Source organism: Acinetobacter sp. V91_7, assembly GCF_031799075.1.
GTDB lineage: Bacteria > Pseudomonadota > Gammaproteobacteria > Pseudomonadales > Moraxellaceae > Acinetobacter > Acinetobacter calcoaceticus.
This window is the reverse complement of the sequence record NZ_JAVQNT010000043.1, coordinates 230,685-346,027: the sequence shown is the minus strand read 5'-3', so window position 1 is coordinate 346,027 and position 115,343 is coordinate 230,685. Positions and strand designations below refer to the sequence as shown.

Genomic DNA, 115,343 nt, shown 5'->3' with positions numbered 1-115,343 from the left:
AATGTACCAACACCATCAGTTTTTAAACCGATAAAACGGTTACGAGCGCTAAGATCAGTATCTGAACCTGAACCATCAGTAGAAATTGCCCATTCAGCTAAATAAACAGCAGATAGCTTGTCAGTTAATTTCTCTTCGCCTTTTACCCCAATGCGAGAAGAGTTTGAGTTAACTTCAGTAACGTCACTTTTTCCATCGAAATTTTTATTGTCAACTTGGTTAATAGAAACATTCAGTTTGCCATACAAAGTTGGCGCTGCTTGCACCGCGTTTATGCTCAAAGTTGCAACTGCGGCAGCGAGTAGCAATTTCTTCATTGAGATTTCTCCAAAAAGTATTTAAAAATGGCGTATGCCTAGTTAACTATTTATTTTGTAGTTGACTTATGTACAAAAAGTTACAAAAGCTCACCAACTTGCTAAGCAGTATCGGCAAACTTTGTGACAGGGGCGTGAAAAATAAATGACAGTTTTATGACGGTTAAAATTTAGAAATAAATTAATTATTTTAATTTTTTATAGTTTTTAGACGAAAAAAAGCGGAGTCAAAACTCCGCTTTAATGAATTAAAAATCAAAGAGCTGCTTTAATTTTCTCAGCTAATCCTTTAATTTTTTCTTGGTCACCTAACTCTATAGCATGGCGTCCAAGTTGATGCACATTTGTAGGAATAAGGTGAAAATGAACATGCGGAACCGTTTGTCCTGCCGCTGCTCCAGAAAGTTGCATCAAGACAATACCTTCTAAATTGAGGGCTTTTTCCATTGCTTTCGCAATTTTTTGAACAATTTGTATGGTATATGCGGCTGCTTCTGGAGGTAAATCAAGGAGCGTTACAGCAGGTGTTTTTGGAATAACTAATGTATGACCATCGGCTTGAGGCATAATATCCATAAAAGCTAGAACTTGATCATCTTCATAGATTTTTATCGCTGGAAGTTCATCACGTAAAATTTTTGCGAAGATATTTTGATCATCGTATGCCATGTATTATTCCTTTAAAAATTATTTACATTTCAGTTCTTTCTGACGCTCTTTAATAGCATCAAGACGTTGTTGCTCTTTGTCAGAAAACTTTGGTTTTGTCGTGTGACAGTTTTCATTACCATATTTTTCTTTTGCATCAGGATCTTTAAAACAAAAGCCTTTTGATGCATAAATCAAATTATAATCGTCTTGCAATTTCTGACATTCTTGCTCAGGCGTTGCAGCTTGAACGTTTAAACCAGCAATGCTCACCATGCCAGTAAAGACTGCAACCATAAATTTATTCATGAGCGTTTCCTCAGTTAAAGGTATGAACCTGTACTCAATATAAGGTTTATTACCAATATTTCAATGACTATTAATTACTCAAGTGTCATTTTGGTTGATAATTTGTTCACAATATAAATAAAAACTTTATATATCAACTGTTTGTAAAAATCAAATAAAAACATAAACTTAAGAAAAATTATATATATTTTTTAGAATTTGATTCTCGCTTTAATCTACTTTAACTGTTATTAAAGAGAGAAAAATATACTTCTGGTTCGGTTGATAATATATAAAAAATTGTAGGAAAAGATGAGATTTTATAGCTTTTTCATTTGCTAAATAGACGGCTTAAGTTTGAAATTGGGTCAATGAAAAACAAATATATCAATGACATTATAAAAATACAAAGCGTGATAATTATCACATTTTTGTATTTTAGGATTAAGTGGAATTCACAGGGCCCATTTTAATTTAGACGGAAATGGGCTTTTTCTTTTGATATCTAAAATATAAATGAGCCAAAATTGATCTTAGTTTACAATTCAACTGAAAGATGTATTGATTTTACATGTTTTAGCTTCTATTATGTGATCCTTAATTGCTGCGTTTGATAGTTTTTTGTTTTGTAACCCATTTCTAAAATTGAAATGGGTTTTTTTTAAGTCTTTTTAATATTCATTATGCAGCTTATTAAAATTAAGCATCTTTAATAAGCTGCCATCTAAAAGATTAAATTTATTCCAATGTAATCTTGGTCCATGCTTCATACATTTTAACTGCCGCAGAGAAGTCACTATTGTCTTCAGCAGTTAAATTCGCAGCCTGAATTAAACTTTGTGTTAATGACAAAAGTGGAGCAGGAAGCTTGGCTTGATGGACTAAATCTAAAGCAATTCCTGTATCTTTGGCCAGAAGAGGTAAGCCAAAGGTCACTGGAAATTCACGACTCAATACACGCTGCGGGAATATAGTTTCTGTTACCAAACTTTTACCACTTGAGGCATTAATGCACTCTAATGCTTCGTTCAAGCTTACACCATGTGCTTTGAGCGCACTGAAACCTTCTGCAACAGACCAAAGGTTGACTGCGAGTAACATATTATTAACGGCTTTTACAGCAAAACCAGCACCCGATTCACCAACATGTTTAATTAATTTACCTACTACTTGCAGTGCCGGTAATGCGCGTTCGAAAGCCGCTGCATCACCGCCCACCATTACAGTCAAAGTTGCATTTTCAGCACCTACTGTTTGACCGCTTACTGGAGCATCCAGAAAATCAACATTCAATTGTTTTAATGAGCTTGCTAATGCGCGGGCAGAGTCAGGGACTCCACTTGTACAGTCTATCCAGATTGCCCCAGATTTAATTTGTACATCATTAATAAGTGCTTCTACGTCACTGCTTGTCGGTAAACATGAAAAGATAATATCTGCTTGTACCGCTTGCTCTAGTGGGGCAGCCTTTGTGCCATATTCTGCTGCATGTTGTTTGGCCTTTTCGAAATTTCGATTCCATACATAGACAGTATCAAAGTGTTTCGGTAAATGTGCTGCCATACGGTAGCCCATTGCACCCAAACCAATAAATGCAACAGATTGACTCATGACCTTGTCCTTAAATTTGTGTTGAACGTTCGGTCAGCCATTTTGCCAGTTGTGGCCAAAACTCCAGAGCACTGGCCTGACTCGACATTAGGCCTAAATGACCGCCGGGGATGAGAGTAAACGTGACATCTTGGCTGCTTGTCAATTGACTTAATGGAGAAGCAGCATCGGCAGTCACCAACTGATCACTACGACCCGCGCCAACTAAGAGAGAGCAATCTATATTTTTTAATTCGATTTTCTTATCTTTTAATTGAATAAAGCCACGTTTTAGTGGATTTTGCAGCCAGACATTAAACAACATGTCCTGATTAATCCCACCTGGGTAATCAATCATATTATTTAAAAAGCTACTTAAGGTTGCATGCTCTTGTACAAATTGCAGGTCATCAAGATTTTTTAGCAATTGAACATGCCCATCAAACCAGCCTTTAGGATCAAGAATTTTAAAGCCTAATGAATTTAAAATTCCGGGACTATGAATCAGACGTTTTGGTAATCCAGAATAAATACGGTCCTGAATTTTTTTGTTACGACCAATAAGATGATTCATGTTTCGGTAGAGTTTGCCAATATAGCCAGATGCATAACTATCTATTGGACTACCAAGAACAATAAGGTTTTTAATATAGTTAGGTTGGTTAAGCGCAGTATATAAAGTGACGAATATGCCAGCCATACTCCATCCATGAAGTGAGATTTGTTCACTTCCTGAATGTGTGCGGACAATTTCTATCGCTTTAGGAATGAAATCTTCAATAAATGATAAAAAGTTAAGATGTCTATCTTTAAACTTTAAACTTCCCCAATCGACCAAATAGACATCGAAACCAGCATTTTGGAAATATTTAATAAGAGAGCGATAAGGATATAAATCATATATCGCCATATTAATCGCGAGTGGGGCAACAAATACTAAAGGCTCTTTAAATCTTTTTTGTGTTGCTGCGTAATAGCGAATACGGGTTTGATTGAACTCGCCAATGACTTCATAGGGAGTGCTTTGTGACAGAACCAATGTTTTTGGGTGAAATAGTCGGGCAGAAAGATGCTTCATTTGACTTTGTTCAGAGACAAGGGACTTTAAGCGTTTCATCTTGCTTTACCAACTATTTACTAAAGATTGAATAAAGTCTAAGCGATAATTTTAAGGTTTACCTTGACCTTAAATACATTAGACACTCAAAATGATGATAGTTTTTAGTACATGACCAGTAAAGGCGAACATTTAATGAACCAGTCTGATGATTTAGAATACCAACTTGATACCTTAGCCATTCGTACCGGACATACTCGTAGTTTTGAAGGTGAACATGGCGAACCGATTTTTTTGACATCATCTTTTGTATATGAAAATGCAGCTGAAGCTGCAGCAAAATTTTCTGGTCAAGTTCAAGGAAATATCTATTCTCGTTTTACTAATCCGACTGTATCGATGTTCGAAAAACGTTTAGCAGCTTTAGATGGTGCTGAACGTGCTGTTGCGACAAGCTCTGGAATGGGCGCGATTTTGTCAGTTACTATGGCATATCTCAAAGCGGGTGATCATGTTATTTGCTCAAGAGCAGTTTTTGGTTCGGTTGTTGCCTTATTTGAAAAATATATTGCCAAGTTTGGTGTAGATATTACATTTGTCGATTTATGTGATTTAGACGATTGGAAAAAGGCAGTACGTCCAGAAACTAAACTCTTATTTGTTGAGTCACCGTCTAATCCTCTAGCTGAGATCGCAGATATTCAAGCGCTTGCAGATATTGCCCATGCTAATGGTGCATTACTTGCGGTTGATAACAGTTTCTGTACGCCTGTTTTACAGCAACCATTAAAGTTTGGGGCAGACCTTGTAATTTACTCGGCGACTAAATATTTAGATGGGCAAGGGCGCGCATTAGGTGGTGCTGTTGTCGGTAATCATCAGTTATTAGAAGAAGTTTTTGGTGTTGTCCGTACGCTTGGACCATCAATGAGTCCATTTAATGCATGGGTTTTCTTAAAAGGCTTAGAGACTTTACGTTTGCGTATGAAAGCACACTGTGAAAGTGCTCAAATTCTTGCAGAATGGTTATCTACTCATGAAAAAGTAGAAAAAGTTTACTACGCTGGTTTACCAGCTCAAGAAGGTCATGAACTTGCTGCCAAACAGCAAAATGGTTTTGGTGGGATTGTTTCTTTCGTAGTCAAAGGCGAACGTGAAGGTGCTTGGAAGGTTATTGATAATACTAAGTTTATTTCAATTACTGGTAACTTGGGCGATGTGAAGTCAACAATTACACATCCTGCAACGACTACACATGGCAAACTTTCTGCTGAAGCAAAAGCTGCTGCTGGTATCCAAGAGGGGCTAATACGCGTATCGGTAGGCTTAGAAGATATTAATGATATTATCCGTGATATCTCACGTGGTCTGGATCTGATCTAATTAATTCTATCGAAATAACACTCTTTTGTTGTTTTGTTTATCAAACCATCTCTTTAATCGAGATGGTTTTTTATATTTAAATGTTACTCAAATTTCAGAATCGCAATAAAAAACCTACATTTTTGTTTAAATGAGGGCTAAGAGTACAAGGTATAAAGACTTTAAATTTAATTAAAAGAAATGCGAGTTTTAAAATGCTTAAGCCTATTGCTATTGTTGTTGTGGTAGGGGTAATTGGGGTGGTGGGATATAAATTATTGACCAAACCTCATCAACACCCAGTAAATGAAACAACCTTATTGATTAACAATGCAGAGAAGTCGGTGCAAGAAGCAGATAAATCTATTCAAGAAGCAAATACTTCCTTTAAGAAAGTCCCTTTAAGTGAATATAAAACAATTGATAAAGGGTTACAGGCATCTCAATAGTGAAATTTTTATAAAACTTTAATGTATAACTTTTAGGCGTTTATGAAGTGGATCTAAGTTTAATCATGCCACTCATGTAGCTACGTGGAATAGAGCTAGAGATACTGATAGAAAACATTAGTCTATTGTGTCAGAATTACGGATTAATTTGAGTTCAATGCGCTAATCTGTATGGATTTTAATCACATGGGTTGGTTCAATGAGATTAAGTTTTTATAAAGTATTAACAGATAACCAATAATACTTTAAAGATTTGATAGAGATACGGAGTAAAGTTATGAATATCAATATGCTCATGCAGCAAGCGCAGCGCATGCAAAAAGATATGGAAACAAATATAAAAAAGGCGAAAGAAGAGCTTGCCCAAACTGAAGTCCAAGCAGAAGCTGGTGGTGGTTTGGTTAAAGTAACCATGAATGGTCGCTATCTTGTAAAACGTATCGAAATTAACCCTGAATTACTTCAAGATGAACCTGATATGATTGAAGACTTGATTGCTGCCGCGGTAAATGATGCTGTGCGTCAAGCAGAAGTTATTTCAGAAGAAAAAATGCAAAAAGCGAATTCTGGTATGGGCTTGCCACCTGGCTTAGCGGGCATGTTCTAAGGAAGTTCTGTGTTTAGTGATAGATTTGAACAACTCGTTCAAGCTTTACGTATATTGCCTAGCGTTGGTCCGAAGTCGGCTCAACGTATGGCATTACATCTTTTGATGAAAAATCGAGAAGGTGCGTTCGCATTAGCTCACGCTTTACATGAAGCTTCAAGTTATATTCATGAGTGCAGCGTTTGCCATTCTCTAACTGAAAATGAAATTTGTGATATTTGTGCCTCAACTGAGCGAGAAGATCAACTATTGTGTGTAGTTGAATCACCAGCAGATGTAATGGCGATTGAGCAAAGTGGTAGTTTTCGAGGTAAATACCATGTTTTAGGGGGACATCTTTCTCCTTTGGATGGTATTGGTCCAGAAGAAATTGGCATTCCTTATCTGATTCAGCGCTTAAGTCAAGGCACTATTGAAGAAGTGATTTTGGCAACTAATGCGACTGTAGAGGGGCAGGCAACCGCTCATTATTTGGTAGAGGCGACTAAGCACTTACCTATACACATGACGCGTATTGCTCAAGGTGTACCGCAAGGTGGTGAACTTGAGTATGTTGATAGCCATACCTTAAGTCAGGCAGTTCATAACCGTATGAGAATGAAATAAGCATTCCGATGCTTATTTCATTGATGCGATATAAAATTGAATTAAATTTATTAATTTAGCTATTAAAGGCAAATATTATTTTGTCTTTAATTACAAAAGATCTTTTAAATAAAATATGAAAGCACATAAGAATGAAAAAGATCTTAGAGATTTTAAAGAATGAATATTTGGAGTTAACTTTAAAAGTATAAATAAAAGATCAAAAAATTATCTATTTTCGAAAAATTGTTCAAAAATAGAGTATTCATAAAGGTTTAAGTGGTAATTTCCTACTTCTATGTTATATATACCAGAGTTCTAAGCACTCTTTGCATTTACTTGAGAAAGCATGTTTCAGTTTATCCAACAGCAAACCGAATTGGTTGATGTTCTTCAAAAAATGGATCAATGTTCGATATATGGACTTGATACAGAATTTATTAAGGTTGACACACTCTGGCCTAAACTTGGGGTATGCCAAGTCAATGTAAATGGTAATGTCTATCTGTTGGATGGTGTTTCATTAGATCTAAGTCAGTTTTGGAAAAAGATATTTCTCGCACAGCAAAATATTTTTCATGCATGTGGGGAAGACATCGATCTAATCTATCATTACGCTGATCAAGAAGATTTGCTTAATGTGTTTGATACTCAAGTAGGTCTTTCTTTCTTAGGTCACGGACTACAAGTGAGTTACCAAGGCGCTTTAAAGCTTTGTCTTGATATTGACATTGAAAAAGATCAAACAAGATCCGATTGGTTGGCAAGGCCTTTATCGCCTCAGCAACTCTGTTATGCAGCCAATGATGTTCTATATATAATGAAGTTAGCTCATCATATTCAAGAACAACTTAAGCAGAAAGGGCTTTATGACTATGTTCTTGAAGATTGTAGTAGTTTAACTAAAGAAATTATTAGTGAAACGCCTACAGAGTTACTCTATACCGATGTTGGTAATTATCGTCATTCGCGCCGTCAATTGATGCAATTGCAAAATTTAAGTGAATGGCGTGATTACATTGTTAAAGCGACGAATCAGCCACGTAGTTTTATTCTTAGAAACTCAACCATGATTGATATGGTTGAAAAGAATCCACGCAATAGTTTTCAACTCTCGCAAGTTAAAGATATTCGCCCAAATGTAGTTCGTGAATATGGAAAAACGATTCTAGAATTACTGAAAGATTTACCTAATGAAAGTGAATGGCCAACAAGAATTGCCAAACCTTTTAAAGTAACATCTAAAGAAACTTTAAATAAAATGGATATGGTACTTGCCCATGCAATAAGTGAAACTTCTATTCCTAAAGAAGTATTACTGAGAAAAAAATGGCTAAACGCAATTCATCAACATGTTCTTTCTCAAGGGGATGAACAAGATTTACCTGATTATCTTTTGGGTTGGCGTTATGAGTTATTAACTCAACCATTAATTCATTTATTTCAAGAAGAAAAAGAAAGTCTATCAATTTAAAATGAGTTGATAGTTAAAATTTAAAAGGCTCATCTTCGTGATGGGCTTTTTTAATTAAGGATAGTGAATGGCTTAAAGTTTAAATTGAGTAGTTTTTATTTAAAATAATAGATATTTTACGGTAATAGTTAATAAAATAAATAATTATATTAGTTATATTATACAATTAACTTATTTTAAAAAGCTAGTAAAGTGATGAATTGGATGGGTTTTAATTTGTAAAAGTGATAATGAATTAAATTAACCGATTCAATGAGAAAAATTCAATTGATTAAACATACAGGTCTGTATATTCTTGGAGACAAGAAAAACAATTTCAATATGAATAATATATAACTATAAGTTTGTTTCAGTGCAGAAATAAGAAAGCCGACCCAATTGGGTCGGCTTTTTATTTTTTAATGATATAGCTCAGTTAAAATGTCAGTAGGTTATTAGATTTTAAAAATTAACTATTAATATTCTACGGATTTTTTGTGAATGAACCAGCAAGTTCAGCTACAAGTTCTTCAGCTTTTTGAAAAGCATTTTCTAATGACTTTATATGTCGTTCATCTCCAAACTCTTGATATTCTGAGGCAATTTCATAAATTTTCTCTACACCTAAATATTTACTGAGTGTATGCAGGTGAGGTGCAAGATGATTCATGTTGTGACGAATTCCATCTTTCTCAAAACCAAACTCTCCACTAGATGTGATAATGATTAAAATTTTTCCAGATAAAAGAGGTTGTAAAGGGAAATCTCCTCGAGCAAGGTCAAAATCAAATGTCTTATTAATTCGAATAATTTGGTCAAACCATGCTTTGAGTTGAGCAGGCATACCGTAATTGTACATAGGAGAAGAAATTAGAATAATATCTGAACTCGAAACCTCCGCTATTAACTGATCTGATATTGATAAGACATCGCATTGAGTTTGTGTTCTTTTATTTTCAGGTGTGAATACAGCATCAATCCAGTCCTGAGTAATAAATGGAGGCGGATTCATTCCTACATCCCGATAAATATACTCATCCATAGGCCTTTTATTTTTCCATAAACTGACCAATCGGCTGGCAATATTTTTTGAAATAGAATTATGATTTGGATTGGGGTTAATTGCAGCTCGTACGCTGGCATCTATATGTAACATTTTGCTCATCATAAATTCCATAAGGGTTAGGAGTTAATTTATTCTGAGTTTTAAATGAGAAGTAGACAAACGAGAAAATTACAGCTATAGATGATTTTAAATCACCTATAACTGTGATTCAGGAGAAAGCATGCAAGTCTCATTGCAAGCACTTAGGGCATTTGAATCAGCTGCTCGACTAGGCAGTTTTAAATTGGCTGCTGAAGAGCTTTCGCTAACACCGACTGCAATTTCACATCATATTGCCAATCTTGAAAGCAGGTTAAATGTTGATTTATTTCATCGACAGGTAAGAAAAATAACGCTTACAACGACAGGTGATAGGCTAGCAGTAGCGATTTCTGAAGGATTTCGTAAAATTGAAGATGCGCTAGATGAAATAACAGTAAATGGAAATACACTCAGAGTAGCTACTACATCCTCATTGGCAGCAATGTTGTTAATTCCCTCAATAAATGAATTTTATCAATTACATCCTGATATCTCAGTTGAATTTTCTACAGGTGAAGCGTTAGAAAGTCACTTATATACATTACCTATTCGATATGGTGATGTATCTTTAATACCTTCTAACGACATTCTTAAATATGAGTCTTTTAATGTATTTGGTGCCTCTAAACTTGATCTACTAGAACATTCTAATGAGCCAATAACGTTATTCACCACAGAATGGAAAAATAAAGCATTACCAAGTCCGCCACTAGAAACTTGGCTTGAGCTGAATGGATGGGACCGAACGCAAATAACAATTAAGAAGTTTGATCAGGAAATTTTTGGAATACATGAGGCATTAGCGGCCAATGGACTCGTGTTTTGTTCTTCTACACTTGCCCAGAGATTTATTAAAGCGAATCTTATACAACCTCTTAAGACTAAATCAGTTCAATCTGAGCTGTGCTATTACATTCCAAATAAAGAAGATTTTAAAAATAGAAATGCCAGAAAATTTATTGAATGGATAGAAAGATTATTTAATCAATAAGCTTATATTTCTGATCGGAATTAACTACACAACACCAAAACTATATAAGCTTTTTATGCTATAAAATTAGATAAATTAATAATTAGAGAGATAAATATGCTTAATAACTTTAGTGCTGAACAAGCGCGTCAAAATGCTAAAAATTTTAAAATCAATCAAGAGGCCATGCTGGAAAAAATTTTAACAGGCACTGAAACTGATTCTAAAGCAGGGAAGCGAAAAGCAACTTTCCTGTTTCCGATTGATGCTGTAAGTCCTGATCACCTCACACAAGTAGAAGAGGAACTTAGGGGTAGAGGCTTCAATGTATCAACCAATATCGAACACTCTGGTACTACCATAACGATAGAAATAAGCTTTTAAATATCGATTTTTTGTTAGACCGCTCTTTTAAAGGCGGTCTTTTATATCGTATTAAAAAGGAAGATAAATTTATTTACATTTAAACGTATGTTAATCATGATTTTATTTGACAGGTTCTACCATCTTCTGTAGCTTTACTTTTTAAGTGGAATATGGATATGAACTTCCAAACAATACTTTTATCTTTCAAAAATCAATCTACTGGTACAGATGCATTTAAAGATTTAAAAAATGCTTGTGAACAGTCTCTTAAAGAATCTCAAAATACAAAAGAAAAGGCAGCAGTCTATTTGATCTATGGTTTTGCACGTAGCTACGTGATTTTATATGAAGATGAAGCAGTCACAACTGAATTTGCTAACGCATCTAAGACTACACTCATAGGTTACATGGAATGCCTCAATGAAGCTCTATTAAGTCAAGATGATAGTGCTATTTTGAATGCCCTAAATCAAGTAACTGATAACTATATAAAGAGTTCTCGAGTCTTTTAAATATCATTAACTTGTTTGGTAAAAATACTTCTTTAGCTTGGGCTAAAGAAGTATTCAAAGTTTGTATTAGTGAGACTTTTTCTTACCGCCGCCATCTTGTTTATTGACGGTAGACCATGCGATTCGTTCAGCTTCTTCTTGAGAATGACCTCTGTCTACTTCACTCTCAACAATATGTTTAGCCTGACGTTTTTGCTTTGCTGTGTAAGCTGTTTTATCGCCACGAGGCATAAGTTCATCCTCCACATCTATTATTAAGATACTTATTATTGAAACATATTGAGAATTTAAACCAGTTAAGTAATGTCTGCTAATGTTTATTAAGTGGTTAGAAGTTTTACTTAAATGTGAATTTAAAAAGGTAATAGCTAATTTTAATATGATAAATTTCATAGTATTAAAGGGTAAAAATATTAAAAACAGATCACAAAAAGTACTTAGTAACGAACGATTTCTTATTTTTTTCTAAAATTGTTTTTATTTTATTAAAATGAATAATTATATTTAATGTTTGAAATCATATATTTACTTATTTTTTATGAAAGCTGGCTTTTGTCTAGAACAAAGTTATTATCGACCTTAATCAACGTTGTGGGTTAATATTTCCCAAGAATTAAAAAAACGACTGATGCGTAAACAAACCTGCGTGGGTGAGTCGTTTTTTTTCATGTATGCTGTCCTTAGTTCAAGAGTTGATTTGAAATGCACTGTGATATTTATAGATCGAGCAAAAAAGATGAAATGTACATTTATATTGCTCGTCCAAACTATCCTGACGATGCGGAACAAGCTGATCCGTTTGAAAATATTCCTGAAGCTGTTTTACAAGCGTTTGGTCGTGCAACGTTTGTCATGCATTTAGAATTAGCTCCAACACGTAAATTGGCGCGTGCTAATGTTTTACATGTTTTAGACTCATTACAAACAAAAGGTTTCTTTATTCAGATGCCACCAGAAGGGTTAATTAACCCGAATGCGGTTGAACCAGAGGGCTTACGTGGTGCGTGAAAATCAAACTGGAATAATGAATCAATTATTCTCTTTTTTGGATTTTATTCCTGAAGATGCTATTGCTTTAACAGCTTATGGAATAGGCGCTATTATTGCTTTGTGGTGTTGGTGGCGATTAATGCGCCGTCTTCCTACAACTTTTGGTGCGATTAGCTGGCTTATTGTATTTGCTATTTTAGTCACACCAACCGTGTCTGAAGGGCCGAATGCATCGGTAGCACCTGCTATTTTTGGACTACTTTTTGGTGTTTTAACCAAAGATAGCCCTCTAATCTGGTCAAATTTATCTTTAATTCTGTTTGTAGTTGGTCTAGGTTTGGTTATTGGCTATTGTTGGTCAAAATATTCAACAAACAAAAGCATGCGTTCCATCTAACCATTGAAATAGAAAAATAAGGTCTTCACATGTCTGCTGATACCCAACATTTTACCGGTACAGATCAATATATCGCGACTGACAGTCTTAAGCTCGCTGTAAAAGCAGCCCGTGCTTTACAAAAGCCTTTACTGGTTAAAGGTGAACCTGGTACGGGTAAAACTTTACTTGCTGAACAAGTAGCAGAAAGTTTGGGCTTAAAACTCATTACTTGGCATATCAAATCGACAACCAAAGCACAGCAAGGGTTGTATGAATATGATGCTGTTTCTCGTTTACGAGACAGCCAGTTAGGTGATGACCGTGTTTACGATATTAAGAACTATATTAAACCCGGCAAATTGTGGGAAGCTTTCACCAGTGAAGAGCGTTGTGTCTTGTTAATTGATGAAATTGACAAAGCCGATATTGAGTTTCCAAATGACTTGTTGCATGAACTCGATAAAATGTCTTTTTATGTTTATGAAACAAGTGAAACCATTACGGCAACACAACGCCCAATTGTAATTATTACATCGAATAATGAAAAAGAGTTACCAGATGCTTTCTTGCGTCGTTGTTTCTTTCATTACATTGAGTTTCCAGATGAAGTGACCATGCGAGAGATTATCGATGTTCATTTCCCGAATATTTCTGCAACACTCGTCAACGAAGCTTTACAGGTTTTCTTTAAATTACGTGAAATTCCTAATTTGAAGAAACCACCATCAACATCTGAGTTAATTGACTGGTTAAGCTTGCTCATGGCAGATGATATGCCTGGAGATGTATTGCGTAATCGAGATACATCTAAAGCTATTCCACCTTTGTATGGTGCTCTCATCAAAAACGAGCAGGATGTGCAACTCCTCGAACGTTTGGCTTTCATGTCTCGACGTTAAAGGAGGGAATAACCCATGTTTGTGAGGTTATTTTACACCCTACGTAAATACGGTGTTCCAGTTACAACTCGTGAGCTTATTGACTTAAACCGGGCTGTAAGTGAAGGTTTAGTTTTTGCCGATCAAGAAGAGTTCTATCAACTTGCTAAAACTATTTTAGTTAAAGATGAACGCTTTTTTGACAAGTTTGATCGTGCCATAAAAGACTACTTTGACGGTATCGAAACCTTTGATCTGGATGAGTTACTCAAGCAAGTTCATAAACTACCAAAAGACTGGTTCGATTTAGAGCTTCTAGAAAAACATTTAACTCCCGAACAACGAGCAAAACTCCAAAAAGCAGGTTCCTTAGAAGAACTGATGAAAATGCTGGAAGAGCGGTTACGCGAACAGCATAAGAAACATCAAGGCGGCAACCGCATGGTGGGTACAGGTGGTACTTCACCTTTTGGGGCTTTTGGTGATCATCCTGAAGGTGTTCGAATTGGTGGGCCGGGTCGTAAACGTTCGGCTGTTAAAGTATGGGAACAGCGTAAATATCAAAATCTAGATGACGACCAAGTTCTTGGTACTCGTCAGATGCAAATTGCTTTGCGCCGTTTGCGTAAATTTGCGCGTCAAGGTGCAGCTGAAGAGTTGGATGTTGACGGTACAATTCGTGAAACAGCCAAGCAAGGTATTCTTGATGTTCAAATGGTACCAGAGCGTCGAAATCGAATAAAAGTGCTTATGTTGTTCGATGTAGGCGGTTCTATGGACGCTCATATTGCCCAATGCGAGAAACTCTTTAGTGCCGCTAAAACTGAGTTTAAGACACTTGAGTACTTTTATTTCCATAATTGTCTCTATGACTATGTTTGGAAAGATAATCATCGCCGCACAGCTACCCGTATGAATACATGGGATCTATTTCACACTTATGGACGTGACTATCGTGTAATTGTAGTGGGTGATGCCAGTATGGCACCGTATGAGCTGAAATCGGTGGGTGGCTCGGTTGAATATATGAATGATGAGACAGGTGAGGTTTGGTTACGCCGCTTACGTCAACATTTTGATAAAACAGCTTGGTTGAATCCTGAAACTGAAGGGTATTGGCATTACACTCAGACCATTGGCTGGATTAAAGAAATTTTTGAAAATCATATGTACCCAATGACGCTAAAGGGCATTGAAGATATGACTCGCTACCTTTCTCGATAAGCTTAATAACTTTAATAATTTAAAAAGAGAGATGATATGCAACATCAAATTAACGGTATTGCTTTGCCGAATGAACAAGGATTTTTTGGTGAATATGGCGGACAGTTCATTCCTCCACATTTAAAAGAGGCAATGGATGAGATTAATGTTGCTTATGAAGAGATTCGCCATACCCCTGAATTTAAAAATGAATTGGCAGATCTCTTTACTAATTATGTAGGCCGTCCAAGTCCTTTATTTCATGCGAAGCGTCTTTCTGAACAGTTAGGCGGTGCACAGATTTATTTAAAGCGCGAAGACTTAAATCATACGGGCGCACATAAAATCAATCACTGTTTAGGTGAAGCTTTACTTGCCAAGTATATGGGCAAAAAGAAAGTTATTGCTGAAACAGGTGCTGGTCAGCATGGGGTTGCTTTGGCAACAGCTTGCGCCTTAGTGGGCATTCCATGTGAAATTCATATGGGGCAAGTAGATATTGAAAAAGAACATCCAAATGTGGTCAAAATGAAAATTTTGGGTGCTCATTTGGTCGCAGTAACACGCGGTACAGCAACATTAAAAGATGCTGTAGATAGTGCATTTGAAGAATATTTAAAAGACCCCAAAAACTTTATATATGCGATTGGTTCCGTCGTGGGTCCACATCCATTCCCTAAAATGGTTCGTGATTTTCAATCGATTATTGGTACAGAAATTAAAGAACAAACACATCATCGTTTTGGAAAAAATCCAGATTATGTTGTGGCATGCGTCGGCGGCGGTTCAAATGCAATAGGCGCATTTACTGCATTCTTAAATGATCCCGATGTAAAGCTGGTAGGCGTTGAACCAGCTGGACATGGTTTAGACACCCATATGCATTCAGCAACACTAACTTTAGGTAAGCCAAGTCAAATTCATGGTATGGCCTGTTATGTCCTTGAAAATGAGGACGGTGAGCCTTTGCCGGTGCATTCTATTGCTTCAGGACTTGACTACCCAGGTGTTGGCCCACAACACAGTTTTTTAAAAGATTTAGGTCGTGTTGAATATAGCACTGCAACTGACCAAGAGTGCTTAGATGCTTTTATGACACTTTCTCGTGTTGAAGGCATTGTTCCTGCGCTTGAAAGCTCACATGCTGTCGCATGGGCAATTCGTGAAGCTCCCCAATTAGCAAAAGAAACCATGATTGTAGTGAATCTATCTGGGCGTGGAGATAAAGATTCTGATTATGTCGCTGAAAAGCTTAAGCTTTAAAACTCATTAAACTTTAGAAGCGGTCCATCATTTAAGGGCCGCTTTTTATTTTGAATATCTAAATTAAAATTTAATTAAAGTTCATCATTTTATAATTAAAACAAAGTATTCTGATTTTAACGTGTGATTGTTCGAGTTAGGCGTGTAAAACTCCGGTTCACAAGGCAAAGCGTTGCTTTGCTGTACCTCACTCAGTAGAATAGTCACTTTGCAAAATTTGCCTTTGGAGACGCCTAAGTGGAGCGACCGACGATTAGCCCTGAAAATTTACAGGAAGCGGCTGAAAATTTATCAACAATTCGAGATTTTATTCGTTTTGGGGTATCAGCATTACGTCAACATGATGCACATTTAGGACAAGGTACTGAAGATTATTTTGCAGAAAGTTCTGCATTAGTTTTACAAACCTTATCTCTTGAATGGTCAGCAGACGCAGAAATTCTAGATGCGAAGTTATTACCAAGCGAGAAAGCAGAATTTTTAAGCTTATTGGAACGCCGTATCAATGATCGTATTCCAACATCTTATTTATTAAACCTTGCTTATTTCTTTAATAAACCATTCTATGTAGATGAGCGTGTACTGATTCCACGTTCACCAATTGCAGAATTAATTGAGCAACGTTTTGCACCATATTGTTTAGATGAAAATGGTCAAATGCGCGAAGCTCTCAATAATTTGCCAGAAAATGCAAAGCCTAAAACTCCGCACCGTATTTTAGATATGTGTACAGGTTCTGGATGTATTGCAGTCGCTTTGGCTTATGCTTATCCAGACGCTGAAATAGATGCAACTGACATCTCTAAAGAAGCTTTAGAAGTTGCTTCAATTAATACTGAGCACCACAATAAGCAATATCAAGTTGCATTGCTTGAGTCGGATCTATTCGCCAAGATTCCAGCTGAAAATCAGTATGATTTGATTGTAAGTAATCCACCGTACGTCGATGCTGAAGATATGGCTGACTTACCAGAAGAATTTTTACATGAACCTGAACTTGCATTGGCAGCGGGCCAAGATGGTTTAGACTTAGTTCGTAAAATGCTTGCACAAGCGGCAGATTACTTAACTGAAGATGGTCTTATTGTCATTGAAGTAGGTAATTCTGAATGGTCTATGCGTCAGAACTTTAATACGATTGATTTCAACTGGCTCACTTTCCAAAAAGGTGGTTCAGGTATTTTTGCTTTGACTGCTGAACAGTGTCGCCGTTATAGAAAACTATTTGAAGAGCAAATATAAGGAGTTGGGCATATGGCAGGGAATAGTATTGGACAACTCTTTCGTGTAACTACTTGTGGTGAGTCTCATGGCGTTGGCTTAATGGCAATTGTTGATGGTGTGCCACCGGGCCTTGCGTTAACCGAAGAAGATCTACAAAAAGATCTAGACCGTCGTAAGCCAGGTACATCAAAATTTGCGACTCAGCGCAAAGAGCCTGACCAAGTTGAAATTATTTCAGGTGTATTTGAGGGTAAAACCACTGGTACACCAATCGGTTTATTGATTCGTAATACTGACCAAAAATCGAAAGATTATGGCAATATTGCCCAAACTTTTAGACCTGGCCATGCCGACTATACATATACGCAAAAATACGGTTTCCGTGACTATCGTGGCGGGGGCCGTTCAAGTGCTCGTGAAACTGCTATGCGTGTTGCAGCAGGTGCAATTGCTAAAAAATATTTAGCAGAAAAATTTGGCGTTTTGATTCGTGGTCATGTGACACAAATTGGTAATGAAGTTGCCGAAAAACTAGATTGGAATGAAGTTCCAAATAATCCATTTTTCTGTGGTGATGTAGACGCTGTTTCGCGTTTTGAAGCCTTAGTGACTTCTTTACGTGAACAAGGAACAAGCTGCGGTGCAAAGCTAGAAATTTTAGCTGAAAAAGTTCCTGTGGGTTGGGGCGAACCTGTTTTTGACCGTTTAGATGCTGACATTGCTCATGCGATGATGAGTATTAATGCTGTTAAAGGTGTTGAAATTGGTGATGGCTTTGCAGTTGCTGGACAGTTTGGTCATGAAACACGTGATGAAATGACCAGTAATGGCTTTTTAGCGAATCATGCAGGCGGTATCTTGGGTGGTATCTCAAGTGGTCAGACCATTCGAATCGCTATTGCACTAAAACCAACAGCAAGCATTACGACACTAGGTAAAACGATTAATTTAAATCGTGAAGATACAGATGTGTTGACTAAAGGTCGTCATGATCCTTGCGTAGGTGTTCGAGCAACTCCAATTGCTGAAGCAATGTTAGCAATTGTTTTGATGGATCACTTCTTACGCCATCGCGCACAAAATGCAGATGTGATTCCACCATTTGCTCCAATCGAACCATAGTCATAATTTTTGACTAAAGTAAATAAAACCCCATATTTAAATTAAATATGGGGTTTTAAATTTTTATTCCATTGAGTTTTATTAAATTTTAAATTATTTTCTTGTCTTATAATATTTATATAAATATAATATTCTGCGAATTATTTTTGAGTATATTCATCTGTAGAACTTGGCAATTAAATCTTGTTAATTTTTACTGCACCCGATATCTATATTTATCACTGAAAGTTAATTTACTTAAATTGCTTTTATATAAGTTTATTACATATTTAATTTTTTATTACTTTAAACAAAGAATTTTCAAAGTCATCATTGAAATTGGGGAAATATCAATGAATCAGTGCACATATAGAATTGGCTGTATGTCAAAGGATAGGCTATTGCCTAAAAATTTAGAGGCAATGATAAAAGTTATTCATGACTTATCTTTGTCATCTCACCTTGTGGGGAATTGGATATATAGTGAAGATAATCCTGATATACATATTATTGATTTAGATAGTGGTTATACCAATATTCTTATTCCAAAAAAAATTAAGATCGTATTAAGTAATAATCCTGAGCTTTTAAAGGGCTATCAGTATGGTTTGAAGAGACCAATAAGATATCAGGAACTTCTCAATATTTTACAAGATATTGAGAAGAATGAATATTTTAAAACAAGTCATCAAGAGCGTATAATAAATAATGAGAATATAGTGTCTAAAGATCATTTAGAGACAAAAATTCTTTACAAGCTTGTCTGTTATCCAAACTTTAAAAACATTCATGCGGAGCAGATTGTTAATGTCACTAGAGTTTGTGCCTTATTATCTATTGAGTCAAAAACAGCCCAAGAAATTAAGAGGTTTTTGAATTTATCTATTGATGAAATACAAAAAATTATAGAAATAATAAAAAAAGAAGCCTATCCAAATTATGAAACAATACATGAGAATATTGTTTCGATTTTACCATTTTCAACTGAAGCTATTTCCACAGTACCGCAAAGAATAGAACAAAATTCACTATTTTATTTTTTAATTAAATTTTGGAAGAGGTTGAAAGGCGAGCTCTAATTAAATGGAATTTTTTCTATATTAGATTATCTGAATCTAGTAATTTTCATTATATAAAAACAGGATGTTGATGTATTGAAAGTTGCTAAATTTATTAAGTTTATATAGGTCATTTTTAACAGATGGTTTAAACTTAAATAAAAGAGGTTTTGGTACGTACTGGTTCTAAATGACATTTTAGCTTTACCACGGATGGAAAAGCTAATTGTTTATTTCTAGTCATTTTAATTTTAAAAGAAGCTATAAAAGAAGTTAAGAGAGATAATAATTAGTCAAAAGTCATTTTGAATAGAAGTCTGACCTTAAGTTAAATCTACAATTTGTTCTTCGTTTACAGCAATCTTATATTGATTACGCCCATTAGTTTTTGCTTTATACAAAGCATGGTCAGCACGAGCCACAAAAGCAGAAATTGAATCGTTTAGACGAGGAATGGTGGTTGCCACTCCAACACTAATGGTGACATGTGGTGAAACATCACTGCATGGGTGCTCAATTGCAATTTTATCAATAGCATTCATTAAACGTTCAACTTGGATCAAGGCTTGCTGATTATTTGTCATTGGGAATAAGAGTAAAAATTCTTCACCGCCATAACGAGCAACTAAATCACCACTGCGTGCAGCAATAGAAGAAATAGCAATTGCGATTTCTTTTAAGCATTCATCTCCCTTTAGATGTCCTAAAGTATCGTTGTATGCTTTAAAATAGTCGATATCGACCATCATGATGGTCAGGGGCATTTCATGTCGTAAAGCACGGCGCCATTCATTATCAAGTGTTTCATCTAGATAGCGTCGATTGGCTAAACCGGTGAGTGCGTCTTGTTGTGAAAGTAAAGATAATTGCTGTGCTTGCTGCATCAGTTCAATACGATTCAGTTCAATCATGCAGTTTTGTAAATAGTTTTCTCTATGTTGACGGTCAGTTGCATAGGCAAGGGTCATTCCTAAAAAACTACTGAAGGTGTAAGTCCGGTTCAAGAAGGTCCAGTCGATCACCCCATTTAAGTAATTACTTGCCAAAATCCCAACAAGTCCACCCATCCATCCAGCAAATATGGCGGTATAAAAGCGCATACCTACCGCACCATAGATAATCACAATCGCATACATCATCGCTGCATGAAAAAGAACATTATCTTGGCCATTCTCAATTACGTTGATTAAAATAAAGGTAATTGCCACAGCTAAAGCTGAACCGACTCCTACATAATAATCAAAATACTGATTTAATTTTTTAATAAATGATAAAATCCAGGCGATAAGAATGATTATACCTACCCAAGAATAATAGCTAAACCAGGGTAAAACTTGCTCAGTTGGTAAAACTTGATATATACCAAAGCTTAAAAAAATATATAATATTAAAATAATAGGCGCTCTATAGCGGAACTCATAGGCAGCACCATTTTGGTATTGAAAACGATAAATCGTTTCAAGCTGCTTTGGAAACCATACGAAATTTAATCCTCGTGTGGTTAATAAATCTATTTGTTCCTGTCCCAATATATTGGAACCCTGCAACTTCATAATTAATGCTCACTATATTGGAAGTTGTCATAAAATGAGACTTATTTTAGTAAAGTTCCATCTAAAAATATTGATTATATAATGTGTGATTTATTCAAAATAATAATACAGTTTTTTTAAAAAAGTAATGATTTTTATCTAAGTTAAATGTGATAAAAATCACGACATTTCAACGATTAGCGTAACAATTATCTAAAGATTCACAATCCATCGAAAAAAGTTACAAATGGTCGATTAACGATTGTATCTTTATCATTTTCGGATAGACTTATACCGTGAAATACAGATGATTGCTGTCATATAAATAGGAAAATTAGCAATGACTGCTCTAAATCAATATGGAATGCATTTAGAAATTACACCGCATAATGGATGGTCACAGCAGTTCTGGGATGGCCTGCTACCAGCGAAAGAACGGGTGAGTAAACATCCGTTTTTTTCGGAAATGGCCAATGGGGGATTGAGCCTAGATAGTTTCCGTTATGCTTTACTTAATTTCTATCCATTAGTCGCGCATTTCCCGTCATATATGGCAGGGGCGTTAGGCAAAGCAACGGGGTTTTCTGAACCTGGCGTTACAGAAGCACGAGATTGGTTAATCCAGAATATTAAGGTGGAAGAGCGACACTTAAAATGGTATCGCGACTGGGCTGGAGGTTTTGGCTTAACTGTTGATGAGCTTGATCATGTACGACCGCCAGCTGCGATGAATGCGGTGAACCATTTCTTATGGAATATGAGTCATCGTGGTAATTTAGCAGAATGCCTTGCTGCAACAAATCTGGCAATTGAATGGGCAACTGGGGATTGGTCGATTCAGGTCTATAAGGGTATTCATACCTATACTGATCATCCTGAAGTAACGATTGATAAACGTTCTTTAGCTTGGTTGCGTGCGCATGCTCACTATGATGATCTTCATCCTTATGAAGCCATGGAGCTGATTAAGCGTTTATGTAATGATCGCCCCGACTGGCAGCAAAAAGCATTTCATGCCGCGGAAGAAGGGCTGCGGTATTATGAATTAGCCTTAGACGATTGTTATAAGGTACAGCTTCAAGCCTCTGCTTGATCTTATCTTGAAAAAGGGAGGATATCGTATGGATATTCTCCCTTTTATTTTATTCGAGTAGTTTTAACAATTTTGTTCGATAAGGCGTTTCTTCAGGTAATAACTCTAGCAAACGTTCTACTGCATCGACACGGTCAGGAACACGGCTTACGACTCGTAATAATTGATCAACATCTTCAATCTGATAAATCACATGACTTAAGCGAGCATCAAAACAGTCTCTCCATGCACATAAAAATGGGCTTTCCGATTTAGCTAAAAAACTCCCTCTGTAGAGTGTTAGTGTTGTCGATGTAAAGCCTAAATTTAATGCTTGCTCCGCCATTAAAAAATCACATTGAATTTCACAGTTAAGTCTGTAAGGGCGAGACTCGATCACATCGGGAATTAAGTTTCTGAGTTGAGATAGTTCTGCTTTTAAAGTGGTGGTACTTACAGGCCGATCACCATATAAAGAATAGTGAAGCTCTTCAAGATTAATACCTTCAGGGCACAGTGTCAGAATGCACAGAATCTCAATTTGACGTTGAGTTAAAGTAAGGCTGCGTTGGTTATATTGAACTTTTGGAGTTCCAAAGGCCTTAATGTATAAAATATTTTTTTGGTGAAGCTGAATTGCTTGTTTAACAATGTCAGCACAACGTTCAACAGCCAAAAGACCTAACGAGTTATGCTTCTGATATTTAGTCGATAAATTCATAATCCCATAAAACTGGCCTGTGTTTGCATCGGTAATCGGCGCTGCATAGCAGACCCAATCTCTTACACTATTCATTTGGTTTTCGTGTGAGTAAACGCAGTTAGCTGAATGAGTATTTAATGCTAAACCAATTGCATTTTGTCCTACTGCCTGAGTAGACCATTGACCGCCTTCAACAAAATGAACTTGCTCTGCCGAAGAGCGCATTGGATGACTGCTCCATGTCCAAAGTAGAGTGCCATGTGGGTCGGTTACACCAATTGCCATATCGGCATCTTCGGCAATATGCATTAAGTTTCGGTGACACTCATGAATAGAACGTCCGAATAATGAATGTTCCCATTCTTCGGTTAGGTCAAATATAGGTGCTGCTTCAAGGTCAACTGATGGCTTTTTTCCTAAATATTGAGAATGAGATGACTTTTCTGGCCGAAATAAAGACGGCTTAGTATCTATAAAAGGCGATGATAATTGTTCTGACATATCCATATCGAAATTCCTTTATCATTGAAATGGCGTATCCGTAGCCGCTCAACCGTTATAACTTTTTTATTGTGACTATTTCCTCGTTATCTCCTTACCTTAAATACTTTTATAAGTCTTGACCATTAGCCTATTGGATAAGTTTTGTTAATTACATGATCCTTAAGATAAGACATCTTTTCGACTAAAAGGCTTTGGTACTGCTTCTCCAAAATATTGTCGATCAGCAAAATAGCTTGAACGGACCATCGGTGCACTCCAGATATTTTTAAAACCTAGCCGTTTGCCATGTCGCGTATATCTTTCAAATTCTTGTAAATTTACAAATCGATGAATCGGTGCATGTGACTTTGAAGGCTGCAAGTACTGTCCAATGGTAATAAGGTCTACCTGATAATCTTTTAAGTCGTTCAGTAGGGCAAGCACTTCTGCTTCAATTTCTCCTAATCCAACCATTAAACCAGATTTGGTTTTGATATCGGGACAATATGCTTTAAAGCGTTTTAGTAGTTCCAATGAGTGTTGATAGTCTGAGCCTGGACGCATTGCTTTATATAAACGAGGAACAGTTTCAATATTGTGATTAAAAACATCGGGAGGAGATAAGCTCAAAGTCGAAAGAGCTGTCTCCAAACGACCGCGAAAATCGGGTACCAAAATTTCAATCAAAGTTTCTGGACAGCGTTTTCTGATCTCTTCAATGCACTTTACAAAATGAGCAGCGCCACCATCATGTAGATCATCACGATCTACAGAGGTAATCACTACATATTTTAAGTTTAAGTTTGCTACTGTTTCGGCCAAATGTTTAGGTTCATCTTCGTCTAGGGGTTTTGGGCGACCATGAGCGACATCACAGAATGGGCAACGTCTGGTGCAGATATCACCCATAATCATAAACGTTGCTGTACCTCCACCAAAGCATTCCGGTAAATTCGGACATGCCGCTTCTTCGCAAACGCTATGTAATTTTTGCTGACGTAAAAGGTTTTTTATACGTTTAATTTCTTCAAAATCTGTAATTTTTGCTCTAATCCACTCAGGTTTAGTTGGCAACTCTTCTGTTGGTAAAACCTTAATTGCAATACGGGCGACTTTATCAGCTCCCCGTAATTTAATACCAGTTCCCACTTGTCTTTTAAAATCCATATTAATAATTCCATTTTAAAACTTACTTAAACTCCTGCCTATTTAATTTAAAGACTAATTTAAATTTCCTTAATAAGTCACAATTAATTATAAACACAGGGTGTGGCGAGTATTATAAAATAACAAAGGTTGGTTAAAGGTTTGTTTTGCAAGCTAATGAAAATTATAAAATTTTTTTAAATTTATTTTGAGTTGTTAAGTTTTTGAATTTAATAATTTAATTGGAAATATTTTAAATAAAAACTTTTTAGTCTAATAGATCAATTATTGAATTTAAGTTTAAGTATTTATAGCGAATTAGTATTTTCGCTTGAAACTTGGTTGATTTTTAAAATCAAGATAATAAAGGAAAAGGATATGCAATTAACGGAAGAGCAATTACTCGCAGCATATAAAAGCATGCGTGATATTCGTGAATTTGAAGATCGACTTCACGAAGAAAATACCAATGGTGATATTCCCGGCTTTATTCACTTATATAGTGGTGAAGAGGCTGTAGCAGTCGGTATTTGTGAGAATTTAACGGATAAAGATTACATCACTTCAACCCATCGTGGCCATGGACACTGTATTGCAAAAGGCTGTGACATTCACGGCATGATGCTGGAAATTTTCGGTAAAGATGATGGGCTGTGCCGAGGAAAAGGCGGCTCTATGCATATTGCCGATTTAGACAAAGGCATGCTTGGCGCCAACGGGATTGTGGGTGGTGGACCTCCTTTGGCAATTGGTGCAGCGCTAACAGCTAAAACCTTAAAGACAGGCGGTGTCGGGCTTTCTTTTACAGGTGATGGCGGTTCAAATCAGGGGCTTACCTTTGAAGCGATGAACATGGCTGTCGTACTTAAACTTCCTGTGATTTTTGTCTTTGAGAACAATGGGTTTGGTGAGGGTACAGGTCATGACTACGCGGTAGGAAGTAAAGACATTGCAGGGCGTGCGGCAGGTTTTGGTTTGCCAGCAGTTAAAGTCGATGGTACTGATTTCTTTGCTGTATATGAAGCGGCTCAAACTGCCATTGAACGTGCACGCCGTGGTGAGGGGCCAAGTGTTATTGAAACCATTACTAACCGTTTTTATGGACATTTTGAAGGTGACCCAGGGCTCATTCGTTCTAAAGAAGAAGTCGACTTTGTTAAAGAAAATAAAGACCCTTTGAAAATTTTCCGAGAAAAAGTTAAAGGCAAAATTGATGAAGCTAAATTAGACGAGATTGATGCAGTGTCTAAGGCAAACGTTGATGATGCAGTTGCTAAAGCTCGTGCTGCGGCATATCCAAAACCAGAACAACTCCTTACCGACGTCTATGTCTCTTACTAAAGGAATAGTAAAGATGCCAAATAAAAGTTTTCGTAATGCGATTAAAGAAGCCATTGAATCAGAAATGCGCCGTGACCCAACTGTTTTTGTTGTTGGGGAAGATGTGCGCGGTGGACATGGCGGTAAAAATACCGAAGATAACCAGCTTGAAGGTTTCGGTGGTGTGCTCGGTGTAACTAAAGGTTTGTGGACAGAGTTTGGTTCGGAACGTGTTATTGATACACCAATTACTGAATCTGCAATTATTGGTATGGCGGCTGGCGCTGCTGCAACTGGTTTACGTCCTGTTGCCGATCTAATGTTTATGGATTTCTATGGTGTGTGTCATGACATGCTCTATAACCAAGCCGCTAAATTCCGTTACATGTTCGGTGGAAAAGCAAAAGCACCAATGGTGGTACGCGGTATGATTGGTGCTGGTTTTTCGGCAGCAGCTCAGCATTCTCAGTCACCATATAACGTATTTGCTGCGGTTCCAGGCTTAAAAGTTGTGGTTCCATCTAGCCCATATGATGTGAAAGGACTTTTAATTCAAGCAATTCGAGATGACGATCCTGTCGTGTTCTGTGAGCACAAAATGCTCTATGACATTAAAGGTGACGTTCCTGATGAAACCTATACCATTCCTTTTGGGGTAGCAAATTACACCCGTGAAGGTACAGACGTGACCATTATTGCTTTAGGTTTGATGGTACACCGCGCTAATGAAGTAGCAGATAAGCTAGCAAAAGATGGTATTTCGGTTGAAGTAGTAGACCCTCGAACAATTTCGCCTCTTGATGAAGAAGGAATTTTAGAGTCCGTAGCATCGACAGGGCGTGTTGTGATTGTGGATGAGTCAGCGGCACGCTGTGGTTTTGGTCATGATGTTGCTGCATTGGTTGCACAGAAAGGTTTCCATTATTTGAAAGCACCTGTTGAACTCGTAACGCCACCACATACGCCTGTTCCATTCTCTCCAGTTTTAGAAAAAGAATGGATTCCAAGTGTAGAGCGTATTGAGCAAGCTGTACGAAAAACATTGGAGGCTTAGGATGAGCGAAATTAAAACGCTGGAGATCCCGAAATGGGGATTATCCATGGAAGAAGGCACGATTGCCCAATGGTTAATTAAAGAGGGTGATAGCTTTAATAAAGGCGATGAAATTTGTGAAATTGAAACCACAAAAATCGTCAATGTATTAGAAGCACCTTTTGCGGGAACACTGCGTAAAATCTTAGCAAAAGACGGTGATACTTTACCTGTAGGCGGTCTTATTGCTGTGTGTGCTGAAAGCCAAGTTTCTGATGCAGAAATTGAGAAGTTTATTGCATCACTAGGTGGTTCAGCAGCTAAAGCACCTGAAACATCTTCAGAACAAAGTAAAGCGGAAACATCTGCACCTGCTGTTGTTGAAAAAAATGCTCAATCTCAGTCTATTGCTGCAAGTACTTCAGCTCCAGTAAAAGCAGCTAAAGGTGATTACGCTGTACCCGAGTCGTTACAAGGCTATCAAGCATCTAATGAGCTTTTTGCAACCCCGCATGCATTAAAGCTTGCAGAAAAGCACAATGTGAACTTAGCAAAAGTCACAGGTTCTGGTCGTGAAGGACGTATTAGTGTTCAAGACATCCAGAAAGCTGTACAAACTGCTGGAGGTCAGTGGTCTGATGTTAAGCAGCAACATCAAGCTAAAGTAGTTAAATCTACGGCTGATGATAGTCGAGTTTCAGCGACACCTGTAGCACGCCGTTTAGCAAAACAATGGGGTATTAATCTCAATGATTGCCGTGTTTCAGGTACCAGAGGCCGCGTTTGCAAAGAAGATGTTGAAGCGGTTTACAACCGTAATAACCCAACGGTGGGAAGTGAACATTCTACTCAGTGTGCTGTTGCTCAACCACAATCGACAATTACGACTGTCGCAATGAATGGTATGCGTAAAGCGATTGCTTCACGCTTGCAAGCGGCAAAACGTAATGCGCCACATTTCCGTCTTGTAGTCGATCTAAACGTGGAAGCACTTCAAAATTTACGTAAGCAGATTAATGAGAGTGTTCCACATGTGAAACTTTCTATTAATGACATGCTCATTAAAGCAGCTGCTGCTGCACTGATTAAAGTACCTGAGGTAAACGTTCAATTTGATGAGGCGACTCAATCAATTTTACAGTTCTCTCAAGCAGATATTTCGGTGGCCGTAGCGATTCCAAACGGTTTAATCACACCAATCGTGAAAGCCGCTAATCAGAAGTCTTTAGCACAGATTTCCGATGACATGCGTGATTTGGCAACGCGTGCCAAGACTGGCAAGTTACAACCTGATGAATTTCAGGGAGGCAGCTTTAGCATTTCAAATTTAGGAATGCTAGGCGTTAAACAGTTCGATGCCATCATTAATCCACCACAAGGCGCAATTATGGCATTGGGTGCTTCAGAACCACGTGCTGTCGTTGAAAGTGGAAATGTTGTGGTTCGTGAGATTGTCACAGCGACATTGTCATGTGATCACCGAGTCATTGACGGTGCTGTAGGTGCAAAGTTCTTGGCCAGCTTTAAGCAGTTTGTTGAAAACCCTGCTTTAATTTTGGTGTAGGAGAACCCGCATGTCAGAAACTCAATTCGATTTGATTGTGATTGGTGCGGGACCGGGTGGATATGTGGCTGCAATTCGTGCAGCCCAGCTCGGGCTAAAAACCGCAATTGTAGAAGAACAACATTTGGGCGGAATATGCCTGAATTGGGGGTGTATTCCAACTAAAGCTTTACTTGCAGGGGCAGAACTTGCAACTCAATTTAAAAATGCTGCGCAGTTTGGCTTTCAGGTATCTCAACTCGATTTTGATATTCAAAAGCTTGTCCAACATAGCCGACAAGTTTCGGCACAGTTAGTACAAGGCATTGATTACTTGCTTAAAAAGAATCTGGTGACTGTTTTTAATGGTCGTGCCGAAGTTACGGCTAAAGAAAAAATTGAAGTGACCGATGCTCAAGGTAAAAGTCAGGCTTTAAGTGCACCATATATTATTTTGGCAACCGGTGCTAAGGCTCGACATATTTCTCAGCTTCCTGTCGATGGAACTTATGTCTGGAGTTATAAAGAAGCGCTTATTCCAGAAGAACTGCCAAAAAGCTTACTCGTCGTTGGTTCGGGTGCAATTGGTAGTGAGTTTGCCAGCCTTTATCAAGACTTGGGATGTCAGGTCACGCTTATTGATTTAGCCAAGCAGATTTTACCAACCGAAGATGCAGAAGTTGCTCAATTTGTCAGAAAACAGTTTGAACAAAAAGGAATGAAAGTCTTAACGGATGCTGTTGTTCAAAGTATTCAAATTGAAAATGGGCAAGTTCACTGTGTAATTGAAACAGCAAATGATGTTCAAACAGTCGTTTTTGACCGTGTGCTTTCGGCAATTGGTGTACAGCCTAATATTGCAGGACTAGGACTGGAACGTTTAGATGTAGAACTGAATCCACAAGGTTTTGTGGCAATTGATGACTATTGTAAAACCAATGTGGCTGGTCTCTACGCCATTGGTGATGTTGCTGGAGCACCGTGTCTTGCCCATAAAGCAAGCCATGAAGCCGTGATATGTGTTGAAAAAATTGCTGGCGTGGCAAACGTGCATTCACTCGACCGTAGCCAAATTCCGGGTTGCATTTTTACTCATCCACAAGTGGCTAGCATTGGTCTGACTGAAAGTGCAGCAAAAGCGCAGAACCTACCTGTCCGAATCGGCAAGTTTTCTTTAACTGCGAATGGCAAAGCTTTAGCAATTGGAGATGCGTCAGGTTTCGTTAAAACTGTCATACATGCAGAAACGGGTGAGCTACTTGGTGCACACATGGTGGGCCATGAAGTGACCGAGCACATTCAAGGTTTCGCAATTGCTAAATATCTAGAAGCAACTGATGAAAGTCTAGCTCAAGTAATTTTCCCACATCCAACATTATCAGAAGCCATGCATGAATCCATTTTGGCTTCAATGCAACGAGCGATTCATATGTAGAAATTCTGCATTTACAGGAGTTGAAAAATGGTTAAGGGATTAAAAGATAAAGTCGCTTTAGTGACGGGAGCAGCTCAAGGCATTGGCCGTGGGATTGCCCTGCGCTTGGCGCAAGAGGGTCTGCACATTGCATTGGTCGATATGAAACAAGATCGACTCAATGCTGTACAGCAAGAGATTCAAGCTTTAGGCGTAAATGCCAGTACGTTTATTGCCGATGTCAGTGACCGCGAACAAGTGTATGCCGCTATAAATCATGCTGAGCAGACACTTGGTGGCTTTGACATCATGATTAATAATGCTGGAATTGCTCAGGTTCAGGCTATTGCAGATACGACACCAGATGAATTTCACAAAATCGTTGATATCAATATTGGCGGTGTACTGTGGGGCATACAGGCTGCTGCTGCAAAATTTAAGCAACGCCAACATAAAGGTAAAATCATTAATGCTTGTTCAATTGCAGGCCATGATGGGTTTGCTTTGCTGGGTGTTTATTCGGCAACCAAGTTTGCAGTGCGTGCGCTTACACAAGCCGCAGCAAAAGAATACGCAAGTCACGGTATTACGGTAAACGGATATTGTCCCGGAATTGTTGGAACCGACATGTGGGTTGAAATTGATAAACAGTTTGCTGAAATTACCGGTGCGGCTATAGGTGAGACCTATAAAAAATATGTAGAAGGCATTGCTTTAGGTAGAGCCCAAACACCAGAGGATGTCGCTGCATTAGTTGCTTTTCTAGCAAGTGAAGATTCAGATTACATTACGGGTCAATCGATTTTAACGGACGGCGGAATTGTCTATCGTTAAAACAACATCCTGATTTGAGGGAGATAATAATGAAAGCAGCGCGTTTTTATGACAGAGGCGATATCCGTATTGAAGATATCCCAGAACCAGAAGTCACTCCCGGCACTGTAGGCATTAAGGTTGCTTGGTGTGGAATTTGTGGTACAGATTTGCATGAATTTATGGAAGGACCGATTTTTATTCCACCGTGTGGACATCCTCATCCTATTTCAGGCGAATCTGCGCCAATCACCATGGGACATGAGTTTTCAGGTGTCGTCTATGCCGTAGGTGAAGGTGTTGATGATATTGAAGTCGGTCAACATGTGGTCGTAGAGCCTTATATTGTGGCCGATGATGTTCCGACTGGGCCGGGAGATAATTATCATCTTTCCAAAAACATGAATTTTATTGGTTTAGGTGGTCGTGGCGGAGGTCTATCGGAAAAAATTGCGGTTAAACGCCGTTGGGTACATCCAATCTCTAATAAAATTCCACTTGATCAAGCTGCATTGATTGAACCGTTATCGGTTGGTCATCATGCTTATGTCCGCAGTGGTGCGAAGGCTGGTGATATTGCTCTGGTTGGTGGTGCAGGGCCAATTGGTTTATTACTTTCGGCAATTTTAAAAGCGAAAGGGCTTAAAGTCATCATTACCGAGTTGAGTGCAAAGCGTAAGGAAAAAGCCAAAGAGTCGGGAGTTGCAGATTATATTTTAGACCCATCAGAAGTTGATGTCGTTTCTGAGGTCATGAAAATCACCAATGGTGGTGGCGTCGATGTTGCATTTGAATGTAGTAGCGTTAACAAAGTTCTAGATACTTTGGTTGCGGCAGTGAAACCAACAGGCGTGATAGTGATTGTTTCGATCTGGAGCCATCCAGCATCAATTAATGTGCATAGTGTGGTGATGAAAGAGTTGGATGTACGAGGTACAATTGCCTACGTCAATGACCATCAGGAAACCATTAAGCTGGTTGAAGAAGGTAAAATAAATCTGGAACCTTTTATTACCCAGCGTATTCAACTTGATGATTTGATTTCCCAAGGTTTTGAAACCTTAATTCATAACAATGAGTCCGCCGTTAAGATTATCGTACAGCCATAAATAAACCTTAAATCTAAAAAGAGCGATAATTCGCTCTTTTTTATTGGTTGAATAAAGTAGGTTATTATCTTTAGCTTCTTAGAAAGTTTCATTGCAACAAACTGCTATAGAAGAGGTTATTCGTGATGAGATTTTAAGTCTTAATAAACCGACACAAAAAGAATTAGCATTGGTCAAGTTCAAGCACGACGAAGTATTGTCGGTGCTGAAGAAAGAATGGCAATTGCTAAAGTTAATATGAGGAAGAAAAAGGCAGTTGCATTTGCAAGGAAACTTGCCATTATTGAGGCTGATGAAGAATAGTCTGAAGACGACTTTAACGATTAATTTGTAAAATTATAGACTTTTTTCGAAGTTATTAGCAGGCGCTTACTATAATGTAGAGAACACTAACACTTTAGGAGAATGTTCACTATGTCATCTAATTTATCAGTTCAAGATATTATTAATCAGATTAATGATCAAATTATTAATGATGCTAGGGTTGGTAATAGATTGAGCAGCTTAACTTATCAAAAACAAGCAGTTGATATCTCAAAGTTAGAAGAAGCAAAAATTGTAATTGAAGAATTAGGGTATCAAGTGAAAATTATTACAGATAACCCAACTGTAAACACAATTCAAGTTCACTTCTAAAGTTGAGAAACTTACTAATATTTTATATTTTTAGAGTTACCTAAATGCCCTATATCAGTACGGGGCATTTTTTATGGCTATTAAAGAAAGCGGCATCGAGTACAACTACACCAGAACCTGATGAAAAGCTGCCTAAACAATTACCATGGCGATAAAAGGGGTAGCAACACCAAAAGATTGCCTAACTAAAGTTTAAACGAGCTTATGTTTTTGTCTATATCGCCAAAGCGTAGTACGGCTAATTCCAAAAATATTGGCAACCATATTCAGGTTGTGATTATATTTTTCTAAAGCTGCTTGCACATTTTCAGGACTAAGCTCTGTATTTGCTTCGGGTAATTTAACGTAATCATCCGCATTTAATAGTTCATTCGGTAAGTCTTCGACTTCAATTTCATCTTTACCATTTGCCATGGTTAAAGCATAAAGCAATGTGTTTTTAAGCTCACGAACATTCCCTGGCCAATCATAGTTAAGCAAAACTTGCATGGCTTTTTGATTGACTTGATGAGGCATTGTGTCGAGTTGTGTTGAGCTTTCTTTTAAAATCTGATCGACAATGAGTGGAATATCGACTTTACGTTCTCTAAGAGGCGGTATAAAAATTGGAATCACGCGTAAACGATAGAGTAGATCGTGGCGGAAACGCCCAGCCTTAGCTTCCTCACGTAAAGCTTTGTGCGTTGCTGTAATAATGCGCACATTGGCCTGAATAGGTTTTTCACCACCGACCGGTGTAAATTCACCTGTCTCTAGTATCCGTAATAATTTAGCTTGTAGCTCTAAAGGGATCTCGGCAATTTCATCAAGAAAAAGGGTTCCGCCCGCGGCACGTTCAAACACGCCTTTATGATCGCGAATTGCTCCAGTAAAAGCGCCTTTAACATGCCCAAATAGTTCGCTTTCTAGAATATTGGCATTTAGAGCAGCGCAGTTAATGGCAACAAAGATCTTATTTTTACGTTGGCTATAATCATGAATAGCCTTTGCCACCAGTTCTTTACCACTACCAGATTCGCCTCGGACGAGCACTGGAAACTCAGTAATTGCCACTCTTTGAATAATTGAAAACATGCGGGCCATTTCTGGTGAGCAACTATTAAAAACCTTGGCCAAGTCTTGTAATTGCTCTGTTAATTGCACTTGATCAGCAATATCATCTTCTGTGCCAACTGGCTGTAAAATATGTAGCTTCCCAATAAAATGGTTTTCGCTAATATAAATGTCATGCTCTTGATAGATAAATCGCTTTTTAATTTTATGCGTATTGATTTCAAGATATTGGTTGTGATGATCTTGAACCAGAGCTGCCATACTCTCGACAGAAATATCATCTGTATTAAATTTATAGTGAATTGCTTGAGTCGTTATATCTGCTAAAAACAGACTAGCACTTGGGAATAAAGCCTTTAATTGCTCAAATAGAATAAAAAAATCCTGTTCTGACTCAAAATTTAATTTTGCCATTGTTTGTGTTTCACCATTGTTTCATTGAAACATACTAAAGTTGCATAGAAACATCAAGTAGCGATTATTTCCCCGACTTAAATGTAGTCATTAATTTAATTTTTTGATTTTTATACTTATTATTTAATTTTAAATAATTGGCATCTTATTTGCAAAATATAAAAAAGAAATAAGTTATTGGGAATATAAACCATGTTCTTTAAGCAGTTTTTTGAGCAGGAAAGTTCGACTTATACATATATGCTTGGGTGTGAAGAAACATTAGAGGCTGTTTTAATTGACCCAGTCGCATCAGATATAGAGATTTATGCAGAAGAATTAGAGCAGCATCAATTTACACTCATCTATACCTTAGACACACATGTTCATGCGGACCATATTACGGCTGCGAATTTGCTGCGTGAACGCTTTCATTGCAAATCAGTTTTACATCGAAATTCAGGTGTAAATTGCGGAGATATTTTAATCACAGATGGTTGCACGCTTAAATTGGGCAACCTTAGTATTGAAGCGCGCTATACACCAGGTCATACCAATGCTTGTACGAGTTATCTAGTTGGAAACATGGTTTTCACTGGGGATGCATTGTTAATTGATGGTTGTGGTCGAACTGACTTCCAAGAGGGCAATGCTGGAACGCTCTATGACAGTATTCATAAACAACTTTTCAGTTTGCCGGACGATACAATTGTTTATCCGGGACATGATTACAAAGGTCGCCTATCTTCGACTATTGCTAATGAACGTTTATATAACTCACGTTTAGGCCAAAAACGCTCCCGTGAAGATTTTATTAAATTAATGAATGATTTAAATCTGCCATATCCAAAACAGATCGATAAAGCATTACCAGCTAATCAAGCCTGTGGCTCAACTTCGCAATCTTAAGGTGGCAATATGGAACTCAAACGAATTAATCAAGATTTTTATGTTGCTGGTCAAATCACTGCCGATGAAGTCGCAAAAATTGCAGATCAGGGGATAAAAACTCTGATCTGTAACCGCCCAGATGGAGAAGGTCCGGATCAGCCGAATGTGATTGAAATTGAAGAAGTAGCTCAGCGACATGGCCTAAATGTAATTTATCAGCCTGTTACGAGTGGCAAAATTACCGATCAACAAGTTACAGAGTTTAAGCAGTTTTACCACAATACTCAGAAACCTGTTTTAGCGTATTGCCGCTCTGGCATGCGTGCCATCAGTTTGTGGGCTTTAGCGGAAGTTGCCCCAAAAGATGCAGCCCTTTTAGTCGAAACAGGTAACAAACTTGGTTTTAACTTGAAAGGCTTAGTGCCACGTATTTTAAAACGTGATCATGAACCAGCAACGATTCCTTGCTATAGCGTTGTGATTGTGGGTGCTGGTGCAGCTGGAATTTCTGTAGCGTCTAGTCTCTTATGCCGTGAACCGAACTTAGATATTGTTATTATTGATCCGGCAGATACGCATTATTATCAACCCGGCTGGACCATGGTAGGGGCTGGAATTTTTAAGCCACAAGTAACAGCACGCTCAATGGCAAGTGTAATTCCATCCAAAGTTAAATGGATGAAAGCTGCTGTTGCCGGATTCGACCCTGAGCATAATCAGGTTATTTTGGAAGGATGCCAACCGATTCAATATAAAGCGTTGGTCGTATGCCCCGGTTTAAAACTGAATTGGCATGGGATTGAAGGTTTAGTCGAAACCCTTGGTAAAAATGGGGTGACCTCTAACTATCGCTATGACTTGGCACCTTATACATGGCAACTCGTACAACAGCTAAACGGTGGAAAGGCAATCTTTACCCAGCCACCTATGCCGATTAAATGTGCTGGTGCTCCTCAAAAAGCAATGTACCTTTCAGCCGACTATTGGTTAAAGCAAGGCAAACTTAAAGATATTTCTATCCATTTTTATAACAGCGGCGGTGTTTTATTTGGTGTGAAGGAATATGTACCTGCACTGATGCAATATGTCGAAAAATATGGTTCTGAACTGCACTTTAACCATCAACTTGTCAAAGTAGATGGACCAGCAAAAAAAGCATGGTTTAAGGTAGTGAACGATGAAAATGCGGAACTGGTCGAAACCGATTTTGATATGTTGCATGTTGTTCCACCGCAACAAGCGCCTGATTTCATTCGTGCAAGTACTCTCACAGATGAAGCTGGATGGGTGAACGTTAACCCGCAAACCTTACAACACATCGAACATGCCAATATTTTTGCTCTAGGTGATGTGATGAATGCACCTAATGCCAAAACTGCTGCTGCGGCACGGGCACAAGCTCCAATTGTCGCTGTGAATATTCTTGCGAAATTAAAAGGTGAGCAGAACTTTTGTGAATATAACGGCTATGGCTCGTGTCCACTGACTGTAGAGCGTGGAAAAATCGTTCTGGCTGAGTTTGGCTACGGTGGCAAATTACTTCCAAGTTTTCCCAAATGGGTGATTGATGGGCAGCAACCATCTCGCTTGGCATGGTTACTTAAAGAGCAAATTTTGCCACCGATTTATTGGCAAGGCATGCTCAAAGGCCGCGAATGGATGGTCAAACCTGAGCGAGGATAAGTAAAGCAACGCTTTACCCTGAGAAGCGATTGAAGCTTCGCGAGAAGACGAAAGCTGTGCTTGAGCGGAAGAGGTTAAGCAAAGCAACGCTTTGTACGAGCGCAAGACGAGAGCTGTTCTCGAGTGGAAGAGGTTAAACAAAGCAATGCTTTGTACGAGCGCAAGACGAGAACTATGTTCGAGTTAAGAGGATAAGTAAAGCAACGCTTTACCCTGAGAAGCGATTAAAGCTTCGAAAGAAGGCGAGAACTAGGTTCGAGTAAATACAGCAGTTCATTGCAAATGAAAAACATGAAATTTTAGGCTTCTGATATGTTATTACTTGTCGTTGAAGGCATCGTGATTGGCTTTTTACTTGGTCTTACTGGTGCAGGTGGCGGTATTCTTGCTGTACCCGCGCTAATGACCAGTCAAGGCTGGAGCGTGGCTCAAGCTGCACCGATTGGGTTGTTGGCGGTTGCGCTATCTACCCTCATTGGAACCATTGAAGGCTTATTTAAAAAGATGGTTCGTTATCGTGCTGCAATCTGGATTGCCATTATTGGCGCACCTATGGCACATATCGGAATTTTAATAGCCAACACCATTTCTCCTGTTTGGCTCATGCTCATGTTTAGCTTAGTTATGTTTACAGTGGGCTATCGACTCATCAGTAACCGAGTTTCGGATTTCCACAACCCGCCGTGTCAGGTCAACCCAAGTACGGGGCGCTTTATCTGGAATTTTAAAACGGGAAGCGTTCTTGCGAGCATCGGGATTATTGCTGGGCTTTTAACGGGAATGCTAGGAGTCGGTGGTGGCTTTGTAATTGTGCCAGCTCTTAGAAAAGTCACTAATCTCGACATGCATAGTATTGTTGCAACATCACTCATGATTATTTTTCTCATTAGTGGCATAAGTATTGTGATGCATATTGCAGAGGGTTTTCACTATCCAGTAGCCATTACCAGTGCGTTTGCACTCGCATGTGCATTCGGTATGTTATTAGGGCGCAGAGCCATTCGTTTTATTCCGGCTGCAATTGTACAAAAAGTCTTTGCTTTAATGGTTTTTGCTGTCGCAATTTATATGGTAGTTAAGATTGTTAATCTCACAAATATCTAAGTGATATAGTATTTTAACTTACCTTTATAAATACAAAGTTTCCAAATGAAGCCTTAACATTAACTTTGGAAATTTTTTATTTAAACCCTTTAAGTTTTTTGAGAAAGCGATATGAAGCGAGTCAACGTGGCAATTTGTGGTTTTGGACGGATTGGGCAACAAATTGCAGAGCTTCTTTTAAATCGATCTGAATACTATAAACAAAAATATCAAATTGATACCCGTTTAGTAGGTATCTGCAACTCATCATCAGGCTTAATCGACCAAGACGGTTTGCAAGCTGCCAAATGGCTAGATAAAACTCAATATCAAGCAGGTCTAACTGAGCAAAAGTTTTTAGAACAGGTACAAGCGGATGTCATTATTGAGACTGGGCCAAGTGATTATGTGACAGGAAGCAAAGGCCTGTTTTATTTAAATTATGCTTTAACACATAACATGAATGCGATAGCAGTATCTAAAGGTGCCTTAGTCGTAGAAGGTAAAAAAATAATTAACTTGGCGCATCAACACAATAAAAAATTATTTTTTAGCGGCGCGACAGCTGCGGCTTTACCGACAGTTGATTTGTTTGAATATAACTTAGCAGGCTGTCAGATTTTAGAAATAGAAGGTGTTTTTACTGGAACCACAAATTTTATTTTAAATGATATGTTGCAAAATGAATGTGCATTTGCAGAATCTCTTCAAAAAGCCCAAGCAAAAGGTATTGCCGAACCTAATAGTTCTTTTGATGTAGATGGGTGGGATACGGCTGCTAAAATTACGATATTGGCAAATACCGTTTTGGGAGCTGATATAAAAATTCAAGATATTCCAAGACAAGGAATCAGCCATGTTACTGCCGATCATATTCGTGATTGGAAAAAAGAAGATCTAATTCCTCGTCTGGTCGGTTTTATTCATATTGAAAATCAGCAAATTCAAACAGGGGTTGAATTACGTTTAGTTCCAGCAAATCATCCTTTTGCCCATCTTCAAGGTTCAAATAAATGCATTCGGGTGTTAACTCAAGAAATGGGTGAATTTGTGGTTAGTGGAGGAGCATCTGCACCTTTAGCTACAGCAGCTGCGGCTTTAAAAGATTTCGAGTTGATGCTAAAAATGGGCTGCTAAAATTAATTATGACTTATAAAAAAGCAGGCTTAGGCCTGCTTCTCACAACTTTTTTGAGTATTAAATAACTTTTTTCCAATTTCAAACTTACTAAACATTAGGTAGTTACCGAGTAAGATCAATAAAATTCCGAATAGAGCGTTTAGGGTCCATAAATATCCTTCAAAGAAAGTAGAAACTGTTAAAGCAACTAAAGGGAAGAGTAACGTGCTATATGCTGCTTTGGCTGCACCAATACGTCCAACCAGAGAAAAATAAGCAGAGAACCCAATAACAGTACCAAATATAGCCAAGTAAAGTACCGAGCTTAAAAATGGGAAATTCATTGGAGGCATTAAATCTTGGCCAGTAAATAACGCTAGACTTAACATCACCAATGCACCATAGGTCATGGCATAACAATTGGTTGAAAAAATATTTAAACCACGCTTCTGGTGTCTAACACTAATCATATTTCCTAAAGAAAAACCGTAAGTGCCTATTGCACACAAGCCAATACCCATTAATAACTGTGCATTAAACTGACTACTGATGAGGTCATGCCAAAATAGCAAGACTATACCCATTAGGCCTAAAAGTGCAGCTGGGGCAAAATTTGGGGAAGGTTTTTGCTTAAAAAAGATAAGGGCATTAATGGCATTAAAGAAAACAGCCATTGAAAAGATGACAGACTCTAAACCGCTATTTACATATTTAACAGCGGTATAAAAACAAATAAAGTTTAGGCCGAAAACACAAAGGCCTTGCAGCATACAGAACAAGTGATCTTTTAAAGCAATTCGCTGTAATTTTCCTGAAAATAGTAAAACAACCCAAAGTAATAAGGCTGAAATGGCAAAACGCCATAAAATTGCGACGACAGGTGTTGCATAGTGACTTTGAATGGCAATTCCAATCCATGTTGTTCCCCAAATCAACACCACCGCAACATAGAGTAAAATATTCATAAGTTCATCCTCGATTACCAAACTTAAGTATCTAGGAATGCTTAATTTTTCACGTATATATTCTTGTGTAGTACATGCAAGATCTTGCGTTTTTTATATGTCAGAACTAGCTCAATTTTGCTGAATATGGTTAACTTAAGCTCAATGATATTCATTTTAATTTTGCATGGCCTATCAAACTTTAGAACAGCTACAGCAATCTAAAGCCAAGCTTCACGAAACTGTGGTGCTTGATGAAAATATGCAACTTGCATTTTGGTCTAATGAGCAAGATCGGGTAAGTGTCTGTAGCGATCACCATACTTTAAGTCTCTATATTCAAGATGGCTATGAAAGCTATCAAAAAACCCCAGTGGGCTGGAAAAATGGCGGTGGGCCGGGTCGTTTTTGTTTATTACCTGAACATCAGGAGTCGACTTGGGATATACGAGGTGGTCTTAAATTTGTTCATTTGTATTATACCGACCAACATTTGCGTGATGTTGCTGAAAAAATATGGGACAAAGAGCCTAATCAAATTGAACTAAACGAAGTTGTCTTTAATGACGACGAACGGATTCGAGCGTTATATCAGTTTTTCTTGTTAGATTGTGATTGGAAAGATTCATCAAACCATTTACAAATGAGTACCACTGCCAGTTTATTGCTAAATCATTTAATTCGAAGATATAGCAATGTTAAATGGCAACAGCCTGCTATTAAAGGCGGGCTTGCGCCTCATAAGCTCAAATATATTCAAGAATGGATTGAAGGGCATCTCGATCAAGCTCTGACTTTGTCAGATTTGGCAAATGTTGTGAATTTAAGCGAATACCATTTTGCCCATATGTTTAAACAATCCATGAATATGGCACCTCACCAATATGTCATGCAAAGACGTTTAATCAAGGCAAAAGGACTAATTCAGTCTTCACACTTTTCTTTACAAGACATTGCATTGGTATGTGGCTTTAGTTCAGCAAGCCATTTGAGCCATCGTTTTAAACAGTTTTATGGCATGAGTCCTTCACAGTTGCGTTAAAGGACTCATGGTTAATTTTCTATAAAAGATAAACCAACAAGCCAATAAGAGCAGATGTAAAAATTACGTATAACACATTAATTTCAAAACGGAACAAGGCAATAAATGCTGCAATGGTAATTAAAGCCGCAACAACATCAAAGTGACCAGAAAAACCTTGTGGCCACAAAACATGGTAGCTAAAAAATAGTGCCAGATTTAAAATCACACCGACCACAGCAGCTGTTATTGCTGTTAAAGGGGCAGTAAACTTAATTTCATTATGTGTAGATTCAATGATGGGCGCGCCAGCAAAAATAAATAAAAATGAAAAAAGAAAGGTAAACCAAGTCACAATGACAGCACCGAGTGCTCCAGCAAAAAATAGATGTTCTGGACCAAGTAGTGCATGATTCACACCTCCCAAAAAACCAACAAAAGCAACAACCATAATCAGTGGACCCGGTGTGGTTTCACCTAAAGCGAGTCCATCAATCATTTGAGTAGGTGAAAGCCACCCAAAGCTATTAACTGCACCTTGATAAACATAGGGTAAAACGGCGTATGCACCACCAAAAGTAAGCAAGGCTGCTTTAGTAAAAAACCATGCCATTTGAGTATAAGAGTGGTGCCATCCAAAATATGAACCTAAAGCTAAGATGGGTAATAACCATAAGCCGATGGCAATTAAAACGAGTTTTAGTAAGCCTAACCAGTGAAATTTAGCATGCTCTGGTGTGGGTGTATCATCATCAATAAATGCTCGACCATAATCTTTTTGACTGGTTTTATGACTAGCCGATGAAGAAAAAAGTTCTGGGTACTTTTTACTCGCTAAATAGCCGGCAATACCTGCAGATAAAACAATAAGAGGGAAAGGAAGTTTTAAAACAAAAATGGCAAAGAAAGCAGCAATTGCAACGCCCCATAAAAACTTATTTTTAAGTGAGCGACTACCTATACGGTAAGTTGCATGGAAAACAATTGCGGTTACGGCAGGTTTAATCCCATAAAAAATTCCCGCAATAACCGGAACATCTCCAAATTTTATATAAACCCAAGACAGTCCAATTAAAATAAATAAGGAGGGTAATACAAATAAAATACCTGCGACTAGCCCACCAGCCGTTCTGTGCATAAGCCAACCAATATAAGTCGCCAATTGCTGTGCTTCAGGACCGGGTAATAACATGCAGTAGTTAAGCGCGTGTAAAAATCTTTTTTCAGAAATCCAGCGCTTTTGTTCAACCAGTTCTTGATGCATGACTGCGATTTGTCCAGCCGGCCCTCCAAAACTAATAAAACCTAACTTCAACCAAAATAAAAAAGCTTGCCAGAAACTGACATTTTTTACTGGCCCATCTGTGATGTTTTGTTCTTTTTCTTGCATATCCATCTCTTAAAAATAGAACTTAATTTATAAAAATATCTGCTTTAGAAAGGCCAAATTATTTTTAACAGCATAGCAAAGCCAGATGTACTTTTGATGATAATTTTTTCAATCTTACGTTTTTGTATATATCAATACTTTGAAATTAATAGAAATTATTTTTTAAACTAAAGTTATCGCTTTAAATTATTTCCAATGAGGAAACATTTTAAACATTATTTGCTCAAGTTGTTATAACAGGTTGCAAGTCGTGAGCCAGCTACCCCAAGATCAAAAAAATCATAAGCCTCTTTACGATCAATTAAGGGAACTCATTCTCAATAAAATCGTAAATGGTGAATATGCTGTTCTTAGCCAAATTCCATCTGAAAATGTGTTTGCTGAACAGTTCGGTGTGAGTCGAATTACAGTTCGCCAAGCGCTCAATCAATTACAGTTGGAAGGTTATATTTTTAAAGTTCCGGGTAAAGGAACTTTTGTAAGTAAGCCAAAAACCTTCCAGAACATTTCAAATTTACAAGGCTTTGCTGAAGCAATGTCATCTGCTGGTCACGAAATTTTAAACCGTGTCATCTCGGCCGAGCTTAAGCAGATCCCGATGTATGTTGTACCGAAATTAAAGTTACCTGTTAAAGCCAATGTGTATGAGATTCAACGTGTTCGCTTACTAAACCGTCAGCCTGTTTCTTATGAGTTGACCTATTTACCAGAACATATTGGTTTGAAACTCAAAGAGAAAGCGATTGATTTACGTACTACCGATATTTTTAAAGCCCTAGAAGAAGAGTGTGACATCCCTTTGGGACATGCGGATTTAAGCATTGATGCAACCGTAGCAGATGAAGAATTATCGGCTTTATTACAAGTTGAAATCGGAACTCCGGTATTACGGGTCGAACGTTTGACTCACGATGCAAACGGGCAACCGATTGACTATGAATATCTTTATTTTTCGGGCGATACCTTCCAGTACCGTTTACGTATTCATCGTTAATAACACTGATAAAAATAAGGAATATTCAATGGAAACTAAATATCTTGAGTTTGATATTGTGGTTATTGGTGGTGGAACTGCTGGGCCAATGGCAGCAATTAAAGCAAAACAAGAAAACCCTAATTTAAAAGTCTTACTGATCGAAAAAGCGAATGTAAAACGTAGTGGTGCTATTTCAATGGGTATGGATGGGCTTAATAATGCCATTATTCCGGGGTACGCGACACCAGAGCAATATACCAAAGAAATTACGATTGCCAACGATGGCGTTGTGAACCAAACAACTGTATATGCATATGCAAAGCACAGTTTTAAAACGATCCAACAGCTCGATCAATGGGGAATTAAATTTGAAAAAGATGAAACAGGTGAGTTTGCAGTAAAAAAAGTACATCACATGGGGGCATATGTTTTACCAATGCCTGAAGGCCATGATGTAAAAAAGGTTTTATATCGTCAGTTAAAACGCGCCCAAGTCAAAATTAACAACCGAATTGTCACCACAAAGCTTTTAAAAAATGAGCAAGGTGCAATTAATGGTGTACTCGGTTTCGACTGTCGTAGTGGTGACTTTTATGTCATTAAAACGAAAGCAGCCATTTTATGTTGTGGCGCCGCAGGGCGTTTAGGTTTGCCATCTTCAGGCTATTTGATGGGCACTTATGAAAACCCAACCAATGCAGGTGATGGCTATGCAATGGCATACCATGCCGGTGCTGAACTAGCCAACTTAGAATGCTTCCAAATTAATCCATTGATTAAAGACTATAACGGCCCAGCTTGTGCCTATGTGACTGGTCCTTTAGGAGGTTATACCGCCAATAGTAAAGGTGAACGTTTCATTGAGTGTGACTACTGGAGTGGTCAAATGATGTGGGAGTTTTACCAAGAACTGGAAAGTGGTAATGGTCCTGTTTATTTAAAAGTAGATCATCTGGCCGAAGAAACGATTCAAACCATCGAAGAAATCTTGCATACCAATGAGCGCCCAAGCCGTGGACGTTTTCATGAGGGGCGAGGAACCAATTACCGTCAAGATATGGTGGAAATGCATATTTCAGAAATTGGTTTCTGTAGCGGACACAGTGCTTCTGGCGTATGGGTCAATGAAAAAGCTGAGACTTCAGTTAAGGGATTATATAGCGCTGGCGATATGGCTGCCGTACCCCATAACTATATGCTTGGTGCATTTACCTATGGCTGGTTCGCTGGAGTAAATGCCGCGCACTATGTGAGTGAAATTGTAGAGAGTGAATTGAACCAAACTGAAATAGAAGCAGAAAAAGCACGAATCTTTGCACCACTTGACTGTTCCGAGGGCTTACCCGCCGAACAAGTGGAATATAAGCTGCGCCGTTTTGTAAATGACTATTTGCAGCCACCCAAAACTCGCCAAAAAATGGAAATTGGCCTGAAACGTTTTGAAGAAATTAAACAGGATATCGCTCGAATCTCTGCAAGAAATCCACATGAATTGATGCGCGCTGCCGAAGTTTCTTTCATTCGAGACTGTGCAGAAATGGCAGCTAGAGCCTCACTTTTTAGAGAGGAAAGTCGTTGGGGACTGTATCACTACCGAGCAGATTTCCCTCAAAAAAATAACTCGGATTGGTTCTGTCACGCACATTTGAAAAAAGATGAACAGGGCAACATGACCAGCTTCAAAAAAACAATCGAACCTTATGTGGTTCCAATTAATCAAGATGAAGCTGTGTCTTATGACCGTTTACGCATTCAAAAAGATGTTGCTCTTGCAGACTAAATAAATCAGGAATTCAAACAATGGCTTTTATTTTTAAAGAAGTTCAGCACCGTACTGTCGCACCCGTCATTATTGATGAAGATAAATGCATTGCAGATAAAGGATGCACAGTCTGTGTAGATGTTTGTCCAATGGACTTATTGGCAATCGATCCAACCACTCAAAAAGCTTATATGCAATTTGATGAGTGTTGGTACTGCATGCCATGTGAAAAGGACTGCCCAACAGATGCAGTCAAAGTAAATATCCCATACCTACTCAAATAATTAATTTGGAATACTCAACATGAGACAAAATAAATTGATCAATAGAAAACTATTACTCAGTAGCTTAATTGGTGCCATTGTACTTGGCACTTTGGGGTGTGGCAGTAAAACAGAAACTGTTCGTGTAGCGATTGGTACACAAGACACAACCATTAACTGTGCAACGGGTGGATTACTTGTTCGTGAGTTGAATTTATTACCAAAATATTTACCCAAAGATGGTGAATACAAGCACGTTAAATACGATATTCAATGGAAAAACTTTACGTCTGGTGCACCACTAACCAGTGAGATGGTGGCTGGGCGTCTAGATTTGGGAGCAATGGCCGACTTTCCTGCTGTAAATAATTTAGCGGCTTTTAAAAAGGCTGGAAAAGAAAGCATATTTTTAGCACCTTTGTCAGGCAGTATTAATGGCAGTGGTAATGCGATTGTTGTTCCAATTGACTCAAAAGTTACCTCACTGAAAGAACTAAAGGGACAGACTATTTCTGTACCTTTTGCTTCAACTGCCCATGGGCTGTTACTGCGAGCGATTCAAGCTGAAGGTTGGCAACTTGATAAAGATATTAAAGTGATTGCTCAGGCTCCTGAAGTTGCAGGACCTGCATTAAAAAGTCATAAGATTGCTGCACATGCTGACTTTGTACCCTTTGGAGAGTTATTTGCCTACCAAGGTTTTGCCAAAAAAATCTATGATGGTTCACAAGCAAAATCGCCGACATTTCATGGTTCACTTGCCAGTAAGGATTATGCAGAGCAACATCCAGAAGTTATAAAAGCTTATTTACAAGCAACCATTGAAGCAAATCGTCTGATTCGAGAACAACCTGAAAAATATAGTGAATTTATTTCTGAAAAAACAGGTATTCCTGCCGAGGTGGTCTATCTGTTTCATGGTCCATTAGGTCTACAAACCCGTGACTTGACTTGGAAACCTGAATATCGAAAAGCAACTCAAATCGCAGTTGACACTTTAAAAGTTCTAGGCAAAAACGACGGTACGCTTGATGTAAATAAATTTATTGATGATCAATATATTAAAGATGCATTTCAGGCTTCTGGGCTAAATTACAGCCAGCAACTCGCTGACTATGCAAAATCACCTTTGGTTGCAAATGATGCTTTAACGGGCCAACCCATCAAAACGTTTAATCGTGTGACTCAAATTTGGATAAAGGGTGAAGAAAAGGTTCGTAGCTATGAAACACCTGAGCATGCTTTTTCCGATTTAAAGAAAATCCAAGCGGCAGGAAAAACGGTGCGTGTGGTTTATAGCCAAGATCATCAGTCTGATATTAAGTTGCTTGCCAATCTAGCATGGTATGCCACAGATAAAGCAGGACAAATTCAGGCCTTTTTATTAAAAGATGATGCTGAAAAATGGGCTAAACAACAAGGCGGAAAAGTATATGACTTTAAAGCTATTCAGCTTGTAACACAGAGCTGATGTGTTGTCTTAGCTAATGATTAGGAGGTGACAAATGAGTAGTTTAGTCCAAACAAAACCTAAAAACCAAAGTACATTTTTGATTAAATTTTTTCAGCAGTTGGGAGCATATAAGACACATTTTAAAAATTACGTCATCGCTTTTGCCTCTATAGCTTTCTGGATAGTAATTTGGCAGGGGCTGGCTCAGCTTAAAATAAACTTAGGTATTGTGAACTTTAGCAATGTACCGACGCCTTTAGATGTCATCCATGCGCTGTGGTCTTTTTTTCAACTCAGCACTGCGTTTGAACATGTCGAATCTAGTGTTTTTCGAGTAGTGGTTGGTTTTGTTTTGGCTGCTCTAATTGGTGTAGGCATTGGTTTGTTGGCAGGGCGTTATCAAAAACTCGCTGCATTTTTAATGCCCCCATTAGAGGTTTTACGCCCGATTCCAGCAGTTGCATGGATTCCTTTGGCGATTCTGATTTTTCCATCATCAGAAGCTTCCATGATTTTTATTACTTTTATCGGTGCTCTATTTCCGATCTTACTAAACACCGTCCATGGTGTAGGCGCGGTCGACCCAAGACTCGTTGCATCAGCAAAAAGTCTAGGTGCTTCTGATCTAGCTATCATTTATGAAGTCATTATTCCGGGGGCATTACCGAACATTATTACTGGTTTATCCATTGGAATGGGCACGTGTTGGTTCTGTTTGGTCACCGCTGAAATGATTTCTGGCCAACATGGAATTGGATATTTCACATGGGAATCTTTCACCTTGCAAAATTACAGCAATATTGTGGTTGGCATGGTGCTGATTGGAGCGTTGGGTATGTTCAGTAGTACCTTGGTACGTGTGATCGGAAACCGATTTACCCCATGGTATCAACTGAGGAAGTCTTAAAATGTCGATTAAACATGGCGATGTGCGCATTCAAAATCTATCTCTACATTTAGGGCAAGGCAAAAGTCGCTTTCAAACACTAGATCGGGTTAATTTCGAAATACAATCGGGTGAGTTTATTTGTCTACTTGGCCCTTCAGGTTGTGGAAAATCAACATTACTAGGTGCTTTGGCTGGGCACTTACCCATTAGTTCAGGGGCTTTAACGGTCGATAATGAAACTATTGTTGAGCCGCATCCAGACAGAGGGCTAGTGTTCCAGCAACATACGTTATTTCCATGGAAAAGTGTGCTTGAAAATATTGCTTTCGGTTTAAAAATGAAGGGTGTTGGTAAACAAAACCGTATAGATCAGGCAAAGAAAATGATTGACCTGGTTGGGCTCAAAGGTTTTGAGCAGAAATTTCCAGCTGAACTTTCAGGTGGTATGCAGCAAAGAGTTGAAATTGCGAGAGTACTTATTAATGAGCCTCGTATCTTATTAATGGATGAACCTTTTGGTGCTTTAGATGCGCAAACCCGTTTGAAGATGCAAATGCTATTGCTCGACATTTGGCAAGAAATCAAAACCTCGGTTTTATTTATTACCCACGATATTGATGAAGCACTTTTTCTGGCAGATCGAGTACTGATTATGAGCCATAGACCGGGCCGAATTATTGAGGAAATCAACCTTGATTTTGAACGTCCACGTGATATCGAACTTGTCACAAGTAGTGAATTTACAACCATTAAAAAACATTGCATGCAAACTTTAAAGGAAGCCACTCAACAAGAAGAGTTAAGCCGCTTAAACCCTTTAGGGCTTGGAAAGAAAGCACAAATCAAGGAATACGAATGAGTTTTTATTATCAAGCTTTAGATGACCAAGATGAATATAATCAAGAATTTCTTGGTCAGTTGAACCATCCAGATGAGAAGGTTCGTTTTGTTACTTTAATGAACATCGGTGACGAAGAAAATCCAGATTTACTACCTTGGTTACATACAGCACTGCAACATGACTCGTCAGCCTTAGTGCGTGAAGAGGCCGCAAAAAAACTAGAAAGTTGGGAAGATCAAACCAGCTTGCAGGTATTGGCTCAGGCTTTAACTGATTCCGATCTTAATGTGCGTCTCGCAGCGAGCCAGAGTTTAAGTGAAATCAAAGAAGCTGCATCAGCTGATGTACTTGCACCATATTTACAGCATCAAGACACTTTTGTACTAAGTGCAATCTTACGCGCTTTAAAGCCTTTACGAGCGCAGCAATTCTTTGCAGAAATATCAGCTTTGGTACAGCAGCAAGATACTCTTGTACGCCGTGAAGCTGTGAGTGCTTTAAGCTGGTTGCAACAAGATCAAGCCATTGCAATATTGGCAAAAATTGTTGAAACAGATATAGATGACGAAGTACGACGTATTGCAACAGGTGGTTTGGCTTATAGTAAAAAATTATCAATTGATGTGATTCAAGCACTTAATCATTCACTAAATGCTGAAAGTTGGCAGTTAAGAGTGGAGTCTGCATTAACTATTGGGAAATTACGTATTTCCGAACTGGAAGTACACTTAATTAAGGCATTAGTGGATCCTTACTGGCAAGTACAAATAGCAGCTGTACGTAGTTTGGGATTGTTAAAATCGAGTTTGGCAGTTGCAGATTTGGCAGTTAATTTTAAACATGAAATTAGCAATTTACGTAAAGAAGTTGCTTTAGCACTTGGGGAAATTGGCACACAAGAAGCTCAAATGCTATTAGAGCAGCATCAACATGATTCTGATCCTGAAGTCCGAAAAGCAATTCGTATTGGATTAAATCAAATTGGTGAGGTGAAGTATGCAAACCAGACCTGATATCCGTGTAGATACTATAAATAAACAAGTTCATTTTATTTGGAATGATGGTTCAAGCGTATGCTTGAGCCACCAACATCTTAGGGAAATTTGTCCTTGCGGTTTTTGCAGATCAAAACGAATAAAACAAATAGAAATTGAACAGCAGGAAGTTGAAATTACCGCAATGTTTGATCAAGGATATGGCGCCCAAATCTGTTTTAGTGATGGGCATGACAAAGGAATTTATCCTTGGGTTTTCTTAAAAGAGTTTGTTAAGTGTTAAAGATGCCTTTTGCTTGGGACAAAAGGCATCTCATTGATTTAATGGTCATGTTCTAAATAATCTGGTTTTTTCGGCAGCGCAAGGCTACATAAGAAACAGATAATAAGCATAACAATGACATAGATGAAGAAGGTGTTTTCAATTCCAGCAGCTTTAAACTGTAGTGCAACTGAAGGAGCCGATCCACCAAAAATGGCATTACCTACCGCATAAGAGAAGCCTACACCTAGTGCACGCACATGAGGAGGGAACATCTCTGCTTTGACTAAGCCACTAATTGATGTATAGAAGCTCAAGATCATCATCATAAAAATGAGTAGCAAGGTAATGATAATCGGTGAATCTATATAATTAGGCATTCCAATCGCCATAATTGGATAGATAAAAATTGCAGATAATAAGCTAAATGCCAGCATTGAAGAACGTCGCCCAATGCGGTCGGAAATTGAACCAAATACAGGTTGAGCACACATATAGACAAATAATGCGAAGGTCATAATATAACCAACGGTTTTTCCATCCATACCTAAGTTAGTTAAATAGGTTTTTGAATAAACAGTTTCAACATAAAAAGTTAATGAACCCGCAGAGGTATAACCAACCACCAATAAAAAGGTTTTCCAATGTTTTTTAAAGAGTTCTCTTAAGCTACCAGACTCTTCACGTTCACTATCTTGATGAGAAAGGGTTTCTTCTAAGCGACTACGAGCAAGTAAAGATAAAATTGCAGCAAAACCACCAATGACAAATGGAATACGCCAACCGCCATCATGTAATTGTTGCTCACTCAAAAATGCTAATAAAATTACGCCGAGCAAACTTGCCAGTAATTGACCACCAGAGAGTGTGACGTATTGAAAAGAGGAGTAAAAACCACGTTGGCCTTTTAATCCTAATTCACTCATGTAGGTTGCTACGGCGCCATATTCACCACCTACAGATAAACCTTGAAGTAAGCGTACTACCAGTAATAGAAATGGAGCAAATAATCCGACTTGATCGTAGGTAGGTAAGGCCGCAAATAAGAAGGAACTCAATGCCATTAAGCAAATAGAAATGACCATTGATTTTTTTCGACCATGTCGATCTGCAATGCGCCCGAATATCCAACTACCAATAGGACGCATGAAAAAACTTGCAGCAAATACACCCCAGACATAAATAGCTTTGGTCGAACTATCCATATCGGGTGCAGTTAAGGCTTGTGTAAAATAGGCAGCAAAGACTGCATAGATATAAAAGTCAAACCATTCAACAAGGTTACCAGAGGCCGCACCAACAATACCGCGTATTCTGCTACGTTTTTCTTCCTTAGTGTATGTCATATATATTCCGTCAGTTAGCAGAAAAAAATAGAAATTTTTAGGTGTACTGAACAGGAAATAGCATGAGTTTTTAAATATCACTCAATCCTGAGTACTTACCTTAGAATTCCTCTCTATGCATTTTTTATAATTTTAAATTTCCATTCTAGTGATTGTATGATCTTTTGTTCGATTGAAAGATATTTTTATCGATTATCGAACATTTCCTTAATTTGGTTAGAAGATCATGCACCACAAACTTTATTTAAAATCAAATATGTAATTCATCAACCATATTCTTTATTGTATTCCTCCTTGGTTTTAAGCCTATTTTGAGCTTAGTTTTATTTTGACTATTTGGTAATACTTAAAAAGTTATAGTACCAATTTCAAAGAAAATAAATGAAATTCATATAATGATGACGCTTTATTACATAAAATTTACTTGATCTGAAAATTACATAATTTGTTGTTTCTCGATATGTGTCACTGTATTCTTTCGAGGCTAAAAAATATGGAAGATCTCCGACTTTTAGCATACTTATATTATGCACGGTATGGGCAGGTAGTTATTCAATGGACAGACACTCGTTAAATCTTCACTTCATTACATGTTCTAAAACAGCATTAGCATCATCTATTGCACTGATGACATCGGTTGTCTATGCAAATGAAGCGGAGGTTTCTCAACTACCTACAATTACCGTGAATGCTACCCAAAACACTGACGATTTGTATTCCTCAAAAAAAGTTGATTTATCTGGTTTTCAAACAGGCGATATAAAAAAGATTCCTGCATCTATCACAACAATTACATCTGAACGTATGGCCGATCAGCACGCAAAAACACTGACTGATGTTGTTAAGAATGACTCATCGTTAGGAGATGGCTATGCTGCAATTGGTTATTACCCTAATTTCGTAGCTCGTGGCTTTTCGCTCGATTTAGGTTCAAGTTATCTTATTAATGGCCATAACATTCGTGGTGAACAAAACGTTGCCTTAGAAAATAAAGAGCGAGTAGAAATTTTAAAAGGGATTTCTGCAATTCAAAGTGGAATGTCGACTCCAGGTGGTGTTGTCAACTATGTAACCAAACGACCTGCCGATGTTAAGAGTGTTACCGTCGATGCAAACTCAGAAGGTGGTTATACACTTGCAACGGATGTAGGCGGCTTTTTGAATGATAAATTTGGATATCGAATTAATTTAGCTCATGAAAGTATTCACCCAAATGTCGATCATGCAAATGGTAAACGTGAGTTTGGTTCAGTTGCTTTAGATTGGAAAATTAATGATCGCTCTAAACTACTGTTTGATATTGAAGCTCAGCATCAAAGCCAACGCTCAGTTCCGGGGTATCAACTGCTTGATGGACAAGTACCAACAAATGTTGATGAAGACCGTTTGTTGGGGTATCAGTCTTGGAGCAAACCTGTTGTAAATAACAGCGTAAATGCAAGCTTGAAATATCAATATGCCTTTAACGATCAATGGAACGGCAGCTTAAGTGCCTCGCAAAGCCGTGTTGTAATTGATGATTATATTGTGTTTCCTTATGGAAGTTATTACTCATCGGGTAATCCACTCGCGGTATTCGATAAAGATGGCAACTATGATCTTTATGACTATCGTAGTCCAGATGACACACGTATTACCAACCAATTTGCTGCTGGGTTAAATGGAAAATTCAACACTGCTAACATTCAACATCAAGTTGCTTTGGAACTACAACGTACTTATAAGACCCTAAAGCACCATACACCTCTTAATGTGGCGGTAGGAACAGGCAATATTTATCAAGATACGGTAGATTACAGTCCCTCATCAGACAGCTTAGGCGATCGTTACAAAGCTCTAGAAAGTGATCAGACAGCATTTACTCTATCTGACCGAGTTCAATTTAACGAGCAATGGTCAACTTTACTGGGTGGAAAACTTATTCACCTTGATGAACAGGCTTATAATTCAGATGGGCAGCAAAGCCGAGATACCGATTTAAATAAGTTTTTACCGCAATTAGCGCTTATGTATAGCCCAACTGCTAAGACTAATCTTTATGCTTCATATGCCAAAGGATTATCAGATGGTGGTGAAGCACCTTGGTATACAAACAATGTCATGTATGACACTGGTCCCCAGATATTATCACCTAGAAATTCTGAACAATATGAAATTGGTGTTAAGCAACAAATACGCAACTTCTTGGTAACAGCAGCTATTTTTGATTTAAAACAAGACAATCAATATAGCAAAGTAAATACTGATGGAACTTTCGATTTTATTGAACAGGGCGAACAGCATAATCAAGGTATTGAATTAGGCTTGACTGGTGCCTTAACTGATACAGTTGACGTAAGCTCTGGCGTTACCTATACCAAATCTCGCCTTGTTTATGTTGATACTGACAGTTATAGAGGCCACCAAACTCAAAATGTACCAAAATTACGGGCAACTGCTCAGTTATCTTATAAAGTACCTTCAGTTGAAGGTTTAAGACTGTTAAGTGGCATGCAATATAGTAGTAGTAAATATGCAAACAAAGAGGCAACTGCAAAAGTAGGTGGATATAGCGTCTTTAATATTGGTGCTGCCTATAAAACAAATTTTGCTGGGCATGACACGACGTTTAGATTCAATATTGACAACTTATTTAATAAGAAATATTGGCGTGACGTTGGTCCATTCATGGGGGATGACTATCTATTCTTGGGTAATCCTCGTACAGCTCAATTCTCTACAACTTTTAATTTTTAAAATTTATAACACAAATAAAAAAGGAGCTTATAAAAGCTCCTTTTTTATTTCAGGAATTAAGCCGACATTTTTGGTTTAACCATATTATTAATCGACAAGATATCATCAAGCACTTGTGCCGATAATAAGCCTTCATTTTGAACTAAAGCCAATACGCTTTGCCCAGTTTCATTTGCAGTTTTAGCAATACGAGTTGTAGTTTCATAACCTAAATATGGGTTAAGTGCAGTCACAATCCCAATTGAGTTTTCAACCAAAGCTTTGCAATGCTCAGGGTTCGCCGTAATCGTATCAATACATTTTGACTGGAACATTGCCATCGCGTTACCAAGCAAATCCATAGATTCAAATAGTTTGAATGCAATAAGTGGTTCCATTGCATTCAACTGTAGTTGACCAGCTTCAGCAGCTAAAGTTACAGCCAAATCATTTGCAATAATCTGGAAGCAAGCAAGGTTCATTGCTTCAGGAATAACTGGATTTACTTTACCCGGCATGATGGAACTACCAGGTTGACGTGCTTCTAAATTAATTTCATTGATACCAGTACGTGGACCACTTGAAAGTAAACGCAAGTCGTTAGCAATTTTAGAAAGTTTAGTTGCGGTACGCTTTAATAAACCAGATAAAAGAACAAAGTCACCCATATCTGAAGTTGCTTCAATTAGATCTGGAGCAGACTTAATTTTCTTACCAGAAATTTTTTCAAGCGCTTGAATCGCAAGTTCACGGTAACTATATTCAGTGGTAATGCCCGTACCAATCGCTGTGCCACCAAGGTTCATATAAGCTAAAACATTTGGAATAAGCGTATTAATTTGCTCAAGGTCTTTTTGTAAGGTTACTGCAAAAGCTCCAAACTCTTGACCCAATGTCATTGGTACAGCATCTTGCAACTGAGTACGACCCATTTTTAAGATGTGAGCAAATTCTTGAGATTTGTTACGGAAACTTAAAATTAAGTTATTAAAAGGGAGATTCAATTCGTCTAAATTTAATAATAAGCCTAAACGAATTGCAGTAGGGTACACGTCATTTGTAGACTGTGACATGTTGATATCATTATTAGGGTGTAAATATTGATATTGGCCTTTTGCATGTCCCATATATTCTAAAGCAACATTCGCCAATACTTCATTTGCATTCATGTTGGTTGAAGTACCAGCACCACCTTGCAACATGTCGATCGGGAATTGATCGTGAAAATTACCACGAATAAGTTGATTACAACTGTATTCAATTGCTTCAAATTTAGTTTGATCTAAGCTTTTAAGATTATGATTCGCTTCAGCACAAGCAAGTTTTACCATTGCTAAAGCTTTAATTAAATGGGGGAAATTTCCAACCTTGCTTTGGGTTAAATTAAAGTTTTCTAGAGCACGTAATGTTTGAACTCCGTAATAATCATTATTGTTGATTTCTCTATAACCAATAAGATCCTTCTCAATACGGGTGGTAATTTCAGCGTTCATCATTAAACTTCGAATTAGTAGAGTAGATAATTCATATTAGATTTCGAAATGCTTCACTTCTAATGCATTTATCAAGTTAATTATGCATTTTTTGCATATCAGTTTTCTTCTTTTCTAAATCTAAAAATAAAAAATTCTTTTTCCTGCACTAATTAAATGTAAATTTTATTTTTTAAATTAACAGTTTACTATTTAGATAAATTTAATATGAAAAAATTCTTTGATGAACAAAATGGCCATGTAATTAAAAAATAACCGAATACGAAATTATAGATTCATTAATTTAAGTGAAATATCAAGTAAATTAACGAGGCTAATAGCACAAAGAGTGTAGGTTATCTAACAAATTTATATAAAAATGTGATGCATTTCACATAAAAATCACTATAATACAAAAAAATCTTAGTTTTAAGTTTATGTTAAAAGTCACAGCTGCATTAATTATTTTGGGTAGTTTTACATACTATGTACTTTTTCAGGGTGAAGAGAAGAGAGAGTCAAAAACTTCTCGTCTGCTTAAAGAAGCCGAGCAATCTATTGCTTCTGCGGAAACCTCTGTAAACAAGGCAAATAGTATCGTAGCAATATCTTATAAATAGCCACGGTTACTCAGCCTAACTATTTTACATTATCCATCAAAATATTGTTTTACCTAAATTTTATTAAACTTTAGGTAAAAGACCGTATGTATAGAGACAAAATTCATGAGAATGAAGTTTATCGCCTATGATCCCAATTCTGGGGAAAAAGTAAGCTTAAAAGAGCATATCCATCAAATGGACAAATACACCACTTATATCTTTTTTAGCGATGAAAAAGATAATATGGTGTTTAACCCACAGAAAAAGCAAGTTTTTGAAATCACTCAATATACTTCTAATATGATGGTTGAAATTTCAAGAAAGCTATATTATCTCATTGGTGAATATTAGAAATTTGTTTCAGCTCAATCTCGGATAGATACTTTAGTAGAATAGTCAGGTTTATTTAGTTGAATTATACTGCAAATATATCTTCTGATTTGAATGATTTTATTAGGTCAGAAAGCTTAAATCCTGAAATAATCAAAATAGTAACATTTTAGTTTTACAGTCCGTATTCTTCCCCAAGGTACGGACTTTTTTTTTATCAAAATTAAAAACATGATGAAAACATAAGATTATTTTTATTTTTTATTAAGATTGAAGTGCTCATTTACTTAGGTTATGTTTAATTTAATTATTGATTTAAAATAATTTTTACCGCAATAATTTTATATTTGTATGAGTTGATGAGTTAAATCAAAGTCTTTTATTCTCTTACACTCTTTTCTATGTCAGAATTATTAAATACATACTTTTATCGTTTGGCCTTGCCATTCTTCCATCGCATTTTTGCAGGTACTCCCATGTTTTATATTTTTCATTCATCTATTCAGCTATTTATCCAGCTTCCCAACAAGACAAATTAAGGACATAAATATAAAAAGGGAATGCATAAAATGAACTTAGAAGTACGTTGGGTAGAAGATCTTTTGACATTAGAGCGTGAGCGTTCTATTTCAAAGGCAGCCGAAAAGCGATTTATTAGTCAATCTGCTTTTACGCGTAGAATTCAGCAATTAGAAGAGATGATAGGAGCTGAAGTTATTATTAGAAATAATAAAAATAATATTGAATTTACAGACATCGGGCGAATTATGCTGGTTATGTCTAAAAATATTGAAAAGCAGGTAGAAGAGACCGCTAAGCTGATTAAAAATATTAAAAATGAAACCGAATCTACTATTCGTTTCTGTGTTGTTCATTCATTAGCTTCTGGTTTTTTAACGACTTTTTTGAAAAAATTCCCAACGTTTATGCGTGATCTAAAAATTGAAATTGTCGCGACGAATAGTGGCGAAGGCTTATCTCTTTTAAAAGAAGGTGCCTGCGATTTTATGATTTGTTATGCAGACCGATCTAATATTAATCGTGTTGGTGATGATATTTTAAGCGGAATCAAGATTGCGGAAACAGAGATTGTTCCTGTATCAGCTACCGAAGCCGACCATACGCCTAAGCATACGATTCAGAATAATTTTTCATTGCTTGCTTACAGTAAACATGCGTATTTGCGAAAATTGGTCGACCAACTGATCGAAGGTAAACTAATTTATAAAACCTTATACGAGACTGATAATGCAACTAATTTGAAAGAGCTGGTATTGCAAGGCCTAGGGGTGGCATGGATTCCAAAAATTAATGTAGAGGAAGATCTTGCTAACGGAAAACTGGTCATGTTGGATCATCATGAATATTGTCTTCCTCAAGATATTTACATTTTTAAAAATAATTTGAGTGATAACAAAGCAGTCCAGCAAATCTGGAAGGGCTTCCAAACTCAGCCTGATTAAAATTTATAAAAACTTATAAGGATATGTATTGTATTCAACATATTTACATACAAAGTAATCAATTAAAGCGCCCATACCTTTGTCTTTATGACGAAAGGCTTTATAAAGCATTGCTCATGGTCTAGATTCTTTGTTAATTTAGACCATATATCAATAATTCAGAAATCTAGTGAGCATTTTTATATGTGCTTTACCTGCTTTCATTCCTTTTGAATGGATTATTTGATCCAGACGGAGACAATTTTGTTTGATCTAGATAGTAGATTACTAAATATTTTTTATCATATTTATCGGTTTAAAAGCGTTTCAATGGCTGCTGATGCTATTGGTCTTACCCAACCGAGTGTTAGTAATGGACTAAACAAAATCCGTCAGCATTTTAATGATCCACTTTTTATTCGTGTTGGGAATGAGATGATTCCAACCGAATTAGCTAAAGAAATCTTTCCACTTGTTAGTGAAGTGATTGATAAAGTTGAAAGTATTAATAATTTTAGTGTGAATTTTGACCCACTTACTTCGGATCAACTTTTTACTATTGCGATGACAGATGTATCTCATCTGGTCTTATTGCCGCAATTAACAAACTATTTAAAAGAGAAAGCTCCTTTAATTCGCTTGAATATTCGGCCGATTACACCAGAAACCAGTTATCAAATGGCAAATGGTGAAATTGACCTTGCAATTGGTTTTTTACCTCAATTAGAAGAAGGCTTTTATCAACAAAAGTTTTTCAAACAACATTATGTGGTGATTAGCTCTAAGAGCCATCCTCGTTTAGACCCAAATAATTTTACTTTAGATGATTATATGCGCGAATATCATATCGATATTGATGCAGGAATCGGTCACTACCACATTAAAAATGAATTACAGAACAAAGGATTGGATAGAAATATTCTAATCCGCTTACCAAGTTATCTAGGGGTAGGTTTAGTCGTTCAAGAGACAGATGCGATTGCAACCGTACCGTATTATTTGAGCCAAGTCTTATTGGTCAGAGAAAATTTACAGATTTTACCAGCACCTCTCGACTTCCCAACTTATGATGTTAAACAACATTGGCATATGTCTTGTCATCATAAAAGTAGCCATAAATGGTTCCGCCAAACCTGTTATGAACTTTTTAAAGTCTAAAAAAGAAGATGTAAGAAAAACTCCTACATCTTCTGTGTGGTTTGATTTTTAGATTTCAATTGCGACCGCTGTAGCTTCACCACCACCAATACATAGTGCAGCAACACCTTTCTTTTTACCTAGGCGTTTTAAAGCATAGATAAGAGAAAGGATAATTCTTGAACCCGTTGCGCCAATTGGATGTCCTAAAGCACAAGCACCGCCGTGTATGTTTACTTTTGCTTCATCAATGCCTAGCTCATGAATTGGCGTCATTGCGACCATTGCAAAAGCTTCATTAATTTCCCAAGCATCTACCTCGTCAACAGACCAACCAGCACGCTCAAGTACTTTTTGAATTGCGCTAATTGGAGCAATTGTAAACTCGCTTGGATGCTGTGAATGACTAGAAGTCGCCACAATTTTTGCTAAAGTATTTAAACCATGAGACTGAGCATATTCTTCAGTGGTGAGTACTAATGCAGCAGCACCATCAGAAATTGAGCTTGAGTTTGCAGCTGTAATTGTACCGTCTTTACTAAAAGCAGGGCGTAAAGTTGGGATTTTTTCAAGATTCGCTTTTAATGGTTGTTCATCTTGATCAACAATTTCAACACCTTTACGTGTTTTTACTTCAACAGGAACAATTTCTTCCTTGAAGTAACCTTCTGTAATCGCAGTTTGCGCTTTTTTGAGTGAAGAAATCGCGAAATTATCCATTTGCTCACGTGTAAAGCCTTTGGTATTTGCCATGTCTTGAGCAAAAGAACCCATTAATCGGCCTGTTTCAGCATCTTCAAGGCCATCTAAAAACATGTGGTCTTTAATTTCACCATGTCCCATACGGTAACCACCGCGAGCTTTGGGCAAAATATAAGGCGCATTGGTCATAGATTCCATACCACCCGCAACAATAATGTTGGCACTGCCAGCTTTTAAGGTGTCTGATGCCATTAACACAGCTTTCATGGCCGAGCCACACAGTTTATTAATAGTGACTGCACCTACATGATCGGGCACACCAGCTTTACGCATAGCCTGACGAGCTGGTCCTTGGCCTATACCTGCGCTCAGTACGCAACCAAAAATAACTTCATCTACTTGGTCTGGTGCAACACCTGCACGTTTAATCGATTCACGGATTACTGCAGCACCAAGCTCTGGAGCAGTTAAAGAAGATAAACTGCCCTGAAAACCGCCCATTGCAGTACGACTACCTGAAACTATAACAATTGAACTCATCTTAATATCTCTTATTGGTGTATTTGCTAAATTTGCCTCTAGCCGAAACTAAAGGCGCCAGTAAATTAAAAAGTCGGTGGGGTATAGCTAAGCGTTCTTCCAAAGAACCACAATAAAAATAAAACTAAGGGAAAATGTACGACGAGCTGAGTAACTGTAAAACCAATCACATCTTTTGCTTTTAGTTTCAAAATACCCAACATTGGAAGCATGAAGAATGGATTAATTAGGTTTGGTAAAGCTTCAGCTGCGTTATAAATCTGTACAGACCAGCCCAAATGAACTTTTAAATCATTTGCCGCTTGCATCACATACGGAGCTTCAATGATCCATTTTCCACCGCCAGAAGGTACAAAGAACCCGAGTATGGCAGAGTAAATTCCCATCACAATCGCAAAGGTTTCTTTTGAAGCGATAGAGACAAAAAACTCGGCAACATAGTGTGACAGTGATAAATCTTGGCTATTTAAAGCTTGCGTCATAATAAAAGCGATGCTTCCGTAAAGTGGGAACTGAATCAAGATTCCTGATACAGCTGGAACTGCCTTTGCAACAGCATTTAAAAAGTTTCGTGGCGTTCCATGTAATGCTAGACCTAGCATTAAAAAAACAAAGTTGTATGTGTTTAAACTTGAAATGGCAATGATAGGATTACTTTTTGAAAATTCAAAAAACATCCAGATTAAGCCTAAAGCCACTACAATAATCGTTAAAATAGGCGAGTTTTCTAACCAGTCACCCGGACGAGTAGATTTCTCTTCATGTGGCTTTTCTTCTTCAAATTGAATGTCAAAACTTTCAATCGTTTTGACATTATTACCTTTGGGAGCCGACCAATACGCGATTGCGATTGAAACAATCACCAAAATAATGGTCATCGCAATTGATTGCCAAAGAAAGATCGTTTCAGTAAATGGAATAACACCAGTCAAATTATAAATCGACTCAGGCAAACTGCTTTTATTCGCTTGAAGCTGTGCTGCTGACGAACTAATTCCTAACGCCCAAGTTGCACCCATACCAATAATCGCAGCTGCCGCGGCAGCACGATAATCCATATTCAGCTCTTTACGTTTTGCCAATGCGATCACTAGAAGCGCAGTAAGAATCGTACTTACCGCCCAATTGACCAGTGAAATTAATAAGCTGACGGTCGCAACTAAAACAATAGCACCACGCCCAGAATTTGGAATACGTGCCATTTTTTGAATCAGAAATTTGATGGGCTTAGATACGGAAACGACATAACCCACAATAATTAGCATGGTCATTTGTAGCGTAAATGGAATAAGACTCCAAAAACCATTACCAAATGACGTCGCTACATCTTGGATTGGAGCACCAATACCCAAAGCTGCAATAGAGACAATAATGACGCCGAGTAGTGCAAAAATATATGAATCTGGAAACCACTTTTCAGACCAGTCACTAATCCGAAGAGCAAATCTTTCAAAAATTCCTTGCTGTTTTTCCATAGCTGAAAAAATCCTTCTCGTTCTTATTCGTTGACAGCACATCCGGTGCTTAAAGGGGCTAAGACTTAAGCTCACTTTCTAGCTTAAGTCTTGTCTGGCTAACTAAAAATTAAAATTTAAGCAACTAAGGTTTTATAGAATTCGACACCTGTAACTGCTTGAATTTGTTCTAGAGTGACATCTTTAGCAAGTTCAATCAGTTCAACACCTTGTGGGGTAATGTCCATTACACCTAAGTCAGTAATTACGCGGTGAACCACGCCTTTACCGGTTAAAGGTAAACTACAGTTTTTCACAATTTTTGGCGTACCGTCTTTTGCACAATGTTCCATAAGAACTACAACTTTTTGAACACCAACAACCAAATCCATTGCGCCGCCCATACCTTTTACTTTCTTACCCGGAATCATCCAGTTAGCCAAGTCACCATTTTCGGAAACTTCCATTGCACCTAAAATTGCAATGTTTACGTGGCCGCCACGGATCATGGCAAATGACGCTGAGCTTGAGAAAAAAGCAGCGCCAGGGCGAGCAGTAACTGTTTGTTTGCCTGCATTAATTAAATCGGCATCAACAGTTTCTTCAGTTGGAAACTCGCCAATACCCAATAAACCGTTCTCAGACTGAAGCCAAACATTAATATTTTCAGGAATATAGTTGGCAACTAGGGTAGGTAAGCCAATACCCAAATTGACATAAAAACCATCTTCAAGTTCTTTTGCAGCACGTTGTGCCATTTCATTGCGTGACCAAGCCATTTTATACTGCCTCCGTGCTTAAAGTTTTATGCTCAATGCGTTTTTCAGGTGATGCATTAAGTACAATGCGATTTACATAGATACCCGCCAAATGGATTTCATCCGGATCCAATTCACCAATTTCAACAACCTGTTCAACTTCAGCAATTGTAATTTTTCCAGCCATTGCACATTCAGGGTTAAAGTTCTGAGCAGTTTTACGGAAAACTAAATTACCCGCTTTATCGGCTTTATATGCTTTAACAAGAGCTACATCAGCTGTTAAAGATTCTTCTAAAATGTAGTTTTTGCCTTTAAAGGTACGTTCTTCTTTACCTTCAGCAATCAGTGTACCTACGCCAGTTTGAGTATAAAACGCTGGAATTCCAGCACCACCAGCACGTAACTTTTCAGCTAAAGTACCTTGTGGGGTGAGTTCAACATCAAGTTCACCATTTAAATACTGACGCTCAAATTCTTTGTTTTCTCCAACATAAGAAGAGATCATTTTTTTAATCTGTTTGGTTTGTAGCAAAATACCTAAGCCGAAGTCATCTATACCTGCGTTATTAGAAATACAAGTGAGACCAGTCGCACCACTTTGCTTAACTGCAACAATCAGTTTTTCTGGAATTCCGCATAAACCAAAACCGCCAACGGCAAGTGTTTGATTATCTGCAATAACATCTTTCAGTGCTGCCTCTGCATTGGCATAAACTTTATTCATTCTATTGTTATCCTATATCCCTTAGTAATCTTAGTTTTAGCATCTAGTTTTATGTTATAGAAGTTAATTTTTTAAAAGGATTAATAAGTATAATCAATGAATCGCATCAAATTAACAACAAAAGATAAGAAGCACAAAAGCAAAAAATCTTAAAAAAATAATTTCATAGCATTGAAATTTATCATAATTAAGAAATTCACCTTAGCCGTAAGCTTAGCTCATCCTAAAATACAGTATTTAATTTTTTAAAATTTATATTGAAGCAATGCCTCAATAAATTGAGCTGAAATATTTGAAATTTCAAAGTTCTTTTTATAGACAATTCCAACTGTTTTATGAATAGCTTCGTCTTGTAGCTCAATTAATACATTGTGTTCTTTATCAATGTGCGTCGCAAAATGTCTTGGAATTGCACTTACCCCAATTCCATAAGCAACAAAACTTGAAAGTGATGAAATTTGATGACATTCAACTTTCAAATCGAGCGTTATATTATTTCGTAAACAATTTTGCTCAACCAAATAACGAACAATTGAAGGTTTTTGCAAAGTGACAAATGGGTTAGAACAAAGCTGCTGCCAAGTAATTGACGAAGCCTGTGCAAGGGGATGAGTCTTTGGTAATAGAGCTAAAAAATCTTCTTCAAAAAGCGGTTTAAACTCTAAACCTTCAGTAAGATCTGGCTCAAAACATAGGCCAAGCTCAAAAATACCATCCTGTACTTTTTCGATGATGGTTTCATTAGGAATATCATGAATTGAAAAATTAAGGTTAGGGTGGAGACTCAAAAACTCATGAATGACTTGAGGCAAAATTGCATGAGTCACAAATGGCATAGAGGCAATACTTAAAGTTCCACGATTAAGCTTAAACCTTTGTTTAACATCATTTTCCATTTCATCCCAATTGGCAATTAATTTTTTTGCATAGGGAATAAGTGATTTACCTTCCTGAGTAAGTTCAACACGGCGTGTATTACGGTTAAATAGTTTCCCACCTAATTCTTCTTCTAGACTTTTGATAGTGAGACTTAAAGCTGACTGGCTAAGATGTAAATCTAAAGAGGCATTGGCATAGTTAAGGGTACGAGCAAGGGCCAAAAAAGCTTTTAGTTGTTTAAGCGTCATTTCGTTCCTTTAGATTACTGTTCCCGCCTAGTGCTGTAATTTATACGAAAATTTGTCTAATAAGATGTTTTTTGACAAAAAATTAAGAAAAAGGAATTAGCGGACGAGCGACTCAACTACTTTAGTAAATTTTCCCAACAAAATTCATCTGTGTTGTTTGCAAAGTATAGAGCCATTCCAACTCCATGGAAAAATAAATGACCTAACCAAATTACTTGAGGCGCAACTTTTAAGCCTTCTAATAAAATAGTTGTTGAATAAATTGCTAATAAAAAGGTGAAAATGATGATGTATGTAACACTCGCTACAAATTTATATTTTGGTGCTAATTGAGGAATTTTATATCCAATCAAAATTTGCATACCGCAATTTATGATGAGCGAAAGTATACCTACAATGACTTGTGGCACATTTAAATATTCTAAAGAGAGTTGTTCGATTATAAAAATGATTTGCCACAGTAGAAACATGCCCAGAGGGTACAATACAAATTTAATCCACATCATATTTTGTTTTCTTATCAAGACTTTATAAGGGTATTCTATTGAATAACAAAGATTAAATAAATACTGTTTTTCAAAAAATTATATCTCAATATAAAGCTAGTCTTAATTCAATAGTAAAACTGAAATGTAAGAGCAATAAATACTAAATAAATTACTTAGACCACCTTCGGGTGGTTTTCCATTTTTAGAACTGGTAAATTTTAATTATTATTAAAGTGGGTAATTTAATGAAAAAGATAATTTTATTAGGAGTGGTGATTTTATTTGGTGGGTGTGTAACTCCCTCTACTCAAATGATTAATAATAAATTTAGTGAAGTACAACCTTCAACACCTTCAGTGTCAGGTATATGGACAATTTCAATCGGCTCAAGCATATCAACAATAAAACTTGACTCAGATGGTAATGGAATACTTTGTGACGATACTAATGGGTATGTTGTATTCAACAAAGTTAAGTATGCAAATAATATGATTTACATTCAAAATGGTATGACTCTAGAAGTGAAGCTTCTAAACAAAGATATACTCGAATCTAGAATAACGTTAAGTGCCTCCAATTCAAATATGGTCTACAAAGCCGATAATGACTTAAAGTCAGCATCATTGAAGTGTGCCAAAGAATTATAGATAACTATCTTGTAAGTAAGTATTGCCATTGGTATGACAATACTTTAGAAAGATGAGTTCAGAAGTTAATAGGTATTTCATATTTCACGAAGTCAAATTTTCTACTTGTAGCTTTTGAAACTAGCTTCCCTCTAGAGACTCAGCAATTTTTCGACTTGGATAATTATTTTCTGCTACTGGATACATAAAACAGTTGTAAATATGCGTATACGGAGAAGTATATAAGCCCGTTACTTTCAAAGCTCATCATCTCGTTTTGAAAGTAGTTCACTATATTTCTTTTTTATCTCTTTTTTTTAACAGCAATCTTCAATAATAAGATCTAAGCCGCCGTCATAAGGCGCGATGATTACATTCTTCTCAAAAGAAATAAAAAAAGCACGTGTTTCATCATTAGCAATTTTGACTAATAAATCATTATGAATATTAGGTTCCCACAGGGTTTCAGTGAACATAGGAGTGAAATATAAGTCATTATCCTCACCATCATCAAAATGTTCTGGGTCAATTTTATGCAAGTTTATAGAGGGTACAGCAGCAAAATCATAATTAAGCATAGAAACTTGATCGTAGATTGGGATTTTTGAATCACCTATAAAAGAATTTCCTGAAACTATAAAAATGGGTAATGCAGAATTTAAACAATCATCAATAATTTGATTCTGGTGTTTAAGTAATATGTCCATTTGAATAGGGTCATCAGCATAAGAAAAACTAAAAAAATTCTATTTTATAAAAAATAAATATATATTAAATGTTCAAAAAATTAAAAATGGAAACTAGTATGAGAAAACAGCTTTAGGTTTAACTTTGGGCCTGTTTAGTATGAGTGCATGGAGTGTTTGTCCCTATAATTTTGATGTTACTCAAGATCAGATACTTAAAATTTCATCTGTCTCTTCAAATCAGGCTGATATATTTCCTGTTATTAATGGGCAAAAAGTCAGTTTTAAATTATTGGAAACTTCAAATCCTAGTAAAGGAAAGGGCTATCTTGCTACTAGTAAAGAATTTGCTAATATCTGGATCGCTGCAATGACACCATCTACTACAGCAAGCTTAACTAATACATATTCAAAATTATTAACCAAAAATAATTTAAAATTATCCGTTAAGAATAATTTGAGTTCATTTAATAATCAAACTACAACTCAGTCAAGCATAAATATCTATGGTGATAAGGCTATACCACAAACTGGTATTATCGCATTTGAGTTCAGATTTAAACTTATTAATCAGCTTAATACAGGTCAGGTTGTAACCTTCCCAGTTCCAGTATCAGCTTTTGGCCAAACTCAAAGTGGAGAAACAATTACTTTAGGTGCATTCTATGCTAACAATAACTCTAATAATGTTCTGAGTTCTACAGTTGCAAAAAATCTGGATATTTTTAATCCGGCTAATCCAATTTATAAGGAATATATTATTCAGGAAGGTTATCAGCATATAGGTTTTTATATAAATCAGAATAATCATCAGATTGGTTTAATCATTAATGGTATAAATAAAGGTTACATTGCTATGCTTCCTTCCAAATTAAAAAATATTGGTTTTTTTATTCCTTTTGAATATGGCTACATAGACTCAGAATTCCTAAACAAAGAGATTTCAGCAGAATTAATTACGGATCGAAATAAGCTACAGTTCACTTACCCATTAGGAACAATGGATATTTGTGGAGTAGGGAGCTAATGAAGAAAAAACTAGGCTATATTAAGAAAAGGATTGAGTATTGTTTACAATCATAGAATATATTAATAAAATGCTCATCACCTGATTGGCATTTTATAATTACTAACAAACTTTCTTGCATAAGCACGTAACAGCTTTCCATTAAACTATTAAAAGTATCTATAAAGCTATCATGGTCAAGAAAATAGCCTTTAAAGTTTAAGAATATAAAGGTTTACACAGTTTCATTCTTGAAAGCTATTGTACTGCAAAATAAAGTGACTCTGGCTCCAAAAAATAATGAAAAATGGACAACAGTCTTAGATTTATTTCGAGTTATTCATATTCAGGAAGATCCTGTCGCGACTATTTGAAAATGTTAGTTGAGGAAGATATGAGTTGTAAATTATAATTAATTTAATAAAATCCAGATTTAATTTTTAAATTATATTATGTCTTATACAACCGTACATATGCGGCATACAACTAGTGGGTCAAGTAGTTCTAGAGATGCCAAAGATATCTTTATATCTGGTTGTCGTAATGATTTTGATTTCACCCAAATTACTTCTGAAAAAACTGCTAAGTTAAGTAAAGAAAAACAGAAGTATTTTTATAAATGTGATGATGCGATCAATAATAAATTTTCAGTAGATTCATTGATTTATTACTCATCATTTGTTTTACCTATTATTTGTATCTTTATATTTATAAGAATAGGTAAAAAGCATTATCGAATTGCTGAAGAGAAAATTAAGAATGCAAAATATCCTGCAATTTTTGCTAGAAAACCAGAAAATAATCCTTCTAATTCTATGGAGATCGCCCTAGTAATCGGCGGTGTATTAGCAGTGCTAATCTACATATTAATCTATATCATTCATATTATTGTAGTAGAAATTAAATATTGAAATTTCATAATAGAAAACTTTAAAGAAGTAAAAATAACCGCTTGTCAGTTTTTAATCAATATTTTTATATGCTTGGCTATACTGTTTGCTCAAATAAAAGGAAGATTACATGAATAAAATTATTTTGGGTTTATTAATCAGCAGTGGACTTTCAGTAAATACTTATGCTGCCTGTACTTATAATTTTGATGCAACTCAGGCACAAGTCAATGCAAAAAATGCAGCAGGAGGAAGGCAGGTTAAATTAATGTCTCCGATCACTATTGCTGAGCAAAAAGGTACGGCAACAATTACTTATATTGGAAGTGTACCTGTGGATCAGGTAGTGACCTCTGGTAAATTGATCAGTATGCCTTCTATGCAAACTCCTCTTGTTGATAAAACGGTTGTAGGAAATAACATTGTTGCTGCAGAATTTATTTTTGATGCTTCAAATCTTAAAAATGTTGTACTTGGTGACAGTTATGAAATCCAGCAAATGGCTTTTCAAATATTAGGGGCTTCTAATTTAAAAAATGAAATTAGCCTAGATCTGGGCTATGGATTAATAAATAAAGATACCAGTCTTGCTGATGGAAACTATGTGTCACTAACTGGAGTTACAACAAAAAGAGATGCTTCAGGGGCAGTAGTTGCCAAAGACGTTGATCGAAAAGTAATCCCTATTACGATGCCCTCAGATGGCAAAATTAGAGTTGGACTTTATTTTAATCAGGTCAGTAAACAAATGGGATATATCATTAACGGTACTAATTATGGATATCTTAATTTAATTGCTGAAAATGCTCTTAAAAATATTGGCTTTAATGGTGTTGGAATACAATCACCAAATGCTAACTCTAAATTTCTTGGTAAAACTGTCTCAGTCCAGTTAATTACTAATAAAGCAAATATGCAGTTTACATATCCAACAGGTACCACTGATATTTGTGGAAGTGCTAGTTAAGAACTTTTTGAAAAAGAAAAACCACTCTCATCTGAGTGGTTTTTTATGGAGAAATTTATGAGTTGGGCGGGAAAAAAGTCGATTAGTTTTGATGTGGCTAAACAAACAGAAGATAAAGTAAAGAAAATTACCATGGATACTGTGCACTTAAAGCGAAAAACAGGTATATGAGTATTTATTCAGAAGCAGATGATAATGGAAACATCAAGCTTGCAAAGATTCGAAGAAGTACGGGCTTACAAGAATTGGATAATTTTGTCTTAGATGAATTTCTTAAAAAAGCAAAATTCTTATCCTCTGATAATCAATGGTAATCCTTATCCGATCAGTGATACTACAAATTTAACACCAACCAAGTTTTTTACTCTTCACTACTAAAATATCATTAAGTTTAAAGCCACCTTTGGGTGGTTTTTCGTTTTCTGAACTGTTAAATTTTACTCACTATTAAAATGGATAATTTCATGAAAAAGATTATTTTTTTAGGACTAGTTCTGGGTTTAATTGGGTGTTCAACAGCTCCAGTTGGTTCAAATACAGCCAAGCCAGTACCTAATGAGAGAGTATACGATCAGAACTATTTAAAGAAACACACTCCTGAACAAGCAAAAGTTACTTTTTTAAGAGATAAAGGTTTTTTAGGATCTGGCTGTAGTCATGATATGTATGTTAATAACGAGAAAGTATTCTCAATTCGTTCAAATGAAATAGCTACTATTTATCTTGAGCCCAAATATTATATTTTTAGATTAGAAACAGGTGGAGGGATGTGTCCAAATATTGCCACTTCTCAAGAAACGGAAGTCAAACCAGGGGCGGAGATAGAATATCGAATCCTACTTCCATCTGACTTTAATTTAAGACTAACTCGAATGAAATAAGAGAGTAAGAGGTTGTGTCTAAGGCTGTCGAGCAATATTAAATTTTGATCAAACCCACTCGTCATTAGGTGGGTTTTTTATTACTTATAAAAGATTACTGATCTTAGCTGAGAAATATTTATCAAATTATTTTAAAAAATATATTATTTGATTGCCTTTATTAAATAATATATAGATATTAATTTAATTTACTCAATAATTAATAAGTTTTATAAAACAATAGCATTTTTAAATAATTAAATTTTACCAATTGGATTTAGCAACTATTTGTAATTTATAGTTATTTAAAAAATTAAATAAATTACATTGTTTTTAAATATTTTAGTGATATTTTATTTTTAGGCACATTTACCTATTACCAAGCATAGATATTTTGATTTTTATCATTATAGGTTTGGGATAACCTAAATATCTTTTGGTAATTTTAAACCTAATATTTATTCTTTAGGGAGAAAGAATATATGTGGGAATTATTTGTAATTCTACTTTCACTTGGGCTGTTAATGTACACAGCTTACAAGGGCTTTTCTGTCATTCTGATGGCACCAATTTGTGCCTTACTCGCGGTTTTACTCATTAACCCAGCCAATGTTTTGCCGTTTTATTCGGGTGTATTTATGCCCAAAATGGTGAACTTTATTAAAGATTACTTTCTTGTATTTTTGCTCGGGGCAATTTTCGGTAAAGTCGTTGAAATGTCAGGAATTGCCGAGTCTATTGCTCGAACCATTGTGAGATGGATTGGGGCAAAAAAGGCAATTTTAACGGTTGTATTACTAGGTGCAATTTTAACCTATAGCGGTGTCAGCTTATTTGTTGCAGTCTTTGCAATTTATCCTTTTGCCAACCAGCTTTTTAGACAAGCCAATATTCCAAAACGTTTAATTCCGGGAACCATCGCGCTTGGTGCATTCACATTTACCATGGATGCATTGCCAGGTACGCCGCAAATCCAGAACGTTATTCCAACTACATTCTTTGGTACCAATATTTATGCCGCACCATTTTTAGGGATTATTGGTGCTATTTTTGTTTTATGTGCAGGTTTAGCTTATTTGGAGTGGCGCCGTCGTGCTGCTGCAAAAGCGGGTGAAGGCTTTTCTGGTTTTGGAGTAGACAATACCTCGTCTCAAGAAATTGAAGCCGATATATCTATGCAAAATAATGGAAGTACAGCTCGTCAGTTTTTAGCATTTGTACCTCTCATTCTTGTTGCAGTAATGAACAAATATTTGTCTAAAGCAATTAAAGAGTGGTATCCAAATGGCTTTGATTTTGCCACTGTAGGTTTAGCCGATTACACCGTTGATGTTGCAAAAACGGGGGCGATCTGGGCTGTTGGTTTAGCACTTATTGTCGGAATTATTGCTGCAATTTTATTTGACTACCAACGTGTAGTGACGAACTTTAAAGAGGGCATTAATGCCAGTATTGGTGGCTCACTTTTAGCAGTGATGAATACAGCTTCTGAATATGGTTTCGGTGCAATTATTGCATCATTACCGGGCTTTGCCCTGATTAGTCATGCAATGAGCAGTACCTTCACAAATCCATTGGTAAATGGTGCGGTAACCACGACAGTTTTAGCGGGTATTACCGGTTCAGCTTCTGGTGGCATGAGTATCGCTCTAAGTGCGATGGCCGAACACTATAACGCCGCGATTTTAGCAGCAGGTATTCCACCAGAAGTCATGCACCGTGTGGTTGCAATGGCATCAGGTGGTATGGATACACTTCCGCATAATGGTGCTGTCATTACCTTACTTGCTGTTACAGGTTTAACCCATAAACAGTCGTATAAGGATATTTTTGCAGTCACAGTAATTAAAACGTTAGCGGTATTTGTGGTGATTACGGTCTTTACAGTGACTGGTATTGTTTAATACCAACAAGTTAAAAATATTAAGGAGTAAATAGATGACTAAACTTTTAGACGGAAAAGTAGCCTTTATTACAGGCTCTGCAAGCGGGATCGGTCTAGAGATTGCTAAGAAATTTGCTCAAGAAGGTGCAAAAGTTGTCATTTCTGATATGAATGCTGAAAAGTGCCAAGAAACGGCAAAGTTGCTAACAGGACAAGGCTTTGAAGCATTATCTGCACCATGTGACGTAACTGATGAAGAAGCTTATAAACAAGCAATTGAGTTAACTCAACAGACCTTTGGCACTGTAGATATCTTAATTAATAATGCAGGTTTTCAACATGTTGCGCCTATTGAAGAGTTTCCAACCGCTGTTTTTCAAAAGCTAGTTCAAGTCATGCTTACTGGTTCGTTTATTGGTATTAAACATGTTTTCCCAATAATGAAAGCTCAAAAATCGGGTCGTATTATTAATATGGCTTCAATTAATGGCTTGATTGGCTTTGCAGGCAAATCAGGCTATAACAGCGCGAAGCATGGTTTAATCGGTTTGACAAAAGTTGCCGCATTAGAATGTGCACGTGACGGTATTACGGTAAATGCCTTATGCCCAGGTTATGTCGACACACCATTGGTTCGCGGTCAAATTGCAGATTTGGCTAAAACCCGTAATGTGAGTCTAGATAGTGCACTTGAAGATGTAATTCTGGCAATGGTTCCTCAAAAACGTTTGTTATCTGTTGAAGAAATTGCTGATTATGCAATTTTCCTTGCGAGTGACAAAGCAGGTGGGGTAACGGGTCAGGCTGTGGTTATGGATGGTGGTTATACCGCACAATAATTTAGAGTTTTATAAAAGCCGCTTATTTTTTAATAGGCGGTTTTTTATAAATAAAAGATATGTAAGTTTAGTGTTCAAAACGATGATTTATCTCAACTATAGTTGCTTATAAAAATTTAATAAAATAAGTTTGTTAAGGTATGAAATTATACTTTAAAGGTATTTAACTTATTTCCAATTTTAAAATCTAATAGAGTATGAGAAAGTAATCTTTACTCTCTTTCTTGATTAGATATTTTTCAGGAAAATTCGTCAATTAAAGGATATTAATTGGCATACAAGTTGCTTTTTTTAGCAATAAGTTATTAGCTAGGTGAAAAGGATATGATATCACTCAGCCAACAGACGGAACTCAATCATTATTCACGCAAAGCTGAATTTGCGCAGAATTTGATGTCCACGATTTGTGGTGAACACCGTCTAGATACAATTTACAAAGACACGCTCGATTTTCACTATGATGGAATGCGTTTGCCTAATAAAAAAATGGCAATCGGCACAATCAGTTATGGTGCAAATGTTGCCATTAACATCTCTAATCTAAAAGCTTATAGTATTAGCTTACCGATACAAGGAAGACAAGCTCTCAACATTCGTGGTGCTCATTATCAATCTGATGAAAACAGAGGACTTATTGTTTCAAATAACGATCAGCAAGATTTGATTATTGATAAAGATTGTCGAAAATTTCAGGTGGTTATTCCAGAACGAAGCATGCAAATTGTTCTCGCAGATCTACTGAATAAACCGATAGATGCACCCCTCATTTTTAATCCAGAAATGCATCTGGACTCGGAGCAACTGATTGGTGCATGGTGGAAAAATATTCAGAATTTTTTACAGTTAAAATCCCAATATAGCAATTTTTATGGTTTGCAGATGCTGTCTGAAGACTATGAAAATTTTGTAATTAAGGCGTTATTGTTGTCTCAAGAAAACAACTACTCTGAAGCCTTAAAATCGCTCTCACATCAGGATGAACCAGCTTATATCCGTAAGGTTCGTAATTTTATTATTGAACATGCGCATGAAGAAATCTGTGCAGAAGACTTGCAGCGTCTAGCCGGGGTTTCAAAATCAAAATTGTACGACGAGTTTCAGCAGTACTACGGTACTAGTCCAATGTCCTATCTGAAAAAGTATCGTCTACAACAAATTTATAAAATCTTGAGTACAACTGGCGCTGATAGAAAAGTGTCTATTTCTAAGCTTGCTTATGACTGGGGTTTTAATCATTTAAGTCGTTTTTCTCAAGAATATCGCGAAGAGTTTGGTGAAAAACCAAGTGAAACGAAGGGTAAAATTTTTTAAATATTTAATCTTTTAAGCAATAAAAAACCTGATTGGGTTAATTCAATCAGGTTTTTATTTATCTCTATATTTTAAATACTATTTTCAAGATTCAATATTTGCTTACTTTTAGATTTTTCATAAATGACTTTAAGACTAAGGGCAATAAATGAAATGAATGTCGGTAATGCTAGAATAAAGAATATACCGCTTAAACTTAAGTTAAACGTGAAAATGAGCGATCCAAAGAAAGCACCTATAATTGCACCGATACGGCCAATACCATGCATCCACGAAACGCCAACCGCGCGGCACACGGCTGGATAGAAAATAGCTGCAAGTGGAAGTAAAGAAGATTGAGCACCAGCAAGTAATGCACCAATTAAGAAAATGGTAACACCTAATAAGAAAATATTTGAACTGACTAGGCCGGCGACAATGAATAGCCCAAAAGCAATTAAATAAGAATATTTAATGACTGTGGTCGGGTTCAGTTTATCCATGTACCAACCCATAATGGTTGCACCAATCACCCCACCAAAAGGGAAAATAGCTGCAATTAAACTAAATTGTTGCGTCGTAAAACCAGCTGTTTTTAAAATTGTTGGCATCCAGCTTGTTAAAAGATAGAACACCAATAGACTCGTAAAGCAGCACAGCCAAAGCATGCTTGAACCCCACAGGTATTTCCCTAAAACGATTTTAACCGGATTTTCCTCTGATGCCGTTTCTGTTTGAGCCAAGACAAGTTTTACTGGTTCTTGGAATGGATGCCCTTGAATATTTTCTAAAATTCGTTGTGCTTTATCGTATTGTTGGCGCGTAATTAAGTATTGAGTTGATTCAGGTAATTTAAGTAATAAGGCAACCACTAAAATTAGCGGAATACTTCCACCAATAATAATGACCTTAGCCCAGCCATAACTTTCTAACAGATAAGCTGACAACACACCGCCACAAGAAATACCCAGCATAAAACCGCAACCTGCTAATCCTGTTAGGAATGCTTTACGTTTTACAGGCATATATTCAGAGACAATAGTACTGATGTTAGGCATGGCTGCCCCTAAACCCACACCTGTAATAAAGCGATAAATCATTAAATCTTGGGTCGAGTCGGCAAAGCCACACAAAATGGTAAATATTGAAAACAAAAGGCTCGTAAAAACAATGACGCCTTTACGCCCAAACTTATCGGACATAGGGCCTGAAATAATGGCACCGATTGACATACCAACTAAAGCGGCACTTAAAACAGGCGCAAGCTGAGGCTTGGTAATTCCCCAATCATCAAGCAATGCTGGAGCAATAAAACCAATAATCCCTGTGTCTAAGCCATCACAGAAGAAGACAAAAAATCCTAGGATAAAAACCATCCACTGTAAGGGGGACAGTTTTTCGCGGTTGATTACCGAATTTGCATCTATCGTTTTCATATGTATTCCTTAACTCATTAAAATTTTTTGCTGTAATTAACAAAGAAACGGTTTTCCGAAAAATCGTTTCCATGTTTAACGTCGTAATTGATAAAGATGTACTGAAGGGATAAACCTTTGAGAAAAGGCTGTTGAAGGGCATAATTGACAATAACGTTTGCTTCACTTTCTTTGTTTTTTAAGCCATCTGCTGTTTTAAAGTGATCGCCATATACATACTTCAAAGTGGTATTTAAACCGGGGACATAATCTTTAAAGTCATAGCCATAGATGAAGTGATAAGACTTTTCATCTTGTTTGAAGAAGCCAGTGGTGTTCCAGTTAATGAAATAAGTTTCAGGCAAGAAACCATCTGGTAACGGGTAAGCAGACTCACCAATAATTTGCTGATAACCCAAACCAAAGCTGTGATTTTTTACTTTGAGCGTTTCTAATAAACCTACATTTTGCGCATCGATGTCGAAAAGATTTCCATTATCTTTGGCATTGAAATATTTGAATTTTGAATTGATCGAAAAATTGGAGTTTTTCCATATGTGGTCTATTCCCACATAATGTTTATTATATAAATCCTCCATATTTCCGAAGTAATATTCGCCTTTCAAAGTAGGAGTGATTTGATAGCGCAGGTCTATGTAGTTAAGGCCATCAGAGTAGCCAGTCACACCTTTTGAAGTAAAAGAAAATCGATGAAAATCTTCTTCATTTCGCGGTGATACTTTTTCAATACGACCAATTTCTGCAAAAAGTTTATCGTTTAGCTGACTCTTAAGATTAGTTCCCCAATAAGACGTCAGGAGTTGTCGGCTTGCATCTACAGTGGTTACGGGTAAATCTAGCCATAATTCGCCAATGCTCAGTAGAGTCTTGTTATAGCCTAACTTTAATGTTGCACCATATTTTAAATAATCGGGTGCTTGGGACTGAGTTGCTTTATCAAAAGGTAATACCGTATCTGCAACGTGTTTATCTTGGCTTAAACGAACCGCATACTGTGCTGAAGCATTTGCGCCAATTTGAATCGGAGTGCCGCCAATTTCTAACGGCGTGTCGTGCATATTGGAGTTATAAAATAGAGAAACTGATTGGGACCAGCTACCCGTGTCTTTTACATCTGGGTTGTCATAGTTTCTATCTATATATGCATTTTTTAATGTAAATTTCCATTCTTCATCCGCTGAATAAGCCTGAGTAGAAAATGCACTACAACATAAAATATTGATGAGCATTAACGTTTTGTTGTGTCCATAAATTGGCTTTGGTCGATGCATAAATAAAGTGCCTTAATTTAGAAAAATGACTGAGTTTTTCTTATGTAATCAAACTAATTACATGACTTTGATTGAACTATTTTTAGCCAGTAGTCACTATCCAATAAGTCCTAATCTTCATCCATTTTTTCCAAATTGGATAAAAAGCATCATTTTTATTTTTTATATTAAAATATTGAAATTCATTAACTTTATTCTTTTATATGTTTTATCCATTGCTATCTTTTTTCATAATTGTGCACAGATTGGATAGTGCTTGCAGCTTTTGGACAGTCTAAAAAAATATTCGGATAGAAGATAAGGCCATAACAATGTCAGGAGTTGACACTATGGCTGGTCAAACCGTTCAAATTAAAACTGCATCTGGAAAACAGTTCAGCGCGTATCTAGCAACACCAGAAACAGGAAAGGGGCCAGGGGTGGTACTTTGTCAGGAAATTTTTGGTGTGAATGCAGCCATGCGGGAAAAGGCAGACTTTCTTGCAGAAGAAGGCTATACGGTTTTGGTTCCTGATTTATTTTGGCGTGTAGCACCTAATATCGAATTGGGCTATACCCCAGAAGACTTTCAAAAAGCTTTTGAACTTTATCAGCAATATGACGAAAACCTCGGTGTTGAAGATATTCAAGACAGCTTATCTTTTTTAAAGACTCGACCAGAATGCGACACAACTACAGGCCTTGGTGTGGTGGGCTATTGTTTGGGGGGAAAGCTTGCTTATCTGGCAGGCTGTCGACTTTCTGAAGTGGCATGTGCCGTAGGTTATTATGGTGTAGGTATTGAAAAAGCCTTAGATGAGTTAGCCAACGTAAAAGGGCGCTTAGTTTTACATATTGCAGAACTGGACCAATTTACACCGCCAGATGCGAGACAAGCGATTGTCGATGCAGCCAACCAATATTCAAACGTACAAGCTTATGTTTACGAAGGTGTTGATCATGCTTTTGCACGCCCAAAAAGCAATCATTACCACAAACCTTCAGCGCGCTTTGCCCACGAGCGTACAGTAACAGCTCTACATGAAACGATTGGGCCGAAATATGACCTAGTTGCGCTATGGGAAGAGCATATTCGTCATGAGTTTGATACGCGTGATGTACCAGCAACTATGGCAACGATGGTCGCAGAACCGTATGTCAACCATATTCCTACCTTAACGGGTGGTGTAGGCCACAGCCAGCTTGCCCGTTTTTATCAGTACCATTTTGTTCATCAAAACCCGAAAGATATGAAGATCACGTCTATCTCTCGTACGGTTGGTTCAACGCAAGTGGTGGACGAATTCATTATGAGCTTCACCCACGATGCTGAAATTGACTGGTTATTACCGGGTGTAAAGCCTACTGGTAAATATGTAGAAATTCCAATGCTAGGTGTGATCCAGTTTAGAGGGTCAAAGCTTTGCCATGAGCATATTTATTGGGATCAAGCGTCCGTGCTCGTTCAAATTGGTTTATTAGACCCAACAGGCTTACCAGTTGCAGGCGTTGAGACCGCACGAAAACTTCTTGATGAAGATCTTCCTTCAAATACTTTGATGCCATCTTGGTCAAGTAGCGAAGGCAAGCCAGTCAATTAAGGAGTATCTGCAATGAATATAGATTTAAAAGGGAAAGTTGCGGTGGTGAGCGGTGGAGCAACTTTGATCGGTAAAGCAGTTGTGCAAGCCTTAGTTAGTGCAGGTGCTCATGTCGCTATTTTAGATATTGATGCCAAAGGCAAAGCGATTGCGGAAAGCTTTAACCATGATGTGATGTTTATTCAAACCGATTTAACCAGTGATGCGGCTATTCAACAAGCTGTAGCGGATATTCACCAACATTTAGGTGAAGTGAGCTACTTGGTCAATTTGGCATGTACATATTTAGATGACGGTTTTAAATCCTCACGTCAGGACTGGTTACAAGCACTCGATATTAATTTGGTCTCTACAGTTGAACTGAGCCGTGCTTTTTACAATGACCTAAAAAAGCAGCAAGGTTCAATCGTTAACTTTACTTCCATTTCTGCCAAAGTGGCTCAAACAGGGCGCTGGTTATATCCAGTGTCTAAAGCCGCAATACGTCAACTCACACAAAGCATGGCAATGGATTTTGCCGCCGATGGCATTCGTGTCAACTCAGTTTCACCAGGTTGGACATGGTCTCGTGTGATTGCAGAAGTCAGTGGCAATAACCGTGAAAAAGCCGATAGCGTGGCAGCCGATTATCACTTGCTAGGCCGATTGGGTCATCCCGAAGAAGTCGCCAATGTTGTTTTGTTTTTATTGTCACCTGCTGCGAGTTTTGTCACCGGAGCAGATTATGCGGTCGATGGCGGATATTCAGTAATGGGCCCTGAAGGATCACAGCCCGCTATTCCACGTTTAGCCGAATAGCACAGCGTTTTAAAAGCACATTTAGAAAATTATGGAGAAGATTATGCGCCGTATTGCAATTGTTGGAGCAGGACAGTCTGGTTTACAGCTTGGTTTGGCCTTACTAGATACAGGTTATGAAGTGACAATGATTACCAACCGAACTGCCGATGAAATCCGTCAAGGTAAAGTCATGTCAAGCCAGTGTATGTTTCATACCGCTTTACAAACTGAACGTGACTTAGGTTTAAATTTTTGGGAAGAACAATGTCCAGCAGTGGAAGGCATTGGGCTGGCTTTAGTTAACCCTGAAAATGGTGGTAAAGCATTTGAATGGAGTGCTCGTCTTGAACGCTACGCTCAATCGGTCGATCAACGCGTCAAAATGCCATATTGGATGGAAGAATTTGAACGCCGTGGCGGTCGATTGGTGATTCAGGATGTAGGTATAGAGGAATTAGAACAACTCGCAAACGACTACGAACTTGTATTACTCGCGGCTGGTAAAGGTGAAGTCGTTAAACAGTTTGAGCGTGATGATGCACGCAGTGTCTTTGATAAACCACAGCGCGCTTTGGCATTGACCTATGTCAAAAACATGAAGCCAATTTCGCCATACTCTCGTGTGACTTTTAATATTATTCCCGAAGTTGGCGAATACTTTTCATTTCCAGCACTTACCGTGAATGGGCCTTGCGACATTATGGTGTTTGAAGGTATTCCAAATGGACCAATGGACTGCTGGCAAGATGTCAAAACACCTGAACAGCATCTGCAATGTAGTTTGGATTTACTCAAGAAATTTGTGCCTTGGGAATATGAACGTTGCACAAATGTTGAGCTAACCGATGCAGGCGGATATTTGGCAGGGCGTTTCCCGCCGACAGTACGCAAACCAATTTTGACATTACCTTCTGGCAAGCAAATTTTTGGTATGGCAGATGCATTGGTAGTCAATGACCCGATTACTGGACAGGGCTCAAACAATGCTGCTAAGTGTAGCAAAATCTATTTCGATGCCATTTTAGCCAATGATAATCAAGGTTTTAGCGAACAATGGATGGTTCAAACCTTTGAGCGTTATTGGGCTTATGCAGAAAAAGTGGTGGCTTGGACCAATAGCTTGCTCGTACCTCCACAACCGCATGTCGTTGAGCTATTAGCAGCTGCAAGCCAAAACCAGAGCATTGCTTCCATTATGGCCAATAACTTTGATGACCCTCGTGCCTTTGCTCCTTGGTGGTTTGATGCGGATCAGGCTCAAACATTCATGGCTTTAAAAACCGCAGCAAAAGTGGCTTAAGGGCAAAACAGCAAAGGGAGATATGAAAATGGATACAATTGAAACTCAAGGCTTACAAGCGATTAATGCTGAAAACCCAAGAGAAATCCGTAATTTACTTGGTCAGTTTGCAACTGGGGTTACAGTGATTACAACCCGTGGTAAAGATGGTCGGAAGATAGGAATGACAGCAAACTCTTTTTCCTCATTGTCTTTAGATCCACCATTAATTTTGTGGAGCCTTTCAAAAACAGCGCCAAGTTTGTCTGATTTTGTTGAAGCTGAATATTTTGCCATTCACATGTTGGCACAGGAGCATCATCAGCTTTCTGGGCATTTCGCTCGAGGTGCTGACGATAAATTTGCCGGCATTGCCCATCAGCAATGCAATGCTGGCGTTCCAATTTTATCCGATGCACTCGCAACCTTGGTTTGCCGAAATGTAAATCAGTATGAGGGTGGAGATCACCTGATTTTTATTGGTCAAATTGAACAATACCAACAACGCCAAGGTGAACCATTGGTATTCCACGCAGGAAAGTATCGGATTGCCGCTGAGCATCCAGAATTAGCACATTAATTCACCACAATCACGATCAATCCGGTCGTGATTTTTTTATAGGAAATAAGAAGATGAAAAGCACTTTAATTAAACATGGCTTTTTAGCAGGGACATTGTTGGGTTTGCCTTTGGTTACACATGCCTATGATTTACCGACTGTAAACTTAGGTATGACCAGCTTTCTTGATGGCGGTTTACCCGCAGGACCCGGCTGGTATGCTCAAACCTATTTTCAAAATTACGATAGCAATAAATTGGTTGATCGCGAGGGGCAAAAACTCAGTTTACCTAAAACTGATTTAAATTATCAAGTACTGGTTGAACAGATTAGTTATTTATCGAATGTCCGAGTAAAAGATAAAGCCAGTCTAGGCATGAATTTTTTAATTCCCTTTGTCAGCAAAATGGACATGGATGATGGCTTGAATAATGCTGGAATTAAGGCCCAAAGTGGTTTTGGTGACCTTATGATCGGACCTTTTATTCAGTTCGATCCAGTCATGGGCGCACAAGGGCCGAAGTTTGTGCATCGTTTTGAGTTTCAGGTTAATTTACCTACTGGCGAATATGACCAGCAAAAAGATATTAATCCAAGTAATAACGCCGTTTCATTTGATCCTTATTGGGCTGCAACATATTGGTTTAATCCAAAGTGGACAGCTTCAACGCGTATCCATTATCTTTATAACTTTAAAAATGATGACCCAAGCTATACATTTGCTGGAGCAAATGATATGCAGGCAGGGCAAGCGATTCATGCAAACTTTGCAACGGACTATGCCATTACCGAACAGTTCCGTTTAGGACTAAATGGCTATTGGCTAAAACAAATCACAGATACTGAAGTTGATGGTGAAAAAGTAAAAGGCCGACGTGAACAAGTCTGGGCAATTGGCCCAGGTGCAATGTATAGCTTTTCTAAAAATGATCACCTTGTTGCAAATGCTTATTTTGAGCAAGATGCCCAAAACCGTCCAGAGGGCACACGACTACAAGTTCGCTATGTCCATCATTTCTGAGTCATAAATAAAGCCTTTTATATCAATAAATATAAAAGGCTTTTACCTATTTGTTTTAAGAAAAATTTGAAGTAATTAAGCTTGAACCTTCACTGTAACCAGAACGGCGAGTAGACGAAGGTAACTCACCATAACGGCGTTTGTACTCTTGAGAAAAACGGCCTAAATGGCTAAATCCCCATTTAAATGCGACATCTGTTACTGATAGATTTTCATTATGCATAAGCTCTAAATGAGCTTGTTCAAAACGTAATTCTTTTAGATAAGACATTGGGGTCGTCCCCAAATAATTTTTAAAACCAGTAAATAAGCTTCTTACACTCACGCCTGCATGTTCAGCCAAAATTTCGACGTTAAGTGGCTCATGTAAATGTTCTTTAATATAGGCTTCTGTGCGTTTCACGAAATAAGGAGAGACCGTTTTTTCTTTATAATGATCAACTCTATGTAATGCATTATTAGGTTGACCGTAAATCAGTGCATTAAACAGATTTGACTCAAATTGTTTAAAGGCTAGAGGATGATGAAGCGGATGTTGCTCGCATGCTAAGGCATCCATCAAGGTTCTAACGAGCTGTAAAAAATAGGCTCCACTTTGGGTAGCAAAGTCTAATTTGGGGTCAAAAACGAGTAAGTTGTTTTCTGAATCAGCAATGTGCTGACGGCAATGGTAAGTAAAATCATCCTTTGAAATTTTTAAAATGAGCTGCGGTGAGTTCGCGTGCCAGCGCATACGTAAAGATTGCTGAGGGGAAATAAGAGAAGCAACTTGAGAATAAGAAATAAACTTTTGTGAACCAAACTCGATTTCTGCGTAGCCTTGAGTTGGAATTTGAATTAGGTAAAAGTTATCCAGATGATCTGGTTCAATAATGACATCCGCGCCATATTCCAAGCGACTAATAGACAGGGCACCTGTTTTAACATGGTGCATAGTTGCACTGAAATCTTGCTTCTGTTGTGAGATTTTAAGATCATGCGGTTTAAAAATTTGCCCAACATTTCGGCAGGTTTCGCTTAAATCGTGATGATCAAACACCAAATTATGATTGGTAAAGATAGACTCATTTTGAAAATGTCGTCCACTGAGTTCTGGGGAGTTGGCTTGGTTCATATTTATCCCTTTTGGCTCACTCCTGTATTTACTTGTGTTTCAGAAGCCTTAAAACTTCGCTGTGCAGCAAGTAAATACGGCACTTAAAAAATTAAGTTACTCGCAAATTACAATGAGATATAAGCAAAATACAGACCAATTTAACCGCTAATTAATGTGATTTTCTCAAATTTTTAGTTCGGATCTAGTCCATCAATTTAATACATTCGAGAAAGAGAATATAGGGATATAAAAGGTGCTATAAGTTAATCTCATCGTGATCTTATTCCTTAAGATCTATCAAAATTTATAACAAATCCAAGCGAACTGGTCAATTTATTTTGTCGGAATTTATTATTTTATACTATTGAATATAAAGGTTTTTTTAATTTTTTAAATAAAAATTCAATATACCCCTTACAGAGTATATTGAATCATTTCAGGTTTAGTGGTTTTTAAATTATTTGCACTTAAGCTATTTATATTTTCAACGTGATGTATTGCTCTGTAAAAACTTCTCGCTGTAGATCCGGTAGTTTTGCAGAGCTTGTTCATCTAACCAATTTTTTACGGCTTCAATCATTGGCGGTGGGCCACATAAATACATATCAAAAGCCTGTTCAGCTAGTTGATCTTTATTTAAGTGCTCATGAATATAACCCGCTTTACCTTGCCAAGTTTCCGTTGCCTTAGTCACAATCGGGTGATAGCTAAAGTTTGGAAGCTGTTCTGCGTAGGCATGTAAACGCTGTTGTTCACATAAATCAGTTTCATTATTTACGCCGTAGTACAACTGAACTGCAGGTGAGTTTGGTTGCTCAACTAAGTTATCAAGCATTCCCAAGAAAGCTGATAATCCTGTTCCACCTGCCACAAAAACCAGTGGTCGCTGTACTTCGCGCAAATAGAAACTACCTAGTGGTGCTTCAATGAATAGAGTTTGTCCAACCTGACAGCGATCACGCAAGTAATTGCTCATGACACCGTCTGGCAATAAGCGAATTAAAAATTGCAATTGATTGGTTGCGTTTGGTCTGTTTGCAAAAGAATAAGAACGCCAATCTTCAGTATCTGGAATTTGCAAACGAGCATATTGACCTGGCAAAAACTGAAGTTGTTCAGCATGACTGCTCGCGTCAAGATGCAAAATTGCTGTCGTTTCAGAAACCAGCTCAACCGCGGTAACTTTGGTTTCAATTTTTAAGGTATCGCCAGCATTACAAATGGCAGAATCATGATCGAAATAAAAAGCTGCATCGGATTTCACACGCGTCTGGCAAGCTAACATTTTTCGCTCGGCCAAATCACGTTCACTTAATGCATCTTCATCGACATATTCTTGTTCATAAATTCCTGTTTCACACTGTCCCTGACATGTACCACAAACACCTTCACGGCAGTCTAGCGGTAAGTTAATTCCCTGACGAACTGCTGCATCAAGCAACAATTCGTCGTTATTTACCGAAATGAAAAAGGTTTTGCCATCGGCAAAGTTAAGTGCAATTGAATGTCCCATTTTCATTCCCCTTAAACGTGATAGAAGTCTAAAACGGAATCAATTTTGTCATTCAGCAAAATGCTGTGCTGACGACGAATGCGGAAACCATCTGCTGTTTGACGTAAAAGATAAGTAGCATGTCCGTAAAAACAGCCTTCTAAACCTTGACGGTTATACAGTGTTTGCCATGCAACTTTTGCTTCAATTAGACCATCATCAAGTGTTTTAACTCGAATGTTATTCATGCTGTGTAATGTACGTGGTAATGGCGTTGCAGAAGCTGCTTTTCCTGTACGAATACGGAATACACGGTCTTCAAGCCCTGTACGGTCCGCATAATAAATATAAGACAAGCCCTGATTCGGATCTTGAACATAGTTATGGTCATCAACCCATTGTGGAATATGATATTCACTATCTTCATCGTAAAGTTCTAAATAGGCATCCCAGTCATAAGCATCACAAAGTTCTGCTTTTTTGTACAAAAACTGAGATACAGCAAAATATAGTTCTTGTGACATGGTTACACCTCATCCATTACGGCATTGTTTTCGAAAGTAATATCCTGCATTTTCAGCGCTTTCTTGTTTAAGCCATCGAGCATTAGACGTTGCCAATGTCCATGCTGGTTTACATAGAGTCCTTCGTGGGTAAACTCACGGCCAGTAATGACTGGTTGAATGCCTAAATCTTGTGAGTTTTTGGTCGCGCCATATTCCCAAGACTGACAGCCACGAGAAATATCGCTCCAGCGTTCAAGTCGTGCCTGAAAACCTTTTTGCTGTTCACGGAATTCAACTAGATCATCTGGTGTACCTAGACCTGACACGTTAAAGAAATCTTCGAACTGGCGAATACGGTTACGGCGTGCTTCAACAGATTCACCTTTAACACCAATACACTGACTGATGACTTCAGTTTTATTCCAAGCGACAGGGCGAACAATACGAAGCTGTGAACTAATTTGATCCATAAAGAATAGGCTAGGGTACAAGTTCAAGTTTCTTAAACGATGCATTGCCCATTCAGCATATTTGTCGCCATATTTTTCAACTAAATAAGGCATAACGGTGCTGTAACCCGGACGAACTGTTGGATTCGGCATATCACTAAACAGCACACTATGACCATTTTTAAAGCTGAACCAGCCATCATCAGTCTCGGAGTCACCCGCACCTAACTTGCTATAGTCAAGCGTATCAAGTTCTGCACCTTTTGATGCATTCACTTGTTGGCGATGTTGAACTGTAGAGACATAGTTATAGTGAACAGTACTTACATGGTAGCCATCTAGGCCATTTTCATTTTGTAGCTTCCAGTTACCTGCGAAGGTATAAGATGATTTGCCTTGCAATACTTCGAGTTCGCCTGTTGGTGACTGGTTAACCATTAAATCAAGAAACAGTTTTGTATCGCCCAAAAAGTCTTCTAGTGAATCTGTTGCTTGAGTATCAAGGCTTACAAATACAAATCCACGATAGCTGGCAATACGGCCTTGCTTTAAGCCACGGCTTGATTTATCAAAATCTTCGCAATATTCACTCGGTGCTTTTACTTTGACCAAACGGCCATCTGACTTGTAGCACCATGCGTGGAATGGGCAAGTAAATGTAGATTGGTTGCCTTTAGCAACGCGTGTCAATGTCGCGCCGCGGTGCTCACAAGCATTGACCATGGCGTGTAATTCGCCTTTACCATCACGGCTCACAATAATCGGCTGACGACCAATTTGAACAGTGAGGAAATCATGATTGTTTGGAATTTCACTTTCGTGACATGCATAAATCCAAACCTTTTCAAAAATAAGTTCCATTTCCAAGTCAAATAGTTCAGGCTCGGTAAACATATTGCGTGCGATACGAAACACGCCATCTTTAGGACGGAAGTCGATACATCCATCTACAAAATCATTCCATTGTTTTAAATTAGATGAGGTCATTTGCTCAATCCTATTCATTCAGCTTTTAACTGATTGAACCGCGATTAGGCCTTTACCTCTATCCGTTTTTTCCAGATCTTTATCCACTTTGTGCAGTTTTGATTTTTTAATAAAATTATTTTCAAGGCATTACTGAGAATTCTAAATTTGTATGGTGTCTTATCTTCTTAAACTTCCCTATAATCCTAAAGAGTATAAAGTCAAACCTTGTGAGTTAAGCTTATGAAAGAAAACAAATTAAAATTACAAATCAGAATTCTTTCAGAGCAAAACATTGCATTTGGTCCAGGAAAGGCAGAGTTACTTGAAGCAATTGAGAGAACGGGTTCAATTTCTCAAGCTGCTAAATCTATGAATATGAGTTACCGCCGTGCATGGCAGTTGGTCGATACCATGAATCAGTGCTTTGAAACAGCTTTAGTTGAAACTCAAACGGGTGGAACACATGGCGGTGGGGCAGCAATCACAGCTTTGGGTCAGAAAGTCTTACAACAATACCGGCAAATGGAAGTGAATGCTCGCCAAGCCTTAGAACATGATTATCAAATTATGAGTAGTTATTTAAAGAAATAAGATGAGAAATATTTTATAAATCAAAGAATTTAAGAGCGAATCAGTTTTGCTTAACTATAATTTTTAATTGTTCAGAAAAAATATCTATCTTTATAAATAATTTCTACTTTTCATCGTCTATGCTTATCGCTATATTCTTGGGTATATATCGCTGCAAAAAACGACAAAAAGGTAAACATAATGGTAAGTTATACGAAGATAAAAAAGTTGGCTTTAGCCTGTTCGGTGCTCAGCATAGGATCGGTCTTTAATGTTCCAGCCAAGGCTGAATCGGTTACTGTTTATGCAGCAGCGAGCTTAACGAATGCGATTGGTGATTTAGAAAAAATTTACGAAAAACAGAATAAAGTAGAAGTTAAAACTTCGTATGCAGGTTCATCGACATTAGCTAAACAAATTGAAGCTGGGGCACCAGCCGATATCTTTATTTCAGCCGATACCCAGTGGATGGATTATCTACAAAATAAAAAATTAGTCGCAGCAAATGATCGTTTAAATTTATTAAGTAATCGATTGGTACTGATTACTCCGAAAGGACGATCATTAAAGGTTAAATTGGATAAAACTACCGATCCGAATAAAGTATTTACAGGGAAGATTTGTACAGGGGATACCAAAAGTGTGCCTGTAGGCAAATATGCTAAACAAGCATTTACCAATTTAGGTTGGTGGAGCCGTAGTGAGCCAAAGTTAGTTGAAACAGAAGATGTTCGAGCAGCTCTAAACTTTGTGGCACGTGGTGAATGTCAGGTTGGTATTGTTTATGCAACCGATGCAGCCATTAGTAAAGATGTAACTGTGGTAGGTGTATTTCCAGAAAATACCCATTCGCCAATTATTTATCCAGTAGGGCTTGTCAAAAAGAATTCGAACTCAACAAAATTCTATCAATTTTTACAAAGCAATCAAGCCAAAGCTGTCTTTAAAAAATATGGCTTTAGCGTGTTGACTCAAGCAAAACCATGATGTTTTCTTTAACCCCAGAAGAGCTCAGCGTTCTTCAACTCTCTTGTAAGGTTGCAGCAAGTTGCCTTGTCGTCAGTATTATGCCTGCAATTTTTGTAGGTTGGGTATTGGCGCGTAAAGAGTTTTGGGGTAAGTCATTCATTGAAACATTAGTCTTTTTACCATTAGTACTGCCTCCAGTTGTGCCGGGTTATTTGCTATTACAAGTCTTTGGAAACCGCGGCATTATTGGGCAATACTTAGCACCTTTAGGATTAGAGTTCGCATTTAACTGGAAAGGGGCAGTTCTTGCCTCGGCAGTGATGGGTTTTCCACTTTTGGTGCAATCAATTCGTTTAGCGATTGAGCTAGTCGATCAACGTTTAGAAATGGCAGCAAAGACATTAGGTGCTTCATCTTTAGGGGCATTTTTTCATGTCACGTTGCCACTTGCCAGCAGTGGCATTTTAATTGGTGCCATTTTATGTTTTTGTCGTAGTTTAGGTGAGTTTGGGGCCACCATTACTTTTGTTGGCAATATCTCTGATGAAACAAGAACCTTACCTTTGGCCATGTATAGCCTGATGCAACAACCCGATACTGAGACTGCGATTCAAAGGTTGATTGTCTTATCTTTAAGTGTGGCATTTTTAGCGCTATGGTTTGCACAGTGGTTTCATCGCTATCAAAAAAAGCGTTTAGGACGGTAATGTTATGTTGATTGATTGCCACTTTCAGCTACAAATGGGCCAATTTCTTATTGAACCCAATTTTCAGTCTGATGCTTCAGTCGTTGGGTTATTCGGTGCATCGGGTTCCGGTAAAACTTCAATATTACATGCCATTGCTGGGCTAAATACACCACATAGTGGACTCATTAAAATACAAAACCAAACATGGTTTGATTCCGATCAAAAAATTAATTTGAGCACGCAAAAACGCCATGTTGGACTGGTTTTTCAAGATGCACAGCTTTTTCCGCATAAAACGGTAAAGCAAAACTTATTATTTGGTCTTAAACATCTTGCACACCAAGAACGTCATTTTGAAGCTGATTACATTATTGAATTATTAAAGTTAGAACACTTGCTAGAACGTATGCCAATCAAGCTCTCAGGTGGTGAAAAACAGCGAGTAGCACTCGGACGGGCACTGTTGTATTCACCTAAGCTGTTATTACTTGATGAGCCTTTATCAGCACTAGATGCCGCACATAAAGCTGAAATTATTCCTTTTTTTCAAAAAGTAAAACAGGAAATAAAAATTCCCATGCTTTATGTGAGTCATGATATTCAAGAAATTAAACAACTGACCGAAACAATGTGGATTTTATAATTTTTCATATTTCACACATTATTTCGGTCTTGTCGATTTATGGTTGTTAGCTAGCCCATAAACTGCCAGTTGGAGCAGATTTTCGGCGATCTTGGGCTTGTTGATAAAAACGCCAGAAAGCGAAAGCAAAAATGACAGCCAAGAAATCAACCAGCAAAATTTCTCCGCCATGTACCCATAAGCCACTTTGTGGAATGAAGTGGGCTACAAGAGATGTAAGCGGAATCGCAAATAACACCAAAACCAAGATTAACAGCAGTTGTGGTAAAGCTTTTGCATAACCAATGGCAAAGGTGTAAATCAAAGTCAGTAGGAAAATTGCATAATAACCATACATAAAAAGGTGATTCATACTTTCAATATTGAATGCTGCGAAAAGCCAACGACTGGCCAACATTGTGCCCACTACAGCTAAAACACATCCTAAGCATGCACCAATAGTTAAATTCGCAAGGAACACCACATCTTTACGTTGAACAGGAACAGGGTCTTCAGCACGCTTTTGCTTACGTGCACGAGTTTCAACCCAAAGAATATTACCTGTATAAAATAAGAAAGCACCGCCAACACCTAAAACAAAATAGATCCAACGTACGCCTGTACCACCAAAACTCCCAAAATGTAGGCTAAACATTGCATTGATTAACTTATTACCAGCATCAGTCTGCGTATTAATACCTTTATGATTAAAGTGCTCAACCGCGTAAGGGTTCATACGCATAAAGTCTTGATTCGCACCGCGTAACATCTGATCTGAACTATAGAGGGCAATTCGTGCATTGGCTTTTTCGGGTTTATCTAAGCCACTGAACTGGATATAGTCAACTGAATATTCAGGCGCAACTTTTTTGGCTTGAGCTAATATTTGATGCACATCGATCTGTGTCTGTTTAGGCTGAATAAGTGCAGGAGGCGAACGTTGAAAAACAGGCTGTCCTTTGAGTGCAAGTTGTCCAATTGCATCATAAAAAAAGTCATGAAAAGCAAAGACAATTACGCTAATACTAATAGTGATGTGGAACGGTAAGCTCGTAATTCCAATTACGTTATGCGCATCTAACCAAAAGCGCTTTTTATTCTTGCCAGGGCGAATAACAAAGTAATCTTTCACTAATGTTGGTAAAAGTATAATTACGCCCGAAAGCAGAGCAAGAAAATATAAAATCGAAACCACACCCATCACATAGAGCCCCAATCCGTGATGGCCTGCCATGCCCGGAATTCCTGCGGTTTCATGTAGCTGTTCTATCAGCCAACCTGCTTTAGATAAGTTTTCTTGAGCAACGATTAACTGACCTTTTTCATCTAAGCTGGCCATCCACGTGGTCTGACCAGTATTAAAACCATCTCCACGTTCATGTTCACTCCATGTAATGGGCGCATAGTGAAATTCATTCGACGATAAATTCAGTGTGAAGTTCTTTTGTGCAGCAGGATAGGCAGCCTGTACTTTCTGACTAAGCTCATTATATTGGTCGGGTGAGACTTTAGGTAAAACTTGCTGCGTTGGCGTAGCCCACTTACTAATATGGTGCTGAAACATGCTGAGGCCGCCAGCAAAAAAGCAGATAAAAAGTAAAATCCCTGCACATACACCCACCCAAGTATGCATGCTTTTTGCAAGTTTCATGATGTCTGAACGTACTTTCATTGTTTAATCCCGAATTAGAAACACAAAGCTATAAGCCAGTACGTTGGTAACAAATAAATAAACCATTGCTTGTCTTCCTGTCACAAAGAAATAGGTGCCAAACATAATTGGCATCCAAACCCAAGGAACACTCCACATGCCTAATTGGGCCAAAAGATCCATCGAAATATAAGGCTGACCCAATAAAACAATCAGGTTGCCAAAAGCAATGGCAAGGCTTAACCCTAGAACACCACCAGCAAAGGTTTTACTCCACCAGTCTGGCTGAATAGGAGACTGAATTTTAGCTTTCATGAAACCAGTTTCCTTTTAAAAAGCGCCATAAAAGGAAGGAACGACCATGCAAAAATGATAAGCATGAACCAACAAAAAGTGGCAACAACTTTGGGTAAGCTGGCAAAGAGTGCAATTAATCCAACGACTAAAAACAATAGGCCTAAATACTTAAATAGGGTGGGAAGATGTTGAGATAACAGGTTTTGGTTGCTATGACTACAATAGACACTGACCGCTCCCAACAGGGTCAAAAAAAGTCCTATAAGTTTCATGATCAATATTTTTAAATAAATTAAGGGGAAAATTTATCCAATAGTATAAGTAAATAATAATTATTATCAAATGATAAATATAATTATTTATCGATGTATTGCCATGCGATAAGATAGGAGATAACTCGTTAAAAATTCTTTATTTGATGTCAAATGCTGTAAGTGATTATTTATATATTCCTGAGTCTCTTTGTGGGTTGATTTTCGAAATTTCTAAACCAATTTTATTTAAAATGCCGTTCTATTGTTATGGTTTAGACTTATCAAAAACACTGCATTTGCATATAGACCAACAATTAGACCATCCCCAAAAAATTGCTCAAGCGCATCCTAAACGCCAACATGAGTATTTATGTGGAAGGATATTGGCTCAAGCTGTTTTAAAGCATCATTTAGATTTAGATCAACCACTAACATCTATGCACGAACATTTGCCCGTCTGGCCACCCCATGTTTTGGGTAGTATTAGTCATTCACAAAATAAGTTGATCGTTGCGCTATCCGACAAAGCCGGCTATTTAGGAATTGATATCGAGCATTGGGTGACCCCAGAATTTGCTCAAGAAAGCGCACATCTTATTTTAACGCCTTCTGAACTTGAACTTTGGAAGGTTAAAGCCTCTGAGTTTTTTGATTTTTCTCAATTTGTGAGCTTAATTTTTTCTGTTAAAGAAAGCTTATATAAAGCTGTATATCCTATAGCTAAACAATACATCGACTTTTTAGAAGCTTTTGTAGTGGATATTGATTTTGAAAACCAAACATTAACTTTGGCTTTTACATCAGAAATACGAAATCGACATCAACTCTTAGAACACTATCAAGGCGGCTGGAAAGAGGAACAAGACTGTATTTTGACTTGGGTTTTTAAAGTTAATAGATCTGCTTAAAAACAAAAGAAGGCAACGAATTGCCTTCTTTTAAATTATGGCTTAATTTTCTTGTAATTTAGGATCTTGGAATCCTGTTTCACGCATATCTTGAGAATTGAATAAGAACATAAATCCTACCGCAAAACTTAATATGCCGAAGAAGAGAATGCTTCCTGATATTGGTAAAAACCGCGTTAAAAGTCCTAAAGTTGTGGTGGCAATCGAATCTCCCAAAGCATCTTGAGCAAGCCAGATTGCATTAATACGTCCTAAATATTCATCAGGCGTATGTCCTTGCACAATGCTGTATTGAAGCAAGTTGGCAATCGACATCAAATATCCGAAAACACATAAAATTGGCAAAGTTACGATTAACCATGGTGAAAGCCCAATCATAATCATGCAACTAAAGACACCTAAACACGTGTAGAGCATGACTAAGCCTGGTCGGAGTAACCGTGTTGTCCATCCACTGAGTAAGGCACCTAAAGTCGAACCTAAAGGCACTGCTGAATACATAAGACCGAGCTCAAATGCACCGCCGTGAAAGATTTCATCTGCCATTTGCGGAAAAATAATGCGAATAGCACTGCTAAAGCTAAGCAATGTTCCAATTAAAATCGTGCTGCCAACCACTTTGTTTTTAAAAACGAATTTAAACCCTTGGACTAATTGACGAAGAGGACTCTCACCATTAGCTGTATGTTGTGGTTTAAGCGCAGGTAGCCCCATCAATAAAAACACGGTGAGTAAAGTACCCACCGTTGAGACCCAATACACGGTTGCAACGCCACTGAACGCAATTAAAATACCGCCGATTGCTGGTGAAATAACGGTAGCAAGTCGTACGGATACCATACTGATCGCACGGGCTTGTACAATATTTTCGCGCCCTACAATCACAGGCATGATCGCCATCATTGCGGTTACACCCAAAGCACCAAAAAAACCGTCCCATGCTGAGAGGAAATAAATAGCATAGAGCGAAGGCTGCTCAAACATGGCATTGATCGCAAGCCCCGCAAAGCCTAAACCACAAACGCTGCGTGCTAGTAAAATCAGCCATTTTCGATCTTTGCGATCTGAGAACAAACCACCGAGTAACAGACCAATAAACATCGCAACGCCTTCAAAGGCCATTGCAACAGCAACATTTAACGAACTACCAGTTAAGTCATAGACTTGTTTGGGAATGGCAACCACGAGCATGCCAATGGTTAGTAATGATAGCGTGCGGGCAATAAATACATGTCGAAAATGAGCATTACTTTTTAAAAGACTGAAATCGGTCAATATTGATTTAAAACTCATGGCATTTGCTCCTCTAAGCCGCGCGCCTGACAAATCATGCGATTTAAAATTGGGCCAAGGGTTTGAAGCTGCTGCGGAGATAATAAATCGGTATGGTCTGCATCACTTATTCGAACAATATTGAGCTTTTTAACTAAAGGCGACCATTGTTGTTCTGGTTGGATATACGTTAGTAGGTCTTTTTCAGCAACAACCAAGTGTAGCTCACCGTTAAAACGTGGCATTTTATAAGGTTTTAGTAAACGTACTGCATCACGATAGTTTGCAAAAATATCCTCTTGTAAACGGCGAGTTTCTTCATTTAGTGCAGTGTCTGCATCGGCTAAAATATCATTGAAGAATTGAAGCTGTTCCTGTTCAGCTTCAGCATTCATTTCTTCTACAGATAAATCTAACCACTGATGAATTTCGGCAGGGTAAGTGTCTAACAAGCCCAGAAAATCAACTTTTTCACCTTGTTCAGTTAACTTTGCTGCAACCGCATAGGCTACAGTGCCACCAAGTGAATAACCTAATAAGGTATAAGGTCCTGTTGGTTGTTGCTTACGAATAATTTCAAGTTGTTTTTCAACCAGCTCATCCATATCAGCGCTATTTGCCAATAGACCATCAGGTCGAGGTGACTGCAACCCGATAATTGGTAAGTCAGAATGTAGATAACGATTCAGCACAGTATATTGCCATGCTGAACCAGAGCCGGGGAAGAAACAGAACAATGGATGCCCAGAGCCAGAACGGATTGGTAAAACAGGTTGCATACCAGTTTGTTCAACTTCTTCCAAACGTTCTTGTGTAAGAAGCAAAGCCGCTAAACGCTGAATAGTCACATGACTCATTAACTGACCAATTGGAATGGTCCGCTTAAATACTTTTCGGATTTCAATTGCAAGCTTCATGACCAAAATGGAATGTCCACCAATGGCAAAGAAATCTTCGTTCACACCAATATTTTGATCCGTATTTAAAATACGCTGGAAAATACGTGTCAGTTCATGTTCAAAGGCAGTTGAGGCATACTGTTTTTCTGTATTTGAAGTATCAAGTTGTGGTCGTGGTAATGCTTTACGGTCCAGCTTGCCATTATGACTTAATGGGAATTGCTCGACCAACATATAGTGTGTCGGCACCATATATGCAGGAAGCTGTTTCACTAATTGTTTCTTTAACTGCTCAATATCCACAGGTTCAGTTGTCTGCAAGTAAGCAACCAACTGAATATCAGCTTTATTTTGTTCAAAAGAAATAGGATGTACAACTACATCAACACCGCTGATTAAGCTTAATTGTTGTTCAATTTCACCCAGTTCAATACGTTGCCCACGTATCTTTAACTGGTCATCAGCACGGCCTATATATTGAATACTGCCGTCTGCATGCCATCGGGCAATATCACCAGTGCGATACATTCTTTGACCTGCGACAAACGGGTTTGCCACAAAACGAGTTGCTGTTAAGTCCGCTCGATGCAAATAACCCATGGCGAGTTGGTGACCTGCTAAATAAAGCTCACCGTCCACCCCAACAGGAACAGGGCGTAAATATTGATCTAAAATATAAAGCTGCGTATTCCAGACCGGATAACCAATTGCAACGCTACTTTCTTCAGGATGTAATCCCAACGTTGCATCCATATAACTCACATCTACCGCAGCTTCCGTTGGGCCATATAAGTTATGTAGCTCACAGCTAAAGTGTTGGGTAAATGATTTTGCTAAAGCCGTTGGTAAAGCCTCACCACTACAGAACACTCGGCGAATTGGCAAACTTTGTCTTTGAGCAAGTGACAAAATTGCTGTAGCAGCATTTTCAAAGACAGCCAGCATTGATGGTACAAAATGTAATGTGGTTACCTGATATTTTTGAATGAGATTTAATAATGCCAATGGGTCACGGTGTGCGTCCACAGGTGCCATAGCTAATCGAGCGCCGACCAGATACGACCAGAAAAATTCCCATACAGAAACGTCAAAAGTACATGGCGTTTTTTGCAGAATCGTATCGGCTGCTGAGAGTGGATACTCTGATTGCATCCATAAAATACGGTTCACAATGGCTTGGTGAGAAACCATGACACCTTTTGGTTGGCCAGTTGTACCAGAGGTATAGACTAAATATGCCGGATGTTGTGGGGTAATGACTGTAGTTTTATAGCTGCTTAAATCAACTTTTGTTTCATCAAATAATTCATTAAAAGCAAAGGTGGCTATTGATGGTTGAGTAATAGCAGCTAGATCTTTTTGTTCACCAATCACAAGTTTAGATTTGGCATCCTGCAACATAAATTTGATGCGTTCAGACGGATGTTGTAAATCGAGTGGCAAGTACGCTGCACCTGCTTCAACCACCGCTAAAATAGCAATACTCAGTTTGACCGACCTTGGTAGGGCAACGGCAACAATATCTCCAGCCTGTACACCTGCAAGTTGCAATTGCTGTGCTAAAGCACAAACTTGTAATCGGATTTCACTAAAACTGAGCTGATGAGTTTCATCACATAACGCCGTTTGTTCAGGAGTAATTCGAGCTTGCTCTCTGAGTAATTGCTGTAATGTTGTTGGACGAACATAATATTGAGTTTGATTCGTTCTTTGGATTAAATCGCGCTCTTCGGCCAGTTGTAAGCGATAGTGACCTAGAGAAGCCTCTGGTTCATTTAATGCAATTTCAATAAATTGAACCATTCGCTCTAGGAAATGTTCAGGCTGATCGATTACACCACGCTGTTCGAGTAATAGCTCAATTTGATGATCAGGGATAACTAACAAAGCAAGCGGGTAATGGCTATAACCACGATTTGTGAGCTTTGAAATCGCAGCATCGCCAAGTTTCTGCTGTAAATATTGGTTATCTGGGTAGTTTTCTACGACTAACAAACTATCAAAAAGATTGCCTTGAGCCATTAATTGCTGAATTGCACCCAGTCCTAAACCATCATGTTCTAAATGTTCAACATGCACTTGCTGTAACTGAGCTAATTGTTCCCAAAGTGTTTGCTGCATGTTCAACTGTACGCGTACTGGAATCGTATTTAAAAACAATCCAATCTGCTGCTCTAAGCCATTGATTGGCGCTGAACGCCCAGAAACAGGTGTGCCAAACACAATGTCTTCACGATGAGCATAAATATTTAAAGTCATTGCCCAAATCATTTGCATAAAGACATTTAGCGTGATGCCTTGTTGGCGTAATTTGTGTTGAAGTTTCGCACCCAACTCAGCACTTAAACGATATGAAGTTTCCTGTACAGCTTGCTGTGGTTGATTAAATAAAATAAGTGGCTGCAAATCGGCTAAATCACGTTGCCATATTACTTTTGACGTTTCATGGTCACGTCCAGATAAGGCTTTAATCACTGTTTCATAGCTATGTTTAAGCGCAGGCAGTTGTTGATTAGTTTGCTGGTAGGCTTTAATAAAGTCTTGTAAGAACAGTGGAGTTGACCAGCCATCAGTTAGCAAGTGATGCACCATAATCAATAGTTCTGATTGTTCAGGAGCATGTTGAATTAAAGCTGCCCGAATCAGACCATAGGGTTGGTCAAGGTGAATCGGTTGTTGTAATACCTCTTGAATGGTTTGCTCAAGCAAATCGGGAGTGACCGAACAAAACTGAACTGGCCAAGCTTGAGTAGGGTGTAATGAATAGATAAAAACAGGTTCTTCAGCTAATTCGCTATCAAAATGTCCACCTAATTGAGGGTGACGTTTTAGTACGGCAATCAGCGCTTGCTGCAAACGTACCGGATCAATGTCTCCATTTAAGCTAAGACGAGTAAAGGCATTATAATTCGATTTTTTTTCTACTTGAGACAAGAACAGCATACCTTTTTGTAAAGGAAGCAAAGGTAAAATTGTGCTGTTTTTTCCATATTTTTCTTGAACTTTTTGTTCTAGGTCTGCTGAAAATAAAGGTTTTGAAATAGCCGTTTGTTGCTCATCTAAACGTGTCAGATGGGGTACCAGAGCAGCAACTGTTTTGAATTGGAATACATCACTTGGTCTTAAGCTGTAGCCATGCTGCCGTAGTTGAGTACACACCATGATGGCAGAAATGCTATCACCACCTGTCATAAAGAAGTCGTCATCAATCCCAATAGAATCTAGTTTCAGCACAGATTCGACAATCTGACATAAAAGCTTCTGTTCTGGTGTTTCTGCCATACGACTATGACTGCGAACCTTCGGACGCGGTAGGGCTTTTTTATCAACTTTACCACTTACATTTCGGGGAAATTCAGCCATGACTGTGAGGGCTGAAGGCACCATATATTCAGGTAAATTTTGACGTAACTGACTTAAATATTGTTGACTTAACTGCTCACTTATTTTTTCATCGAGTTCGATGTCTTTGACAACACAGTAACCGAGCAAACGATGGCTGTTATTAATTGGCTCTGCAATGACGACAACACTTTCAATATTTGGTAAAACGGAAAGCGCATTTTCTACTTCACCAATTTCAACCCGATAACCACGAATTTTAATTTGGTCATCGCAACGCCCCATAAACTCAAGCTTGCCAGCCGTATTCCAACGTACTAAATCACCCGTACGATACATGCGCTGTCCATGTTCAAATGGATTGGCAACAAAGCGGGCAGCACTCAAGTCAGCACGACCTAAATAACCATTAGCAATACCAAAGCCAGAAATATAAAGCTCACCAATCACGCCAGTCGGGCATCGTTGCAAGTGACGATCTAATACATAAGCCTGCGTATTACCAATCGGGTTACCAATGACTGGACGTGATGTGTGCTTTAATTCTGCACGGAAAGTATCAACCGTATATTCTGTTGGGCCATATAAGTTATGTGCAAAAAGCTCTGGCTGAGCATTAAGCTGTTGCCATAAAGCTAAAGGCGCAGCTTCACCACCAATCAAAATCAGACTTGGGTGATGCTGACCATCTGCAAATAAACCATTGGTAATCATTTGCGCGCAAAAAGACGGCGGTAAATCTAATGTATCGATTTGTCGTTGCTGAATTTCCTGAACTAAGTCAAATGCATCGCGGCGCATGTTTTCATCAAAAATATGCAGCTCTTGTCCCCCTAACATCCAGAAAACTTGCAACCAAGAAGAGTCAAATGAGAAAGAGTGTGTATGCGCTGCACGTAACGGACGGTTAGGGAAACGCTGATTTACAGCTTCTAATACAGGCCAATAAATTGTAGGTTTATGCGATAAAATCAGGTTGAGTAAAGAACCATGTGTGTTCATTACCCCTTTAGGACGCCCCGTACTTCCTGAGGTAAAAATTACATAAGCAACATCTTGGAAATCAAATTTGCGATTTTCGGCGGGAATATCACTCGCATCTTGCTTCTGAATTTGTGTTTGAACATCTTCATGATCAAGATATAACTGCTGAATATTTTGAGGCAATTGGATTGAAAGAGCCTGCGTTGTAAGAACAAACAATGGGTTGGCATCTTCACACATCATTTGCATACGATCGATTGGGTAATCTAAATCGAGTGGTAAGAAGCTTGCACCCGAATTTAATACCGATAGCATCACAACAACTGAATCGATAGAACGGGGAATAGCACCAGCAATAACTGTGTGTTTCTTTGCGCCATTTTCTTGTAAAAAACGGGTAAGTTGGTTCACCCGAATTGCAAGTTCAGAAAAACTAAGTTGTTGTAGATGCGGACGTTCACCACTAATAATTGCAATACGTTCCGGATACTTTTGAACTTGTTCATAAAAAATATCTAGAACATTATTATATTGTTCAGGATGGTTAACGCGAGGACCTATACCGCTTTTTGTGAGCGCACTAAGTTCTTGTTGTGTAGTAATATTAAAACTGCTACATGGGTGCTCTGGTTGTAATAAAGTCTGCTCTAATAGCAGCGTTATACGCTGACCATGCATGAGTAACTCATCTTGAGTATAACGCTGCGCATCTGCACGTAATTCGATAATGAGTTCATGATCTTGAACAATAAAAGAAAACTCAAAATCATCAATTGGTCCTGTGGAAATATGATGTGTTTTGACCTTTTCACCATCTAACACCAAGTCTTGATCAAAAGCTTTATAATTTAAAATTGGACCATACATCCGTTCATGAATGTCGATACTGTTTAAATCTCTTAAAATTTGTTCAGCATCGTATTTTTGATGTGGTCGAACTTGTTGTAATTGTTTTTGAACATGTTGAGCCAAACTCACCCAACTGTCTTTTTCAGCAACATTAAACTTCACAGGCAGTACATTTACTGTGGGTAATGTTGAGCGAATCGCCTTTGAGCCTAAACGGCGCATAAATGGAATGCCATTAACCAATTCGGCTTTATCTGTCATTTTGTAAATATAATGTAATGACAATGACATCATCATGTCATTCAAAGCTAATTTAGATTGCGCAGCTAAAGCCTGAATTTGCTCTAAAATTCCTGTAGAAAAGCGCAGCTGATGCTTAACAAATTGGGCTGTTGTTTTCGAGGCTAAGTGGTGTGTACTTAAACTAATAGGACTAGGTAAGTCTTCACAGTAAGCCTTCCAAAAAGCTTGGTCTATCTTAAATTGATGGCTATTTTCATAAGCCTGACGCTCTAAGATGACATCATTAACATCAATAAAAGGTGAAGAACTAAGGTCTTTTCCAGCTTGTAATTGTTGATATAACTCAACAATTCGTTTTGTGAGGTTAATCATGCTAAAACCATCAAGCATGATGTGATGATAGCGTTGATACCAATACACTTTGTCATGTGTAGTAAACAGTACTTGACGGAAGAGTTGAGATTCACCAGCTTTAAGCGATTTAGCACATTGACGGTCAGATGGCATCCAATCCCATAAGCGCTGCTGAGCTTTTTGAGGGGTTAAATGGCAAAAATCAAATTCTTCGATTCGAATCTGTACTTGGTTATTAAGCTCAATAAATGGTTCTGCCGGATCCGATGAATATGAAGCAATCACTGTGTCAGCTTCATTTAAACCCATTTGAATTGCTTGCTTAAATATTGAAATATCAATAGATTTTGGTAATTCCAAGCAATGAGCAATCGTATATAAATCTTCAATAGAACTTAAGTGATCGGCCAGAAAAATACCGAGCTGGGTAGAGGCCAATTCAAAACGAGCTGGTTGTGAAATATCGGAAGTAAATTCATTATTTAATGCCTGATTCATGACAATACTCCTTTACGCTTGCTGAAATGGGTTAATTGCAACCCAATGCTTTTCTACATACGCAATACACGAAGCCCGTGTATCTGGACCATGTTGAACGTCCCAACCTGATGGCACCTGATGTTGGGCTGGCCATAAACTGAACTCACCTTGCTGATTTTTTAAAACCTGAAAAGACAAACTTTCATTATCGAAAGGATTAATATAGTTTTCCTGTAAGTTGCTCATGATATTGTTATCCTTGATGAAACAAATGGTTATAGTGAAAGAATTTTTTGCAATGCCTTAAGCAAGTCTGCACGCCAGTTCACCGCATCGTGGCCGCCTAAAAAAGTGTGAAAACTCACTTGATTGAATGATTGCAATTGTTGATAAAGCTGGTGGGCACCGTCCCGCATATCGGTTTCACACGTGCCTGCACTGATATAAATTTGAGTTGTTTTTGGTAATGGATGAGATAAATTTAGTAGTTCTAAAAAGTTACCCGTATGGTTTCGTCCCAACGCGCTGTTAGAAAAATCTGACCACCAATAAGAGCCAGACTGCAAAATCAGGGATGTAAAAACTTTTGGGAAAAGCAGTGCGCTATGCAAAGCACATAAACCACCTAAACTTTGACCACATAAGGTAATGTTCGTTGTTGAAATAAATGAATATTGTTCTAAAAGAATTTCTAATAATTCACTTACAAGCGCCTGACTAAAGACATCATGGCAACCATAATCTTGTCGACGTTGTTGGCTGTTTAAACTATGGATAAATACGTATGCAGCGGGACGGATCTTTTTTAAATCGGTTAAATCTCTAATTTCGGAAAGAATCGAAAGCTCTCGACTCCAGACTTGGCCATCAAGAAAAATAACGAGTGGTAATGTTTTTTGAACTGCCTGACCACTAATAAAAACATCAACTAAATAATCTTGTTGACATAACACGCTTGACCACTGAAATGTCTTTGTAATAGGGCAAAGGGTGGTGGGTAATTGTTTTGTCTTTTCGAGTTGAACATGATTAATGTAACGAGCCAAGTGTCCGCTATAAAACTGCTGATGGCTTAATGAATCAATCTGAGCATTCTGTTTAAGCTGGGTTTGCCACCATGAGCGTCGCGTTGCCGCACAGTTTGTTTGTGGTGCTTCCTCACTCGCTGTAACTACAACATAACTACCAGCCCAAGCTACAGGGAGTTTCATTTCAAAAAAGTACACATCTGTCCCAGCTATATGGCTAAAACGATTCCACTTTTGATAGATAGATGGGCTTTGTGAATAGACATCGATATAAACGAAGCAACGCTCTTCATGCTTGGGTTTACGCCAAACAAAAGTGCAAGAAGTTTTATTATTTGTTTGCACAGTAACAAGGGGATTACCTAATTTTTTAACGGTATTCCACCAAGTTTCACATCCAACATTTGATTGTTGAAATAGTGGATGTAGAGGATGAGAAAATGGCTTCATTTTGAGTCCATCTCGACAAGAAAGCGCGGTCAAATTATCAGAATGATTCTCATTAGTAAATGAAAACAATTATCATTATAATCAATAAAAAATGATAAGTTTTATTAATATCAATTAAAAACAATTATTTAAGTTGAAATTATGGTTAATAAATAACTTAATTTAGATTGTAATCTTATGTTTGATATTTATCGCCCTTGATAATAATGATAATTATTTGCAATTATGTTGCGCAATTTAGTGATCAAATCAGACGGGAGTAAGAACATGAGCTCTACCATCGTAGTCACAGGCGCTGCAAGAGGTATCGGAGCTGCTATTGCAAAACAATTATTGCAACAAGGGTATCAAGTGATCGGTATTGATCAGCAGGAAAACCCAGAACAATGGGAAATTAGCAAAAACCTGACATCAGATGAATGTTTACGTTGGCAAGGCATTTCACAGGACATTACACAGCAACAAGCTACTCAAAAGCTTATTGCCGATCTTTTAGAAAAGCACAACATTACAGGTTTAGTGAACGCCGCAGGTGTCTTGATTATGCGTTCTATGCTTGAAGCAAAAACAGAAGACTGGGAAACACTTTTTGCGGTAAATGTCATGGCTCCTATTGCGATTAGTCAACAACTTGCCAAACATTTTTGCGAGAAAAAACAGGGAAGTATTGTCACGATTAGCTCAAATAGTTCACGTATGCCACGGATACAACTTGGCATGTATGCAACTAGTAAAGCTGCGCTCAGCCACTACTGTCGTAATCTTGCGCTTGAAATCGCACCGCATCAGGTACGGCTCAATATTGTTTCACCAGGCTCAACTTTAACTCAAATGCAGCAACAGTTGTGGACGGACAATGCGCCGCCGCCAGCGGTAATTGATGGCGATTTAAGCCAATACCGGACAGGTATTCCTCTACGAAAATTAGCCCAGCCTGAAGACATTGCAAATACAGTCAGCTTTTTACTTTCCGATCAAGCAGCACAAATTACCATGCAAGAAATTGTGGTTGATGGGGGAGCCACTTTAGGCGTTTAAACACTCATTCATTAGAACAAAATAACGGTATAAGGAGTCACGAGATGTCGGCACAGCATCCGTATTTTATCCAACGAGAAAATTTTACTGAAAGCCACGTTGCACTTGCTCAAGAGGTTCTAAAGTGTGGACATGATGCTGGTTTTATTTTTACCACGCCAGAATACACAATCAATAGTCATCAGAAATTACAAGATATTCAGGTCGCTAAAAATAGCCTTTTAAAAGATTGGCTACAAGAAGCTCGAATTCAATTACAGCAAGCGATTACCGACGGTTATAAAGACGTCAAGATTATGGGCGGACTGCCGTTTTGCTCGGCAGCAGATGTCAATTTAATGCTCATGCAAAATGCAAAAATATGTCAGAAGGTCCTCTATGCACAATCTGATCTCGATCTTAGTTCTTTAAGATTAAACAAGGCCGATTATTTCCCGTTAGGTGAACATTACCAGCAGCAAGTTGAATATCTGGTTCAGCAAATGCAGGCAAAGAAACTGGATAAAGCTGTTCTAGCCCGCATTTTACAACTTGAATTTGAAAAAAATATTCCAATCTCAGACTTATTTTTCAATTTAGCCAAACATAATCCTGAAGGTTATAACTACGCTGTTGCGAGACATCCTCAAAGTGAAGGTTGGTTTGTTGGTGCAAGTCCAGAACTATTAATTGCAAAGCAAAATACAAAAATCTGGAGTAAACCCGTTGCGGGCACATTGGCTCGTGATGATGATCCAACCATAGACCAAAACAACGCCAGAGCATTACTTGCTTCACAAAAAGATCAGCATGAACATGCGCTCGTAATCGAAATGATTGCCGATGAGCTCACACCTTTTTGTAAGCAACTACAAGTACCTAAACAACCTTCTCTTATTCGTACCAAACGTCTTTGGCACTTGGCTTCACATATTACTGGTGAGTTAAAACAAGCCGATACACATGTTTTTGATCTCATTGAACGTTTACATCCAACGCCCGCAATTTGTGGCGAACCGAGCTCAGTAGCCAAAGATTTAATTCAGCAACTTGAACCATTTAATCGTGAACTCTTTGCAGGAACGATGGGATGGGCAGATGAACAAGGTAATGGTGAATGGTCGGTGACTGTCCGTTGTGCCCGAATTTATCAGAATATTGCCCGTTTATTTGCTGGTGCAGGCATTGTGGAAGCTTCTCATCCGCAAGCTGAACATGCTGAAACTGCCGCAAAATTCCGTACTGTGCTGGACGGATTCCAGATTTCACCAAACCAATTACCAATACAGGGATCAAACATATGACAACACAGGTTTATTTGGATGGTGCTGTGCCATATCCAGCAGAGTTTGCTGAGATTTACCGTAAAAAGGGTTATTGGCTTGGACAAACCTTGAGTGACTTCTTGCGTGAAAGTGCGCAAAAGTACCCGAAAAATATTGCAATCTATGAGGGTGAAAAAGCCGTTAATTACTCTGAGTTCGATTATTTAGTCGATTGCTGTGCCAGCCACTTATATCAATATGGACTAAGAGCAGGTGACAAGGCAGTTGTACAGATGCCAAATCACTATCAGTTTTACGTTTTATTTTTTGCACTGATTCGGCTTGGTGCACTACCGGTAATGTCTTTACCCGCACATCGCTATGCAGAACTCAGCAGTTTCTTCAAACAAACTCAAGCAAAAGCTTATTTCTGTGCTGATTTTAGTGCACAAAAATTTGACTACCGAGAGCTTGCCGAAAAGCTTCAGCAAACAGCTTCTTGCTTACAACATGTATTTGTACTTGGAAATGCAGGTAACTTTGTTGCCATTCAAGACCTATTTAAAGAAACCAATATTTTGGATGAAGCCATCTCTCCGACTACGGCAGATCAGGTTGCTTTTTTACAGCTTTCTGGTGGAAGTACTGGGGTTCCTAAGCTTATTCCACGCACCCATGATGACTACCTCTACAGTGTTCGTGAGAGTGCCAAAATCTGTTGTCTGGACCAGTCATCACGCTTACTCATGGTTTTACCTGCGGCCCATAACTTTTCAATGAGCTCAGCTGGTTCTTTAGGTATTTTTTATGCAGGTGGTGCGGTTGTTTTAGGAACCGATCCAAGTCCTGACACGGCATTTCCATTAATAAAAAAACATGGCGTAACTGATGCTTGCCTAGTTCCTGCATTAGTTCGACCTTGGATGGATAAAGCTGCAAAAGATCAAGCCCCAATCTTATCGACATTGCGTTGCTTACAAGTTGGCGGAGCGCGATTACCTGATGCAGTTGCTTCACGTTTAATTGATGAGTTTAAGGTCAATCTGCAACAAGTCTTTGGAATGGCTGAAGGGCTTGTGAACTACACCCGTTTTGATATGACGAAAGACCAAATCATCCATACACAAGGTTTAAAAATTTCTGAAGATGATGAAATTTTAGTGCTAGATGATAACGATCAACCAGTAGAAGCTGGGCAAGTGGGGCATTTGCTTACACGAGGCCCATATACCATTCGCGGTTATTACCAAGCACCAGAGCACAATGAGCGTTCTTTTACTCCTGATGGTTTTTATCGTACTGGCGATTTAGTTCGTATTCGTGAAGATGGATGCATTGTTGTCGAAGGCCGTTCTAAAGAACAAATTAATCGTGCTGGGGAAAAGATTGCGACCGAAGAAGTTGAACAAGCTCTACTAACCCATCCGCAAATTCGTTTAGCGGCATTAGTTGCTATGCCAGATGAGGTCATGGGTGAAAAAAGCTGTGCCTTTGTTGCATGGCAATCTCAAAGCGATGATCCAAGTCCAATTCGTCTTGCGATGTCAGTACGCCAACACCTTAAAGACTATGGACTTGCGACCTATAAAATTCCAGATCGCGTGGAATTTATCGAGCAATTTCCATACACAGCCTTTGGAAAAGTCGACAAAAAACGATTGCGTCAACAACTTGAAACTAAAACCAATGTTCTTGCTTAAAGATAAAAAAGGAAAAATTTGATGAGTATTCCAAAGATTGCCAGTTATAGCATGCCCCAAGCACATGAATTTACGACGAATAAAACACATTGGCAGTTGCATACCAACCGCGCTGTTTTATTAGTGCATGATATGCAGCAATATTTTTTAGACTTTTATGATCAAACCCAAGAACCGATTCCAGAATTGATTAAAAATACCAAAGAACTGATTGAAACTGCACGCAAGTTTAATATCCCTGTGGTCTATACCGCACAACTTGGTAACCAGACGCCAGAACATCGCCAGTTACTAACTGATTTCTGGGGAACTGGTCTAAAAGACGATCCGGAAATCACTCAAATTTTGCCGGAAATTACGCCTCAAAAAAATGATACTGTTTTAACAAAATGGCGTTATAGCGCATTTAAGTTTTCTCCACTCGAGCAACTCATGCGTGAGTCAAACCGAGATCAGCTCATCATTTGTGGTGTCTATGCACATATTGGTTGTCTCATGAGCGCAGCAGAGGCATTTATGCTGAACATTCAACCATTTTTATGTGGAGATGCACTTGCTGACTTTAGCCGTGAAGAACACGATATGGCTTTGAAATATGCAAGTACACGTTGTGGGCAAGTCATGACGACTCAACAAGTCACTCGTTCGTGGGAACTTGAACAAGCCGCATCACCGTTAACCCAAGAAGGTATTGTCTTGGCAGTGAGTGAACAGCTACAGATTCCTGTATCAGACATCCAGTTAAATGATGATTTACTCATGCTTGGGCTTGATTCAGTTCGCCTCATGACACTCGTAGGTAAATGGCAAGCTTATGGTGCACAGGTCAGCTTTGAAGATTTAGCCGAACAACCAACTCTAGAAGTGTGGATTGATAAGCTAGTCGCTTAAATTCAAAGAATAAAAAAATGGCAGATTTAATATCTGCCATTTTTTTATTTTAACTTTTAAAAGGATGTATTGTCCTTTTTAATACGACGGTTAAATTTCAAAGTTCGAGTAAACCTAAGTTTGCTCATTGACCACTGAAAACTTGGCGCACTATGAATCATAACAAAGAAAAACACCGTAAATAGCGGTACAAGTAAAGTACCAAACACAACACTTCCAAATACACTCATGCCAATTTCATAACGGCTAGCAGCACCTGCACCTGTCGCAAAAATTAAAGGAATAACTCCCGCACCAAAAGCAAGGGAGGTCATCAAAATCGGACGTAGACGCAGCTTTAAAGCCTCACTTGCTGCGCCAATTTTACTTTTCCCTTGTTTGAGTGCTTGGGTCGCAAACTCCACAATTAGAATTGCATTTTTACAAGACAGGCCAATACCCGTTAATAGGGCAATTTGAAAATAAACATCATTAGGTAAGTTAAAGATCTTGGCAAAAATAATAGTGCCCGTAATTCCTAAAGGTAGACCTAATAAAATGATGAATGGTACTTTCCAACTTTCATATAAGGCTGCCAAACATAAGAAAATAAACAAAATAGAAATGACATATAAAAAGATAGCCTGCCGATTAGACTGCTGCTCTTGTAACGAGAGGCCACTCCACGCAACGTCTACGCCAGATTGTTTAGCAACCATATCCGTAAGTTCTTGCATGGCTTGTCCTGAACTAAAGCCCGGACTGATATTTGCTTCAAGTTGTATAGCAGCCAATCCCATAAAGCGAGTTAAAGCTTCCGGTCCACCAGTCCACTGACTTTGAGCAAAATGGGCGAGGGAAAGCATTCCACCTGTATTGTTTCGCACATGCCAGTAAGCTAAATCTTCAGGTTTAGAGCGAAACTCAGAATCACCTTGCATAATAATTCTTTTAATTCGACCTCTTTCAACAAAATCACCAACATAGTTTCCACCCCAAGCGGTAGATAAAGTTGAACGTATCGCTTGCTGATCAATTCCCAGCATTTTTGCCTTATTTTGATCGAGTTGAATAAATACTTCGGCTTTATCTTCACTCACAAGGGGACTTAGATTTTCAAATGCTGAATAGTTCCGCGCCTCTTTTTCTAAGGCTTTATATTGTTTGATTAATTCATCGCGGCCTTGACCATTTACATCTCTAAGCCAAAGTTCTAAAGCATCAGACTGCCCTAAACCAGATACACTTGGTGGCATTCCTACCATGACTTTCGCTGGCAAGTTTTTTTGCAAATAAGTTTGAGCACGTTCACGAATAGCGCTTGCGGTATTGGCTTCACCTTTACGCTCATTCCAATGTTTAAGAGAAATAAACGCCATGCCTAAATTTGGTCCACTTCCTGAAAAATTTTGTCCATTCACCACAAGTACGGTATTAATATTTTTGGCTTCATGTTCAAAAAAATAATTATTGACGAGCTTTCCAACTTCTTCGGTCTGACTCATCGAAGCACTATTATGCAAACTATATGGAACAGCAAGTAGTCCTTGGTCTTCGTTAGGAATAAAGCTTGTAGGCAAGCCACGGTAAATCATAAATAAAATAACCGCTATGCCCACAACTAACAGACTGGAAAAGACTTTGAACTGAATTAGGCGAACTGATAAAAAACTAAAAGTTGATCTAACTTTTTGAAGAGCAAGCTCGAGTGCTTGTCCCCATTTTGGCTTTGTATTATGCTTTTTTAATAAAACTGCGCACATTGCTGGTGTAATGGTCATGGCTACAAATAGCGATAACAACATAGCTGCCGCTAAGGTAATAGAAAACTGGCGGTAAATCATACCCGTCGAACCACTAAAAAAGGCCATTGGGATAAATACCGCAGTTAATACCAGTGTAATACCAACCAAGGCACCGCTAATCTCTTGCATCGACATTAAACAAGCTTCACGTACGCTAAGCTGTTGTTCATGCATAAGTCGTTCAACATTTTCGACCACGACAATCGTGTCATCCACCAGCAACCCAATGGCTAAAACCAATGCAAATAGGGTAAGGGTGTTAATACTCATTCCAAACAAATACAACACAACAAATGTGCCACTAATTACAATAGGAACCGTAATGGTTGGAATCAGTGTCGCGCGCCAATTTTGTAAAAAGAGGTACATCACAATAACAACAAGTACAATTGCTTCAAGCAAAGTGATAATGACTTGCTTAATTGACTCTTCAATAAAGGGAGTATTGTCTCTTGGATAGACAATTTTATATCCAGCTGGTAAGTGCTGACTAAGCTGAGCCATTTTTTCTTTAATAAGAGCAGAAGTCTCAATTGCATTGGCATCAGGGCTTAGAGATATACCTAGGCCTGCCGATGGATAACCATTAAGCGTATTAATACTTTCATAATTTTCCGCACCTAATTCGACTCTCGCGACATCTTTTAAATAAACAAGGCTTCCATCAATATTTGCTTTAACCACCACTGATTTAAAATCATCTATTGTTTTTAAACGTGAACCTGCTTTTACTTTTGCATAAATATTCTGGTCAGAAGCAGAAGGCATTGCACCAATCGAACCCGCAGCAATTTGAGTATTATAATCTTCGAGGGCCTGTTCAATATCACTCGGCACAAGTTGGTAATTTCTAAGCTGATTTGGATTTAACCAAATTCGCATGGCATAACTCGAACCAAAAACATCAACCTCACCAATTCCTTGTAACTGGCTTAAAGGTTGTTCAAAGTGATTCACCATATAATCAGACAACTCAATATTGCTGGCTTTTCCTGTTTCATCATATAGCCCAACAATAAGCAGCATATCACCCGTGGTTTTCCATATATTTACGCCTTGTTTTTGAACTTCCTCAGGCAAACGGTTTAACGCAGCATTAATTCGGTTTTGTACTTGTAATTGTGCTTTATCAATATCTGTTCCAATTTTAAAGTGAATATCAATGCTACTCGTTCCCGATGATTCACTATAGGACGTAAAGTAAAGCAAATTATCCAGACCTTTGATTTGTTGTTCTAAAATTTGGGTCACGCTTTCTTCTACAGTGTCAGCAGCTGCACCACGGTAGTTTGCAACAACAGTGACACTGGGCGGAGCAAGGTTTGGATACCGTTCAATAGGCATTGCTAAAGTGGCAAAAAAACCAAAAATAAGAATAGTGATTGCAATGACAGAAACAAAAATAGGGTGATATATAAAAAATCGAGAGAGCATTGTTATGTCTACTTTAAGCTTGTTTTAAATAGGTTTTTAGGCACACGAATGTGTAATGGTAACGCTTTTTTACAGCACAAACAATAATGATTATCATTATATAACTAATAATTATTTTTATCTTGATCAGTAAAAGTCATGCGTATATGATGCTCGGCACATCATAAATGATAATAATTATCACATGGTAATCATTATCCAAAACAAGGGCCGAGAAATGACGTTAACTAAAAAGGCGCTGGTGGTCGCCATCTCAACACTGCTTCCGTTCGCAGTTCAAGCAAATATAGATAGTGAACAGCAGGGCAATACCGAACCAGTTCAAAAACTTAAAACTATTGTGGTTTCAGCAGCATTAAAAGAACAAGATGTTGATAAAGCACCCGCATCGATTAGTGTGATTACTAGCGAAGAGATTGAGCGTAGTGCAGCACTCAGTCTTGCTGATGTTTTACAAAAACAAGCTGGGGTTTATAACTACAATAGTGGGCAAGATAAGATTGTTATACGAGGAATGCTCAACACATCGGGTAACTACACACTCATCTTACTCAATGGCAAACGCATGTCATCGAACGGAGCAATGTGGCGAGGTAATGACTTTGACTGGAGCGCAATTCCTTTAAATAGTATCGAACGTGTTGAAGTCATTCGTGGGCCAATGTCATCACTTTATGGTGCAGATGCCATGGGTGGTGTAATCAATATCATTACCAAAAAAGCAGAAGATGGGCAGCTTCATGGTTCGATCTTTGGGCAATATAATCGAGCCGACCGTGGAAATGGTAAAGATCAATTCCGTTACGGATTTAATTTATATGGGGGATTAACCGATAATTTAAGTTTTACTTTGGCAGGAGACGCATATAACCGTGATGCATGGTACCGAAATGGTAAGCCAGATCCAGATGGAGCGTACTTTGTAGAAAAAGACACTAAAAATGTAAATGGTACTTTAAGCTGGAATATTAGTGACCAACAAACTTTAGATCTAGATTTGGGTTATAACAACGATAAACGACCCCTTACTCAGGATGCCGCAACTTCCATTCAAGAATCAGAAATGAAACGTACCAATGTGGGGATTGCGCACCGCGGAAAATGGGGATGGGGTAAAACAGAAGCCTATATTGGTAAAGAAACAGCCAAAATTTATGATTACGACAGCGAGTATGACGCACCACAAAGTCGTCAATATAAGCAAGAAAATTTAATTGGTCGTGCTTTCGCTAACTTTGATTGGCTGATGAATAACACCACAGCAGGTTTTGATTATAAAGACCAGAAAATTACCGATGTTGTGAGTTATATCGGCACTGGAAAAAACCAGCAGAAGAGCTACGGTGTATTTGTTCAAAACGATACCCACATTAACGATGCACTGACATTAACTTTAGGTGGTCGTTATGACGATTTTGATGACTTTGATGGCAAATCAACAGGTAAAGCCTATTTAACATATGAGTTAGCAGAAGGTGTCATCCTTAAAGGTGGTGTAGGACAGGCATATAAGGTTCCATCTCCAGCTCAGCTAGATATCAATTATTCAATGATCTCATGTGGTGGTAGTTGCCATATTCGAGGTAACCCTAACTTAGATCCTGAAGAAAGCACCAACTATGAAGCTTCTTTAATTGTAACTCGACCAAATTGGAATGCTGGAGTTACAGTTTTCCAAAATGATGTGAAGAACCTGATTGAAGCGATTACCCTAAGCGATGGAGACCCTCGTTTAGAAGGCGATTTTAGAAAAATTTGGACTAATGTAAGCCGTGCGGAACTCAAAGGGGTTGAACTCACAGGTGGTTATGACTTCACCGATAATTTAGGTGTTAAGGCAAATGCAACTTATTTAGATGCAAAAAACAAAACTACTGGTAAAGATTTAACTGAACGACCAGAGTGGCTCGCTAATGGTTCAATTTCTTGGGCGCCCGTTGAGGATTTTCGTGTAAATGCTGGCGTAAGTTATGTGGGTAAACAAATGTACTCAGCAACTAAAGAGTTACCAGCTTATACAACTTACGATGTTACCTTTACGTCACCACTTTCACCACGTTTAACATTGGATTATGGTGTAAAAAACCTGACTGATGTTGATCTTGAAGATAAAAATAAAACCTTTAATACCAAACTCTATGGACGCAATTACTTTGTAAAAGCGACTTATAGTTTTTAAGGTAAAACTAAGCTCAAAGCCTATTCATAGGGGAATAGGCTTTGCTTTTTTATAAACAAATACCCATAATTTTCAAGCAAGTATCGACAAAATAATTTTAATAAATCTTATACTTCTAAACATTAAGGCTAATTAATCATGACGACAACTTCAAAATCATTATTAAACGGACTACCGATAAAAAAATCGAGAATACATGTTTTTGAAATCTTAAATCAGAATCCACAAGGTTTAAGCGCAGACAATATTTATGCTCAAATTAAAAATGAATATAAAATAACGTTAGGAACGATCTATAGAATTTTATCTGAATTTGAAAATCGTAAACTCATCAAAAGGGTGTTCTTAGGAAAAAGCAAAAGTATCTACAAAATCAGAAAAGATAAAATGAGCTGTAATCTGATTTGTCTTAAAACATCAGAAGCCTCTAACTTTGAGCATGAGAAAGTTAATGAATTACTTCATGAAGTTATGGAAATTATTTTTGCAAATACTGGAGCAGACATTAGCAGTATTGAGCTTAACCTTTATACTGAATAAAACCTTTATATAGAGAAAAATAAAGGACAGCTTTTGCTGTCCTTTATTCGACGAGTCTTATTATTTAATTACTTTAATTCGAGTTGTAGCAGGAATAATTAATGGAGAGTTCTTTGAGTTTTCCACAATATAGCTTTCCAGAGCATCAATATCTTGACCACCACCTACACGGTTTTGGCCATCTTTTAATACCGTAAAGTTATCGCCACCATCTGCTAAGAAGCTATTTACCGTCACACGGTATACTTTACTGTCAACCAACGGTGAACCAGCAACCATGATGTTACTTGCTCGCGGTGAAACAGAAGTATTTGCCGCATATTCATAAGTGAATTCTTTAGATGGCTGTAAAATTCTCGCTGAATTTGCATTTGCACCAGACCATTGTTGTTCAAGTACATCTCTAATCTGTTTGCCAGTCAAGCTCAAAGTCACAATAGAGTTACCAAAAGGTTGCACCGCAAAAACATCGCCAAAGGTAATCTGGTTACTGCTGTTAATCAATAGGTCTGCACGTACACCACCTGGGTTCATGAGTGTAAAGTCAGAGCCTTGGTTACTTGCTTTTAAGGCTGCCGCTTGCTGAGCATCGGCAATCATAATACCGAGCGGACTTTCACCACTCTCGACTTGAGTACGACTTACAACCGCTGTTGCAGTTCCAACCACACGACTTGAAATGGTTGTCACAGCTTGGCGATACTTATCTAAAATTGCTTCAATACTTGGGGTCTTACTAAATTTTTGATAGAGATCTGTAAGGCTTACAGTGGTTGTTCCAGATGTGTAGGCTTCACTTTGTATAGGAACCTGTTTAGCATCCTTTTTAATCACATCACCAGTTTTACCATCAAGCTCAATCTTGATGTCAGTAATAAGCGTGCCATATTGTCCAGCTGAGGTAAGCAAGAACGGTTTTGCTGGATTTTTTGTAGCATAGTCACAAATATAAGATTGATGCGTATGCCCCGAAACAACAATATCAACTGCCGGATTTAACTTTTCTAAAATGCCCAAAATCGGGCCGCTTAAGCCGTCACATGTTTTTTCATTAAACTTAGTACTTGGTGCAGCACCTTCATGAACTACAACCACAATTGCTTCAATTCCTTGTTTTTGTAACTCAGGAATTAAAGCATTTACCGTATCTGCTTCATCACGGAATTCTACATCTTTAATACCAGCTGCCGAAACAATACTCGGCGTTGCTTTAAGGGTTAAACCAATAAATGCGACTGGAATACCGCCGTAAGTTTTGACTTTATAGGCAGGAAAAATCGTTTTGCTTGCATCATTTTTCATTGCTACGTTAGCTGCAAGAAAATCAAATTTTGCACCGCTAAAGTTTTTATTAATTTGGCAAGGTGCAGTGCTAGTATATTGCTGACATCCACCGTTTTTTAAGCGGCGTAACTCATCTGTACCACGGTCAAATTCATGATTACCCACAGCATTAAAGTCAATTTGAATATCATTCATTACTTCAATAGTAGGTTCATCTAAAAATAAAGAAGAGGTCAGTGGGGAAGCACTAATTAAATCGCCAGCAGAAACAACAGCATTATTTGGATTTTCTGATTTAAGTTTTTTAATTGCGTCGGCAAAGTAACTCACCCCACCCACAGGAATACGCACAGATTGAGCGGAATCATTTGGATTTGGTGCTTGAACATAACGCTTTGGTGGCTCAAGATTTCCATGAAAGTCATTAAAAGCTAAAATATTTACAGTCTGATTGCTTCTTTGAGCAGGTGGGGCCGTACCGTTATCATCATCGTCATTACATCCCGCTAATAACGTTATTGTCAGAGAAAGTGTTGTTACTTTAAATAGTGTTGTTAAATTTTTCATTCTTTTATCATTTGATCAATTATGACGGATAAAAAATACGCTTTTAGTATGAATATTTGATGAAAAATGAATATGATAAAAAATAGAAAAACACTAAAAAAGTTAATGATCGAGCCAAACTAGCGTAAAAAAAATTTACCATTTTAATAAAGTTCTATTTTATTAGCCTATAACTAGGCTGATGGGTTAGAAATATTAAAATTTGGACAAAAAACACAATTATCGAACAATATCTTCGCTAAAGGCTGTCTACAAACCCCAATTTTTTATTTAGAATAAATTTTTAATTGCCTTATCAAATTTAATCAAGTGATTAATTTCACAAGATTAATATGAACCGGAGATAATTTATGCAATGGACTAAACCCGCTTTTACTGATTTACGCATTGGTTTTGAAGTTACAATGTACTTCGAAGCACGTTAATCAGCTTCATCCAAATATGTCATAAGCCCTAGTCTTGTTCTAGGGCTTATCTCTTTCTAATAAGATATTAATTTATGTATATTTATGTTTTAGGTTCAGCTGCCGGAGGCGGGTTCCCGCAGTGGAATTGTAATTGCCCGAATTGTCATGGTGTCCGTACAGGTACGATTAATGCCAAACCCCGTACTCAATCATCAATTGCGGTTTCAGAAAATGGCGTAGACTGGGTTTTATTAAACGCATCACCTGATATTCGTCAGCAGCTTTTCGAATTTAAAGCAGCTCAACCAGCTCGTAAATTGCGTGATACAGGAATAACGAGCGTTATTTTAATGGACAGTCAGTTAGACCATACGACTGGGCTTTTAACCTTACGTGAAGGTTGCCCAATGAATGTGTGGTGTACAGAAATGGTCCACCAAGATTTAACGAGCGGCTTTCCAGTTTTTAATATGCTCAAACATTGGAATGGTGGTCTTCAATATCATGAGATTAACCCTAAACAAGCTTTTAAAATTGATGGTTTTGAAAATTTAGAATTTTTACCTTTAATTATTAAAAGTGCTGCGCCACCGTATTCACCACATCGAAATGACCCCCATGATGGCGACAACATTGCCTTAATTATCAAAGATCATAAGACACAAAAACAGTTGTTCTATGCACCGGGTCTTGGAAAAATTGATGATCACATCATGCAGATTATACAGAGTTCAGACTGCGTCATGATTGATGGAACGCTCTGGACAGATGATGAAATGCAACAAACAGGGGTTGGTAAAAAAACTGGTCGTGAAAT

Annotated in this window: 103 protein-coding genes and 3 pseudogenes (2 of these 106 cut by a window edge); 69 read left to right on the top strand and 37 right to left on the bottom strand. The window is 37.9% G+C overall.

Annotated elements, in window-relative coordinates:
- The 5 genes from RMB03_RS16520 to RMB03_RS16500 all read right to left on the bottom strand — a co-directional run.
- Window positions 1-317 carry the 5' end (the start) of a porin gene (locus tag RMB03_RS16520; RefSeq protein WP_281833634.1) on the bottom strand. Its footprint begins 790 nt before the window's first position, so the window shows 317 of its 1,107 coding nt (coding positions 1-317); it begins with the start codon at window positions 315-317; its stop codon lies off the left edge, out of view.
- A 255-nt stretch (window positions 318-572) separates the two neighbouring features.
- Entirely contained in the window at window positions 573-986 is a 414-nt protein-coding gene (locus RMB03_RS16515; protein ID WP_003651598.1) for an HIT family protein, read from the bottom strand.
- Between the two features lie 18 nt (window positions 987-1,004).
- Complete coding sequence (locus RMB03_RS16510; RefSeq protein WP_003651599.1) at window positions 1,005-1,274, bottom strand: YARHG domain-containing protein; 270 nt, start codon at window positions 1,272-1,274, stop codon at window positions 1,005-1,007.
- 717 nt (window positions 1,275-1,991) lie between these two features.
- Window positions 1,992-2,864 (bottom strand): NAD(P)-dependent oxidoreductase, encoded by an 873-nt coding sequence (locus RMB03_RS16505; RefSeq protein ID WP_311076965.1) that lies wholly within the window; start codon window positions 2,862-2,864, stop codon window positions 1,992-1,994.
- A 10-nt stretch (window positions 2,865-2,874) separates the two neighbouring features.
- Entirely contained in the window at window positions 2,875-3,960 is a 1,086-nt protein-coding gene (locus RMB03_RS16500; protein WP_005040948.1) for an alpha/beta fold hydrolase, read from the bottom strand.
- 135 nt (window positions 3,961-4,095) lie between these two features.
- Between RMB03_RS16500 and RMB03_RS16495 the strand changes: the two genes are divergently transcribed.
- The 5 genes from RMB03_RS16495 (at window position 4,096) to RMB03_RS16475 (ending at window position 8,377) form a co-directional block, all read left to right on the top strand.
- Window positions 4,096-5,283 (top strand): O-succinylhomoserine sulfhydrylase, encoded by a 1,188-nt coding sequence (locus RMB03_RS16495; protein ID WP_209830718.1) that lies wholly within the window; start codon window positions 4,096-4,098, stop codon window positions 5,281-5,283.
- Window positions 5,284-5,477: 194 nt separating this feature from the next.
- Window positions 5,478-5,711: a hypothetical protein gene (locus RMB03_RS16490; RefSeq protein ID WP_017390619.1), complete on the top strand. Its 234-nt coding sequence runs from the start codon at window positions 5,478-5,480 to the stop codon at window positions 5,709-5,711.
- 277 nt (window positions 5,712-5,988) lie between these two features.
- A complete protein-coding gene (locus RMB03_RS16485) occupies window positions 5,989-6,318 on the top strand; it encodes a YbaB/EbfC family nucleoid-associated protein (protein ID WP_004642711.1) in 330 nt (109 codons plus the stop codon).
- A 9-nt stretch (window positions 6,319-6,327) separates the two neighbouring features.
- Window positions 6,328-6,924, top strand: coding sequence for a recombination mediator RecR (gene recR, locus RMB03_RS16480; protein ID WP_017390620.1), 597 nt, complete (start codon window positions 6,328-6,330; stop codon window positions 6,922-6,924).
- 328 nt (window positions 6,925-7,252) lie between these two features.
- Window positions 7,253-8,377, top strand: a complete 1,125-nt coding sequence (locus RMB03_RS16475; RefSeq protein WP_017390621.1) for an HRDC domain-containing protein — start codon at window positions 7,253-7,255, stop codon at window positions 8,375-8,377.
- Window positions 8,378-8,840: 463 nt separating this feature from the next.
- On the opposite strand, the gene RMB03_RS16470 is transcribed toward RMB03_RS16475, so the two are convergent.
- A complete protein-coding gene (locus RMB03_RS16470; protein WP_311076964.1) occupies window positions 8,841-9,524 on the bottom strand; it encodes an NAD(P)H-dependent oxidoreductase in 684 nt (227 codons plus the stop codon).
- A gap of 118 nt (window positions 9,525-9,642) precedes the next feature.
- Here RMB03_RS16470 and RMB03_RS16465 point away from each other — a divergent pair, with 118 nt between their 5' ends.
- The 3 genes from RMB03_RS16465 (at window position 9,643) to RMB03_RS16455 (ending at window position 11,351) form a co-directional block, all read left to right on the top strand.
- Window positions 9,643-10,494 carry a LysR family transcriptional regulator gene (locus RMB03_RS16465; protein WP_080026993.1) on the top strand — a complete coding sequence of 284 codons (852 nt, stop codon included), beginning with the start codon at window positions 9,643-9,645 and terminating at the stop codon, window positions 10,492-10,494.
- Between the two features lie 96 nt (window positions 10,495-10,590).
- Window positions 10,591-10,857: a hypothetical protein gene (locus tag RMB03_RS16460; RefSeq protein WP_004642715.1), complete on the top strand. Its 267-nt coding sequence runs from the start codon at window positions 10,591-10,593 to the stop codon at window positions 10,855-10,857.
- A 158-nt stretch (window positions 10,858-11,015) separates the two neighbouring features.
- Window positions 11,016-11,351 (top strand): hypothetical protein, encoded by a 336-nt coding sequence (locus tag RMB03_RS16455; protein ID WP_017390624.1) that lies wholly within the window; start codon window positions 11,016-11,018, stop codon window positions 11,349-11,351.
- Window positions 11,352-11,417: 66 nt separating this feature from the next.
- Here RMB03_RS16455 and RMB03_RS16450 read toward each other — a convergent pair whose 3' ends face one another.
- Window positions 11,418-11,582, bottom strand: a complete 165-nt coding sequence (locus RMB03_RS16450) for a hypothetical protein (RefSeq protein WP_002113596.1) — start codon at window positions 11,580-11,582, stop codon at window positions 11,418-11,420.
- A gap of 471 nt (window positions 11,583-12,053) precedes the next feature.
- Between RMB03_RS16450 and RMB03_RS16445 the strand changes: the two genes are divergently transcribed.
- The 8 genes from RMB03_RS16445 to RMB03_RS16410 all read left to right on the top strand — a co-directional run bounded on the left by RMB03_RS16445 (window position 12,054) and on the right by RMB03_RS16410 (window position 19,468).
- Complete coding sequence (locus RMB03_RS16445) at window positions 12,054-12,359, top strand: YcgL domain-containing protein (RefSeq protein WP_311076963.1); 306 nt, start codon at window positions 12,054-12,056, stop codon at window positions 12,357-12,359.
- Complete coding sequence (locus RMB03_RS16440) at window positions 12,352-12,738, top strand: hypothetical protein (RefSeq protein ID WP_003651617.1); 387 nt, start codon at window positions 12,352-12,354, stop codon at window positions 12,736-12,738. Before RMB03_RS16445 ends, RMB03_RS16440 begins: the two co-directional genes overlap by 8 nt.
- Window positions 12,739-12,767: 29 nt before the next feature.
- Window positions 12,768-13,619, top strand: coding sequence for a MoxR family ATPase (locus RMB03_RS16435; RefSeq protein ID WP_311076962.1), 852 nt, complete (start codon window positions 12,768-12,770; stop codon window positions 13,617-13,619).
- Window positions 13,620-13,634: 15 nt separating this feature from the next.
- A complete protein-coding gene (locus tag RMB03_RS16430) occupies window positions 13,635-14,822 on the top strand; it encodes a VWA domain-containing protein (protein ID WP_311076961.1) in 1,188 nt (395 codons plus the stop codon).
- 36 nt (window positions 14,823-14,858) lie between these two features.
- Complete coding sequence (gene trpB / locus RMB03_RS16425) at window positions 14,859-16,064, top strand: tryptophan synthase subunit beta (protein ID WP_199990565.1); 1,206 nt, start codon at window positions 14,859-14,861, stop codon at window positions 16,062-16,064.
- 237 nt (window positions 16,065-16,301) lie between these two features.
- Window positions 16,302-17,306, top strand: a complete 1,005-nt coding sequence (gene prmB, locus RMB03_RS16420) for a 50S ribosomal protein L3 N(5)-glutamine methyltransferase (RefSeq protein WP_003651622.1) — start codon at window positions 16,302-16,304, stop codon at window positions 17,304-17,306.
- Between the two features lie 12 nt (window positions 17,307-17,318).
- Window positions 17,319-18,410 carry a chorismate synthase gene (gene aroC, locus RMB03_RS16415; RefSeq protein WP_017390629.1) on the top strand — a complete coding sequence of 364 codons (1,092 nt, stop codon included), beginning with the start codon at window positions 17,319-17,321 and terminating at the stop codon, window positions 18,408-18,410.
- A 332-nt stretch (window positions 18,411-18,742) separates the two neighbouring features.
- The gene (locus RMB03_RS16410; RefSeq protein WP_004642725.1) at window positions 18,743-19,468 is read left to right on the top strand and encodes a hypothetical protein; all 726 of its coding nucleotides are present in this window, start codon (window positions 18,743-18,745) and stop codon (window positions 19,466-19,468) included.
- Window positions 19,469-19,770: 302 nt separating this feature from the next.
- Here the strand turns inward: RMB03_RS16410 and RMB03_RS16405 are convergent, their stop codons facing one another.
- Window positions 19,771-21,000, bottom strand: coding sequence for a GGDEF domain-containing protein (locus tag RMB03_RS16405; protein WP_311076960.1), 1,230 nt, complete (start codon window positions 20,998-21,000; stop codon window positions 19,771-19,773).
- Between the two features lie 319 nt (window positions 21,001-21,319).
- On the opposite strand from RMB03_RS16405, the gene RMB03_RS16400 reads away from it, so the two are divergent.
- Window positions 21,320-22,072: an iron-containing redox enzyme family protein gene (locus RMB03_RS16400; RefSeq protein ID WP_311076959.1), complete on the top strand. Its 753-nt coding sequence runs from the start codon at window positions 21,320-21,322 to the stop codon at window positions 22,070-22,072.
- A gap of 49 nt (window positions 22,073-22,121) precedes the next feature.
- On the opposite strand, the gene RMB03_RS16395 is transcribed toward RMB03_RS16400, so the two are convergent.
- Window positions 22,122-23,261 carry a transcriptional regulator gene (locus RMB03_RS16395; RefSeq protein WP_311076958.1) on the bottom strand — a complete coding sequence of 380 codons (1,140 nt, stop codon included), beginning with the start codon at window positions 23,259-23,261 and terminating at the stop codon, window positions 22,122-22,124.
- Between the two features lie 156 nt (window positions 23,262-23,417).
- Window positions 23,418-24,404 carry a lipoyl synthase gene (gene lipA, locus RMB03_RS16390; RefSeq protein WP_311076957.1) on the bottom strand — a complete coding sequence of 329 codons (987 nt, stop codon included), beginning with the start codon at window positions 24,402-24,404 and terminating at the stop codon, window positions 23,418-23,420.
- A gap of 357 nt (window positions 24,405-24,761) precedes the next feature.
- Between lipA and RMB03_RS16385 the strand changes: the two genes are divergently transcribed.
- The 7 genes from RMB03_RS16385 to RMB03_RS16350 all read left to right on the top strand — a co-directional run bounded on the left by RMB03_RS16385 (window position 24,762) and on the right by RMB03_RS16350 (window position 32,251).
- Window positions 24,762-25,724 carry a thiamine pyrophosphate-dependent dehydrogenase E1 component subunit alpha gene (locus RMB03_RS16385; RefSeq protein WP_004642729.1) on the top strand — a complete coding sequence of 321 codons (963 nt, stop codon included), beginning with the start codon at window positions 24,762-24,764 and terminating at the stop codon, window positions 25,722-25,724.
- A gap of 13 nt (window positions 25,725-25,737) precedes the next feature.
- On the top strand, window positions 25,738-26,757 hold the full coding sequence (locus tag RMB03_RS16380; protein WP_311076956.1) for an alpha-ketoacid dehydrogenase subunit beta: 1,020 nt from the start codon (window positions 25,738-25,740) through the stop codon (window positions 26,755-26,757).
- A gap of 1 nt (window position 26,758) precedes the next feature.
- Window positions 26,759-28,300, top strand: coding sequence for a 2-oxo acid dehydrogenase subunit E2 (locus tag RMB03_RS16375; protein WP_311076955.1), 1,542 nt, complete (start codon window positions 26,759-26,761; stop codon window positions 28,298-28,300).
- A gap of 10 nt (window positions 28,301-28,310) precedes the next feature.
- On the top strand, window positions 28,311-29,714 hold the full coding sequence (gene lpdA, locus RMB03_RS16370; RefSeq protein WP_311076954.1) for a dihydrolipoyl dehydrogenase: 1,404 nt from the start codon (window positions 28,311-28,313) through the stop codon (window positions 29,712-29,714).
- Between the two features lie 27 nt (window positions 29,715-29,741).
- Window positions 29,742-30,527 carry an acetoin reductase gene (locus RMB03_RS16365; protein ID WP_311076953.1) on the top strand — a complete coding sequence of 262 codons (786 nt, stop codon included), beginning with the start codon at window positions 29,742-29,744 and terminating at the stop codon, window positions 30,525-30,527.
- A gap of 29 nt (window positions 30,528-30,556) precedes the next feature.
- Entirely contained in the window at window positions 30,557-31,615 is a 1,059-nt protein-coding gene (locus RMB03_RS16360) for a 2,3-butanediol dehydrogenase (RefSeq protein WP_311076952.1), read from the top strand.
- Between the two features lie 414 nt (window positions 31,616-32,029).
- Complete coding sequence (locus RMB03_RS16350) at window positions 32,030-32,251, top strand: hypothetical protein (RefSeq protein WP_311076951.1); 222 nt, start codon at window positions 32,030-32,032, stop codon at window positions 32,249-32,251.
- A gap of 192 nt (window positions 32,252-32,443) precedes the next feature.
- Here RMB03_RS16350 and RMB03_RS16345 read toward each other — a convergent pair whose 3' ends face one another.
- Complete coding sequence (locus RMB03_RS16345; RefSeq protein ID WP_311076950.1) at window positions 32,444-33,718, bottom strand: sigma-54 dependent transcriptional regulator; 1,275 nt, start codon at window positions 33,716-33,718, stop codon at window positions 32,444-32,446.
- A 192-nt stretch (window positions 33,719-33,910) separates the two neighbouring features.
- Between RMB03_RS16345 and RMB03_RS16340 the strand changes: the two genes are divergently transcribed.
- The 4 genes from RMB03_RS16340 to RMB03_RS16320 all read left to right on the top strand — a co-directional run bounded on the left by RMB03_RS16340 (window position 33,911) and on the right by RMB03_RS16320 (window position 38,491).
- Window positions 33,911-34,606 (top strand): MBL fold metallo-hydrolase, encoded by a 696-nt coding sequence (locus RMB03_RS16340; RefSeq protein ID WP_311076949.1) that lies wholly within the window; start codon window positions 33,911-33,913, stop codon window positions 34,604-34,606.
- A gap of 9 nt (window positions 34,607-34,615) precedes the next feature.
- Window positions 34,616-36,271, top strand: a complete 1,656-nt coding sequence (locus tag RMB03_RS16330; RefSeq protein ID WP_336622898.1) for a TIGR01244 family sulfur transferase — start codon at window positions 34,616-34,618, stop codon at window positions 36,269-36,271.
- A 312-nt stretch (window positions 36,272-36,583) separates the two neighbouring features.
- Complete coding sequence (locus tag RMB03_RS16325; protein WP_311076948.1) at window positions 36,584-37,375, top strand: sulfite exporter TauE/SafE family protein; 792 nt, start codon at window positions 36,584-36,586, stop codon at window positions 37,373-37,375.
- A 111-nt stretch (window positions 37,376-37,486) separates the two neighbouring features.
- Window positions 37,487-38,491: a homoserine dehydrogenase gene (locus RMB03_RS16320; RefSeq protein WP_311076947.1), complete on the top strand. Its 1,005-nt coding sequence runs from the start codon at window positions 37,487-37,489 to the stop codon at window positions 38,489-38,491.
- 29 nt (window positions 38,492-38,520) lie between these two features.
- Here the strand turns inward: RMB03_RS16320 and RMB03_RS16315 are convergent, their stop codons facing one another.
- Window positions 38,521-39,438, bottom strand: a complete 918-nt coding sequence (locus tag RMB03_RS16315; protein ID WP_311076946.1) for an EamA family transporter — start codon at window positions 39,436-39,438, stop codon at window positions 38,521-38,523.
- Window positions 39,439-39,604: 166 nt separating this feature from the next.
- Between RMB03_RS16315 and RMB03_RS16310 the strand changes: the two genes are divergently transcribed.
- The gene (locus tag RMB03_RS16310; RefSeq protein ID WP_311076945.1) at window positions 39,605-40,459 is read left to right on the top strand and encodes a helix-turn-helix domain-containing protein; all 855 of its coding nucleotides are present in this window, start codon (window positions 39,605-39,607) and stop codon (window positions 40,457-40,459) included.
- A 19-nt stretch (window positions 40,460-40,478) separates the two neighbouring features.
- Here the strand turns inward: RMB03_RS16310 and chrA are convergent, their stop codons facing one another.
- Window positions 40,479-41,828 (bottom strand): chromate efflux transporter, encoded by a 1,350-nt coding sequence (gene chrA, locus RMB03_RS16305; protein ID WP_311076944.1) that lies wholly within the window; start codon window positions 41,826-41,828, stop codon window positions 40,479-40,481.
- Between the two features lie 250 nt (window positions 41,829-42,078).
- Here chrA and RMB03_RS16300 point away from each other — a divergent pair, with 250 nt between their 5' ends.
- The 8 genes from RMB03_RS16300 to RMB03_RS16265 are packed head-to-tail and all read left to right on the top strand — an operon-like array spanning window position 42,079 to window position 49,290.
- Window positions 42,079-42,822: a GntR family transcriptional regulator gene (locus tag RMB03_RS16300; RefSeq protein ID WP_311076943.1), complete on the top strand. Its 744-nt coding sequence runs from the start codon at window positions 42,079-42,081 to the stop codon at window positions 42,820-42,822.
- 28 nt (window positions 42,823-42,850) lie between these two features.
- Window positions 42,851-44,584: a fumarate reductase/succinate dehydrogenase flavoprotein subunit gene (locus RMB03_RS16295; RefSeq protein WP_311076942.1), complete on the top strand. Its 1,734-nt coding sequence runs from the start codon at window positions 42,851-42,853 to the stop codon at window positions 44,582-44,584.
- 20 nt (window positions 44,585-44,604) lie between these two features.
- Window positions 44,605-44,850, top strand: coding sequence for a ferredoxin family protein (locus RMB03_RS16290; protein WP_000864074.1), 246 nt, complete (start codon window positions 44,605-44,607; stop codon window positions 44,848-44,850).
- Between the two features lie 19 nt (window positions 44,851-44,869).
- Window positions 44,870-46,300 carry an ABC transporter substrate-binding protein gene (locus RMB03_RS16285; protein ID WP_311076941.1) on the top strand — a complete coding sequence of 477 codons (1,431 nt, stop codon included), beginning with the start codon at window positions 44,870-44,872 and terminating at the stop codon, window positions 46,298-46,300.
- A 34-nt stretch (window positions 46,301-46,334) separates the two neighbouring features.
- Window positions 46,335-47,189 (top strand): ABC transporter permease, encoded by an 855-nt coding sequence (locus RMB03_RS16280; protein ID WP_311076940.1) that lies wholly within the window; start codon window positions 46,335-46,337, stop codon window positions 47,187-47,189.
- 1 nt (window position 47,190) lies between these two features.
- Window positions 47,191-48,030, top strand: coding sequence for an ABC transporter ATP-binding protein (locus RMB03_RS16275; RefSeq protein ID WP_311076939.1), 840 nt, complete (start codon window positions 47,191-47,193; stop codon window positions 48,028-48,030).
- Complete coding sequence (locus RMB03_RS16270; protein ID WP_311076938.1) at window positions 48,027-49,025, top strand: HEAT repeat domain-containing protein; 999 nt, start codon at window positions 48,027-48,029, stop codon at window positions 49,023-49,025. Before RMB03_RS16275 ends, RMB03_RS16270 begins: the two co-directional genes overlap by 4 nt.
- A complete protein-coding gene (locus tag RMB03_RS16265) occupies window positions 49,009-49,290 on the top strand; it encodes a gamma-butyrobetaine hydroxylase-like domain-containing protein (RefSeq protein WP_311076937.1) in 282 nt (93 codons plus the stop codon). The genes RMB03_RS16270 and RMB03_RS16265 overlap by 17 nt, the downstream gene beginning before the upstream one ends.
- Before the next feature lie 38 nt (window positions 49,291-49,328).
- On the opposite strand, the gene RMB03_RS16260 is transcribed toward RMB03_RS16265, so the two are convergent.
- Window positions 49,329-50,615 carry an MFS transporter gene (locus RMB03_RS16260; RefSeq protein ID WP_004642750.1) on the bottom strand — a complete coding sequence of 429 codons (1,287 nt, stop codon included), beginning with the start codon at window positions 50,613-50,615 and terminating at the stop codon, window positions 49,329-49,331.
- A gap of 527 nt (window positions 50,616-51,142) precedes the next feature.
- On the opposite strand from RMB03_RS16260, the pseudogene RMB03_RS16255 reads away from it, so the two are divergent.
- Window positions 51,143-53,351 (top strand): annotated as a pseudogene (locus RMB03_RS16255) (TonB-dependent siderophore receptor).
- Between the two features lie 56 nt (window positions 53,352-53,407).
- On the opposite strand, the gene RMB03_RS16250 reads toward RMB03_RS16255, so the two are convergent.
- Window positions 53,408-54,826 (bottom strand): aspartate ammonia-lyase, encoded by a 1,419-nt coding sequence (locus RMB03_RS16250; protein ID WP_081407550.1) that lies wholly within the window; start codon window positions 54,824-54,826, stop codon window positions 53,408-53,410.
- A gap of 413 nt (window positions 54,827-55,239) precedes the next feature.
- On the opposite strand from RMB03_RS16250, the gene RMB03_RS16245 reads away from it, so the two are divergent.
- The 4 genes from RMB03_RS16245 (at window position 55,240) to RMB03_RS16230 (ending at window position 58,334) form a co-directional block, all read left to right on the top strand.
- On the top strand, window positions 55,240-55,422 hold the full coding sequence (locus tag RMB03_RS16245; RefSeq protein ID WP_004642753.1) for a hypothetical protein: 183 nt from the start codon (window positions 55,240-55,242) through the stop codon (window positions 55,420-55,422).
- A 111-nt stretch (window positions 55,423-55,533) separates the two neighbouring features.
- Window positions 55,534-55,755 (top strand): hypothetical protein, encoded by a 222-nt coding sequence (locus RMB03_RS16240; protein ID WP_080028261.1) that lies wholly within the window; start codon window positions 55,534-55,536, stop codon window positions 55,753-55,755.
- Between the two features lie 548 nt (window positions 55,756-56,303).
- A complete protein-coding gene (locus RMB03_RS16235) occupies window positions 56,304-57,197 on the top strand; it encodes a LysR substrate-binding domain-containing protein (protein ID WP_056479894.1) in 894 nt (297 codons plus the stop codon).
- Window positions 57,198-57,440: 243 nt separating this feature from the next.
- Window positions 57,441-58,334, top strand: coding sequence for a LysR family transcriptional regulator (locus RMB03_RS16230; protein WP_311076936.1), 894 nt, complete (start codon window positions 57,441-57,443; stop codon window positions 58,332-58,334).
- A gap of 48 nt (window positions 58,335-58,382) precedes the next feature.
- On the opposite strand, the gene RMB03_RS16225 is transcribed toward RMB03_RS16230, so the two are convergent.
- The 6 genes from RMB03_RS16225 to RMB03_RS16200 all read right to left on the bottom strand — a co-directional run bounded on the left by RMB03_RS16225 (window position 58,383) and on the right by RMB03_RS16200 (window position 64,127).
- Window positions 58,383-59,555 carry a thiolase family protein gene (locus RMB03_RS16225; RefSeq protein ID WP_311076935.1) on the bottom strand — a complete coding sequence of 391 codons (1,173 nt, stop codon included), beginning with the start codon at window positions 59,553-59,555 and terminating at the stop codon, window positions 58,383-58,385.
- Between the two features lie 65 nt (window positions 59,556-59,620).
- Window positions 59,621-61,030: a TIGR00366 family protein gene (locus tag RMB03_RS16220; protein ID WP_311076934.1), complete on the bottom strand. Its 1,410-nt coding sequence runs from the start codon at window positions 61,028-61,030 to the stop codon at window positions 59,621-59,623.
- 116 nt (window positions 61,031-61,146) lie between these two features.
- A complete protein-coding gene (locus tag RMB03_RS16215; protein ID WP_004642758.1) occupies window positions 61,147-61,788 on the bottom strand; it encodes a 3-oxoacid CoA-transferase subunit B in 642 nt (213 codons plus the stop codon).
- A gap of 1 nt (window position 61,789) precedes the next feature.
- A complete protein-coding gene (locus RMB03_RS16210; protein ID WP_311076933.1) occupies window positions 61,790-62,494 on the bottom strand; it encodes a CoA transferase subunit A in 705 nt (234 codons plus the stop codon).
- 245 nt (window positions 62,495-62,739) lie between these two features.
- Window positions 62,740-63,621, bottom strand: coding sequence for a LysR family transcriptional regulator (locus RMB03_RS16205; protein ID WP_056479906.1), 882 nt, complete (start codon window positions 63,619-63,621; stop codon window positions 62,740-62,742).
- A 116-nt stretch (window positions 63,622-63,737) separates the two neighbouring features.
- Window positions 63,738-64,127 (bottom strand): hypothetical protein, encoded by a 390-nt coding sequence (locus tag RMB03_RS16200; RefSeq protein ID WP_209830746.1) that lies wholly within the window; start codon window positions 64,125-64,127, stop codon window positions 63,738-63,740.
- Between the two features lie 227 nt (window positions 64,128-64,354).
- Here RMB03_RS16200 and RMB03_RS16195 point away from each other — a divergent pair, with 227 nt between their 5' ends.
- On the top strand, window positions 64,355-64,756 hold the full coding sequence (locus tag RMB03_RS16195) for a J517_1871 family lipoprotein (protein ID WP_311076932.1): 402 nt from the start codon (window positions 64,355-64,357) through the stop codon (window positions 64,754-64,756).
- Window positions 64,757-64,814: 58 nt separating this feature from the next.
- Here RMB03_RS16195 and RMB03_RS16190 read toward each other — a convergent pair.
- A pseudogene (locus RMB03_RS16190) lies at window positions 64,815-64,945 on the bottom strand (GNAT family N-acetyltransferase); the annotation flags it as partial.
- A gap of 107 nt (window positions 64,946-65,052) precedes the next feature.
- Complete coding sequence (locus RMB03_RS16185) at window positions 65,053-65,442, bottom strand: hypothetical protein (RefSeq protein ID WP_311076931.1); 390 nt, start codon at window positions 65,440-65,442, stop codon at window positions 65,053-65,055.
- Window positions 65,443-65,581: 139 nt separating this feature from the next.
- Here RMB03_RS16185 and RMB03_RS16180 point away from each other — a divergent pair, with 139 nt between their 5' ends.
- From RMB03_RS16180 to RMB03_RS16150, 7 genes are all read left to right on the top strand, one after another.
- The gene (locus RMB03_RS16180) at window positions 65,582-66,448 is read left to right on the top strand and encodes a DUF4882 family protein (RefSeq protein ID WP_311076930.1); all 867 of its coding nucleotides are present in this window, start codon (window positions 65,582-65,584) and stop codon (window positions 66,446-66,448) included.
- A gap of 431 nt (window positions 66,449-66,879) precedes the next feature.
- Complete coding sequence (locus RMB03_RS16175) at window positions 66,880-67,338, top strand: hypothetical protein (protein ID WP_311076929.1); 459 nt, start codon at window positions 66,880-66,882, stop codon at window positions 67,336-67,338.
- A 109-nt stretch (window positions 67,339-67,447) separates the two neighbouring features.
- Window positions 67,448-68,284, top strand: coding sequence for a DUF4882 family protein (locus RMB03_RS16170; protein ID WP_311076928.1), 837 nt, complete (start codon window positions 67,448-67,450; stop codon window positions 68,282-68,284).
- A 464-nt stretch (window positions 68,285-68,748) separates the two neighbouring features.
- A complete protein-coding gene (locus RMB03_RS16165; protein ID WP_045432460.1) occupies window positions 68,749-69,165 on the top strand; it encodes a hypothetical protein in 417 nt (138 codons plus the stop codon).
- A gap of 461 nt (window positions 69,166-69,626) precedes the next feature.
- The gene (locus tag RMB03_RS16160) at window positions 69,627-71,048 is read left to right on the top strand and encodes a GntP family permease (protein ID WP_215901121.1); all 1,422 of its coding nucleotides are present in this window, start codon (window positions 69,627-69,629) and stop codon (window positions 71,046-71,048) included.
- A 34-nt stretch (window positions 71,049-71,082) separates the two neighbouring features.
- Window positions 71,083-71,868, top strand: a complete 786-nt coding sequence (locus tag RMB03_RS16155) for a 3-hydroxybutyrate dehydrogenase (protein WP_311076927.1) — start codon at window positions 71,083-71,085, stop codon at window positions 71,866-71,868.
- A 324-nt stretch (window positions 71,869-72,192) separates the two neighbouring features.
- A complete protein-coding gene (locus tag RMB03_RS16150; protein WP_311076926.1) occupies window positions 72,193-73,179 on the top strand; it encodes an AraC family transcriptional regulator in 987 nt (328 codons plus the stop codon).
- A 71-nt stretch (window positions 73,180-73,250) separates the two neighbouring features.
- Here the strand turns inward: RMB03_RS16150 and RMB03_RS16145 are convergent, their stop codons facing one another.
- Complete coding sequence (locus tag RMB03_RS16145; protein WP_311076925.1) at window positions 73,251-74,594, bottom strand: MFS transporter; 1,344 nt, start codon at window positions 74,592-74,594, stop codon at window positions 73,251-73,253.
- Window positions 74,595-74,611: 17 nt separating this feature from the next.
- Window positions 74,612-75,823, bottom strand: coding sequence for an OprD family outer membrane porin (locus RMB03_RS16140; RefSeq protein ID WP_409070624.1), 1,212 nt, complete (start codon window positions 75,821-75,823; stop codon window positions 74,612-74,614).
- Window positions 75,824-76,194: 371 nt separating this feature from the next.
- Between RMB03_RS16140 and RMB03_RS16135 the strand changes: the two genes are divergently transcribed.
- From RMB03_RS16135 to RMB03_RS16115, 5 genes are read left to right on the top strand one after another with little or no spacing between them, the layout of a single operon-like run.
- On the top strand, window positions 76,195-77,445 hold the full coding sequence (locus tag RMB03_RS16135; RefSeq protein WP_311076923.1) for a dienelactone hydrolase family protein: 1,251 nt from the start codon (window positions 76,195-76,197) through the stop codon (window positions 77,443-77,445).
- A gap of 12 nt (window positions 77,446-77,457) precedes the next feature.
- The gene (locus RMB03_RS16130; protein ID WP_005047192.1) at window positions 77,458-78,243 is read left to right on the top strand and encodes an SDR family oxidoreductase; all 786 of its coding nucleotides are present in this window, start codon (window positions 77,458-77,460) and stop codon (window positions 78,241-78,243) included.
- Between the two features lie 43 nt (window positions 78,244-78,286).
- Window positions 78,287-79,525 (top strand): styrene monooxygenase/indole monooxygenase family protein, encoded by a 1,239-nt coding sequence (locus RMB03_RS16125; protein WP_311076922.1) that lies wholly within the window; start codon window positions 78,287-78,289, stop codon window positions 79,523-79,525.
- Window positions 79,526-79,553: 28 nt separating this feature from the next.
- Window positions 79,554-80,084 carry a flavin reductase family protein gene (locus RMB03_RS16120; protein ID WP_311076921.1) on the top strand — a complete coding sequence of 177 codons (531 nt, stop codon included), beginning with the start codon at window positions 79,554-79,556 and terminating at the stop codon, window positions 80,082-80,084.
- 53 nt (window positions 80,085-80,137) lie between these two features.
- A complete protein-coding gene (locus RMB03_RS16115; RefSeq protein ID WP_311076920.1) occupies window positions 80,138-81,085 on the top strand; it encodes a transporter in 948 nt (315 codons plus the stop codon).
- 55 nt (window positions 81,086-81,140) lie between these two features.
- Here RMB03_RS16115 and RMB03_RS16110 read toward each other — a convergent pair whose 3' ends face one another.
- From RMB03_RS16110 to antA, 4 genes are all read right to left on the bottom strand, one after another.
- The gene (locus tag RMB03_RS16110; RefSeq protein WP_311076919.1) at window positions 81,141-82,199 is read right to left on the bottom strand and encodes an AraC family transcriptional regulator; all 1,059 of its coding nucleotides are present in this window, start codon (window positions 82,197-82,199) and stop codon (window positions 81,141-81,143) included.
- Between the two features lie 466 nt (window positions 82,200-82,665).
- Complete coding sequence (gene antC / locus RMB03_RS16105; RefSeq protein WP_311076918.1) at window positions 82,666-83,700, bottom strand: anthranilate 1,2-dioxygenase electron transfer component AntC; 1,035 nt, start codon at window positions 83,698-83,700, stop codon at window positions 82,666-82,668.
- Between the two features lie 5 nt (window positions 83,701-83,705).
- Window positions 83,706-84,197: an anthranilate 1,2-dioxygenase small subunit gene (gene antB / locus RMB03_RS16100; RefSeq protein WP_311076917.1), complete on the bottom strand. Its 492-nt coding sequence runs from the start codon at window positions 84,195-84,197 to the stop codon at window positions 83,706-83,708.
- A 2-nt stretch (window positions 84,198-84,199) separates the two neighbouring features.
- Entirely contained in the window at window positions 84,200-85,615 is a 1,416-nt protein-coding gene (antA, locus tag RMB03_RS16095) for an anthranilate 1,2-dioxygenase large subunit (RefSeq protein ID WP_311076916.1), read from the bottom strand.
- A gap of 222 nt (window positions 85,616-85,837) precedes the next feature.
- Here antA and RMB03_RS16090 point away from each other — a divergent pair, with 222 nt between their 5' ends.
- The 4 genes from RMB03_RS16090 (at window position 85,838) to RMB03_RS16075 (ending at window position 88,468) form a co-directional block, all read left to right on the top strand.
- A complete protein-coding gene (locus tag RMB03_RS16090; RefSeq protein ID WP_311076915.1) occupies window positions 85,838-86,188 on the top strand; it encodes a LysR family transcriptional regulator in 351 nt (116 codons plus the stop codon).
- Between the two features lie 180 nt (window positions 86,189-86,368).
- Window positions 86,369-87,154 carry a molybdate ABC transporter substrate-binding protein gene (modA, locus tag RMB03_RS16085; protein ID WP_311076914.1) on the top strand — a complete coding sequence of 262 codons (786 nt, stop codon included), beginning with the start codon at window positions 86,369-86,371 and terminating at the stop codon, window positions 87,152-87,154.
- The gene (modB, locus tag RMB03_RS16080) at window positions 87,151-87,843 is read left to right on the top strand and encodes a molybdate ABC transporter permease subunit (RefSeq protein ID WP_311076913.1); all 693 of its coding nucleotides are present in this window, start codon (window positions 87,151-87,153) and stop codon (window positions 87,841-87,843) included. Before modA ends, modB begins: the two co-directional genes overlap by 4 nt.
- A 4-nt stretch (window positions 87,844-87,847) precedes the next feature.
- A complete protein-coding gene (locus RMB03_RS16075) occupies window positions 87,848-88,468 on the top strand; it encodes an ATP-binding cassette domain-containing protein (RefSeq protein WP_311076912.1) in 621 nt (206 codons plus the stop codon).
- A gap of 46 nt (window positions 88,469-88,514) precedes the next feature.
- Here RMB03_RS16075 and RMB03_RS16070 read toward each other — a convergent pair whose 3' ends face one another.
- The gene (locus RMB03_RS16070; protein ID WP_311076911.1) at window positions 88,515-90,119 is read right to left on the bottom strand and encodes a PepSY-associated TM helix domain-containing protein; all 1,605 of its coding nucleotides are present in this window, start codon (window positions 90,117-90,119) and stop codon (window positions 88,515-88,517) included.
- 3 nt (window positions 90,120-90,122) lie between these two features.
- Entirely contained in the window at window positions 90,123-90,413 is a 291-nt protein-coding gene (locus tag RMB03_RS16065; RefSeq protein WP_311076910.1) for a hypothetical protein, read from the bottom strand.
- A gap of 400 nt (window positions 90,414-90,813) precedes the next feature.
- On the opposite strand from RMB03_RS16065, the gene RMB03_RS16060 reads away from it, so the two are divergent.
- Window positions 90,814-91,557, top strand: coding sequence for a 4'-phosphopantetheinyl transferase superfamily protein (locus tag RMB03_RS16060; RefSeq protein WP_311076909.1), 744 nt, complete (start codon window positions 90,814-90,816; stop codon window positions 91,555-91,557).
- Between the two features lie 42 nt (window positions 91,558-91,599).
- On the opposite strand, the gene entS is transcribed toward RMB03_RS16060, so the two are convergent.
- The 4 genes from entS to fes are packed head-to-tail and all read right to left on the bottom strand — an operon-like array spanning window position 91,600 to window position 101,458.
- On the bottom strand, window positions 91,600-92,850 hold the full coding sequence (gene entS, locus RMB03_RS16055) for an enterobactin transporter EntS (RefSeq protein WP_311076908.1): 1,251 nt from the start codon (window positions 92,848-92,850) through the stop codon (window positions 91,600-91,602).
- A complete protein-coding gene (locus RMB03_RS16050) occupies window positions 92,847-99,998 on the bottom strand; it encodes a non-ribosomal peptide synthetase (protein ID WP_311076907.1) in 7,152 nt (2,383 codons plus the stop codon). The genes entS and RMB03_RS16050 overlap by 4 nt, the downstream gene beginning before the upstream one ends.
- Before the next feature lie 12 nt (window positions 99,999-100,010).
- Window positions 100,011-100,226 (bottom strand): MbtH family protein, encoded by a 216-nt coding sequence (locus tag RMB03_RS16045; RefSeq protein WP_003651732.1) that lies wholly within the window; start codon window positions 100,224-100,226, stop codon window positions 100,011-100,013.
- A 29-nt stretch (window positions 100,227-100,255) separates the two neighbouring features.
- Window positions 100,256-101,458 carry an enterochelin esterase gene (fes, locus tag RMB03_RS16040; protein ID WP_311076906.1) on the bottom strand — a complete coding sequence of 401 codons (1,203 nt, stop codon included), beginning with the start codon at window positions 101,456-101,458 and terminating at the stop codon, window positions 100,256-100,258.
- 267 nt (window positions 101,459-101,725) lie between these two features.
- Here fes and RMB03_RS16035 point away from each other — a divergent pair, with 267 nt between their 5' ends.
- From RMB03_RS16035 to RMB03_RS16015, 5 genes and pseudogenes are all read left to right on the top strand, one after another.
- Complete coding sequence (locus RMB03_RS16035) at window positions 101,726-102,496, top strand: SDR family oxidoreductase (RefSeq protein ID WP_198495824.1); 771 nt, start codon at window positions 101,726-101,728, stop codon at window positions 102,494-102,496.
- A gap of 44 nt (window positions 102,497-102,540) precedes the next feature.
- Complete coding sequence (locus tag RMB03_RS16030; protein ID WP_311076905.1) at window positions 102,541-103,779, top strand: isochorismate synthase; 1,239 nt, start codon at window positions 102,541-102,543, stop codon at window positions 103,777-103,779.
- Window positions 103,776-105,440: an AMP-binding protein gene (locus RMB03_RS16025; RefSeq protein ID WP_311076904.1), complete on the top strand. Its 1,665-nt coding sequence runs from the start codon at window positions 103,776-103,778 to the stop codon at window positions 105,438-105,440. The genes RMB03_RS16030 and RMB03_RS16025 overlap by 4 nt, the downstream gene beginning before the upstream one ends.
- Before the next feature lie 21 nt (window positions 105,441-105,461).
- Window positions 105,462-106,112 (top strand): annotated as a pseudogene (locus tag RMB03_RS16020) (isochorismatase family protein); the annotation flags it as partial.
- Between the two features lie 30 nt (window positions 106,113-106,142).
- Entirely contained in the window at window positions 106,143-106,331 is a 189-nt protein-coding gene (locus tag RMB03_RS16015; protein WP_371864194.1) for a phosphopantetheine-binding protein, read from the top strand.
- Window positions 106,332-106,387: 56 nt separating this feature from the next.
- Here RMB03_RS16015 and RMB03_RS16010 read toward each other — a convergent pair whose 3' ends face one another.
- Window positions 106,388-109,549: a multidrug efflux RND transporter permease subunit gene (locus RMB03_RS16010; RefSeq protein ID WP_311076903.1), complete on the bottom strand. Its 3,162-nt coding sequence runs from the start codon at window positions 109,547-109,549 to the stop codon at window positions 106,388-106,390.
- Window positions 109,550-109,766: 217 nt separating this feature from the next.
- Here RMB03_RS16010 and RMB03_RS16005 point away from each other — a divergent pair, with 217 nt between their 5' ends.
- The gene (locus tag RMB03_RS16005; protein WP_311076902.1) at window positions 109,767-111,728 is read left to right on the top strand and encodes a TonB-dependent receptor domain-containing protein; all 1,962 of its coding nucleotides are present in this window, start codon (window positions 109,767-109,769) and stop codon (window positions 111,726-111,728) included.
- A 138-nt stretch (window positions 111,729-111,866) separates the two neighbouring features.
- Window positions 111,867-112,268 (top strand): transcriptional repressor, encoded by a 402-nt coding sequence (locus RMB03_RS16000; protein ID WP_004642804.1) that lies wholly within the window; start codon window positions 111,867-111,869, stop codon window positions 112,266-112,268.
- 60 nt (window positions 112,269-112,328) lie between these two features.
- Here RMB03_RS16000 and RMB03_RS15995 read toward each other — a convergent pair whose 3' ends face one another.
- Window positions 112,329-114,119, bottom strand: a complete 1,791-nt coding sequence (locus tag RMB03_RS15995; RefSeq protein WP_311076901.1) for a bifunctional metallophosphatase/5'-nucleotidase — start codon at window positions 114,117-114,119, stop codon at window positions 112,329-112,331.
- 350 nt (window positions 114,120-114,469) lie between these two features.
- Between RMB03_RS15995 and pqqA the strand changes: the two genes are divergently transcribed.
- Window positions 114,470-114,544 (top strand): pyrroloquinoline quinone precursor peptide PqqA, encoded by a 75-nt coding sequence (gene pqqA / locus RMB03_RS15990; RefSeq protein ID WP_001982218.1) that lies wholly within the window; start codon window positions 114,470-114,472, stop codon window positions 114,542-114,544.
- 74 nt (window positions 114,545-114,618) lie between these two features.
- Window positions 114,619-115,343 carry the 5' portion of a pyrroloquinoline quinone biosynthesis protein PqqB gene (pqqB, locus tag RMB03_RS15985; RefSeq protein WP_311076900.1) on the top strand. 187 nt of this gene lie beyond the right edge of the window, so the window shows 725 of its 912 coding nt (coding positions 1-725); the start codon lies at window positions 114,619-114,621; the stop codon falls past the right edge of the window.

Coding starts and splice junctions, on each gene's coding strand:
- RMB03_RS16070 (WP_311076911.1), bottom strand. CDS start 90,119: ATGAAAGTACGTTCAGACATCATGAAACTTGCAAAAAGCATGCATACT.
- RMB03_RS16315 (WP_311076946.1), bottom strand. CDS start 39,438: ATGAATATTTTACTCTATGTTGCGGTGGTGTTGATTTGGGGAACAACA.
- antB (WP_311076917.1), bottom strand. CDS start 84,197: ATGTCACAAGAACTATATTTTGCTGTATCTCAGTTTTTGTACAAAAAA.
- RMB03_RS16275 (WP_311076939.1), top strand. CDS start 47,191: ATGTCGATTAAACATGGCGATGTGCGCATTCAAAATCTATCTCTACAT.
- RMB03_RS16360 (WP_311076952.1), top strand. CDS start 30,557: ATGAAAGCAGCGCGTTTTTATGACAGAGGCGATATCCGTATTGAAGAT.
- RMB03_RS16240 (WP_080028261.1), top strand. CDS start 55,534: ATGAAGTTTATCGCCTATGATCCCAATTCTGGGGAAAAAGTAAGCTTA.
- RMB03_RS16260 (WP_004642750.1), bottom strand. CDS start 50,615: ATGACATACACTAAGGAAGAAAAACGTAGCAGAATACGCGGTATTGTT.
- RMB03_RS16430 (WP_311076961.1), top strand. CDS start 13,635: ATGTTTGTGAGGTTATTTTACACCCTACGTAAATACGGTGTTCCAGTT.
- RMB03_RS16000 (WP_004642804.1), top strand. CDS start 111,867: ATGACGACAACTTCAAAATCATTATTAAACGGACTACCGATAAAAAAA.
- lpdA (WP_311076954.1), top strand. CDS start 28,311: ATGTCAGAAACTCAATTCGATTTGATTGTGATTGGTGCGGGACCGGGT.
- RMB03_RS16270 (WP_311076938.1), top strand. CDS start 48,027: ATGAGTTTTTATTATCAAGCTTTAGATGACCAAGATGAATATAATCAA.
- RMB03_RS16025 (WP_311076904.1), top strand. CDS start 103,776: ATGACAACACAGGTTTATTTGGATGGTGCTGTGCCATATCCAGCAGAG.
- RMB03_RS16490 (WP_017390619.1), top strand. CDS start 5,478: ATGCTTAAGCCTATTGCTATTGTTGTTGTGGTAGGGGTAATTGGGGTG.
- RMB03_RS16135 (WP_311076923.1), top strand. CDS start 76,195: ATGGCTGGTCAAACCGTTCAAATTAAAACTGCATCTGGAAAACAGTTC.
- RMB03_RS16170 (WP_311076928.1), top strand. CDS start 67,448: ATGAATAAAATTATTTTGGGTTTATTAATCAGCAGTGGACTTTCAGTA.
- RMB03_RS16515 (WP_003651598.1), bottom strand. CDS start 986: ATGGCATACGATGATCAAAATATCTTCGCAAAAATTTTACGTGATGAA.
- aroC (WP_017390629.1), top strand. CDS start 17,319: ATGGCAGGGAATAGTATTGGACAACTCTTTCGTGTAACTACTTGTGGT.
- RMB03_RS16380 (WP_311076956.1), top strand. CDS start 25,738: ATGCCAAATAAAAGTTTTCGTAATGCGATTAAAGAAGCCATTGAATCA.
- RMB03_RS16455 (WP_017390624.1), top strand. CDS start 11,016: ATGAACTTCCAAACAATACTTTTATCTTTCAAAAATCAATCTACTGGT.
- RMB03_RS16065 (WP_311076910.1), bottom strand. CDS start 90,413: ATGAAAGCTAAAATTCAGTCTCCTATTCAGCCAGACTGGTGGAGTAAA.
- RMB03_RS16505 (WP_311076965.1), bottom strand. CDS start 2,864: ATGAGTCAATCTGTTGCATTTATTGGTTTGGGTGCAATGGGCTACCGT.
- RMB03_RS16155 (WP_311076927.1), top strand. CDS start 71,083: ATGACTAAACTTTTAGACGGAAAAGTAGCCTTTATTACAGGCTCTGCA.
- RMB03_RS16395 (WP_311076958.1), bottom strand. CDS start 23,261: ATGGATATGTCAGAACAATTATCATCGCCTTTTATAGATACTAAGCCG.
- RMB03_RS16050 (WP_311076907.1), bottom strand. CDS start 99,998: ATGAATCAGGCATTAAATAATGAATTTACTTCCGATATTTCACAACCA.
- RMB03_RS16485 (WP_004642711.1), top strand. CDS start 5,989: ATGAATATCAATATGCTCATGCAGCAAGCGCAGCGCATGCAAAAAGAT.
- RMB03_RS16220 (WP_311076934.1), bottom strand. CDS start 61,030: ATGGAAAAACAGCAAGGAATTTTTGAAAGATTTGCTCTTCGGATTAGT.
- RMB03_RS16115 (WP_311076920.1), top strand. CDS start 80,138: ATGAAAAGCACTTTAATTAAACATGGCTTTTTAGCAGGGACATTGTTG.
- RMB03_RS16295 (WP_311076942.1), top strand. CDS start 42,851: ATGGAAACTAAATATCTTGAGTTTGATATTGTGGTTATTGGTGGTGGA.
- entS (WP_311076908.1), bottom strand. CDS start 92,850: ATGAGTTTTAAATCAATATTGACCGATTTCAGTCTTTTAAAAAGTAAT.
- RMB03_RS16120 (WP_311076921.1), top strand. CDS start 79,554: ATGGATACAATTGAAACTCAAGGCTTACAAGCGATTAATGCTGAAAAC.
- trpB (WP_199990565.1), top strand. CDS start 14,859: ATGCAACATCAAATTAACGGTATTGCTTTGCCGAATGAACAAGGATTT.
- RMB03_RS16470 (WP_311076964.1), bottom strand. CDS start 9,524: ATGATGAGCAAAATGTTACATATAGATGCCAGCGTACGAGCTGCAATT.
- RMB03_RS16385 (WP_004642729.1), top strand. CDS start 24,762: ATGCAATTAACGGAAGAGCAATTACTCGCAGCATATAAAAGCATGCGT.
- RMB03_RS16330 (WP_336622898.1), top strand. CDS start 34,616: ATGGAACTCAAACGAATTAATCAAGATTTTTATGTTGCTGGTCAAATC.
- RMB03_RS16345 (WP_311076950.1), bottom strand. CDS start 33,718: ATGGCAAAATTAAATTTTGAGTCAGAACAGGATTTTTTTATTCTATTT.
- RMB03_RS16435 (WP_311076962.1), top strand. CDS start 12,768: ATGTCTGCTGATACCCAACATTTTACCGGTACAGATCAATATATCGCG.
- RMB03_RS16010 (WP_311076903.1), bottom strand. CDS start 109,549: ATGCTCTCTCGATTTTTTATATATCACCCTATTTTTGTTTCTGTCATT.
- RMB03_RS16205 (WP_056479906.1), bottom strand. CDS start 63,621: ATGACGCTTAAACAACTAAAAGCTTTTTTGGCCCTTGCTCGTACCCTT.
- RMB03_RS16245 (WP_004642753.1), top strand. CDS start 55,240: ATGTTAAAAGTCACAGCTGCATTAATTATTTTGGGTAGTTTTACATAC.
- RMB03_RS16225 (WP_311076935.1), bottom strand. CDS start 59,555: ATGAGTTCAATTGTTATAGTTTCAGGTAGTCGTACTGCAATGGGCGGT.
- antA (WP_311076916.1), bottom strand. CDS start 85,615: ATGACCTCATCTAATTTAAAACAATGGAATGATTTTGTAGATGGATGT.
- RMB03_RS16165 (WP_045432460.1), top strand. CDS start 68,749: ATGAAAAAGATTATTTTTTTAGGACTAGTTCTGGGTTTAATTGGGTGT.
- RMB03_RS16160 (WP_215901121.1), top strand. CDS start 69,627: ATGTGGGAATTATTTGTAATTCTACTTTCACTTGGGCTGTTAATGTAC.
- RMB03_RS16035 (WP_198495824.1), top strand. CDS start 101,726: ATGAGCTCTACCATCGTAGTCACAGGCGCTGCAAGAGGTATCGGAGCT.
- RMB03_RS16175 (WP_311076929.1), top strand. CDS start 66,880: ATGTCTTATACAACCGTACATATGCGGCATACAACTAGTGGGTCAAGT.
- RMB03_RS16465 (WP_080026993.1), top strand. CDS start 9,643: ATGCAAGTCTCATTGCAAGCACTTAGGGCATTTGAATCAGCTGCTCGA.
- RMB03_RS16405 (WP_311076960.1), bottom strand. CDS start 21,000: ATGAAGTTGCAGGGTTCCAATATATTGGGACAGGAACAAATAGATTTA.
- RMB03_RS16500 (WP_005040948.1), bottom strand. CDS start 3,960: ATGAAACGCTTAAAGTCCCTTGTCTCTGAACAAAGTCAAATGAAGCAT.
- RMB03_RS16235 (WP_056479894.1), top strand. CDS start 56,304: ATGAACTTAGAAGTACGTTGGGTAGAAGATCTTTTGACATTAGAGCGT.
- RMB03_RS16475 (WP_017390621.1), top strand. CDS start 7,253: ATGTTTCAGTTTATCCAACAGCAAACCGAATTGGTTGATGTTCTTCAA.
- RMB03_RS16180 (WP_311076930.1), top strand. CDS start 65,582: ATGAGTGCATGGAGTGTTTGTCCCTATAATTTTGATGTTACTCAAGAT.
- RMB03_RS16145 (WP_311076925.1), bottom strand. CDS start 74,594: ATGAAAACGATAGATGCAAATTCGGTAATCAACCGCGAAAAACTGTCC.
- RMB03_RS16090 (WP_311076915.1), top strand. CDS start 85,838: ATGAAAGAAAACAAATTAAAATTACAAATCAGAATTCTTTCAGAGCAA.
- RMB03_RS16030 (WP_311076905.1), top strand. CDS start 102,541: ATGTCGGCACAGCATCCGTATTTTATCCAACGAGAAAATTTTACTGAA.
- modB (WP_311076913.1), top strand. CDS start 87,151: ATGATGTTTTCTTTAACCCCAGAAGAGCTCAGCGTTCTTCAACTCTCT.
- RMB03_RS16130 (WP_005047192.1), top strand. CDS start 77,458: ATGAATATAGATTTAAAAGGGAAAGTTGCGGTGGTGAGCGGTGGAGCA.
- chrA (WP_311076944.1), bottom strand. CDS start 41,828: ATGCAAGAAAAAGAACAAAACATCACAGATGGGCCAGTAAAAAATGTC.
- RMB03_RS16200 (WP_209830746.1), bottom strand. CDS start 64,127: ATGATGTGGATTAAATTTGTATTGTACCCTCTGGGCATGTTTCTACTG.
- RMB03_RS16350 (WP_311076951.1), top strand. CDS start 32,030: ATGTCATCTAATTTATCAGTTCAAGATATTATTAATCAGATTAATGAT.
- lipA (WP_311076957.1), bottom strand. CDS start 24,404: ATGGATTTTAAAAGACAAGTGGGAACTGGTATTAAATTACGGGGAGCT.
- RMB03_RS16110 (WP_311076919.1), bottom strand. CDS start 82,199: ATGAACCAAGCCAACTCCCCAGAACTCAGTGGACGACATTTTCAAAAT.
- RMB03_RS16250 (WP_081407550.1), bottom strand. CDS start 54,826: ATGATGAACGCTGAAATTACCACCCGTATTGAGAAGGATCTTATTGGT.
- RMB03_RS16150 (WP_311076926.1), top strand. CDS start 72,193: ATGATATCACTCAGCCAACAGACGGAACTCAATCATTATTCACGCAAA.
- RMB03_RS16265 (WP_311076937.1), top strand. CDS start 49,009: ATGCAAACCAGACCTGATATCCGTGTAGATACTATAAATAAACAAGTT.
- RMB03_RS16280 (WP_311076940.1), top strand. CDS start 46,335: ATGAGTAGTTTAGTCCAAACAAAACCTAAAAACCAAAGTACATTTTTG.
- RMB03_RS16285 (WP_311076941.1), top strand. CDS start 44,870: ATGAGACAAAATAAATTGATCAATAGAAAACTATTACTCAGTAGCTTA.
- RMB03_RS16445 (WP_311076963.1), top strand. CDS start 12,054: ATGCACTGTGATATTTATAGATCGAGCAAAAAAGATGAAATGTACATT.
- RMB03_RS16400 (WP_311076959.1), top strand. CDS start 21,320: ATGACTGCTCTAAATCAATATGGAATGCATTTAGAAATTACACCGCAT.
- RMB03_RS15995 (WP_311076901.1), bottom strand. CDS start 114,119: ATGAAAAATTTAACAACACTATTTAAAGTAACAACACTTTCTCTGACA.
- modA (WP_311076914.1), top strand. CDS start 86,369: ATGGTAAGTTATACGAAGATAAAAAAGTTGGCTTTAGCCTGTTCGGTG.
- antC (WP_311076918.1), bottom strand. CDS start 83,700: ATGAAAATGGGACATTCAATTGCACTTAACTTTGCCGATGGCAAAACC.
- RMB03_RS16310 (WP_311076945.1), top strand. CDS start 39,605: ATGGCCTATCAAACTTTAGAACAGCTACAGCAATCTAAAGCCAAGCTT.
- RMB03_RS16005 (WP_311076902.1), top strand. CDS start 109,767: ATGACGTTAACTAAAAAGGCGCTGGTGGTCGCCATCTCAACACTGCTT.
- RMB03_RS16060 (WP_311076909.1), top strand. CDS start 90,814: ATGTCAAATGCTGTAAGTGATTATTTATATATTCCTGAGTCTCTTTGT.
- RMB03_RS16185 (WP_311076931.1), bottom strand. CDS start 65,442: ATGGACATATTACTTAAACACCAGAATCAAATTATTGATGATTGTTTA.
- RMB03_RS16410 (WP_004642725.1), top strand. CDS start 18,743: ATGAATCAGTGCACATATAGAATTGGCTGTATGTCAAAGGATAGGCTA.
- RMB03_RS16325 (WP_311076948.1), top strand. CDS start 36,584: ATGTTATTACTTGTCGTTGAAGGCATCGTGATTGGCTTTTTACTTGGT.
- RMB03_RS16340 (WP_311076949.1), top strand. CDS start 33,911: ATGTTCTTTAAGCAGTTTTTTGAGCAGGAAAGTTCGACTTATACATAT.
- RMB03_RS16290 (WP_000864074.1), top strand. CDS start 44,605: ATGGCTTTTATTTTTAAAGAAGTTCAGCACCGTACTGTCGCACCCGTC.
- RMB03_RS16045 (WP_003651732.1), bottom strand. CDS start 100,226: ATGAGCAACTTACAGGAAAACTATATTAATCCTTTCGATAATGAAAGT.
- RMB03_RS16375 (WP_311076955.1), top strand. CDS start 26,759: ATGAGCGAAATTAAAACGCTGGAGATCCCGAAATGGGGATTATCCATG.
- RMB03_RS16510 (WP_003651599.1), bottom strand. CDS start 1,274: ATGAATAAATTTATGGTTGCAGTCTTTACTGGCATGGTGAGCATTGCT.
- RMB03_RS16140 (WP_409070624.1), bottom strand. CDS start 75,823: ATGCTCATCAATATTTTATGTTGTAGTGCATTTTCTACTCAGGCTTAT.
- RMB03_RS16195 (WP_311076932.1), top strand. CDS start 64,355: ATGAAAAAGATAATTTTATTAGGAGTGGTGATTTTATTTGGTGGGTGT.
- RMB03_RS16365 (WP_311076953.1), top strand. CDS start 29,742: ATGGTTAAGGGATTAAAAGATAAAGTCGCTTTAGTGACGGGAGCAGCT.
- RMB03_RS16215 (WP_004642758.1), bottom strand. CDS start 61,788: ATGGCTTGGTCACGCAATGAAATGGCACAACGTGCTGCAAAAGAACTT.
- RMB03_RS16450 (WP_002113596.1), bottom strand. CDS start 11,582: ATGCCTCGTGGCGATAAAACAGCTTACACAGCAAAGCAAAAACGTCAG.
- RMB03_RS16320 (WP_311076947.1), top strand. CDS start 37,487: ATGAAGCGAGTCAACGTGGCAATTTGTGGTTTTGGACGGATTGGGCAA.
- fes (WP_311076906.1), bottom strand. CDS start 101,458: ATGAAGCCATTTTCTCATCCTCTACATCCACTATTTCAACAATCAAAT.
- RMB03_RS16210 (WP_311076933.1), bottom strand. CDS start 62,494: ATGAATAAAGTTTATGCCAATGCAGAGGCAGCACTGAAAGATGTTATT.
- RMB03_RS16460 (WP_004642715.1), top strand. CDS start 10,591: ATGCTTAATAACTTTAGTGCTGAACAAGCGCGTCAAAATGCTAAAAAT.
- RMB03_RS16125 (WP_311076922.1), top strand. CDS start 78,287: ATGCGCCGTATTGCAATTGTTGGAGCAGGACAGTCTGGTTTACAGCTT.
- RMB03_RS16075 (WP_311076912.1), top strand. CDS start 87,848: ATGTTGATTGATTGCCACTTTCAGCTACAAATGGGCCAATTTCTTATT.
- RMB03_RS16495 (WP_209830718.1), top strand. CDS start 4,096: ATGAACCAGTCTGATGATTTAGAATACCAACTTGATACCTTAGCCATT.